Raw genomic sequence first — 115,343 nt, 5'->3', positions numbered from 1 at the left:
GCACGGCATCGCGCGCCTCTCCATCATGCCGTACTGGACCGACGCCGAGGCCGACGCCGTCGAACGCGCCCTCGATCGCGAGCGGTTCACCAACACGCAGCAGGCCGACGGCGCGCACATCGCCACCTTGCGCCTCGCACTGGGCGAGCGCACCGAGGCCGAGATCCTCGCCGGCGGCGACCGCGCCACCCTGCGCCGAAAATTGAAGCAGGCAGAGAAAGCCGGCGCGCGCGCCCGCATGGGCACCGCCGTCGATCTCCCGGCGCTCCGCCGCCTGCATGGCGAGTTGATGTCCGGCCAAGGGATGTCGAAGAAGCCGGACCTCTACTTCGAGCGCCTCGAAGGGCAACTCGCCCCGAGCGGACCGGCGGGGCTCTTCGTGTGCGAGCACGAGGGCGATGTCGTTGCCGCAGCGCTCATGTTGCGTCACGGCAGCGTGGCCACCTTCGTGCTCGGCGCCTCTGATCGCTCCCACCGTTCTTTTTCGAAGATGGTGCTCCCCTTCCTCGCGGCCATCCGGTGGGCACGCGATTTGGGATGCACGAGCTTCGATTTGGGCGGCATCCCCATGGAGGGCGATACGGATGAGAAGCGCCGTAACATCGCGCAATTCAAGTTCGATTTCGACCGTACCCTGGTCCGGCTCGTAAGCGAGCACACGCGCTGGTTCTAGCGTCGTTCTCGGTTACAATACGGACGTGGGGATGATGCCCGCCTCTCCCGCGCTCGTGTTGGCGTGGTCCGCGGTCGAACCGCATCGCGTCGGCGAAGTCGCTTTTCTGCCCGAGGGGGCGAAGGACGTCGTCTTCGGGCGGGGCCGCGACGACCTCATGTTCGTGCGCCAGCGCCCCGGATCAATCGCCCTGCGACCTCCCTTGCAGGGCGACGGCCTGTCGCGCCAACAGCTGCGCGTGCGCGCGTCCCAATCCAGTGGCCACGAGCTCGAACTCGAGCGCATCGGTCGCTGCCCCATGCTGGTCAACGGCGACGCCGTGGACCGCGCCCGTGTCGCGCCGGGCGACGCCGTGCTCTTGCCGAGCAACGTTCTCTTTTACGTGGTGACCCGCCCGCGCGTGCTGGGCAAGCTCGCGTCCTTCTCCTTCGTCGACATGCCGCGCTTCGGCGAGATCGATCGCTTCGGCATCGTCGGCGAGAGCCCCGCGGCGTGGGATCTGCGCGAGGCCGCCGCGCGCGCCGACAAGGACCGCGAATCACGAAGCCGCTGGCCCATCTCCTCGCCGACCCCGAGGGCCAGCACGCCGCCCATCTCGGTCAACCCCGTCATTGCCGACGACTTGCAGGATCGCCGCGAGGACGTCCCGCTGGTCGTGCGCCACGTGCTGCGCGATCTGGCGAAGACGAATCCCAACTTCGTATCCCGCTTTCGAACCGAAGCGGGCGAGGTGCGCATCGATGGCACCTTGGTGGCCAACCTTTTGCGCGACGCCATTGCGCGGACCATTCCCCACGTGGAGCGCCTTCTTTGGGCGGCCATCACCGAGAGTGTCGACGACATCATCGCGCACCACCCCGAATCGCGTGCGATTCCGTCCGGTCCGCGTTCGGAAACGCTGCCCGCCGTCGATCCTTCGTGCGACCGTGTGCGCGAAGCCCTCGAAGCGTCGCATGGCAGCGTGGCAAAGGCCGCCCGCCTGCTCGGTTTGCGCACACGTTACGAGTTGTATCGGCTCTTGAAGAAATACAAATTGGAAGCCATCCCGCGTCACGACGACTAGCGACACGATGAGTGGCACTCATCACTTGAGCAAATCGTGAAATTGCAAATAGCGAGCATCGCTCGACGTTGCGTTTGACTTAACGTCAGCCGTGATGGACAACGGTCTGGCCCACAGACGTTGACTGCGGAAAACCAACCATAGCCGCGTCATCGATTTGGACGTCACCGAGCCAACGCTCGCGTGCGGAGTTGTGTTCGAGAGCCTGCACCTGCGTGTGTGCTGGGCTACGAATCGCCCGCCCGCGTTGGTTCCACGTCCGAATCGCGGCGACGGCCAGTCTAGGAGGCCATCATGCGACGAAGGTACGTTGTTGCGTCATTCGCTGTTCTCTCTGCCGTGATGCTCGGAGCCGCAGGCTGCGCGAGCGACGAGGAGCCGGCGCCGGGCGCCCACGAGCAATCGCTGGACGCACGGGGCACGATTCTCGGCGCCGAAGGTGACATCGTTCCCGAGCGGTACATCGTAACGTTGCGCGACGACATTGGCGGTGCACTGTCGGCGGTGGTGGACGATCTCTTGGTCCAATACGGCGGGCGCATTGGCATTCGCTATACCCACGTGCTCAAGGGATTCTCCATCGAAATGCCGGAAAGCGCGGCGCGTGCGCTCGCCACGAATCCGTTGGTGAAATCCGTCGCGCACGTGCACGTCGGGCACGCGGTCGGAACGCAGCAAAATCCGCCGTGGGGCCTCGATCGCAGCGACCAGAAGGACCTGCCTCTGAGCAATTCGTATACGTACCCGGACAGTGGCGGGCAGGGGGTAACGGCCTATCTGGTCGATACGGGCGTGACGCGGAGCCATCCGGACTTCGAAAATCGGGTCACGTCTGGGTACGACTTCGTCGACAATGACGCCGAGGCCCAAGATGGCCATGGCCACGGAACCCACACGGCCGGTACCGTACTCGGCAAGACGTACGGCGTCGCGAAAAAGGCCAAAGGCGTGGCGCTTCGCGTGCTCGGCAATGACGGCCGGGGCACCACCGAGCAAAGCTTGAATGCCTTCGACTGGGTCATCGAGCATGCGCAAAAGCCCGCAGTGCTCAATTACAGCGTCGGATTCGGCGACGGCGATTCCGCCATCGATGCCGCGGCGCGCAAGGTCTGGCAGGCGGGCATCGTCTTCGTGGCGGCCGCCGGAAACGACAACCAGGACGCGTGCAGCCAGTTTTCGCCGGCCCGCGTGACGGATCTCATCACCGTGGGTGCCACCACCAAGAGCGATAGCCGGGCCCGCCCCCAAGATTGGAACTTCGTGAACGGCAGCAACTTCGGTGCATGCTTGGATATCTTCGCACCGGGCACAGGCACCGTTTCGGCCTCGTCGAATGGCAGTGGGACGGCCACCATGAACGGTACCTCCATGGCCACGCCCCACGTCACCGGCGCCGCCGCGCTCTACCTCGTGGCCAATCCGAATGCCACGCCGCAGCAAGTTCGCGATGCCCTGGTGAGCAATGCGACCGCCAAGGTCACCAACGCTGGCGCGAACACCACGACCAAACTCCTCTACGTGGGATTCATCCCGTAATTGCCAATCGAGCTCCGGCCTTCCCTCGCGGATTTCCCTGCGAGGGGAGGCATGCACGGCGGAGAACGACAGAAATACCTCGATTTTCCTCCTGTCGAGCCTGAACCCCATCCGTACTACCTCCGCATCGAATGGGGGAACAAATGAGCTTACGTAATAGAACGTAAGCCTGACGTGGGGGATTCATCATGATTGAATCGAAACGATTGCTCCCCGGATTCTTGGGAGCGCTTGCCGTAATAGGCTTGGTTGGCTGCGCTTCCGGAGACGATGGTTCCGCGCAACAGGACGGCACTCTCACGGGGGACGGAGTCTCTCCGGCTTGTCCGCACGATCCACCGCCCCCTCCTCCAGGGGGCGGCGGCGCCAAAGGGTACTCCGGACGGGCGTCCGCGCTCAGCGTCTACGTAAGCCTAAACCACCCGTCCACGACCTCCTGGGACGGCGCCTTGGTCATCGGCGATACGAAGGCGATCGGGGCCGGCGGCGGCTCGCTCACCAAGAGCCTTCTCACCGTCGAAGCCGGTCCGCTCTTGCAGGCGGCGGTCTTCAATGGCCTCGTGAAAGCCGGGGGAGGTAAGACGCACTCGGCGGCCTCCACGGCCAACGCCTCGGTGCTGGCGTCGGTCAAGAGCGGTTTGCTCCACGACGTTCTCGGTCAGGACGGGCGCGGTGGCGATATTTCGATCAATCTGCGCGACATACTCGAGAGTCTCGGCATCACCGATGCTGCGCTCGATGGCCTCTTCAACGGCGGCCCGCTCCAAGGCGGTATTCAAGCCGACGTGCTCGAAGAGACGGCCGACGCATGGTGCGCTGGCGGCAAAGCCGTGGGCGCGGCCGATGGGACGATTGCCCGCTTGGTCATTGGCGGCTCGCCCATCAACATCACCTTGGGCGCCAACGTGAAAGTCCTGTCGATTCCAGGACTTGTCGAAGTCACCCTCAACGAGCAAATCGTCACGGGCGGCGGCGGCTCGATCAGCGTCGACGCATCGGCCCTGCACGTGAATCTGCTCGACGGCATCATCGACGTGAAGGTCTCCCGCGCACAAGCCGGTGTCACCTGCGGCGATGGCGGCGGAGGCGGTGGTGGCGGCGGCGGCGGAGGGTGCGGCACCAAGTAACCCAACCGCTCTTTATCTCTTTTATCGAGATGTGACTCGGACTCCCTATCCACTGTGCGCTTGACGAGCGCGCGGACAATACGCGATGGGGAGGCATGAAAAGTTTATTTGCGGTGCACCGCGGAGTGCGCTGCATGGCTGTCTTGCTTCCCCTCGCCTCCTCCCTCTCCCTCTCGTGCGGTGGACGTGACGCGCAGCCCGAGTTGAATGGCGCAAGCCAAACGACCCTTCTGGAGGGTGCGCCACCGCTGAAGAACCGCGTCCTTCTGCCCGACGACGAATTGGCGCCAAAAGCGCTCAAATTGCTCGGCGGTTCGGGCGCGGATCTCAATTGCAATGGTTGCCATTCGATCACTCGCGAATACGTGCGCTATTGGCGCGCGCTGAGCGATACCGCACTTTCCAATTGCCTGACGGATTTGCAAGTGAGCACGCCCGAATCGGCGCGCTCCATGCTGGCCTGCATGCGGCAAGTGCCCACCGATCCCACGTCGGCCTACAAAGCGAAGAACCTCGGTATGTATTCGACCGCGGTCCCGCTTCCGTGGTTCGAATACCTGTTCAAACAGGCTTTCGGCGATACGTGGGAAACGGAGATGAAGAAGTTCCGCGAGCGGGTGAAGATGCCCGTTGGCGAGCCTCCGCAAACGCATGTACCCTACACGCAAGAGGAGTTCGACCTCTTGATGGAGTGGTTCACCCGCGGATTGCCCAAGCTGGAGACGCTCTTGCCGGAGGATCCGGCGCCGAGCACCTGCAACCCGGGCATTTCGGCGGACGTTGCCACGCACGTGAACCAGATGAAGCTCGAAGGCTGGCGCGCGGTGAACGCCGAGCGCGGCCTGCTGATGCACGGCTGCACGGCCGGCTCCGATCCCCGTGATTGTCTGGCGAGCTACCCGCGTGCGGGCGAGCAGCCGTATGGACAAGGCTGGGAGTCGCTCGAGGGCGCGAAGTTGCGCATCCTCCGCGAACAGAGCTACCGCTCTTATTACTGGACGCGTAGTTCGCCCGACGGCCGATTCGTGGGCCACGGCGGCGCGTCGGCGGGCACGGGAAGCACCATCGTGGACCTGCTCCAAAATCGCGGCATTGGTGTGGCCGCCAAATACGATCCGAGCTTCTTCCCGGACAATTCGGGTTTTGCCTTCCAGGGGAGCAAGGCCTTCTTCTGTGAGGAAGGGCTGCTCACCTCGGGCCCGGCGAACATTTCGTTCACCGAGCCGCAGTGCAGCTCGAATGGTCAGGTCCGGCTTTACCAGCACGTGGGCGCGGCGCTCGGTGGCGGTGACTATTGGACCGTCGACAGCGGCTTCGTGAGCGACGACGGCGGCAAGAGCTCCACGCCGGGCAAGGATCCCACGGCGAACTTTGCCTCCACGGCGAAGATCCGCCTCACGCCGATGGTCCACACGGGCAGCACGTTCGAGCCGATGCCCTCCATCGAGAAGAATGCTCCGTTCGAGGGCGATACGGTCATTTCGCCGTCGACGCGCTGGCTGATCAGCCGCCTCGGTGGCAGCCGCGGAAGGCACCTGGGCTACGTTCTGCGCCGCCTCGTGCCGACGCGCACCGAGACGGGCTACACGGTGGAGACGCCCGAGGTGGCGCGCTATTGCCTCAACGGCGGCAAGCCGAACTTCTCGTTCGACGAGCGCTGGATGGTCATGCACCACTACATCGAGAACAACGCGAACGACGCGAAAGATCTCGGCTACACGGGCCTCAGCGATCCGGGCTTCAAGCCGTACGCCGAAAAAGGCGGCGCGAACATTTACCTGGTCGACATGCTCACCGGAAAGCGCACGCGCGTGACGAAGGTGCAGCCTGGGCAATATGCGCTCTTCCCGCATTTCCGCTCCGACGGCTGGCTCTATTTCGCCGTGCGAAATGGCGCGGCCAGCAGCACGGAATACGTGGTGGCCAGCGACGCGGCGTTGGTGCTTCCTTGAGGCGAAGCGCCGCGCTCGCGGTGCTCCTGTTCTTCCTGGGCTGCCAAAGCCGGGACGGCTCCTCGCGTTCGCCCGTAGGTGAGCGCGCGGATGCCGTCCAGGCGGCGGACCGGAAGATCTTGGGCGCCGCCCAGCCCTTCGTGGCCGACGAGACGCTGCGCGCGCGCGAAGAGGCGCTGCGGCAGTCGAAGCGCCTGCGCCGCGAGGCGGCCTGGCGAACGGTGGAGAAGATCCTCGCGCCGGTGGCCTTGGCGGAGCCGCTCCCGCCGCCCACCGCGGGCTCGCGCGTTCCCGCGTGGCAAACGTGGTACGACCGCGAGGACGCGCGGCGCGTCTTTCATCGGCTCTACGACGGCATCGGGTCGCAGCGCCGTCGTGCGCGGGCGTCGTTCACCGGGGCGGAGCTCGATGCGGCCTTCGCGTGGAACACGCGCGCCGTCGAGGAGCTGCCCAATTGGCCCGCGGACCGCTACCAGCAATACCTCGCCTCGCTCGACGAGGCCGCGGAGGTCGCGGGCGTGGGCGGCATTGCGCGCGTGGCCTACAGCCCCGCGACGTTGCAGCATTTGTTCGGGAGCTACAAGGCCATCACCGATTGCCTCGCGCGCGGTACCTCGGATGCGGGCAGCGCGTGGGCGCCTTGTCTTCGCGCGGCCTTTCCGTCGGATGCCGCCGTCATCAAGAGCTCGTGGGTGCGCGCGGATTTCGGCCGCAAGCTGCCCACGTACGACACGTCGGCCGAGGGACTCGCCCAGCGCCTCTCCCCCGACGGCGGCGTCTCCTGGGAAGTCCCCGACGGAGAAGCCAACCCCGGCCCCGAGGCAATTTACACCTTGAAGCTCGCCAATGGAAACACGTACCGCCTGGCGGGTCTTCACATCATCACCAAAGAGTTGGACCACTGGGCGTGGACCAGCTTGTGGTGGTCGGCCTCGCCCGATCTCGACTTCGGCGCCGATCGGCCCGCGTCGATCGAAGGGCCGTGGCGGCATTACAAGATGTGCACGGTGACGTCGTTCGACGAGCGCGATCCGGCGCCCGGCGGCGGCTTCGACGAGCATCCCTCGCTCGCCGGCGCACTGACGGCCGTGCACGGCGAACCCACATGGTGCTCGAACCCGTACATCGAACGCGGCGAGGGCAACGCCAGCACCAACTGCGTCGGTTGCCACCAGCACGCGGGCACCAGCGCGCTCACCTCGGAGATCCTGTCCGACGCGGCCCGCTTTCCCATGCGCGGGCGCACATTGCTTCGAAACGACTTCCCCGTGGACTACGCGTGGACGGTGAATCAAGGCGAACGACTCGGCTACTACTTCGCCGACGAATTGGCCTTTTATGACCAAAGCGATCCGCCATGACCGCAGAGTGACGCACACTTCGGCGGGATCGACATCGGATCATCTGCGGATCGCGCCACGCCCAGAGATCGGGCGCAGCACACGTCGATTTCATCGGCAATGAGCGAGGCATCTCGCGGCATCTCGCGAATGCCTTCGCGACCATGGCCGGGTCGGCTCTGGCACGATCCTCGAAGAGAAGCACGGACATGGAACGACGATTCTTTGCCGACGCTTCGATTCGCCCCCGCTCCTTCTTCACCTCCATCTGCTCGGTGGCATTCCTTGCACTCGTCGTGGGAACTGCCGGTGGCTGCTCTTCGTCCGATGACCGTGCCTCCGCGGAGGAGGGTGAGGTCGAGGCGGCCGAGGACGAGATTCAAATTGGCGATCCCCACGGTGACCACGATGGCGATGGCGCTGCCGAAGAAGGCGACACCGTCACCGAGGAAGCCGCGGACGAAGAAGTCAACGCCGACGAAGACGCCGTCGACATCGCCGCCGTCGCGGCCGCGCGCGTGGCCTCGCCGGTTCCTGGCAAGAAGGTCACCTACGCCTACGGCATCAAGAATCCGCGTTACGCCGCCGGCTACCACACGGGCCAAGATTACGCGGCCGCCACCGGCACCAAGGTCGTCGCCGTGCGCGCCGGCAAGATCCGCTGGTCCAACAGCAAGGGCGGCGCGTACGGCAACTGGATCGGCCTCGACGCCGACAACGGCCGCACCTACGTCTACTGCCATCTCTCGAGCCGCAGCGTTGCCGCGGGCGCCACCATCAAAGCCGGCCAGCAGCTCGGCAAAGTGGGCGCCACGGGCAACGTGACCGGCCCGCACCTGCACTTCGAGGATCACCCGAAGGGTCCCTTCAAGTACGCGCAGGTCCGCAAGCCAGCGTGGTAACGGGCTTACGAGGCTAGGGTTGAACGGCGATTCCGCGCAGGGGGCGGTCGTGGCCGATCGCTCCGATGGCGGTGGCGGTGCCGCTTTGAAGGTCGACACGGTAAAGGTTCGTCGCGGTGCCCACGCGCAGGGCGGCATAGGCTTCGATGGGCAGATTCACCGTGGGGCCTCCGTCGCCGCCGCCTTGCCCGCCGTAGATGTCGAAGCCACCGACGGTGTCCACGTCGACGCCGAGACCGCCCACGGATCGCGCCCGCGCAAAGCCGCCGACGACACCGCCGTCGAGGTTGGCGAAGGCGAGCAGCTGATTGGAGTCCGACTCGATGCCATACAAGGCCGTGGCGGTGGGCTTCGGGTTGACGCTGTTCGTGTACGCCGAGCCCACGATCTTCACCGTTCCGCCGTCCTCGTAGGTGAGGGTCCCGTCGCCGGTGGCATTGACGGCCTGGCCGTTGGCCGGATGAAGCCGTAGGTTCTGTCCGGTGTTGGCGTGGACGCGGATGCGATCCGCGGCTGGGTTGAAGTCGAAGCCGAACGAGGTGGCCGCAGGATCGAGCGTCACCGGAAACGTAGGCGTCCCAGCATCCCCCACCACGGCAGTGGCCACCCCGGTGTTCTTGTCGAGGGTGTAAATCGTTCCGTTGTTGCCGAGCGCGTAAAGGTCGCCGGTTGCCGGACGGAAATCGATCCCGAGCACACCGGGCGCGCCCGAGATCGTGGACTTGCTGACCGAGGCCGGCGCCGTGCTGGTGAATTTCAGCAATTGATTCGCATCGTCCACGGCGTAGACGGTCCGCGGCGCCGGGCCCGCGTCGGCGTCGCTCCCGCCGCCATCCGGCACCGGTGTGGTCGTGTCCACGGCGGCGTCTTTGGGCGCCGGCGTGGACGTGTCATCGGAGGAGCATGCTGCGAATGCAAAAGCACTTACCGTGGATGCAAGCGCGGCAAGCGCAAGAACGCCGTTGCGACTCTGCTTGAAGTTCATGGCCAAACCTCCTCCCGCACTACGAACGGCGGGCGGCGATCGGATCCATTTCTCGCGAGGCTGCCGTCAGTGGATGCCTCCGTCTCCGCTGGACCTGCAGTCGAAGGCCAGGTTGAGGCGCGACTGCGGGTCGTCTTGGAACGTTTTGCACGACGTCGGACAAAGCTCGACCTTCTTGGGATCGCTGCGGTCGTCGTAGTGCCACCCGGTGCCGTTCGCACACGTCTCGTCGTAGGGGAGAGCGGTTTGAACGTTCGATCCGGAGCGGTACGTGACCCTTGCGCTACCATAGTCCCAGCTCGTGCCCGCGGACGGCGCCGGAATCGACAGGGAGCAGCTGGGAACCGGTCGAAACGTCTGCAACTTGGCCAACAGCTCTTTCGAGGCCTTCACGGGATCGGACGGGGACACGACGATGGCACGTTGGGTTCCACCCGCATTCGCCAGTTGGTCGAGACTCGCGACTTCCGGCCCCACGGCGGTGATCAACGTTGGGATGGAAGGCGCGCCTTGGTACGTCGTCGCCGCGAACTGCCGAACATTCTCGTTCGTGCTCTCACACTGGCTCGGCGCGCCATCGGTGGCGACGACGAGGACGACTTTCTCCGACGGGCGCTGGTTCGCAAGGGTCTTGGCGTACGACACGGCGCCTTCCATGGCCGGTCGCATCGGGCTTCCACCATTGGGATTCGCCTCGTCGATCGACGTCCGGAACGACGAATTTGGGAGCGCCGTGAGCGCGACCTTGGGACTGGCATAGGCGTTGGACTGGCAAACCGGCTGCCCGCCGGAGGTGAGAATCGGAAAGTAGTGCAGCGAAGCTTTCATCCCCGCCGCCGCCGGGTCGCTGAAGAACGCCTTCATGGCCTCGGTGAGTGGCACCCAGCGCGTGGACGCGTTGTTCTCGGCGTCCGGACCGCGGACGAGGCTACTCGAGGAATCGAACAACACGACGACGTTGACGAGGCCGTGGCTCGTTTCGAAGCTTGCGCATGCATGGATGACGCCGGAGTCGACCGGCACCGGGGGGCCGCCTTCGAGGACGATGGGGCCATCGCCGCCGGCATCCATGGGCGTCGTTGCATCGACATTCGACTGCGCGTCGACGTTCGACTGCGCATCGTCGATTGGAGATAGCCCGCTCGCGTCGAACCCGTTCTGCGGGCCGGAATCGAGTGCATCCTTCCCCGAGTCGCTCGATTCACTTCCGCACGCGACGCCCAACATGGTGACAACCACACCTGCGAATGCGCCGCAGGCCACTTTTCCAACGCTCATGCTGCAAGTCCTCGAAGTCTAAAAGGTGTAACGCAGCGCCACACCCGCATCCCAAAGAAGCGGAAGATCGCTGCCCAAGGCTTTTTTGAAGTTCGTCGCATCGCGAAGCCCAAAACTAAGGCCGAACGCGAGATGCCGATCGATTTGGTAGTACTCGATGCCCACGCGTCCACCGAAATAGAGACCCAGTTTTTCGGCGTCGCCGAAGCCTAGGATCTTCAGGGCATTGGTCGCGATATCGGCTTTGCTCAAACCTGCACTGCCCTGCAGGTAAAGCCCCACGCGATCCGTCACGTGTGCTGTGAAACGCGGGCCAAGCCCGAAGCCGAAGATAGGAAACGCGCGCGCCTTGGTCTCGTCCTGGTTGCGCGATGTGCTCGTGAAGTAGAGATCCCCCTCGCCGAAGAGCATGAGGGCGCGCGAAAACTCGTAACCCAGTTGCGCATGCAGCCAGAACCCCGGTGGCGCCACGCCTCCGAATTCGCCCGTGAACCCGTGCGCGCCCAGCGACGCATCGAGCACCACGCCCTTGTGATGGGGGAGCGGCGGCGGCGCGGCATCGGGCTCGCGAGGGGCTTCGGCGAACCCCGTCGTTGGCGTCAGAACGAGAGTGATGGCGAGGACGACCCCCAGGAGGCGCACGCGGCGATGCTATCATGAGCCTGCCGCATTGCACGGCGTGCGCCACGCCTCCAAAACGCTGCGAGGCTCCTTCCCTGCGGAAACGAGCCTCGCGCGGGGGGCGTGCCCCGATCCTCATGGGATGCTGCGCGCGATCATCCTGGATCGCGCGTTCGCGTTACTTCAGCAGCCAGCGAAACAACATGTGCTTCGTGGCCTGCCGCGAAACCACCGCGATGGAGTCGACCAGCGGGATCTCCTTCGGGCAAACCTCGACGCAATTTTGCGCCTTGCCGCAACCGGCCACGCCGTCGGGGCCCATGAGGGCCTCGATGCGCTCGGCCGCGTGCATCTTTCCGCTCGGGTGCAGGTTGAACAAGCGCACCTGGTTGATCGCGGCCGGACCGATGAAGTCCGACGAGTCGTTCACCTGCGGGCACGCCTCCAAGCAGCAGCCGCACGTCATGCAGCGCGACAGCGGGTAGGCCTCTTCCTGTGTCTCCTGCGACTGCCGGGGCCCAGGTCCGAGCTCGTGCGTGCCGTCGAGGAGCACCCATGCCTTCACGCGCTTCAAGTCGTTGAACATGCGCGAGCGGTCGACCAAGAGATCGCGCACCAGCGGGAACTTGGTCATCGGCTCCAGGGTGATCGTCTCGCCGGCCTGCAGCAGCGTGTCGATCAATGCCGTGCACGATTGGCGCACGCGCCCGTTGATGATCATGGTGCAGGAGCCGCACACCTCTTCGAGGCACACGGACTCCCAGACCACCGGGGTCGTCTCCTTGCCATCGGTGGTGACGGGGTGTTTCCGGATCTCCATCAGCGCGCTGATGATGTTCATCTGCGGCTTCCAGCTGATCTCGAATTCCTCCCAACGCCGCGTATCCCGGCGCGTGGGGCCGTCTTGTCGCAAAATCCGCAGCTTGAACGTCCTTACCGACTTCTGACTCACTGCGTGGCCTCCTCTGCCTTCTTTTCGGTCTTGGTCGCCGCTTGCGCGGTCGCCGTGGCCGCTGCCGCACCCGCCGTTTCGTACTTGCGCGCGCGCGGCTTCACCAAACTCGTATCCACTTGATTCGTCGCGTGCATCGGCTTGCCGTTGATCGAATAATCGAGCGACGACACGTACTCGATGCCGTGGTTGCCTCCGCCCACGCCGGGCTTGTGCAGCGCCAACGTGGTCTTCAGCCAATCGGCATCGTTGCGGTCGCGGAACTCCGGCTTGAAGTGCGCACCGCGCGACTCGTCGCGCCGGCGCGCGCCCACCGCGATCACACGCGCGATCACGATCATGTTGAACAGGTGCCGGATGAACGGCGCGCCTTGGTTGGCGTGGGGTGCCTTGTCGGTCACGCCGCACTTGCGTGCGCGATCCTCGAGCTCGTCGATTTTCCCGATGACCTTGTCCAAGGTGGCGTTGTGGCGCTCGATGGTCACGTCGCGCAACATCATCTCGCCGAGCTCCTCGTGCAGGCGGTACGGGTTCTCTTTCCCGTCCATCTTGAGGATGCGCTCGTAGTTCTGTTCTTCGCGCTTGCGCGCCTGCTTGAAGATGTTGTCCCCCAAGTCGAAGGAGCTCTTCGCCAGGTTCTTCCGGTACGTCGCGATGGCCGGGCCGGCGACCATGCCGCCGTAGATGCAGCTCAAAAGCGAGTTCGCCCCGAGGCGGTTGGCGCCGTGGTACTGGTAGTCCACCTCGCCGGCGGCGTAGAGGCCCTCGATGTTCGTCGCCTGGTTGCGCGGCGAGCCCAGGACCAACGAGCCGCTGGCCGAGCGCTCGAAGTCGACCCACAGGCCGCCCATCGAATAGTGCACGGCGGGGAAGACGCGCATCGGGTTCGTGTACGGGTCCTCGCCCACGAACTTCTCGTAGATCTCCAGGATGCCCGAGAGCTTCTTCTCCAGGGTCTCGCGCGGGAGGTGCGTCAGGTCGAGGTAGACCTCGTTCTCGTTCTTCTTGCTCCCCTGGTTGAAGATGCCGCGCTTCTCGTGGAAGCACTTCAAAAAGAGCTCGCGGCTGGCGATGTCGCGCGGGACCAGGTTGCCGTAACCGGGGTACTTCTCCTCGAGGAAGTACTCGCGATCTTTCTCCGGCACGTCGCGGCCGCGTCGCGTCTCGTTCGGGTCGCGCGGGACCCAGACGCGTCCGCCCTCACCGCGGGCGCTCTCCGAGATGAGGCGGAGCTTGTCCGCGCCCGGGATGGCCGTGGGGTGCACCTGGATGCACTCGCCGTTCGCGTAGCACGCGCCCTGCTGGTACACCGAGCTCGCCGCCGTGCCGGTGTTGATGACGCTGTTGGTGGAGCGCCCGAACACGATGCCGGGTCCGCCGGTGGCGAGGCACACCGCATCGCCGGGGAAAGCCTCGATTTCCATCGTCTTGACGTCTTGGGCGACGATGCCGCGGGCGATGCCTGCGTCGTCGAGCACCACCGAGAGGAAGTCGTACCACTCGAACTTTCGCACCATCTTCTCGCCGCGCACGACCACGCCGCGTTCGTCCTCGACGTCGATGGTCTCGTAGCGGCGCACTTGCTCGTCGAGTGCGTAGAGCAGCTGCTGGCCGGTGGTGGCGCCGGCGAAGGCGGTGCGGTGAAAGAGCGTCCCGCCGAAGCGGCGGAAGTCGAGCAGGCCTTCGGGGGTGCGGTTGAAGGGCACGCCCATGCGATCGAGCATGAAGACGATGCCGGGGGCCGCTTCCGCCATGCCTTTGACGGGGGGCTGGTTCGCGAGGAAGTCGCCGCCGTAGACCGTCTCCTCGAGGTGCACTTGGGGCGAGTCGCCCTCGCCCTTGGTGTTCACGCTGGCGTTGATGCCGCCTTGCGCGCACACCGAGTGCGATCGTTTGACCGGCACCAGCGAGAACAGATCGACGGGAACGCCCGCTTCGCACAACTTGATGACCGTGGTGAGCCCTGCCAGTCCGCCCCCGACGACGATCACCCGCCGCACCTTGTTCGACTCGCTCTTGAGGATGCTCTTACTTGCCATGTGAAGTGTGCCTTACATAGAGCCAATTTCGAGTAAATGGATAGCAATCGTGGCACCTCGTTCGCGCTTCCGTGCTTTCTCGGTGATCGCCCTCGCGCTCGCTCTGGCCGCGGCATGTGGCGGGGCTGGGAAGCGGCGCCGCCCAGCGGCCACGTTGTCGAGCACTCCGGCGGCGTCAGCCGAAATGGCCGAGATTCGGCGCATGTGGGGCGATCTCGAGGGGCGCGATCGCGACGCGTTGCGCACGCGCATCCGCCAATTTCTGTCGAGGTTTCCGAATGATGGCGCCGCAGCCCTCGCGCGGACCTACCTGACCTTCCTCCTGCTGAGCGACGGCGATCTCACGGAGGCGAAGGCGCAACTCGACTACCTGGAAACGATTCCGCCCGGCGCCACGCGCGATTTCTCCATGGTGGCGCGCGCGCGCCTGCTTCGTCTGACCCAACGGCCCAACGAGGCGCTGGAACTCTTGGCGCCGCTCGCGGGCAAGATGGTCGACCGGCACGCCTTGGAGCTCTTTCAAGAAGAGATCTCGCTGGATGCCGTGGCCGCGCACCACGACTACGAGGCCATCGCGTACATGGACTCGTGGCTTCGCCACGCCGACGACGAGGAGCGCGAGGAAGCGCGCCGCAAGATCCCCGAGGCGCTGGCCAACATGTCGCCGCAGGTCCTCGAAGCGTCGCTGCGCTCGATGCGGGCTTCCGCCCGGGGCGGTGCCCCGCTGGTCACGGGCTACAGCGTCGAAATGCAACGCTTCGTTGCGCTGCAGCTCTCCGCCTATGCCGTGGCCACCGGCGATGCGCGGCTGGCGCAGTGGCTCGTAGACCCTGCTGCGGGTGCCCCCGTGTTGGGAAGCGACGCGGGGCTGCTCGTCAGCGAGCTGGCCACTCGCCACCGCACCACACGGGCCGTGGCGGGGCGAACGATCGGTCTTGTGCTCCCGACCGGTTCGTCCTCGCAGCGCGATGCTGCGGCCGACGCCGCGCGCGGGGCTGCATGGGCGCTCAACTTGCCCCGCGCTGCAAAGGATCCGGGCGACAAGACGCTCCTGGTGACGCGTGACGACGGCGGCCGTGCGGATCGCATCGAGTCGGTGCTCGACGATCTGGCGAGCGACGGTGCAGGCGTCATCCTCGCCGGCTTCGATCCGGAGTCCGCCGACCGTGCGTTGCGGTGGGCGGAGACGAGCGGCGTGGCCGTCGTCGTTCTCGCAGCCCCACGCCATGCGACGCCAATGAAATTCGGCTTCGTGGCGGGCGAACCTTACACGTCGTCGATCGAGGCGCTGACCGAGGCTCTCGTTTCGCGTCGCGAGACCAAGGTGGCCACGGTCGCCGACGCCACGAGCTTGGCGGACGTGGCACGCATCGTCACGGAGCGGCCCAAATTGATGTTCTTCCAGCCGGCGCCGTGCGATCTGGAAGGGCAGGGGACCGGCGAGCATCGGTTCCCGTTGTCGGTCTGGGAAAAGGCCGGCATTCGCAGTTGGCTCGTCTCGGGGCCGGAGCCCTGCGCCCGCGACGTGCTGCGCGAGGTGGGCGAGCTGCGTGGCGGTGGCGGCGTGATGGTGGTGCTCACCCTCGAGACCATCGGAGCGTACGAACGGGCCACCTCGGCCAAGGTGCTCAGCGCCGCGGCGGGATCGTTGCCCGTGCGCCTAACGGGGTTGGATGCCGGTGCGGGTGCCGGCGCCCCCGCCGAGCCGGACATTCAGCGGTTCATGGCGAGCTTCAGCGCGCGTCCGACCTGGTTCACCGCCGTGGCCCGCGACGCCGCCACCCTCGCCCGCCGCGCAATCGTTGCCTTGCCAACGGACACGACGACGAACCCCGACGCGGTGACCGCTCGACGCGAAGACACCCGCCGCTCCCTGGAAAGCGTGAACGCCGCCTTGTGGACGAGCGGTGAGTCGCACGGCTTCTCGCCGGGTGAACATACGGTGAAGCGAACCGTCAAAGTCGTGGAGCTTCGCTAGGAACCCGCCGACCCACCTGCATGTTCAGTCTTGAACTTCACGTTCAGTGCACCACTTTCTAAGTCAGCACATGTCCGGCCTCCGTCACACGCAAGAACAGAAGAAGCTCGTAAGCCATGTCATTTTGACCCGTCGGAGCGTTTCCGCGCTCACGGAGCCAGGCCCAACGCCTGACGAGCTCACGACCTTGCTGCGGGCGGCGGTGAGCGTGCCGGACCATGGCCAGCTTCGGCCGTACCGCTTCGTGGTGGTGCGCGGCAACGGGCGTGAGCGCTTCGGCGATGCGCTGGCCGCGGCCGCCGCCGAGAGCCGCCCCGACCTCGCGCCGGGCGTGCTGGCCAAGGTGAAGAACAAGGCCTTCGTGGCGCCCGCGCTCATCGCGTTGATCGCGTCGCCGCGCCCGGGGGCGAACATCCCCGAGTGGGAGCAGGTCGCCGCCGCATCGTGCACCGGCTACGCGATTCTTCTCACCGCCCACACGCTGGGCCTCGGGGCCATCTGGAAGACGTCGCCGTACCACGACGGGGCCGACCTTCGCTCCCTCCTGGCGTTGGGGCCGAACGAACGGCTCCTCGGTTGGGTCAACCTCGGCCAGCCCGTGCGTCCGCTCGACAACGAAGAGCGCCCGGACATCGACCTGAAGGCCGTGGCGGCTGTTCTTGAAGAGTCAGCCATCTTGCCATTTGAGGTGTAAACGTACGACTATGGGGGATCCATGCGTAACCCCCTTCTCGTTTGGACCCTCGCCGTATCCCTTATAGCACTCCCGGGACTGACCGGTTGCAGGCGCATCGTGAGGGCCCTCGGCAAGGCGGCCGCGAAGTCCGCCCAAAAGGACGCGGCCGCCGAAGATGACGACTCGGTCAACGCGGCGACGGCTTCGGCCGCCAACGGTGCGGACGAGGCCCAGGACGAAGACGAAGCGGTCGGCGACAAGCTGAACGCGTACATCGACTGCATCAACAGCCTCTCGGACCGCTTCCACGATTCGGAGCGCCGCTACTTCGACTGGGCCAACGAGAAAACGGGGCCCACCGGCAAAGAGCGCAACGTCTACGGCCTCTACTCGATCAGCGATCCGGCGAAGTGTGCCGCGGGCGTGCAGAAGGCTAACGGCATGAAGCCGTCGCTGCCCGAGTTGGAGCAAGCCGGAAGCGCCTACGCGCAAGCCGTCACCGCCGCATTCCCGGTGATCAAAGAAGCGAGCGATTACTACGATCAGAAGAATTACAAAGACGACAAGATGGCCAAAGGCAAAGAGCTTCACCCGAAGCTCGTGGCCTCGTTCGAGGCGTTCGACCAAGCCGACAAGTCGATGCGCACGCAGGTCGACACGCTGAATCGGCAGGTGAAAGAGCGCACCCTCGCCAAGATCGAAAAGAGCGAAGGAAAGAAGCTCGCCTACTGGCGCGCGACGACCATGCTGGTCGCCGAGGACCTCGTCAAACTGGGCGACTCGCACAAACTCGACGCCATCGATCTGCCCAAGCTCACCACCAAGATCGACGAGTACGAGAAGGCCGTGAACGAGTTCTCCGGCTATGTCGCCGCGCACAAAGACGAGGCGTCGAAGTTCATCATGATCGACTCGCTGGTGGGCGAGGCCAAAGACTTCCTCATCGCCGCCAAGGAATTGATGCGCCGCGTCCGAGACAAGACGCCCTACTCGACGGGCGAGCGGATGCGCCTCGGCGGCTCCTCCGAATGGACCGTCGAAGGCTCACCCGGCAAATTGGTGAAATCCTACAACGAGCTCGTCAACCGCTCGAACAGCGTCCGCCGCTTCGGAAAATAGAGAGAATTTCACAGGAAGACGGGAAGACGGGAAGACCAGAAGAATAGTGGGGTGAGCAAAGCTGGCCCCAGGTCTTCCGCGAGCCCGCCGGAACACATTTCCCCAAAAAACCTCCGGTCTTCCCGTCTTCCCGTCTTCCTGTTCAATCTCTGATCCGCCGACCGGGAATGAAGCTGGCTCTGGCTGGTTTTACGCGGCGCACGCCATGTGGGCAGCGCTTCCGATGACAGGATGCCGAGCAGTTGACAGGTCGTCCCTGGTCAGTAGGATGCGCCGCGCGGGGGCGCCATATGGGTTTTTCTCGTGAAATCGCGACCTTCGCGGGATTTCGAGAGACTCCCATGATCGTCGCCTCCTAGTGACTACGACCGGCCAAAAAGCGAACGAGCGAACAAAGATGGCAACCGATGTGATGATTTACGCGAACGACCTGAGCAAACGCTACGGGGCGTTCCGTGCGGTCGATAAGATCAACTTCGAAGTTCGGAAAGGGGAGGTCGTCGGATTTCTCGGCCCCAACGGCGCCGGCAAGTCCACGACGATGCGCATCCTCACCTGCTTCATCTCGCCCACCGAGGGAAGCGCGAGGATCCGCGGGTTCGACGTCTTCGAGAACCCGCTCGAGGTTCGCCGCAGCCTGGGTTACCTCCCGCAGCGCGCTCCGCTCTACCTCGAGATGAGCGTTCTCGAGTACCTGCACTTCGCCTCCGACCTGCGCCAGCTCGACAAGTCCGGCTTCAAGGACCGCGCGCGCAAGGTCGTCGAGGTGTGCGGCCTCGCAAAGGTGCTCGGCAAAGAGATCCGCTACCTGTCGCACGGCTATCGCCAGCGCGTCGGTCTCGCGCAGGCCCTCATCCACGACCCGCCGATCCTCATCTTGGACGAGCCCACGAGCGATCTCGACCCCAACGAGAAGGCCGAGTTCCTCGATTATTTGAAGCGCATCGGTGAAGAGCGCACTGTTCTTCTCTCGACCCACAACCTGTCCGAGGTCGAGGCGGCGTGTGCCCGCGCCATCATCATCTCGCGTGGTCGCATCGTGGCCGACGGCCCGCTCGACGAGATCCGCGCCAAGAGCGGCAAGGTTCGTTACGTCGTGTCGGTGCAGGAATCGGCCGGCAAAGATCCGTACCGCGGCACCGGCGCCCTGCCCAAGAAGGCCGAGGTCGAGGCCGCGCTCGCGAAGATCCGCGGCGTCGGCGCAGTGACCGAGCTGCCCACCGACGAACGCGCGCACTCGTTCGAGCTGGCGAGCGAGCAAGAGCTCGACCTGCGCCCCGAGTTGTTCCGCCTCATCGTGGACAAGGGCTGGGTCATCCTCGAACTGCACCGCGACACGCAAACCCTGGAAGACGTCTTCCGCAACCTCACGGTGGGCGACGCCCGCCGCAACCGCAACCTCTCCGCCAAAGACGAAGAAGAAGAAGAAGAAGAGGAAGAGGAGTACGAGGAAGAAGAAGAGGACGAAGACGAGGGCGAGGACGAAGAAGAAGAGGCGCCGAAGAAGAAGGCGGGCAAGCGATGAGCACCTTGGAAAACGAGCGAGACGAGCAGGATAAGGACGTGAAGCCCCCCACCACGGCGGATTCCGAAAGCGAGACCAAAGCGGCCAAGCCCGCCGCGGCCGACGAGGACGACGCCCGCGAGGACGACGAGGAGGAAGAAGAGGCACCCAAGGCGAACCATCGCAGCGGGGCCCTTCACACCGACGCGGCGTCTGCGGTCGCGGCCGAAGGCCCCGGCTTGAGCATCGTGCGCAACACGCTCACCATCGCGAAACGCGAAGCGCGTTCGTACTTCGACTCGCTGATCGCCTACGTGGTCATCGGCGGCAGCACCCTGGCGCTGGGCATCTACTTCTTCCTGATCCAGCAAGGCGGCTTCTGGCAGGTCGACCGCGCATCGATGACGCGCATGTTCGAGTTTCTGCCCTGGATGCTCGCGGCGCTGGTCATCCCGCTGGTGACGATGCGCTCCATCGCGGACGAGAAGCGCTCGGGCACCCTCGAGCTGCTCATCACCCTGCCGGTGCGCGACAGCGAGGTCATTCTCGGCAAGTACTTCGCGGCGCTCTTCATGTGCGCCGTGCTGCTCCTCATCACGCTCATCTACCCCATCGCCATGTTCGCCTGGCCGTGGCGCCTGGGCGTGCTCGATTGGGGGCCGGTGTGGACGGGCTACTTCGGCCTCTTGCTCTTCTCGGGCGCGGGCGTTGCCGTGGGCATGCTCTTTTCGAGCCTGACCGAGAGCCAGATCATCGCCTTCTTCCTCTCGGCGTTCACCCTGCTGCTCCTCCTCATCATCGGCATGCTGGTGGAGACGCTTCCCGGCGCCGTGGGCGATGCGATCGCGTTCATCAGCTTCCAGACGCGGTTCACCCCGTTCTCCCGAGGCCTGATCGACACGCGGGCCATCATCTACTTCGTGTCCATTGGGGTCATCTGCCTCTTGGCGGCTTTCCGTTCTCTGGAAAGCCGCAAGTGGTCCTGAGCCGAACGTTCAACCGGATCCAAAAGAAACGATTCTGAATTATGGAACGCAAAGCACGCGCGGCCGCTGAAAGCGGCGTTCTGCTCCTGGTCATCGCGGGCATCCTCGTTGCCCTCAATGCTCTCTCGGCGCTCGGAGTTCACAAGCGCTTCGACACCACCAAATCGGAGCGCTTCAAGCTCTCCAAGGGAAGCGGCACCCTCGTCCACGACATGAAGCAGTCCATGCAGGTGGACGCTTACGTCACCAAGGGCCTGCCCAAGCTCGACGCCTTCGTGCGCGATCTCCGCGATCTCCTCCAGGAGTACAAGGACGCGAGCGGCGGTAAGTTCAACTACAACATCATCGAGGCGAAGGACGAGGAGACGAAGAAGACGGCGAAGGACGCCGGCCTCGTCGAGCAGCCCTTCGGAGAGGCCAGCGCCACGGAGTCCGAGAAGGCCGCGGTCACCATGGGCTTCATGGGCCTCGTGCTGAAGTACGGCTCGGAGAAGGACTCGATCCGTTCGCTCGATCCGGGCAACACCAGCGGTCTCGAGTTCTGGCTGACCAACAAGATCCGCGAGATCCGTGACAAGGCCGACGACGTGAAGCGCAAGATCGGCGTGCTCACCGGCCACGACGAGATGAAGCTCTCCGAGCCGAACCTGGTGCCTGCGCAGCTTGGCAAGGCCACGATGCAGGACATCATCACGAAGAACTTCCCGTTCTACACGTTCCAGGACGTGGACCTGAAAAACGGCGACAGCGCGATCGACGAGGCGCTCGAAGGCCTCATCATCACGCAGCCGGGCAAAGACATCTCCGACAAGGAGCTGCGCCGCATCGACGAGTTCGTGATGAAGGGCAAGTCGCTGGCCATCTTCGCCTCGGCGGTCAACGTCAAGGCGAGCGATGCGGCGATGAACGCGACGCTCAGCGCGCACGGCCTGGAAAAGCTGCTCGGGGGCTATGGCATCGAGTTGAGGAAAGAAGCGGTCCTCGATTTCGGTCGCTCCTTCGGCGTGCAGATGCTCACGCAGGGCGGCATCGCGCGTCCGCGCTTTCCCGCGTTCATCTCGGTGCAGGACGACTCGCGCTTCTCCGGTGAGGAGCAGCTCCTCGACTCGTCGTTCCCGCCGTTCTTCCGCATGAACGACTTGGTCTTCCCGTTCGCCTCGCCGCTGGCTCTCCACACGGACATTCAGCCCGAGGCCACCATGAAGGCCGTTGCGCGCTCCACGCCGAACAGCACGGCGGTGGGTGGCGATACGACGGATCTGAAGCCGTTCCAGAACTGGAGCGCGCTGCGCAAGAAGAGCGCCCCGGCGCAGTTCGTGATTGCGGCCACGGTCGACGGGACGCTGAAGAGCGCGTTCCAAGGCGGCGACAAGCAGGGCATCGAGACGCCGGAGAAGAGCAAGTCGGCGGCCCGCGTGTTCGTGCTCTCCGCGTCGCAGTTCCTCGCGAATCCGTTCGCCCGCGCCGGCAACGCCCCGGACATGGGCCAGATGGGCATGATGATGCCGCAGATGGGCGGCGACGAGCAGCTGCAGCAGCTCGCGCAGCCGTACGCGCAGCAGGCTCTGACGAACACGATCCTCTCGTTCAAGAACACGCTCGACTGGCTCGGTGGCGACAGCGACCTGCTCGCCGTGTCGGCGAAGATCCTGAACGAGGCGCCGCTCGCCTACGGCGAGGTCTCGAAGCCGAACATCGACTTCGAGAACGAGACCGACGAGAGCCTCAAGAAGCGCGAGGACGAGATCAAGGCCTCCCGCAAGTCGACGCAAAACAAGGTGCAGTGGCTCTTGATCCTCGGGATCCCGCTGCTGTTCTCCCTGTACGGCGTCCTTCGGTGGCGGTCGCGCATCGCGTCGCGTGAGAACGTTTCCCTTGCTTGAAGCAAGTTCGATCGACTTCAGGAGTCGTTAGACCATGAGCGGAACGCAGAAGATTGCAATCGGCGGGGCCATTCTCGTCGTGTTGGTTTACGCGGTGTATGCGCAGTCGAAGAAGGACGAGTCGATGGGCGTCGCCTCCAAGGAGACGACCGCCGAGAAAGCCGTCCTCAAGGTGGATCTCAAGGAGGGCGAGGAGCTCGACAAGATTTCCATCACCAACGCCGACAAGGGCGAGGTCGTGCTGGAGAAGAAGGGCGACAAGTGGGAGCTGACCAAGCCCGTGTCGTTCCCGGCGAATCAGTCGAACGTCAAATCGCTCATCGACAACTTGAAGGAGTTGAAGACGGGCGATCTGATCGAGCCCAAGCCGTCCGACGACATCAAGAAGTCGTACCAGCTCGACACCGAGCACGCGGTGCACGTCGTCGCGTACAAAGGTGGCGAGAAGAAGGCGGACGACTTCTTCGGCAAGTCGGGCGGCCGCGGCCAGATGGCCATGGCCAATGGCAACCCGGGCATCTACGCGGTGAACGGCTACTCCGGCTACCTGTACGGCCGCGAGGTCAAGGCCTGGCGCGACACCGAGATCCTCAAGTTCGACGACGCGATGGTGACGTCGCTGGTCATCGAGAAGTCGAACGAGATCGCGGCCGCGGCACCGGCGGGTGATGCCGGCGCGCCGAAGAAGACGGGCGGCACGTTCTCCTTCACCAAGGGCGACAAGTGGGCGGGCACGTGGAACGGCCAGGCCATCGCGAAGCTCGACGAAGAGAAGGTGAAGGACGCGCTGCGCATCTTCAAAGCGCTCAACGCCGACGACTTCGGCGATGGCAAGGGCGTGGATGTGACGGGTCTCGACAAGCCGCAGGCCACGGTCACCATCGGGCTCAAGGACAACGCCGGCAAGTTCGTGCTCAAGGTCGGCAAGACCTCGTCGGGCAGCGAGCGCTATGCAACGAAGGACAGCAGCGCGACGGTTTACATCCTTCCCAGCGCGGTGTCGGACTGGGTCACCGCGGACGTAGCGAAGTTCCAGCAAGCCGCCGATGCCGGCGCGCCGAAGGCACCCCCCTCCATGCCGCCCGGGATGATGCCGCCCGGAATGCCGCACGGCGGGATGCCGCACGGCGGAATGCAGTAACCCGAGTCCGAGAGCCTAGCGCGGCGTCGGACGGCGGAGCTTGGCGAGCCTCTCTCGAAGGGAGGCGAGTCGATCCGCCACCACGTCGCGCTCTTTGCCGCGGAGCTCGAGAAAGTCGAGCGCGCGGGTGAGCTCCGTGGGGCCGTAGGTCGCGTGGCGTTGGTGGAACCAGCCAACGGCGGTGGAGACGCCTTCCGGTTGTCCCGGCGGGCAGAGAACCGCCGTCGGAACGGAGCGACGGAAGTACTCCTTGGCGACTTCCAGGAAGCGCGCGCGCTGGCGCGGGTTGGGGCCGCTGCCTTCCTTGAAGACGAGCACCTTCGTCATGGTGCCGGCGGCGGCGTGCTTGCCGAAGACGCCGAGGAACACCTCCCACTCGTCGTCACTCGGCGTCGGCTCGCCATGGACGATGACGCACGTCGTTCCGGCGAGCTCGTAGAGAAAGGTTACGGCGGCGGGTGCTGCTGGCACGTGTACTACCTAAATATGCGCCATTTCGCGGCGCACTTGTAGCGGTTGTGCCTATTTGTGTTTCGCGTTGGAAGATTCCGTTTCCGTCCAAAGGCCGGCCCCTTCGACGATATCGAATGGCGCGTCGCCGAAGGACAGCCAGCGTCGCGCGCGGTTCGTCGCCGCGTCGGCATCCGGTCCGGGCTCGGTGAGAAGTACCGCAGCCCACCCCACGGCCAGCGCCGCCACCGGCCGCACGGCGGCCACGCGCAGCAGGCGCACCTCGCGCTCGGGCGGGATGGGCATGAGCGGTCGCAGCTTGTTCGCGGCGCGGTACGGGGCGTCCTGCCCGAAGTGAATCGGCGACGTCCACAACGCGACCACCAGCTCCGTGTGCAGCGCCATGAGCGCCGCCGTGCGCGCGTGCGGCGACGTGGCATCGGCCATGCGGCGAAGCGAACCGCACACGTACGCACGCTCCGGCGGCGGCGTGCGCGAGCGAAGGCGCGACCCATTGCCGTGGCAACGGTCTTCCACGAGCACCCGTGCGAGCGCATCGGATTCGATGGTGCGCATCTCCGCCTCCGAGCGCCCGGCGTTGCTCGCCGAAATCGCTTTGCGCAGCTCCTTCTCCGCGCGCTCCATGCGCGCGAACATGGCCGCGTCGGTGGCGAGCCCCAAATGCGTCCGCACCCCGCGCCGCACCGATTCGCCGTCGTGCGTGGGGTCGCTTGCCGGCTTCACCTGGTCGAGCGCCACGCGGAGCCGAGCCATGGCCACCGAGCTCTCCCCGTACCCCGCGGTGAGCCGCTCCAGCGCGTCCAGCGAGTCGTCGAGCTCGTTCGCCTCGAACTTGGTCAGCGCGCCATCTCGCAGGCTCGCCAGCACGTCGGTCAGCCGCCGCGCGAGCCATTTGTCGCGTTCCTTGCCGGCCTCTTGGCTCGAGGGCGGGACCCAGCACGCCACCACCCCGCGAACGAGCTCGCTCGCCGAGCGCGGGAGCGCCTTTTCCTCGGCCACGCGCGCCTTTTCCTCATCGATGAGGCGCACCAAGAGACGCCGTTCCAGCTCGACATCCTTGGCCAGCGGGTACGTCCAGCCGCGCGCCCGCTGGGAGGCGGCCTCCAGGCCACGCGCCCGCGCTTCGAAGGAAAAAAGGTCCAGCGCGCCTTCGTCGCCCACCTCGAGCGTAGAATCCTCGGCCAGGATGGCGCCCATCACGTTCTTCCGGACGTCCGACTCCTTGGCGACCACCCCGGTGCGCCGAGCCAGCCGTGCATCCACGGCCGCGAGATCGCCGAGCAGCGCGTCTTCGTCCCGCGCAAACCGGGCCGCATTCTCCGTGCCCGCCTCGGTCGGGCTGCGGGGTGGGGCGGCCTTGGATGCGCACCCTGCCGCCCATGCGGCCGTGAGAAGAAGCGCCGCCTGCCGCGAAAGCCTCAAAAGCCCAGCACCTTCACGATGACCCGCTTGTCCCGCTGGCCGTCGAACTCCGCGTAGAAGACCTCCTGCCATGGCCCCAGATCCAGCTTGCCCTTGGTGATGGGCACCGTCACCTCGTGGTGGATGAGGAGCGACTTCAGGTGCGCATCGCCATTGTCCTCGCCCGTGCGATGGTGCTCGTAATCCGGGCCGGCGGGGGCGAGATCTTGCAGCCATTTCCAGATATCCCGGTGCAAACCGGGCTCGTTGTCGTTCACGAACACACCCGCCGTGATGTGCATGGCGCTGACGAGCATGAACCCCTCGGTGATGTCGGACCGCTCGAGGATCGTCTTCAACGTAGGCGTTAGATGCACGAGCTCACGCCGGTTGCGTGTGTGCATCGTCATGTACTCGGTGAACGACTTCATCGTGATCTCCCCGCTTTACGAAAGGTGTACTACCCTCACACCCCATCGGCATGAAATACGCACGGTCGTTTTCGGTCCACCTTCCCCTTTGGGGGAGGATCAGGAGGGCGAGCGCCAACGTCGGGATCGCGACGGAACCCATGATTCGTGTCGCCGAGAGCGGTCTCTCGCGCGCCGCGCGTTCGGCCTGGCCCTTGGTGCAGAAGCTCAATCGTGCGATCGAGCGCCCGGGCAAGCACCCCAAGTGGGCCCCCGCCCCGCTGCTCAAGCGGCGTGAGCGTACGTTTCCCCAGCTCGGTTTCCCGCGCGAGACCGACTCGCTCTGCCCGAAGTGCGTCAAGGCCGTGCGCACCGAGATCCTCTCCGGCCAGCGCGATCTGCGGACCCTCATCGATGGCAAGCCGGGGGAGATCAAGGCGCAAATCATCGAGCGCGATGGCCAGGTCCTCATGGTCAAAGAGTGCCCCGAGCACGGCCGCTTCGAGGACGTCATGGCGGTCGACTCCGCGTTCCTCCGGCGCATCGAGAAGCTCTATCCCGGTCGCGACTACCTCGCCCCGCTGAGCAAGCTGCGGGAGCATGGCAGCTCCAGCGTCAAGTACGGCCGCGGCTCCGTCCTCACAGTGGACCTGACGAACCGCTGCAACATGATGTGCGACCCGTGCTTCATGGATGCGAACCAAGTCGGCTACGTGCACGAGCTGTCCTGGGAGGAGACGAAGAAGATCCTCGACGACTCGCTGACCATCCAGCCGCGCCGCCAGATGAGCGTGCAATTCTCCGGCGGCGAGCCCACCTTGAGCCCGCATTTTCTCCAGGCCATTCGCTATGCGCGCGACGTCGGCTACTTCTGCGTGCAGGCGGCCACCAACGGCGTCAAGTTCGCGCAAGATCCGGAGTTCGCGCGGCAGGCCAAGGAAGCAGGGCTGCGCATCGCGTACCTGCAGTTCGACGGCGTCACCAACGAGGCGAACTCGCACCGCAAGGTCGGCAACTTGTTCGACGTGAAGCTGCGGGCTATCGAGAACCTGCATGCGGCGGGGATCGACGTCGTGCTCGTCGTCACCGTGGTGAACGGCGTGAACAACGACCAAGTGGGCCCCATCGTCGATTTTGCCATCGCCAACGCCGACAAGGTCACGGTCATCAGCTTCCAGCCCGTGAGCTTCACCGGCCGCGACGAAGACGTCACCGACGAAGTGCGCATCGCGCAGCGCTACACCTTGAGCCACCTCGCGCGGGACGTGAAGGCGCAGACCGGTGCGACGGAGCCTCTGCGCGACTGGTTCCCCCTCTCGGCCTTGGGCCCGTTCAGCGATCTGACGGATCTTCTTCTGGGCGAGGGGGCCGAGTTCGGCTCGATGAAGTGCGGCTGCCACCCGAACTGCGGCATCGGCACCATCTTGTTCGTGCACAAGAAGACGAAGCAGATGGTCCCGCTCACGCAGTTCTTGGACCTCGAGGGCTTGCTCTCGGACATCCAGGACGTGACCGACGCCGCCCAGGGCCGCACGCTCACCTTGGCCGAACTGGGGATGGCGCTGTTCAAGAACTTCCACCCGGAAAAGGCGCCCAAAGGCTTTACCTTTTTCCATTTGCTCAAACAATTCATGAGCCAAACCGGCAACCGCGGAAAGAGCGTGGGCGAATTCGAAAGCGATGCGCACGAATTCGAATGGCGCGCCCTCTTCGTCGCCGGCATGTGGTTCCAAGATTTGTTCAACTACGACTTCCGCCGCACCGAGATGTGCATCATCCCGTACGGCACCCAAATGGGTGAAATCAGCTTTTGCGCCTACAACACCGGCGTAGGCTGGCGAAACATCATCGAAAAGATGAAGGCCAACGCCACCGTCGCCGAGTGGTACCGCGAAAAGGGCCGCCACCCGATTTACGCGAAGAACCAGGACCTGCCGCTGCCCGAGTCGTTGGGCACCGTGGTGCTGCCCGAGTCGGCACTGCGCATGGAGGAAGAGTCCCAATCGCGCAAGCGCGTGCGGCTACCGCTGGTTACCAGCTGACGGGCATATCGAGCAGCCGGGCGATGGCTTCGAGCTTCGCCCGACTGCGGGAGGTGGCGTAGATGCTGGCCACCGTGGCGACGCTCGTAGTGTCCTGCTGGCGCGCGAAGAGCTCCAATTCGTCGTATTTCGTTGCCATTCTGCCCGCGAACGACCTTCGTCCTCGAAGAACGTGCTTTCGAGCGGGCCATCGTTTGCGGCCGAGGCACGACAGGTGCACGAGCTCGTCGCCCACGCGCGAGGTCACGCGGAACTGCACGATCGTGGCAAACAGGAAAACGAGATCCGTCACCACGAACGCAACGTGTTTGACCGTCAACGGGAACAGATGAACGGTCGCTGCCATGGCCGCGGCGAACAACACCGCGGAGCCCACGGGCAGATCGTAAACGGTACGCGTGTGTTCTCGGAGAAGGAGCACGACTCACCATTGCGCCTGGAACGGCATCCGCGCCAGCTCCTGGGGCAGGTAGGGCCGCAGCGCGCGTGCGAAGCCGGCCCAGACGACCGTGACCTTCCAACGATCCGGCTCGACCACGACGGTGTGAAGACGTGGCTTGAGTGGGGTGAGGCCACCCTTTCGATCGTCCACGGCGAGGTAGGGGCGCTCGGCGGGGAGCTGCAGCGTCCAATTGGGTAAGCTTGGATGCAGGTTCACGAGCGTGAGTCCCTCACCGCCTTGTAGCGGCCCTACGCGCATTCCCAGTGAAGCTCCTTGAAAGGCAAGCCGATCGAAGCGCTTCGTAAAGTCCTCATCGCTCAGATCGAAAATATTCGTGGTGGCATGCCCCAGCCGAAACTCGGGAAAGTAGGCGCTCAGGTGTCCGATGTCTTGCGGATCCCAATCCGGCGTGTGCCCAAACCACCCGATGCGCGGAAACATGCCAGGCCCCAAGAAGTCGAGCGAAGCCGGCAAAGGCTGAAGCGGCCAATGCCAAGGGTCATGCACGACGAGGCGTTCGGGCGTGAGCAGATCGGCGGGATCCTCGAGTTGCGGAAGGGCCAGCGTTTCGAGCGATTCCGGGGTCGCGTCGATGACGAACCCGCGGCCCGCGTGGTTGCGCGCGTAGCGGTATGGGCTGGCGGCTACCGTAGCCGCGGTCCGCTGATCCTCGGGCAGGAGCTCGATGAGCGGCTGCTCGGGAAAGCCGACGCGCTCCTCGGCTGCGAGATCTTCCCCACCGTACGCGAACGCGTAACTGAGTTTCACACGCTCGACGAGGCTCGGTGGCGTAAAGGCAAGTTGGCCAACGGCATTGACGAAGCAGCGACGCTCGCCCGAAACCATCACGCGCTTCATCAACTGCCGATTGAGGTAAACGTCGGCGAAAAAGCTGGGCGTCCGCGGATGATTCCAGGCGTGCCCGCGCACGACGACGTCGGTCAACAGCTTGTCCGGCCACAGATCGGTGTCTTCTTCGATGAGATCGGGATGATCCGGATCATCGACGGGGGCGAAGTTGAGAAACGGCTGTTCGGAGGCCAGGGTGCATTGCCCGGACGAGGTCACGCCATAACTGCGTTTGGCGATTACGCCGAGTGCGTGCGTACCGTTGCGATCCGGCGCGGATATGGGGTACGCCGAGACCTTCGGAGTCGGGTCGGAATTCATCATGATTTACGGGCCGCCGATGTGTTCGACCGAGGGATCGGTTAAATAGTTGTTCACGGCACCCTGGGGGCCCGTCGTTGGTGTCGGGGTAGGCGCGGGGCCCGGCGACGCGGGGGTGGTCGTCGCCGGCGGCGGTGATGCGGGCGGCGGTGCCGGGGCCGTCGGCGGAGCGGTCATTTTGTCGTAGACGCCTTGATCCGAGATGCCCAAGGCGCCCAAGCCTTTTTGCGCCAAGCCGAATGGCGTCGTTCCGCCGATGCCGGGCGCACCGAAGTCCGTACCGAGCGGTGAACCAATGAAAAAGCCCGCGATGTTGCTCCCGATGTTTTCGAAGCGCAGGAGGAAGCGCGAGAGCCGGTCCTTTGCGTTCTTCATCGCCGCGTCGGCGAAGGGCTTCAGCGGCCCCTGCTTTCCGGCAGCCTTCCACGCTTCCCGTCCAGCGGCGCGTGCTGCCGCGCGATTCAAAAGCTTGATTCCAAGGCGCGGCGCGACCTTCTTTCCGAGCCAGTCGAATGCCTTTCCCACGGGCAGCTTACCCATCAGCCACTGGAGAACGAAGTCCATGGCCATGCTGAAAAGGCCCGTCAGAATATCGGCCAAACTGAGCTCGCACTGGGTCGTGTTGAATGCGATGACGAAGCCCAAGGGCGTTGGGATGGGCGTGCCACAATTCAAATTGGGATTGACGACGCATAGCAAGGCCGAGGCGAGGCACTGATCGCCGCCATGTTGATCGGTGCATTGGACCGACATTGGGCCAAAGTGCGATTTGGACGCCGAAAGAAATAGCTCGATCGGCAAAAGGACGCTCGGCGGCCCGATGTGGGGCGTCAACATGCCGATGTCGGTCGTTCGGCACATGTTGTTCTGCAGCGTGTCCGCCTCCACCGTCTTCGCGTAGAGTACGGTGAATTCGATGTGCAAGACGTTGGTCATGATGTTGACCACGAAGTACGGCATCCTGCCAACGGGAGTGGCCGCGGGGGGCGGATAGGCAATATGCCAATCGCACCCGATCATGAAATGCCATCGGCGCAAGACGTTGCTCTTCAAGACGCACCCCTTGCCCAGCGCAGCACGCAAGTGCGGCGCTGCATCCGAGTGACGGTGTAGCGAAATGGATAACGGTACGTGATGAACACGCGCCCCAATTCCGGCTCGATGCCAATTTGATCGACGGCCAACGGCCGCTCGACGCGGGTCGGGCCAATTTGGATATCCGTCACGAGCGGGCACGAAGGAAGATGGAATTGAATCGCCCCTTGCGGATGAACCCCGGTCACACCGCACACCATCCCTTCGGAGGCGCCCAACGGTGCGATCAACTCGGGAAATGCCTGGTTGAAGAACGTGCCGTGAAGCTTCTGCAGCATCCCGTGTGCATCGAGCTCCACGGCACGTCGAAGGGTCGGTCCGAATCCCATGGGAGCGAAACCTACCCCCACCGGATCCGGCTGATCTTCGAAACGCCGAATCAGCTGGCGCGGATTCTCGATGTTCGGCAAAGGTTGATGTAGCGCATTTCGTTCGTCGAAATACCAGCCCTTGCCGTCGGGGTTCATGGGGAATCCCATCTCCAATTGGTCCCAGACCTGCTTGCCGCCGTACGCCCCTCCGATGGTAAGCGGCATTTGAACGAAAGGTACCGGGTTGGTTGGAACCAAGCCCCCGCCGAGGCTCTTCACCCACGCGCGCTCGCCGAAGACGTCGACCCCGCCGACGAAGTCACCCAGCCACGCGCGCACTTCCACCTTTTGTGCCGGCTGATCGTACTGCGCGCGCGCAGAGCCCAGGACCAGAAGGTCGATTCCCCCGCGGCGAAAGCAGTCGTCCGGAGGCAGCGTCATCCCGGCGGGGCTTTCCCAAGGACCTCCCTGTGCGATGATCCACGGTTGTTCGTGGTCCATCACCAAACGGCCCTCGACGATGCGGTACGTGATGCGCGCGACCACGGCGGCGGCCATGTCGTCTTCGCCGAAGGCGGTTCGCCAAAGCATGGCGGATACAGGCGTCTGATTCTCGAGTTGCATCGCTTAGCAGTTCAACTTGATGCGTTCACCCAACAACCGAACATCGTCGTTGGCCTCCACGCGCACTTCGCCCAGACGCGCGTGGATCCGTTGCTCCCGCGCGTCCGTCACGAGATCGCCTTCGCACCGAATCGTCGCATCGCCGCCCGTGCTGATCGCGACACCATCCTTTGCGTGCATGGCAATGCGATTTGCCGCGAACGAGAGATCCCCCGCGACGGCAATCGACAACCCGCTACCCAGAAAAAGCACCGGCCCATCGGGCCCGAGGGCGATGCGCAGCGGCTCGCGTCCGGTGGCGTCGCTCAGGCGGATGATCGAACCTTCCTCCTTGCGTTCGATGGTCAGCGAGAAGTCGTCGACCGATATCCGTTCCGTTGACTCGCGTCCCTCGCTCACCGGGTTGCCGCCTTTCTGAAATGATTCACCCTCGACGTTGCCATGCGCCATGCACGACGACAAGAGCACGCGCGTGGCGCGATTGATCCAACGGGGTCACTTGCACGCGAGTGCGCGGCGGCGTTTTTCCGCTTCGATGGCGGTGACCGAGCGTGGCGTGGCCTTGCCCCATCGATCGAGCACCCCGCGGTAAGCACTGCACGCGCCGGCGGTGTCGCCGCGCTTCTCTCTGGCCATGCCCAACCAGAGATGAACGCGCACCTCGAAGAATGGATACCTCATGCCGTGACAGCCGCGAGCGGCTCTCTCCAAGAGGGGCATCGCACGCGCCACGTCGTTGGCCTCCATCGTGATTCGGCCCGCGTAGCCATCGACGATGCCTTCGCGCCACGTCAAACGGAAATCTCGCATGACGTCTCCGGGGCGCTCGGTGGGGGCGGCGGCCATGGCCTCGGCCGCGTCGAGCGATGGCCCCACCGCAGCACCCCACGTGAACGCCCAGCGATCGAAGGGACTGAGCACCTCTTCGTTCGCGCGATCCCACGCCTTCGTGGCGTCGCGCCACTCGGACCGGGAGAGTTTTCCTCCGCGAAGCGCGGCGGCCAGCAACCAGGGCTCCGCCGATGCCATCTTGAGACCGCGCAGCGGGTTTGGGCCCCAGGCGTCCTTGCGCCGAAGCACCGCCACGGCTTCCCTCGTGGCGCGTGCCACGTCGCCGGTTTCGAGAAGCGCTTCGACCCTCAGCAATGCGTCGGCCCAATGCTTCTCTGGGTCGGTGCTGTTGGCGAGATAGGGCGCGACTTTCTCGGCCGTGCGAAGCGCCACGTCGAAGTGCCCATTCCACGCCTCCAAGTGGGCAGTCTCGAGGAGGCGCGTCTCTTCGCGCGACGATGGTGGCAGTCGGTTCCAACGAAGGACCAGCACTTCCTCGATGGCTTCCCTCGCCGCATGGGCCCCTGCGAGCGTATCGGCCAAAAGAGCGTAAGGGCTCGATTCGGCCGGCTCCCACGACGTCTTCTGGCGCGCTTGCTCGACCGCGCCCTCGCACTTTCCTCGTCGCTGGAGCGCCTCGATGCGCAGGGCCATGCAGTCGACCGACGCGGGCGACACCCGGAGGCACTGGGCGAACGCCTCATCGCTCTCGTCCTCGCGCCCAAGCTGCGCGAGGGCTTCGCCCATCATCTGCCACGCGTCGGAATACTTTGGGTCGATTTTGGCGGCGTTCCGGAAGCCTTCCACCGCGGCCTCGAGGTCCTCCGGGCCGCGGGCCACCTCCAGTTTTCCGTGGGTGGCCCCGAGCATTAGAACTTCGGTGTCGTTGGGATACTGGCGGACGAGCTCGTCCAGAAGGTGCGTGACGCTGTCATCGGAGCGCCCTTGGGTGACGGACTTGCCCAGGGCATCCAGGACGAGGCGATCGCGCGCGCTCAAGGCGTCACGGAAGCGCATGGCGTCGTGCAGACGCTCGCGCTGGACGTGCAGCGGCATCACGTTATACACCGCGAGAAAGCGTCGAAGCGCGACTTGAGGGCACGCGTTGTCGGCCTCCCAAGCTTGGTCGAGTAGTCGCCCGGACTCGTCCCAGCGCCCTTCGTGCATCGAGCGTAGGGCGCTCGCGTACGCCTCGGCTGCCGGTGGCGAGCACGATGGAGACGTCGCATGGTCCGTGAGGAGCGTTGGCACCGGCGGCGCGACCGGCTGCGGAGCCGGCGGCAGTCGCCAGGCACGCAGTCCGAGCGCGACGCCCAGGATCCCCACGGCCACCGCAATGGCCGCGAGCCAGAGCGGGCGCCGCCCCTTGGTCGACGGCGCCGCAGCGATCCGCGAGCCCTGCGTCTCCCCGAGCTGTGCCGCATCGATGCGCGCCAGCGCCCGTTTCACCTCCGCCGCACTGGCCGGCCGGCGTTCGCGCTCTTTGGCGAGCAGCCGCGCGACGAGCAGGTCGAGCTCGTGCGGGACGTCGGGGCGAAGCTCGCTCACGCTCGGCGGCTTGTGCATCAGCAGCCGCGAAATGACGGCCACCGGATCCGGCCCGGCGAAGGCATCGCGGTTCGTGAGGCAACGAAAGAGCACGCACCCGAGCGAGAACAGATCGGCGCGTCCGTCGAGGTTCTCGTCGCCGCGCGCCTGCTCCGGGGCCATGAAGCCCACGGTGCCGAGCACCGTGCCCGTGGTCGTCGCATGCTCGGCCGACCCCGTACGCACGATGCCGAAGTCGACGAGCTTCGGCTGGCGCAGACTCCCGCCCGCGAGCAAAATATTGCTGGGCTTCACGTCGCGGTGAACGATGCCCACCGCGTGCGCCGCTTCGAGCGCGCCCGCGAGGCGTTGTCCGAGCTCCAGCACGTCGGCGATGGGCAGGCGCTCGCCGGCTTCCACGGCGCGCACGAGGTGCGCCTGCAAGCTTTCACCGTCGATCCACTCGAGGGCCAGGTACGGCTCACCGTCCTCGCCTTCACCGTGCGCGATGCAGCGCACGATGTCCGGGTGCTGCAGCTTGCCCAGGACCTCGGCCTCCCGCGCGAAGCGGCGCAGGGCCGCCGCGTCGGCCTTGCGCAGCACCTTGAGCGCCACGGCACATCCCGTCGTGCGATCGAGGGCGCGATGAACGATGCCCATCCCGCCGCGTCCGGCTTCTGCTTCCAGGACGAAGCGACCCGCGATCAGCATCGTGCGCGGAGTTGACCTCGGCGTGGGCCGAACACGAGAACGCAGCTGCGCAGGGCAGGGAAGCCCAGAACGCCGTCCGTCTTGCAGTCCGCGGGCGGCCCGCCCGAAAAGACTTCGACGTCGGTCTTCACTTGGAAGTCGCCCGCTTCGATCTGCGCGCCGTGGTACGTGCGCGACTGCAGTTTGCCCGACGGCGTTTCGCTCTGCAGATTGCTCTTCGTCGTGCGCGGGCCGAGGAGCCTGCCGGCCTCCGTCGTCTCGTAAATCGTGGAGCGTGTCGCCCCCGTGTCGATCAGCAGATCCGCCGTTTGCCCTTCGACGCGCGCCTGGGCCACGAAGACGCCGCTGCATACGCGCACACCGCGCAGCAGTGGATCGCGCGCGCGGGTTGCCAAGGTGCGCATCACCTCGAGCTCGTCGGCGGCCGTGCGCAGCTCCGCGATGCGCAGATCCAGAACGACGATGCGCCCTTCTTCGAGGCGCTGCGGCGAGAGGAACACGCCCACGTTGGCCTTGCTGGCGAGGCTCGCCTCGTTCTGCTCGATGACCAGGAGCTGGCCTTGCGGCAGCTTGCCCCAGCCCTCGAGCGACACCTGGGCCGCTTCCGCGCGGGTCGAGGCCAACGTTGCGCTGGAGTGGTCCTCGATGTTGTCGCCGCCGGCGACCGTCTTGACCCCACCGCGCCGTGTGACCGCCGCCGTGGCCACGTGCGTCGAGGCACCCGTGTCGAGCAGCATCCACGTGGTCTCGCGCCCCACCGCGCCGCGCACGAACGGCAGCGGCGCGAGCCCTGCCACGTCGTAGCGAACGACGGCCTTGCGCTGCAGCACGGGTGCAGCCGAGACCCCCGTGGTCACGAGGACCACGGCCAACGCCGCGAAGCGCACCTTCATGGCAAGCAGCGACCCAGCACGGTGCTGCGGTCGAAAATCACGATGCACGATTTCAAGATATCCATGGCAAGGACCCCGTCGCGCGGACAGCTCGGATCGGACTCGCCGGGAATGATGTCCACGTCCGTCACCGAGGTGTGCGCGCCAACGTGCACTTTGGCCCCGCGAACGGTGCGCGTCGAGAGCTTGCCGCTGGCGGCGTACACTTGTTCCCGATTTGGAATGCTGCGCGGCATGAGCCGTCGTGCGGCCGGCGTGCCCGCGAGAAGGTCCGAACGGTGCGCGCCCGTATCGAGCAACAGCGAAACGTCCGCCCCTTCGATCTTCGCGGGCACCACGAAGGCCAGCCCGCGGATGGGACTCGCCCGATCCTCGCAAATGCGCGCGGCGACCGTGAACGGATCGGCGCCCTTTCCTTCCAGCTCTGCTGGGGCCTGCGCGGAATCCGTCGCGTACATCTCGCCGCGGGCCAGGTCGAGCACCAGAGCCGTTCCACGGCCCGAGGTGGCCAGCTGCTGCGGCGACAGAAATGCGCCGATGCCAATGCGTGCGACGGCCTCGGGGATCTCCGTCACCAACGTGGGCGCATCCGGGAGCGCTCCCCAACCGTCGACGGTGATCTGCGATCGATCCACGCGCGACGTCACGATGGCGTGGCCCGCATGGTCCGTTCCCTGGTCGCCGAAATTCTTCGTGTCGAGCTTCGCCTTGCGCGCCAGCCAGCCCGCGATCACGTGGCTGTTGGCCCCCGTGTCGACGAGCATCCACGTCGGCTCGCCGCCGATGGCCCCGCGCACGAGCGGCAGCGGGAAAGCTCGTCCCCCAATCTCATAACGAATCTTGATCCGTGGACGAGGATACGACTGCGCGGGGTCTCGCTTGCCGTTCTCGTCGCCCGCAACGCCAGCATGACCGGTGTTGCGCGCTTCGTGCGAGACCGGCGCATTCGCCACCGGCTCACTCGCCGGAGCGGCGGGTGCCGAAGCACCGCCGCATCCCACGAGAGCGACAAGGAGACCCCCGAGATACCTCACGCGTTCTTGAAGATCGCGATCACGTCGGAGAGGAGCTTGAGCGCCTCCGGGCGCGGACGCTGGAAGGCGTTGCGGCCCATGATGGAGCCGAAGCCGCCGCCCGCCGCGATCTCCTTCACCTCGGCGAGCACGTCTTCCGTGCCCTTGGCTTCGCCGCCCGAGAAGATGATGATGCGCTTGCCGTTGAATGCACTCTGCACGCAATGACGAACGCGATCGGCCAGCGTCTTGGTCGGGATGTTGTACTTCTCGAAGACCTTCTTCGCCTCGGGCTGCTCGATGAAGTCCTTCGGCGGCTTGATCTTGATGATGTGCGCGCCGAGCTGCGCGCTGATCTGCGCCGCGTACGCGCCCACGTCGGCCGCGAGCTCGCCTTCCTTCGAGAGGCCGGCGCCGCGGGGGTAAGCCCAAAGCACCGTCGGGAGGCCGTACGACTTGGCCTCGGCGATCAGATCGCGCAGGTCTTGGTACATCGTGTTGCGCTGACCCGAGCCGGGGTAAATCGTGTAGCCGATGGCCACGCAGCCGAGACGCACGGCGTCCTTCACCGAGCCGGTGAGGGCGCTGCAAGGCTGATCGACCTTGGCCAGCGTGTCGGAGTTATTCAGCTTCAGGATGAGCGGGATCTGCCCTGCGAACTTGTCCGCTCCGGCTTCGAGGAAGCCGAGAGGCGCCGCGTACGCATTGCAGCCCGAATCGATCGCGAGCTGGAAGTGGTAGTCGGGATCATAGCCTTCCGGGTTCGGCGCGAACGAACGTGCAGGCCCGTGCTCGAATCCCTGATCAACCGGCAGAATAACGAACTTTCCCGTACCGGCGAGGGCGCCGGTATTCATGAGACGAACGAGATTCGTTTTGACGCCGGGGCTCTCCGAGCCGTACCACGAGAGAATCTGTTTGACGCGATCGGTAAGTGCCATCGCACTGCTCCTTGGTATGATCCGTGTGAGGGTCTTATTTTTCGCGGTGGAGGGTATCCGACCCCGCCGGCGAAGGCGAGACCTGCACTCGGCCTAACGCAGAAGAGTCCGCATGCCCGACCCTACCAACACAGACCGCTCCTCCTTTGCCAGCGAAGCCCCTGGTCCGACCAGTCTGCCGATTCGTGCATCCTCCGTCGTCGGTACGACATTGAGGGAGCACGTCCTGGCCGGCATGCACGCCGCGCCGGGCGCGACGGGGCAGTTCACCTCGCTGCTGAATCATATTTCGCTGGGGATACGCATCATCACCACCCGCGTGCGCGCGGCCGGGCTCGCTGGCCTCCTGGGCTACACCGGGGACACGAACGTGCAGGGCGAGCAGGTGCAAAAGCTCGATGCGTTCGCCAACGACGTCTTGGTCAACGTGCTGGAACGCAGCGGCCACTGCGGTCTGCTGGCGAGCGAGGAACTCGACGAGGCGCGGTTCGCGACCAACTCGGGCAAGTACGTCGTGCTGTTCGACCCATTGGATGGGTCGACCAACATCGACACGAACGTCTCCATCGGGACCATCTTCGCGATCTTGCGCCGGCGCCACGGCGAGATCGTTCCCGCGGTCGAGGACGCGCTCCAACCGGGACGCCGCATCGTCGCCGCCGGCTATGCGCTCTACGGCCCGTCGACCATCTTCGTTCTGAGCACCGGCCACGGTGTGGACGCGTTCACGCTCGATCCGAACGTGGGTGAGTTTTTCCTCTCGCACCCGAACATCCGCTGCCCCGAGCGTGGCAACTGTTTCTCCACCAACGACGGCAACTACGCCCGCTGGGCGAAGGGCGTGCGCCGCTGGCACGACTGGATCCGCGAGGAAAACAAAGAAGACGCTCGCCCCTACGGCCACCGCTACGTGGGCTCTTTGGTGGCCGACGCGCACCGCACCTTGTTGAAGGGCGGCATCTTCGCCTACCCCGCCGACACCAAGAGCACCAAGGGCAAGCTGCGCCTCTTGTACGAGGCCAACCCCATCTCGTTCTTGTTCGAGCAAGCCGGCGGCGCCGCCACCAACGGCGAGAAGCCCATCTTGGACATCCACCCCCACGAGCTCCACGAGCGCACCCCGCTCATCATCGGCTCCAAAGCCGACGTCTTCGACTACGAAACCTTCGCCTCCGAGCGCCGCACCTAGTGCTCACAGGAGAGGAGGAGAGAATTCACAGGAAGACGGGAAGTCGGGAAGGTTTTGAGGTTTTTCCAATCGGCCCAGTAGGCCAACTGAAACCCCAAAAAAGCGCTCCGCGCCCTCTGTGCCGTAAGTCCTTCCCGTCTTCCCGTCTTCCTGTGAATCTCTCTTCTTCGCCCTCGCGCGCTCACACGCCTTGGGTTTCGGGGGCCCAGATGTACTTGTGCATCTGCAATTGCACGCGCACGCGGAGCGCGTCTTCGAGGACCCAGGCTACGAGCTCCTTTGGGCTCAATTTGCCGAAGACGGTGCTCGCGAGGAGGTTCGGGGTGCGCGCGGTGAGATCGCGGGAGCGCACGGTGTCGCGCATCCACTCGTAGTCGGTGCGGCTCGCGAGGACGAACTTGATCTCGTCGCGCGCGGTGATGAAATCCAGGTTGGACCAGCGGTTGCGGTGCGATTCGCCCGAGCCAGGGGCTTTCAGATCCATGATCTTGTGCACCCGCGGATCGACGCCGGTGACGTCGGCCTCGCCGCTCGTCTCCACGAGCACGGTGCGGCCTTGGTCGCAGAGCTCGCGCATCAGCGGGAAGACGCCGGGCTGCAACAGAGGCTCGCCGCCGGTGAGCTCGACCAGCTCGGTGCCGGTGGCGAGGGCACGGGCGAGCACGTCGGCGCGGGCCATGCGGGTGCCGCCATAGAAGGCCTGCGTGGTGTCGCACCAGGTGCAGCGCAGGTTGCAGCCCGTGGTGCGCACGAAGGTGCAGGGCAGCCCGGCGAATGTGCTCTCGCCCTGGATGCTCGCGTAAATCTCGTGAATGACTAGCGTATCTTCCTTCATGGACGGCTACTTCTGCGGCTCTTCATAGGGGATGAGCTCCGGGGCGGGGATCTCCCCGCCATCGGATGGGTCCGCTTGCGCCGGTGCCGGTGCCGGTACGACCATGGGCGGACGCGGGTGGGTGTAATACCTCACCAACGCGTAGCCGGAGCCCAGCACCGCCACGACGGAGAGCAGAAAGACACGAATGAGAGCGAACGGAACCGCGCGCCGGACCACGTTCCCATCATAGCCCGCATGGGGACCGGGTATGTGCTAACGCTGCTGGATTCACCGCATGAAGGCCGTAGCCCCGCTCGATCATCCGTATGCCTCCTTCGTTCATGGCGTCGAAAAGCCGGCGCGTTACCTGGGAGGCGAATTCGGCGCTGCCAAGAAGGACTGGAACGCCGTCCGCGCGCGCGTCTGCCTCGCGTTTCCGGATTTGTACGACATCGGGATGAGCCATCTGGGGTTCAAGATCCTCTACAAAATCCTGAACGACGACCCGCGCACCCTGGCCGAGCGCTGCTACACGCCCTGGATCGACATGCAGAAGGAGCTGCGCGATCGCGCGCTGCCGCTGGTGTCGCTGGAGAGCGCGCATGCCCTGTGTGACTTCGACGTGGTCGGCTTCTCGCTGCAGTTCGAGCTGACGTACACCAACGTGCTCACGATGCTCGATCTGGGGCGGATTCCCCTTCGATCGAGCGATCGCAGCGAAAGCGATCCCCTCATTTTGGCGGGTGGCCCCACGGCCACGCACCCCGAGCCCATGGCCCCGTTCCTCGACGCCGTCGTCATCGGCGATGGCGAAGAGCGCATGACCGACGTGGCCCTCGCATGGGTCACGCTGCGCGAGCAGGGCGTGCCGCGCAAGGAGCGGCTGCGCGCGCTGGCGAAGCTCGAAGGCGTGTACGTGCCCAGCCTCTACGAGACCGTCGTGGATCCCGACGGCGGGTTCGACGTGGTGGTGGCGCCGAAGGATCCCGAGGTGCCGTTTCCCGTGCGTCGGTCCTTGGTCGACGACTTGAACCGATTTCCCTTTCCGGACGACGGGCCCATCGGCGGGCCGGAAGCGATCTTCGACCGCATGTCGATCGAGATCGCCCGCGGCTGCACGGAAGGGTGCCGCTTTTGCCAGGCCGGGATGATCTACCGCCCCGTGCGCGAGCGCGATCCCGAGCAGATCGTGGCCACCGCCCTCGCGGCCGTGAAAAAGTCCGGTTACGACGAGGTGAGCCTCACGTCGCTGTCGACCGCGGATTACTCGTGCATTGCGCCGCTGATCAAAAAGGTCACCGACAAGCTGGTGCCCGAGCGGGTGAGCCTCGGTGTCTCGTCCCTACGCGCGTACGGTCTCGAGGAGACGGTGCTCGACGACATCCAGCGCGTGCGCGCGACCGGCGTCACCTTTGCGCCGGAGGCGGGCAGCCAACGCATGCGCGACGTGGTGAACAAGAACGTCACCGAAGAGCAGCTGATGACCACCGCGGAGCGCATTTTCTCGCGGGGTTGGACCAGCATGAAGCTTTACTTCATGATCGGGCTGCCCACCGAAGAAGAGAGCGACGTGCGCGAGATCCCGCGCGTCGGTGGGCGGGCGCGCGAGGTGGGGCGGCGCATCAAGAAGGAGAAGAACGCCGGGGCGCCGTCGGTGACGGTGAGCGTGTCCACGCACGTGCCGAAGCCGCACACGCCGTTTCAATGGTGCGCCATCGATGCGCCGGACAGCGTGAAGCAGAAACAGCGCTGGCTCGCGGAGGAGGCCAAGCGGGCCAAGGTGGAGCTCAAGGTGCACGGCTCCGACGGCTCCTGGGTCGAAGCGATTTTCGCGCGCGGCGATCGCAAGCTCGCCGCGGTGCTCGAGCGCGCCTACCGCGCCGGTGCGCGCTTCGACTCGTGGGACGATCAGCTGGACATCGACGCGTGGCGCGATGCCCTCGCCGCCGAGGGCATCGACCCGGCGCAGTACCTGGGCACCATCCCGGTCACGGCGCGCCTGCCGTGGGACCACATCGACGTTGGCCTCGAGGAGGGCTTCCTCGCGCGCGAGTACCGCAAGGCGCTGAAAAGCCGCCTTTCCCTGCCGTGCGGCAAGGCCGCGGGCATGTTCGTGCACCACACGAACCTCGGGGACGCGAATCAGGATCACCGCCGCCTCGTCTGTTACGACTGCGGTGTCGCCTGCGATCTCGAGGCCATGCGCGATCAGCGCATCGACTACCTGACGAAGCTGGGTGCCAAGGAAAAGCGGGTGCTGCCGGTCCTCGTCGCGCCGCCTCCGCCGCCGTCACCGGCAGAGCCGGTCGGCGCCGCCGAGCCGAAGAAGCCCGTGAAAGGCAAAGGCCCGCCGCCGCGTATCGTGCAGGGTGATGCGCGCCGCTACCGGTTTGCGTACACGAAGATCGGCCGGAGCAGCTTCCTCTCGCACCTCGACTTGATCCGCGCCTTGCCGCGCGCATTCCGCCGCTGCGATCTCTCGCTGTTTTACTCCTCCGGGTACCATCCCAAGCCGGACATGATGTTCGCCCCCGCGCTTTCGCTCGGTGTTTCGAGCCTCGCGGAGATCGTCGACATCAAGCTCACGTGCGACGTCGATCCGCGCGAGCACCTTGCAGCGCTCACGGCCGGCTCGCCCGAGGGCGTTCGCTTCTTCGCGGGCGCGCGCCTCGGTCCCAAGGACGTCCCCGTCTCGCGCACCATCGAGGCTGCGCGTTACGCCGTGTGCATCCCGCGCGCGGTTCTCGCGTCGCGTGGCGGTGAAGCGTGGCTCCACGAGCGCGCCGCCGCACTTCTTGCCTCCACGGAGTGTCGCGTTCTTCGCCGCATCGAAAAAATCGGCAAGTGGGTCGACGTCCGCTCTTTCCTCCGCACCCTGTCCGTCGGCGACCCCATCGCGGCCCGCGCCGCCGTCGATGCCGGCTTCGTGGGCGAGCTCGTTCCCGTCCTCGTCGATTTGGACATTCTGCCCAATGGCACGGCCAAAATCGCCGAAGTGGTCCAGGCCCTCTCGCCGGACGACCCGCTCGATTACGTGGCCGTGCGCGCAGGCCTCGGCATCTTCCGCGACGGCGTGCTCGTTTCGCCAGTCGATGCCGTTGCATTCGCGCCAAAGTCGGCTGATTGTGGCGGACTCGCGAGTCGTTTTCAGGCGAGCAGCGGCAGCGAGACAATCCCGGCGAGGCCGGCGCCTTAGTCCGTCTCCAGAGAAAGCATCGCCAAAGAGGTATGGCGATCCTTCCTTCCGGACCACGCATCGCTCTGGTCCCGCCGGTTTCGTTCCGCTGCCGCGGTTCCGGCATCAAGTCATTTGAAACCAGACACCCTCAATCGACCGTTACCTTAGTTGGCAGCGGCTTCGATGCGCTCGACGTGGATGTGCGTCGTGCCGATGCGGATCTCGTCGCCCACGCGTAAGCGGCAGCGATTCACGCGGGCCCCGTTCACCCACGTACCGCTGTTGGTCCCGAGGTCGATCAACGTGGGCCCGTCCTCTCGCACCTCCACGACGGCGTGCGTGCGTGACGCCGTGGTGTCGTCGATGCTCAGCTGGCTGCGGGGATCGGTGCCAATGCGTAAGACCGGGTCGCGAAGCGTCACGGTTTTGACCAGCCGCTCACGCCGGTAGACGCTGAGCGTGACCGCGACGTGCGTAGAGGAAGACGCCGTCATGTAGAAGATTCCATTTTAGTCCAGCTCACTTTCCGATGCGGCCCTATGAATCAGCTCGACCGAAACTTCCTCTTCCATAGCCCAAAGTTACGGTGGGAATGAAAACTCCTTCCCTGGCTTCGGTTCCTGCGACCATCGATGTCCGTTCTCCCAAGTTTCGCCTCGCCTGAAGCGAGCATCGTTTTTCTCGTTCTCGCGGCCTTTTTCGCCGGGGTCGTCGACTCCATCGCGGGCGGGGGCGGGCTCATCACCCTGCCGGCCCTGCTAGCCACCGGGCTGCCACCGCATCTGGCGCTGGCCACGAACAAGGGTCAGTCGTCGTTTGGCGTGGTGGCGTCGTTCGTCTCCTTCTGGCGGCGCGACGGCATCGAGCGCGATCGCGTGCCGGTCGCGTTTCTCGGTTCGATGCTCGGCGCGATCGCGGGCGCGCTGTTGGTGCTTGCCGTGCGGCCCGAGCCTCTGCGGCCGGTGGTCATGGCGCTCCTGGTGGTGGCGGCGGTGATCGTGGCCATGCCGCGGCGCATGCGCCCGCAGGTGCGCGCGTGGAAGAACCCCAAGGCGGTGCTTGCGGGCTTCGCCCTGGCCATCGGCCTTTACGACGGATTTTTCGGCCCGGGCGCCGGCTCGCTGCTCATCGTGGGCTTCACGATGCTCTTCGGCGACACGCTCACGCGCGCCTCGGGCAATGCCAAGACGATCAACCTGGCGTCGAATCTGACGGCCCTCTCGATCTTCGCCCTGCGCGGCAACGTCATCTGGCACATCGCCCTTCCCATGGCGGCGGCCAGCGCCACGGGGGCCTTCGTCGGCTCACGCCTCGCGATGCGGCGCGGCGATCGCTTCGTCGGCGCCGTCGTGTTCTGCGTGGTCATCGCGATCGTCGTGAAGCTCGGCGCGGACTTCGTCCGGCACTAGCGCGCCGCAGGCTTCGACGCGGCGGAGATGCGCGATGTGCCCCCGCCGAGGACATGCAGGGCGCGGCAGACGTCGGGATCCTTGCACGGGCCCACGTGGCCGCCGTGGGAGGGCCACGTCATGAGCTTTGCGGCCTCGAAGCCGGCCACCATCTGGCGGTTGCGCACGTCGGGGCCGCGCCATGTGGGCGGCGAGCCTGGGAGCTTCGCCTCGCTCTCGCCCGAAGGATCCTCGTCGGGCAGAAGCGCGAAGGGAAAGCGCAACGTCGGCGTCAGCCCGACGCGCTGCACCGCCGAGCCATCGGGCAGGGCATAGAGCAACGTCGTCAGACGAAGCACGCCCGCGCGCGCATCGTCGTCCGAGTATTCCTGCGCGCAGCCCTTGCCGTACGTCAGGCGCCCCACGCTCGGGCCGCGCCGGTAGGCGGTCAGCGCCCCCGCGATCATCTCGGCCGCGCTGGCCGTGTTCCCATCGACGAAGGTGGCCACCGGCCCCTCGAAACGCTCCGACGGCGGGGGCTCGGGCGCGCGCTCCATTTCGAGGCTGCCGTCCTGGCGCTTCATGGGAAAGAGCGGCGCATTCGGCAAAAATGCGCTCAGCGCGTGGATGGCCCCATCGGTGGAGCCTCCGCCGTTGCCGCGCAAATCGAGCACGAAGCCGATGGGGGCGCTCGTTTGCGCGCGCTCGCGCATCATCGTGTGCGCGAGCTGCTCGCCCAGGTCGTCGCGCACCTCGCGGATGGTCACCACCACGATGGCCCCATCGCCGTACGGGATGCGCTCCGCCGCCAGGCCGTCGTGCGTCTCCTCGCCGCCGGTCTCCGTGCTGGCTTCCGGATCGAGCTTCAACGACCGGGGTGCGGCATCGCCCTGCCGCAGCACGATGGCCTCCGTCGGGCGGTGCGACGCCGCGACCACGATGGCCAATTGTTGCAATTGCTCCATCGCGAGCCCCGCCGTGCGCACCCCGCCCAGCGAAAGCACGGCATCGCCATCGCGCATCGGCGGGAGCGCTCCCGACTCGATGCGCGCACCCAAAGCCGTGCGCCCGATCTTGTCCCACAATGAAGCCCGCGGGTGCGAATCCAGGTCGAACTCGTAGATGCTCGCCTCTTCCTCCAGGGGAGCCCATCCACCGTGCGGGTCGACCAGCGGCACGTATGCGCGCACCCCGGCCGCGAGCAGCACCCGCGACCAACCTTCGGCGTTCAGGTCCGGAAAAAAATGCTCTTGGGCGGCCCGCGCAAATGTGGCGCCGGTGGTGCCGAGCAAACGCTCACCCGCTCCAACCCGCTCCCCCAGCAGCCGCGCGAAGGTCGACGCTTTGGGCGACGGGCTCGCCCCATCGGCAATGGGCTCGAAGACGGCCGTGTCGATCGACATTTCCGAGCCGGTCATCGCCCGGCGCTTCTCCTCGAACCCGCGCTGCAGATCATGAACCCAGCGCTCCAGCCCGCGCCCGACCTCCCGTGCGGCCGCGCAGTCGCCATGTTCATGCTCGAGCTCGCGCAAAAGTTCCCGGCCATGCCGTTCGATCGCCGTCGCCACCGGGCTATCGGGCGCGGCACTCCACAGGCCATGTGGATCGAGCCAGTCGATCACGGCATCGGCGAAGGCCGCCGCGCGGATAGGACCCGGACGGTACGCGAGCATTTCGCGAACCTGCGAAACGACACTTCGTGCTTCCTCGCACGAAAGCTCCGAGGGTGCGCCCGACGGAACGCGAAAGGATGTCGCTTGCCCCTCGTCCTGCTCGAACAGGCCGCCCGGGGCATGCACACCTGCGCCTGCATCGGTGTCCGCAATTTCTACCGGGTCGAACGTGGTCTTCGCCACGTTCACCGGAGCCGGATGCCGTGCCCCCAGCCAGATGGCACCGGCGGCCAAGGCCAAAAACAGTCCCACCCCAATTCGGCGCCGCGATCCTCCGAGCATGAAAAAGCTGCTGCGAAGCCTAGCAGGCTGCCTTTCTACCTTCCAGAAACAGGCCCGCCCCCACCCCTAACCTCCTCTTTCCTGCTCTTTGTCCCGTCGTGGGAGGGAGCTGACGCCTCAGAAATGAGTTCCGTCAGCACCCTCCCACGCCGAGCCAAATGAAATCGGGAGGGCAGGGGTGGGGGAGTGCCACCGACTACATCGCTTGCGCGTGCTCGCGCATGTTCGCGAGGCGATCGCGAAGCTTGCCGCGTGCGCGTTCTTCCAGCTGACGAACGCGCTCTTTGCTCACGCCGAGCATCTCGCCCAGGCGCTGCAAGGTGACGGGATCGTCGTTCATCAGCCGCTCCTTCACGATGAGCAGCTCTCGCTCGTTCAGATGGCGAAGCGCATCGCGCACCGCGCCCGCGGCGCGATCGCGAACCTCTTGCGCGCCCGCAGCTTCTTCGGGATCCGGTCCCTTGGCGGCCATGCGCTCCACGACCGGGGTCGTGTCGGCGCCCGAGGCGTCCAGACTCATTTCACGCCCCGCGAGGAGCGGCATGAGCATTTCGACCCGTTCCGGCGACAGTCCCGACAAGCGCGCAAGCTCTTCGGGGTCGCGCTCCTGCGTGCGGTACGCACGAAGTGCACGGCGCTCGGCCTTCGTCGTTCCAAGACGAACGACGCGGTAGGCGCGCACGACGTATTCGCGAATCTCGGCGCGGATCCAGTAGGCCGCGTAGGTGGCGAGGCGCACGTCGCGCTCGGGGTCGAATTTCTTCGCGGCCCGCAAAAGGCCGAGATTTCCCTGTTGAACGATGTCCTCGAGCGGGATTCCCCACCGTCGGTATTCCAGGGCAATGGCAATCACGAAGGGTAGGCAAGCCTCGACGATCTTTTCCCCCGCACGCTTGTCGCCAAGAACCCAGCGACGCGCAAGATCCCGCTCCGTCTCACGATCGAGCGGGGACACCGAGGCAAGACTCTCCCTGTAAGCGCGCAACGACGCGCCATCGAACACGGAGCTCATAGACTCCTCCACTTTCGCGGTCCGGGGCGATCTCCCGAGGAGCCGGACCTGCGTGACCCTTTTGCACGGGCGATGCCATCGCAAATGACGCGGGTTTCAAGTGATCGGTCCAAGGCCCTGCGAAGTGTTCGCGCAACGCGCGACGACGTTCACGAAACTGGACGCAAACGTTGCGCGGTCCATGTCGATGGACCCTTCACGCCAGGAGAGACGGCCCTATAGGGCCGCGGTTTCGCGCCTTTCACGGCGTTAAGATCGAGCGCGGCCTTACGGTTCGATGGCGAGGCCTTCGTAGGCCGCGACCGTATTGGCGAACCATTCGCGGCATCGGCGCTCTTTATCGCGCACGGCCGCATCGTTCTGACCGGGATCGTGATGGAAGAGCACCAGCTTTTTGGCGTTGGCTGCCTTCGCCAGCTTGGCTGCCTCATCTATCGTGCTGTGACCCCACCCCACCTTGGGCCCGCCCGCGCCGGCCGTTCCAGCGTACTCTTCCGGGGTGTACATCGCGTCGTAGATGAGGACGTCGACGTCCTTCGCCAGCTTGCAGAGCTTGGGATCCACCACCGAATAATGTTCGGTGTCGGTGGCGTACACGGCCGAGCGGCCCTTGTGCTCGAAACGGTAGGCCCAGACCCCGTTGGGGTGGTTGCCCCGGCAGGTCGTGATGCGAAACGCGTGGCCGTCGCCGGAGTCAATCTCCAGGGTCTGCCCCTCGTAAAGGTCGGCGAAGGTCATCTTCGCGCCCATCTCCGACAGGTGGACGGGGAAGCTCGGGTAGTCCATCTGGCCGGCGAGCGTCTCTTCGAGGGTGCGCGAGACGTTGTTTCCGCCGTAGAGGTGAATGTGATTGCCTGGTACGAACGCCGGCGCGAAGAACGGAAAGCCCTGAATGTGGTCCCAGTGCACGTGGCTGAAAAAGATGTGGGCGGTGATCGGCATCTCCTTGAGCAGCTTCTGCCCAAGGAGCCGAAGCCCCGTGCCGCCGTCGAAGATGATGATGGCCTTCCCCGCGCGGACCTCGAGGCAGCTCGTATTGCCCCCGATTTCAACGGTGTCGGGACCGGGCGTCGGGATGCTCCCGCGGACTCCCCAGAACGTGATCCGCATGCAATCTAAGGAGATAAGCCCCTTACGCGCAGCTCGTCAATCGCTACATGGACGCTGGGCGTCGTGACGGCGCCCGCGATGGTCGTCCTTGGTTGCAAGCTCGTTTTCGATGCGGGCGGCCGGCTTACGGGCGCAGCCGGACGGCGGGCCGAAGCCGCAGCGCAGGCGTGGAAAGCGCCTGCGGTCATTGTCGTGAGCGGCGGGCGGATGTGGAATGGGGTGGTGGAGGCGGATGCGCTGGCAACGGCGCTGGCTGAACGTGGTGTGCCAAAGGAGTACATCGTGCGGGAACGCTGCTCGTTTCATACGGTCGACAATGCGCGTTTCTCCGCCGTGCTCTTGGAGCGGCGGGGGATTCGTGAGGTCTCGCTGGTGACGTGCGACTGGCATCTGCCCCGCGCGCGCCGGATTTTTCAGCGCCAGGGGCTCTCCGTGCACGAGGTGCCGGCGAAATCGCCGCCGCCCGGCGTGCGCCGTCGCGTGTGGCGTTGGGGGCGCGAGCGCGTGGCCGAGTGGCTGGCGTTGTGGACGAGCCTCGCGCTCGCGATGATGCTGGGGGCCTGCAAAAAGAGCGAGCCGCCGGCGCAGGTGGATGCTTCGGTGCAGGCCGGGGTCGAGACGCCACCGGAGTTCGCCGTGATCGATCGCGCCGCGGATCGGCGGCGCGCGTCCGAGGTGCCGGCGGTGGCCCTGGGCCATGCCGACGTGCGGGTGCGGCGGCGTGCGGCGCGGGCGTTCGCGCGCATTGCCGACGAGGCTAGCCTCCCGGGGTTGCTGCGCGCGGTGGCGGATCAAGACGAAGACGTGGTGGCGTGGGCGTCGTACGGCCTGGGCTTCGCGTGCAAAGGGCACGAGGAGGCGCACGTGAATGCGCTGCTGACGCGCGCGGGCGCGTTCCCGGATGGCGGCACGCGCGCCACCGTGGGACCCGAGGAGGCCGACGTGCGGATCGCGCTGCCGCGGGCCCTGGGTAAGTGCGGCGGGGCGGCGGCGGAATCGCAGCTCGTGGCGTGGGTGAAGGCGCGCGGGCCTTGGGCCGAGGGTGCGGCCTACGGGCTGGGCGATGTGGCGAGTCGCGCGGGATCGCTTCCGGGGGGCGCGGTGTCGCCGGCGTCGTCGTTGAACGACGAGGCGATCGGCGCGTTGCTCGACGCCGCGTCCTCGGTGCCCTCGGCGCTGTTCGGGTTGGGGCGCATCAAGCGGCTGCCCGATCCGCTCGTGCCGCGCCTGCTCGACGTCGCGCGTGCGTCGTTGCCCAATGCCACACCGGAGCGGATCTTCACGGTGCGCGCGCTCGCGCACGCGGGGCCTGCCGCCGCGGGCGAGCTCGCGAAGATCGTTCGCGAGCGCAGCTTTTCGGCCGCCGAGCGCGCCGAGGCCGCACGCGGTCTGGGCCTGATGGACGCATCTGGGCGTACGGCGGGCGAGGCCATCGCGGAGCTCGCGAAGCCGCTGACCGACCCGATGGCGTTGATGGCCCTCGCGGGCGACGAGTTCGGCGTGCTCATGACCTTGCTCGACGCGCTGCACGGCGAGGTGCCCAAGGCCGCGGAGCCCGCGCTGAAGGCGCTCGCCGCGCTGACCGGGCCGGGCGAAGTGCCCAAGGTTCTCGGGCGCAGGTTGGCCGCGCTTCGGTGCGCCGCCGCCGGAGCGCTGGCCAAGGACGCGTACGACAACGAGCTTCTCGCGCGGTGCGATGCGAAGGGAACGCCGGTGTACGAGCAGGCGCGGCTCGCGTCGTTGCTGCGCAAGCCGCTGGCCGGCGAGCGCAAGAACGCGTGGCTGGCGCTCACCAAGAGCGAAAATCTTCGCGTGCGCGAGCTGGCGCTGGAGGCCCTCGAAGGGCACCCCGAGCTGGGCGACGCGGCCCGCGCTGCGGTGACCGCGGCGCTTCGCTCCGGCAAGGCGGGGCTCGTGGGGACGGCGGCCGATGCGATCGTGGCGCACCCGGAGCGCATGGCCGGCCTCGGGCCGGCGCTGTCGGAGGCGCTCGACGTGCGCTGGGGCGAGGATCTCTTGGAGACGCGCGCGGGGTTGATCGATGCTGCCGTCGCGCTTCGTGTGGAGCGGGCGCGTGCCGTCGCGGAGGCGGCCTGCAAGGATCCCAATGCGATGCTTCGGCAGCGGGCGGCGAAGGCGCTGGGCAAGCTGGATGCTCCCCCACCCCGACCCTCCCCCGGGGGGGGAGGGAGCCCTGGATGTCCCGCGCCGGCTGTGGAGCCTTCGCTCGCGTCGGAGCTCGATCGTCCGCTGGCGGAGCCGGCGAAGGTCGTCTTCGAGACGGATGCTGGGAGGCTCGCCATCGTGTTCGACCCAACCTTGGCCCCAGTGACCGCGACGCGCTTGGTGGCGTTGGCGCAGAACGGATTTTTCAAGGAGATGCTCGTGCACCGCGTGGTGCCGGGCTTCGTCGCGCAGTTCGGCGATCCCGGTGGCGACGGGTACGGCGGCTCGGGGCAGACCCTTCGCTGCGAAACGTCGCCTGTGCCGTTCGAGCCGCTCTCCGTGGGAATGGCCCTTTCCGGGCGTGATACCGGCTCGAGCCAGATTTTCGTGACGTTGTCGCGCACACCCCACCTCGATGGCCAGTACACGCGGGTCGGTCGTGCCGAGGGGGACTGGGCGGCCGTGGCCCAAGGTGATGTTATCCACGACGCGCGCGTGGAGCGTTAGGAAGGACTTGCACATGCTTCTGACCATCGACGTGGGGAACACCAACATCGTCTACGGTCTGTTCGAGGACAAAACGCTGGTGCACCAGTTCCGGGTCGAATCGGACCGCGGGCGCACCGCCGATGAATACACCGTCGTGTTGCGGCAGCTGCTCGCGATGCACGACATTGCGCCGGGCGACATCGACGCGGCCATCATCGCCAGCGTCGTGCCGGCCCTCACCGAGCCGATGGCCCGGCTGGTGAAGCGCGCCTTCGGCTCCGAGCCCCTGGTGGTCGGCCCGGGCATCAAGACCGGGATGCCCATCCTCTACGAGAACCCGCGCGAGGTCGGCGCCGATCGCATCGTGAACGCCGTTGCCGCGTACGAGCGCTTCAAGGGCGCGGTCATCGCGGTGGACTTCGGCACCGCGACCACCTTCGACATCGTCACCCCCAAGGGCGAGTACCTGGGCGGCGTCATCGCCACGGGCATCCAGTTGAGCGCCGAGGCGCTGTTTGCGCGCGCCGCACGCCTCCCGCGCGTCGAAATCGTCGCGCCCCCCCGCGTCGTGGGTCGCAACACCGTGCACTCGATGCAATCGGGCATCGTCTTCGGCTATGTGTGCATGGTCGACGGCTTGGTCGACCGCATCCGCGACGAGGTGGGCTACCCGGCCGACGTCATCGCCACCGGAGGACTTGGCTCGCTCATCGCGCCCCTGTCGCGGACCATCGGGCACTACGACGCCGACCTGACCATGGTGGGTCTCCGGCTCTTGCACGAGAGGAACAGTGGGCCTTAAGGCCCTCGCCACGGGACTTGCGCTGCTGGTTCTCGCGGTGATGTTGGCCATCACCTTCGGGGCCGAGCCCATTTCGCTCGCGCGTGCGGCCTTCGAGCCCGAATCGCTGGATCGCACCATCGTGATCTCGGCGCGGCTTCCGCGCGTGCTTCTCGGCGTCGTCTCGGGGGCGGGGCTCGCAGCCGTGGGGGTCGCCTTTCAGACCTTGCTGCGCAATCCGCTGGCCGAGCCCTTCGTCCTGGGCGTCTCCGGCGGGGCCGCGCTCGGTGCGACGGTGGCCATCTTGTCCGGCGTCGCGGCCATCACCTTCGTGGGCGCCTCGCTCGTGCCGCTGGCGGCCTTGGGTGGAGGCCTTGCGGCGACGGCCATCGTCTATGGTGTGGCGCGTATGAGCCCCGGCGCCCATGCGACGAGCATTCTGCTCGCGGGCGTCGTGGTGAATGCCATCGCGGCCTCGGCGATCACCTTCTTGAAGACGCTCATCAGCGCCGCCAAAGCGCAGGAGCTCCTCTTTTGGCTCATGGGCTTTCTCGACGTGCCCTCGCCCGGCGCGCTTGCCTCGGTGGCCGGCTACGTGGCCCTGGGCAGCGCGATCCTCTTGATCGACGCGGGCCGGCTCAACCTGCTCGCACTGGGGGACGAACCGGCGCTGCACCTCGGCGTCGACGTGCGCGCACTCGAACGGCGCACCTTCTTCGCGTGCTCGCTGGTCGTGGGCGGCATCGTCAGTGTCACGGGACTCATCGGCTTCATCGGCCTCATCGTCCCGCACGCGCTGCGCCGCCTCTTCGGCCCCGACGTGCGCGTCATCCTCCCCGCCTCGCTGCTCGCGGGCGGGGGAATGCTCGTCCTCTGCGATCTTCTGAGCCGTGTGCTCTTTCGCTTCTTGCACACCGAGCCGCCCGTCGGCGCCGTAACGTCGCTTCTGGGCGGCCCGCTCTTCCTCTTGCTGCTGGGAAAACGCGTCCGAGTCTAGGCTTACTGCCCGCCGCCGGCCTGCGACAGGGCTTGCTGCTGCTGCGCGAGCATCTGCTGCAGGGCGCGCGAGCGCTGGATGGCGAAGTCTTTGACCTCGCGGTTCGGCGACGTCGCGAGCTTGTTGAGAAGCGCGGTGATCTTCGGCATGTCGCGCATTTGCACGAGGGCCTCGAAGTAGTTGTGCGCGAGGCGCACGTCGCGCTGCATCTTGGCCTCGTGCGGGGCGAGCACCTTGATGACCTCGGCGAGGTTGCCCGCCTGCCCGTAGAGGGCCGACAGACAGAGGAGCGCGAGCACGTCGTCGGGCGAGCGGGTGACCGCCTTCTTCGCGAAGTCGATGGCCTTGTCGCGCGTCTTCTCGTCGCTGGCGTAGAAGCCCTGCAGCGCCACGTACGGGGCGGCGGTGCGGCTGTTGACCGGGGCGTTCGCCAGCTCTTCGACCTGGGCGATGGCCTTCTCCTCGCCTTCCGCATCGCGCAGGAAGTTCGTCAGGTAGGCCCACGCATCGACCGAGTTCACGTCGATCTGGATGGCGCGCTCCACGGCCTCACGCTCCGCCTTCGCGTCCTTCTTCTCGTGCGCGAGCTTGGCGAGGTGCAACGACGGGAAGGGGCTGTCCTTCAGCAGGTTCTGCGCGCCGCGCAGGGTGGCCTCGGCCTTGTCGTACTTCTCCTGCTGCATCTGCGAAACGCCGAGGGCGAGCCAGTCCTCGCCTTCGCCGCCGAGGGCGACGATCTTCGCGAGCACGGTCTCGGCCTTCGCGTGGCGGCCGTACTCCATGAGCTTTTGCGCGTAGATGCGGCCCGGGGACGGATCGTCCTGATTCGGGTTCTCGCGCCAGTGCTTCTCGAGACCGCTGAGCAGATCTTCCACGCCGATGACGATGGGGCGACCCTGATCGTCTTGAACTTGGACCGGCGGTCCATTCAACCCGAGCAGCTTCCACACCTCGTCTTGGGTGAGGGCGACGGGACCGTCCACGATCTTCTTTTCCACAGGCGCGCCGTTGGGGCCGAGCGGAATGAGAACGAGGGCGTTGCTGGGGATGCCATTCGGAAACGCGGTGACGGGGGCCAGGATGGCGGCGCCGCCTTTGAGCGCGATACCCGCCGTCTGTTCCGCTTCGTTGCTGCTCTGGGTCATGGTCTCGGCCTTTCTGGAATGGGGCGGCAAGCTACCACAAGGCATAAACTTTGGTTACCGATCCCAGCCCTGTCTTGATGGGCCGCCCCGGGCCGGGGTTTCGCCTGGAGGAATTTTTCTTCCGGCGAGGCGAAAACGGGTCGACCATGCTCCGGCTTGCTGTGGCCCGGCCGCAGAGCATATTTCTTGAAAAGCTTATCTCATGGCGAAGGCCCCCTTCGACGTCGCTGCAGAGCTGCGGCTCGTTCCCGGTCTGGCGGAAGTTGGCGCCGATACCCTCGAGGAGCTGGCTGCGAACGCGAGCCATCGCGTGGCGCACGCCAACGTGACCCTGCTCGCGCAAGGTGCACCGTCGCCCCACGTGATCTTTCTGCTACGGGGCGCCGTGAAAATGGTGCGTCAGCCCGATCGCGACGAGGCCGACCCCATCGTGCTCAGTGTCCTTCGGGCACCCTGCCGCATTCCCGATTCCTCGCCGGTGGGGGAGGAGCCCGCCGTGGCCAGCGTGGTCACCCTGCGCTCGTCGCAGTTCGTGACCATTGGCAATGCGGCATTGCTCGAAACCCTGGGGCGCTCGCCGGCCCTCGTGCGCTATTGGCTGGCCCGCGCCGCCGACGATGCGCGTACGTACGTACAGCGCATTGACGAATTGGTGTCGGGGACGGCTGACGAGCGCATCATTCGCGTGCTCGACGGCCTGGCCCGCACACACGGTACGCCTCTTGGGCAAGGGCGCTTTATCGCCATTCCCCTGCGCCGACGTGATATCGCACACATGGTCAACGCAACGACGGAGACGGTCAGCCGCCTGCTTGCGCGGCTCGAACGTGATGGCCGAGCACGTAGCACCCGTGACGGTATTTGGTGGCTTCCTGTTCCGCGTGCGTCGATCGGAACCCCCCCTGACGATCTGAAAGGGAGTCAATGAGGATGCCCAAGCTCCGCACCATCGGAAGTGTGTCAGCAGCTGCCCTACTCGCCGTCTTCGGCGCCGGTGAGTCCTCCGCCATGGCGGACGACACCATCAAGCATCCGGGCGATCACCCGGACTACAAAGTCGAGATCGAGCCCCACGGCACGCTTGCCTTCGCGAGTCTTTACGGCAACGGCTACGACGGCGGCAGCACCGGTTTCGGCGCCGGCGGGCGCTTTACGATCCCCATCGTGCAGAACGGCTTCATCCCGAACATCAACAACAACGTCGGCATCACGTTCGGCCTCGACTTCGTGCACTACAGTTGCGACTACCGCATCGCGGGGTTCAAGTACGACTGCAGTGCGAACTTCCTGTTCCTCCCCGTCGCCATGCAGTGGAACTTTTTCGTCGCCGAGCGCTGGAGTGTTGCGGCCGAGCCCGGATTGTTCATTTACCACGGCTTCTACGACGACTACTGCAATGGCATTGCCGGGTGCGACGGGCCCACGAAAACCAGCGTTCAACCGGCGTTTTATGCGGTGGGCCGATACCACTTCAACGAGAAGACGTCGCTGACGATGCGCATTGGCTACCCGACGTTTTCGGTCGGCGTGTCGTTTTTCCTGTAGTTGTTAATAAGGGCGGAGCTGCCAACGGCTCGGATGGCGTGAACGACCGGCACGTTTTAGACTGACGGCCATGCCTGTTGCCTTCTACGTCATTGCTGCGCTTGGCCTTGCCGTCCTCATGGTGGTTCACGAGGGCGGTCACTACCTGGCCGCGCGGCGATACGGGATGCGCGTCATCCGATTCTCCATCGGCTTCGGGCCGACGATTTGGAAGCACCGCCCCAAGGGAAGTCCCACCGTCTTTCAGATCGCGATCATTCCGTTCCTCGCGTACGTGCAAATCGCGGGGATGAACCCGTACGAGGACAACGATCCGAAGGATCCGGGTAGTTACGCCAATGCGTCGCTCTGGGGGCGCATCGTGACCATCGCCGGCGGGCCGCTCGCGAACTACCTGTTTGCTTCGGTGCTCATGTTCATGGGCTTCCTCATCGGCGGCCGCACGGACATCGACGAAGTGAGCATGAAGGTGACGGTGATGCCGGAGAGCCCCGCCGCCGTCTCGGGCATGCACGATGGCGACAAGGTGCTCGCCGTGAACGGCGAAGCCATCCACAACTGGGACGAGCTGCGCGTGGCCGTGGGCAAGCACGCGGGTGAGGCCATCGACGTGCTCATCGAGCGCGACGGGCAGCAGGAAACCAAGCGCCCCGTGGTCACGCCCAAAGGGGAGAAGCTCGAGGGCAAGATCCAGATCGGCACGCCGCTGCGCACGACGAAGCTCACCGTCGCCCAAGCCGCCGTGCTCAGCGTGACGGAGCCGCCCAAGGTCGTTTACGACTTGGTGAAAGGCCTGGCGCTCTGGATCAGCGGCAAGATCAAGCCCGAGCTGAGCGGACCCGTGGGCATCGTGAAGCAGGTCAGTGGCGCCGCGAAGAACGGCGCGGGCGACTATTTCAAATTGCTGGGCGCGTTGAGCGCATACCTGGGCGGTTTCAACCTACTGCCCATCCCCGCGCTCGACGGCGGGAGGCTGCTCTTTTTGCTCTTCGAAGCCGCCTCCCGCCGCAAGCCGGACGCCAAGGTGGAAGCGCGCATTCACGCCGTGGGATTGCTCATGATGCTCACCTTGATCGCGGTGGTGACCTACACCGAGATCATGCCGAAGCACTGAGAGAGAGGGTTTAGGGTTTAGGGTTTAGGGTTTAGGGGGAGAGAGAAGCGGTTCTCGCTCCCGCTCCCCTCAGATTTTCCTCTCTTCCCCAACCCCTAAGACTCGCGCTTGCGCAGATCGACGGCGATGTACACGGATTGCTCCGGTGCAATGAACCGCCGGAAGACGCCGCGCGTGCCGTCGTCGCTGACCTCGACGAGCTCACCCGGCTCGGGATCGACGTAAACGAGTTTCGGCTTGTCGCGGCCGGAGAGCGATTGCGCGAAGACCTTGGTCGAGGCTTCGCCCTGCGTGCGTGCGGAGTAAATCGCCAGATCCGGTTGCTTGCGCGGCAAGATCGGCACGTCGCGATCGAGTGTCTCGTCGGGGGTCAACTCGACGCGCTGGTGCGTGCCGACGTCGTAGCGGTAGAGGGAATAGTTGCCCTCGCGTGGTGTGCGCGTCGCATCCGAGACGAAGAGAACGTGCTTGCCGTCGGCGGTCACCGTGAAGCCGGTGATGTGTTCGTTCGGCTCCGAGATGGGCTGCGGCGTGCAGGTGGCGCAGCTCACATCGTGAAGGTGGAGTCGTGTGGTGTTCTCCCCGGGAAGCATCTCGATGCGCGCCACGGGCGAGAGTTGCGCAGCGGGTCGTGCGTCTTCGACGTTCCGCATCTGCGCCTCGTTCTTGTCCTTGCGAAGGAACGCACCGAGGCCAGCCAAAGCGACCATGGGCAGTACAACGGTGGGGAGCAAGCGCTGCATGGTGAGGCTCATCTGACAAATCCTTTCGATGCCGGGACCGAAGCGCCAAAACGGCCGCGCTCCATCCGGCGTGCTTTCACTGCGTTCGCGCGAGCCTTCGGATTAATTTCGCGCGCGTTCTCATTCACGCTGCAGCGCAGGAACGCTGCGCCGCCAATATCGAGTCCCCATGTCGGCGACGCGCAACGTTATTGTGTCAATTGCGAGCAACTTTATGCGGGATACGGCAGCCGTTGATGTCGCTTCCGGCGCGCATCCCAAACGAAGTACGCCACCACGGCGGCGGTTCCAAATGTCGAAAGGAGCAATCCCGCGGTCAAACCGATGGGCCAATAGCGAAGGTGCACGTGATGGCGACCTTCGGGAAGCTCCAGCACGAGTTGCCTGTTCACCTCGACGAGCGTACCCACGTCGGTGCGCCAGGCGCGATCGTACGAAGAGTTGACCAGCACACGACCGGGGCGTGTCAGCACCGCATCGATGCTGAACGTGTTTTGCGTGCGGTTGCCCACCTCGACGACGACGTCCTTGGTGGCCCCCCGCGCCTGCGGGACATCGCCTTCCCAAAGCGGGGCACCAGAATAAAACGAACCCCACTCACCCCAGCAATCGAGCCGCCCGCGATTTTGCTGCGGCTGATCGATGAACGGCGCGAGGCCTGGTCCGCCGTAGTAGAGCCTCGTCGACGGCATCGGGTGGGACTCGGGCGCTTGCGGCCAACGGGTCTCGATCCAAATGAGGCTCGTGCTCAGCAGGTCGCCGACACCCACGAATCCCAGCGCGACGATGAAGGCGCCGATGGTCGTTGCGTGGGACGGCACTTTTCTCTGCGCGAGCTGGCGGAGTCGATCGATGGCGATGCCGCAGAAGGCCGCGAGGAAGAGGCTGACCTCGCAGCGGAATCGCGCGGGTACCCGCATCTCTTTGAAAGGGAAGATATGCCCCTTCAAGATGGACCAGGGCGCCCAAGGGGCAAAGTGGCCGCACATCAGCACGAAGGCGAGAACGAGCAGTGCGACGAGCCACGCGTATTCGATGCCCGCGAGTGCGATTCCGACCAACCCGAGGACAACGACGATCGGGCCCAAATACGCCCAATACTCGGGCCAGACGTACGTCTGTCCGGCGGCGCCCCAGCCATGCTGGCGCACGAGGAACATGTCGCGCAACGTTTGCCACGTGAGGTGATCCGTCTCCGGTTCGAGCGCGCGCGTGTGCGCGCCGAGCTGCGCGACCAGTGGGAACAACCGCGCAGCGCCCACGATGACGGTGACCGCGACGACCACGGCGGCGGCCCGGCCAATGGGGACGAAGCGCTTGGCCGGCCATGCGCGGGTCAGCGTTTCGGCGGCGAGAAAGAGCGCGAGGTGCGGGACCGAATACGTGCCCGCCTCGTAGAGCATCCACGCGACGAGTGCGCCCAGCCCGGCGGCGGCGCGGAGATCCGTTTCGGCGCGGCGCCACAAGAGGATCGCCAGGGGGAAGTATTCGAACGAGGCGAACGAAAGATGGCCCGTGGAGGCATGCTGCTGATGAAAGCCGCAGAAGGCCCAAATCGATGCCGCGAGGAAGGTGGCCACCCGCGTGAGTCGAAGCTCGTGCCGGCCGAAGAGCCACATGGCCAGAAAGCCGAGCGCGCCGTGGATGATGCACCAAAAATAGACTTCGACCGTGGTCCCCAGGAAGAGCACGGGCCAGAGAAGCGGCGCCGCGGCCATCTGCTCGGGGTTGTCCCACAGCGGATTGCCACCGCACTCGTAGGGGTTCCAAAGCGGCAATTCGTGGTAGCGAACCACGCTCACCCGCGCGGCCTCGATGCCCTTGTGAAACATCTGGCCATCGCCGAACTGGGTGCGCGGGTAGTTGCCCAGCATCGTGTACCAGGCGAAGACGCCCATCCCGACGGACAGCAGGCCGAGAAGCAGGATGCGCCAACGAAGCGATGGGATGGGCGGTTCCGGATCCATGAGGCGTCTATCGGCAGTTGGAGCGCGGTTCGGTGGCGCGTTTCTCATCGTGGGCCGCCTCGCGGTCCCAGCGCACGATCCGTTCGAGATCGGCCAACTGGTACCACAGACAGGGGCCGCGAGGCCCGACGCGGTCGGCCTCCTCCCTTGCCTGGGCGATGCGGTCGTTTCCCTTCGGCTCCCAAGCTTGCGACATGTTGCGCGTGTCGTGGGCGCCGTCGCCACCCTCGTCCGAGGACGGTGCGCTCAAGGCACCCTGGATCCCGATGAGGGTGACCGCCACCGTGACGCCCATTCGCACGACGTACGCCCGGAGGGTGTCGCTCGCCTTCCAGAGCAGGATCACGAGCAATGGGCCGGCGAACCCCATGCCGAGCACCACGAAGAACACGTTCGGCCCTTCGACGCCCAGGAGGTGGCCCACGTGGTACGGGACGAAGCCTGCGCGCAGGAACGGGAGGGCAATCTGCACGAGGGGCCGCGTGACCGACTCGGGCAGCGTGTTGTAGACCAGCGCCACCAGGCCAATGGTGATGGCACTCGCGAGGGCAAGGCCAACGGCCACGCCGCGGGCCACGGTGCGCCGCCATCCGTGCGGCGCGATGGCCTCGAGTGCCGTGACCGCCCCGTACGCGAAGAACGCGGGCGCCGCACCGAGAAGCCGCGGGCCAATCGTCCAACCCCCGCGCCACACGGCCGCGGCGCTCGCCGTCAGAAAGAAGACGAGCATGGTGAACGTCCACACCAACGTCGATAGCCGGCGCTGCCGCCGGAAATGCTTCGTCCCGCGGACGATGAACAACCCGAAAGGGATCGCGAGCAGGCCAAGCCACATGAACGGGCTGGTGCCAAAGAAGCCGAACGCGTGGCTCAGGGAAAGGTCGTGAAAGGCATCCCAATCGGGTGCGGCGATGCCGTACAAACCGTGATGGTGCTTCTGGGCGAGGCTCGGATCGTCCACCATGCGGTGGCCCGGGGTGAAGGGGCTGCCGAACGCGCGCCATTGGAAAAACATCAAGAGCGCGACATCGATGGAGCCACCCCCGATCAGGGCCAAGAGTCGCTTGGGTCGCCAGAAGGCGCTCAGCGCGTACAGGCCGAGGAGGCACGAAACGGGGAACGCGTGGTACTCGAACAGGGTCGTGAGCCCTGCGAAATATCCCGCCAAGAAGGCCCGGGACGTACGCCGCTCGCGGGAGTCGGACGTCCGCGCCCGCTCCATCTCCGTGATGGCAAACGAGGTGAACGCGGCGGCGCCGCAGAGCGCGTGGCTCACGTACATCAACGAGTACGCGAGGTAGTTGCTCCCGAGGCCCACCGCGGCGACGGCTGCGAGGCGATAGATGGGATCTTGCGTAATGTTCCGCAGGTACCGTTCGAAGAAGACGAGAAAGAGGAACGCGGGAATCTGAACGACGAAAAGCCGCAAGGCGAAGGTGGACGCTCGCAGCCAAAACGCGCGCTCCTCGGCGGGCGAGGCCAGCGTCGGCACCGGATGCCCGAAGAGTGGCGCGATCTTGGTGAACGCCCAATAGACGGGAATGCCCGCGTAGCTGATGGCCGGCGCCTTCACCGAATAGTGGTGGGCAGGCTCCCTGGGCACCCGCGAAGGGACCGTCGCCATGTCGTTCGTCCACCCCTGGCGCTCGACGATTCGGTCGGCCTGGAAGGTGTGATCCTCGACGAGCGCCATGGTCATGTACGTGCGGGCGTTCTCGTTGGGGTTGTTCACCCACGCCATGTACGGGAAAACGCACGTGTAAACGACGGCCAGAAGCACGAAGAACAAGCGGGTGGCTCGTTTCGTACGCGGGCTCGGCATGGGGCTACTTTCTAGCGGCGATCCGGCCCTCGGCGCGAGCCCCATGTGAAACAAGGTGGGATCTTCGCTGCTCTTGCTTCGCCTTCGGCCTTGGCGTACGTCAGCGGCACCTCGATGAAGCTTGGATATGGTCGTCGGTTCGTGGCTCTCGGTGCGGTGATGTCGATGGCAGCGGTCGGTATCGACCTGGGGTGTTCGGACGACGACCCTGCCGCGGTGCACGACGCAGGTCTGACGGATAGGATCTTGCAGCCTCCGCCGGAAGTCGATGCGGGCGATGCGGCGGTCGTATCCGAGCTCCCATGCGATCCGAGCAAGCCGTTCGGGGAGCTTCAATACGTCTACGGGCGGCCCGGATCCGATGTCTTCGGCGGGCGACTCACGGCCGACGAGAAGACCGTTTACGTGGCGACGTCGCCCGTGGCGACTCCGTACGATCTGGCTTATGTGACGCGCGCCGACCGGAACGTACCGTTTTCCGGAGAACCTACGTACCTCACCGAGCTCAATACGGTTTACAACGAGCAGTGGCCGTGGGTGAACGCCAAGGGGACGACCCTTTATTACACGGCCAATCGAGATGGTGGGCCCCTCGACAACTGGGGATTGTTTCGCGCGCATCGCATCGATGGTGGGGCATTCGGCGATCTCGAGAGGATGAGTGACGCGTTCAAGATCCCGGGCAATTGCGGCGGTCCCTTCATCTTGGGAGGCTCCGAGTTGTGGTTCCCTGTCGACGGAGAGATCTACCGAAATCTCCTCGAAGACGGATACGTTGCGGCGAAGGTGAAGGGCATCAACGATCCCACGTCGGTCGACGACGACCCCCTTCCGAGCGCGGACGGGAAACTCGTATTCTTTGCCTCCAATCGCCCGACGAACGGCGCACGTGGGGAGGTCGATGTTTGGGTCGCAAGGCGGAATGCCGAGGGCGATGGCGTCGAGACGCCGACGAACGTTCGTGAGCTCAATAGTGAGCACAGCGACTGGCCGACATGGCTCTCGGAGGACGGCTGCCGCATCTACGTGACGTCTGACCGAACCGGAGAGCGCGTACTCTACATGGCCGCGCGACCCTAACGCAAAAGTCGATTGATGGTGGCGGACTCGCGAGTCGTTTGCAGGCGAGCAGCGGCAGCGGGACAATCCCGGCGAGGCCGGCGCCTTAGCCCGTCCCCAACGGCAGGGTCGCCAGAGATATGGCGATCCTCACGTTCTGGACCACACATCGCTCCGGTCCCGCCGGTTTCGTCCCGCTGCCGCGGTTCCCGCACCAGGCCATTCAAAACCTGACACGTTCCAATTGACCGTTGCCTTAGTAGGCGCGCCCAAATCGGCTCTTACCAGCGGGTGCGGCGGAAGAAAGCGCCCCAGTGTTCGACGTTGGTCGCGCCGACCTCGGTCCAACCCGAGTCTTTCGCGTGAAGGGTCGGGTAGATCGAATCCGCATAGGCGCAGAACAGCCAGGTGGCGCCGGTGGCTTCGACGCGGGCGAGGAAGTCCGGCCCGCTGGGAACGTAGACGACCTTGTTGGAGTAATCATTGTTCCAAAAGAGGCCGACGATGGCGCCATCGTTGTCGCCCGTGGCAAGCACCGCACCCGGGCCGAGTCGTTCGCGGGCGAGGCCCGTCTCCAGGGGGATCCCCGAGCCCGACGTGAGATGCAACCTCGATGAAATCGCCGCGGCCGGGGTGAATTCGCGTGCGGGGTACGGAGTGCGGGCGAGCGTGAGAAGCTCGGACGGCCCGTACCACCACCGCGGCGTCGTCCAGAAGAAGGCGATGATCATCCCCACGGTGACCGTGGCGACGATGCCCTCGTGCAGTCGCTCGAAGCCGCGCCGCCCGCAGGCCCATCCCACCAGCGCGGTCGCCATGGCCGTGTGCGCGGTGTAGTAGCGCGCGCTCCAGAACGGTGCCGGGTCGATGTAGAGGCTCCCGAGGAGCACGATCGCCACGTAGACGACGGCCACGGTGTTCGTGCTCATGCGCCAGCGCCGAACGCCCCAGATGCGCCCGAGGGGCGCACGAACGACGAGGAAGACGAGGGGCACGAGGCAGGCGGCGGCGAGCGGGAAGAAGAACCAACCCGACATGAAGCCGTACTCGTTGAGCTGTGTGGCGTGCCCGAGAGGGTGCGAGTAGGGGATATTCGTGAGGTTCTCGAGCAACGTCCCCACAGGCTGCCCATCTTCGACGCCGTCCGCGTGCCCCGTCCAATGGATGCCGAAACGGGGATTGTCGTAAACGAGGTCCGGCCAAAACGGGTTGTGGAAGTTCCTCCAATTGCGAAGGTACGTCCACGCGGTGGGGATGGCCATCATGACCATGCCCGCCAGCAGGGTCCCCAACGTTTGCCGCGGGCGGCTTCGTAGGTGATTCCAGAACATGCGGGCGAGCACGATGAGGCTGATGACGCCCACCGGCGCGAGGGCGAGGACCTTGGCGCCGATGGCCATGGCGAGGCACATCGCGGTGAGCAGCACGTCGCGCAGCCGCAGGGGCATGCGCGTGCCGAAATACACGGCGCCCAACACGAGGAGAGCCGTGTGGATGTCCACGTAGACGCTGGCCAGGAGGATCGAGGTCCCCGGCATGATCAGCATGGCCGCCGCCCAGCCCGTGGCGGCCACGCGGTCGCTCCCGTGCCGCTTGGCCAACAGGTACACCAGGAGCATGAACAGCGGTGCGAGGACGCTGTTCGCCATTTCGATGAGGCGTCGATCGGTGAAGATGACGAACCACAGTTGCGTCATCTCGCATAGGGCCGGATAGCCGTTCACCTTTTGCACGCCCGACGCCGGGGGCAGCGAGATTCCATCGAAGAGGAACCCGTGATTCTGCAGGGTGAAGCCGATGAGGGGCTCGTGGTACCAGAGCGCATCCCACTGTCGCCACGACGGCGCGTAGTACGCGGTGATAGCCGTCCACCCGATCAGCCCCACGCTGAAGAGCAGCCCGACAAGCACCAAGCTTCGGGCGCGCCACGCCTCGCGCAGCGCCACGACGACCATGAGCGCTTCCTGGCCGATCTCGCGAAAGACGTGCCGGGCGAAGGGCCCGAGCGGGCGCCCATACGCCGCGGCCGCGAAGACGGCCACCGAAAAGACGCCCGACGTGATGGTCAGCGCGCGCGCGGTGAGGAGTCGCGTGCACGCGAGTGCGTAAATGGGAAAGACGATGATCGCGTTGCAGAGCAGCCCCGTGGCGGCCGCTCGCTCGGAGTGCCGATCGTAGCGCATGCGCGAGCCCACCGCGGCTGCGGCAACCAATGCGAGAAGGCTCAGGAAAACGAGAAGGGTGATCCGCAGGCCGAACATGGACGACGCGCGGTCAATACCAGCCGTGCGTCATTTCCGCATCTTCTCCGTCATCTGCTGCCCGAGTTCGGCCGCGCGCCGGCTCGCGCTCTCCACCGCGTCGATCAGCGTCTTGCGCAGAGCGCCCGATTCCAAGGTGTGCAGGCCCGCGATGGCGGTGCCACCCGGGCTGGTGACCATGTCCTTCAAGCGGCCCGGGTGCTCGCCCGTATCGAGAAGAAGCTTCGCCGAGCCGTACACCGTCTGCGCCGCCAAGAGCAGTGAGGTGTCGCGATGCAGCCCCATTTTGACGCCGCCGTCGGCGAGGGCTTCGATGATGAGCATGATGTACGCGGGCCCGCTGCCCGAGAGGCCCGTGACGGCGTCGAGGAGCGGCTCGTCCAAGGTTACGACGCGGCCGACGGCTTCGAAGAGGGAGCGCGCGATCTCCAGATCGGCCTCGGTGGCATGCGAGCCCGCGGAGATGGCCGTCGCACCCGCCAGCGAGGTGGCCGGTGTGTTCGGCATGGAGCGGACGACGCGCGCGTTCGCCGGCAGCCGGCCCTCGAGGGCCTCGAGCGGCACGCCGGCGGCGACGGAAATGACCAAGGTGTCGCGCCGGAGATCGCCCGCGATGGCGTCGAGGACGCGGTCGAGCACCTGCGGCTTCACCGCGAGGACGAGCACGTCGACGGTGCGGGCGAGCTCGTGGTTGTCGCTCGTGACGCGGATGCCGTGCGTGGTCTGAATGTGCTTCAGGCGATCGGCCTTGGCATCGCTCGCGTAGATCTCGGACGGCAGAAACACGCCGGCGTGGAGCAGACCTTTGATGAGCGCCGCGGCCATGTTGCCGGCGCCGAGAAATCCTACCGTTCTTCGCTCTTTGGACATGATCGTTCCGCTCTTTCCACTACCGCATGGCACTGGCCAAGGTTGCCAGCGCTTCGTCGATGGGCCCTTCCACCGAGGCTCGGATGCGCCCGCCCTCGTCGCCTAGCTCCGCGGCGATGCGATCGAACCGCGCACGCAGCGCCGAGCGGCGCGAAAGGGCAGGGTCCTCGTGCAACGCCGCACCCCACGCCGCCGCGAGCACCGCGCCTCGATCGGCCGCGTTCAAGCCGGCGTAGCGCTTCTTGATCTCGCCTTGCCCCGGTTGGTGCGCGAGCACTTCCTCGTGGTAGCGCGGCGGCGCAGCCAGCCTTCCGAGGGGGGCGACCAGGTCGGTGCCCGAACCCGCCGCGCGATCGGCCAGCAAGGTGCGCAGCACCTCCACGAGGGCGAGCCCGACCAGCCGCCCCGTTTCCGCGCGCGTGTTGGCCGCGCTTCGTGCGTCTTCCACTTCTTCCGGTGTGCGGTGAAGCTTCACCGCGAGGGCGCGGATCACCTGCTCCTCGCGCGGGTCGAGGCCGTCGGCCGCGGCGGCGTACCAGGCGCCGCTCAGGACGGCGCGCGCGACGTCGACCTCGAGATCGCCGTAAATGTCGAGGCGTTCCACGCTGATCGGATCTTCGTCCAGAAGCGACTGCGCGTCGTCCTCCGGCAGACCGAGCGCGCCGATGATCGCGGCGATGTTGCGCCGCTCCACCTTGTCGAACAGCCCATCGGCCGAGAGCACCGCACGCAGCGACCGCACCGCGAGTGCGCCGAGGCGCTTTACGCGCTGCACTTCCTTGTCGCTCGGCTTCGACGAGAAGAACGAGCGCAGGCCGCGCGCACCGACCTCCAGGGTCACCTTTTGCTTGAGCACGTCGGCCATGGGCAACCACACCGGCGGCGCGAGGGGCGCGATGGCCCGGGTGAGCGTGACAACCCATGCATCTTCCGACTCGAGCATGCGCGGCGACGTCGTGCCTTGCGCGAGTGCCACGTGCGCCTCGTGGCGACGCTTGAGGATGCCTTCCACGGCATCGCGTGTCATTCCCGGCGCGGAGATGGCGGCGAACATCGCCTCCTCGGCCAGCACGGGAACCAGTTGCGTGAGGGCGAATGTCGCCGGATCGGTCATGGGAGCCGTACGGTACACCCCGGGCCGCGTGGAATACAGAGGGCCTCTCGAACGTCGGAATCCACGCACATGGATCTCTTTCGACAAGACCGGCTTGCTGGCACCTTGCTCGGTGTGGCGGCCAACGACGCCCTCGATGGAAACGGTGTTGCCACGGTCCAATCGGGCATCGCCGCCGCAGCCCTGGCGACCGCCTCTGCCTCCCCGGAGCAGACGGCCACGGCCTTCCGCGGTGCCCTGGTCGGCTGGTCATTGCGGCATCCTTGGACCGCCGACGCCGACACGCTTCACGCGGCCGGCTGCATTGCCCTGGGCCTTCGCCGCTCGGGCACGCTGTCACCCACCAGCGGTGCCGCGGCCCGTGCGGCCATCGTCGGCGCATCCATGCCGTACGACGTCGACGAACGCCTCGCCGTCGGACGCGCCCTCGCGGAGGTCACCCACGCGGATCCGCGCTCCGTCGATGCCGCTTTGTTCGTGGCCGAGGTAGCCGCCGCCTGCGTGGTCGCGCCGGCCAATGGCGACCGTTCCAGCTTCGTCGAACGCGCCCGCTGGGTCGTGCGATCCCCCGAGCTGGTGGTGGCCCTGCACTTCGCGCTCGAGCTGGTCGAGAAAAAGGTCACCATGGACCTCGCCGTGCGCGAGCTCGGCATCGGCAACGACGCCACCGAAGCCGTGCCGCTCGCCGCCTTCGCCTTCATGCGCTTCGGCGATTCGCTCGACGTCGCCATGGAGCAGTTCGCACCCGCGGCTGGTTCGCAAGGCCGAGCGGCCCGGGCCCTCCTCGGCGCATGGATCGGCACCCTGTCCGGCGCCGCATGCCTCCCGTGGGGTCGCGTGGGGCGCCTGCGCGAAGGCCCCTTTGGACCCACGCGCCTTCGCGAACTCGCCGCAATGCTCGCCACACGCGCCGACGATCCGGAGCCCGCGCACGAGCCACGTGCCGCCGGACCGTCCATCTGCAGCGTCCTCCCGATGGAACCTAGAGGTAGCCGTCGATTTGGCGTATCAGGCTTGGTTTATCCTGCTGCTGGAACCGCGGCAGCGAGAACGAGCCGGCGGGACCGGGGCGATGTTCGCTACAGAAAGTGAGGATCGCCATAGCCTATGGCGATCCTGGTGGTCGAGACGGACCTAGGCGCCGGCCTCGCCGGGGTTGTCTCGCTGCCGCCGTTCGGCCACACCGGACTTGCGAGCCTGCCGCGCTCCGTTTCTCTTACACAATGGCTGCGCGCGCGTTCTTCGTCTGCTCGTCGCGTTCTTTGAGCGACTCCAGAATGATGACCGCCGTCTCCTCGATGGCGCGTCCCGTCACGTCGATCACCGGCCAGCCAGGGTGGGCGCGGAAGATCTTCGCGGCGTATTCGAGCTCCTCTTTCACCTGCTCGCGCAGGCCGTAGCTCGCGTCGACGGGCATGCCCAGCTGCTTCAAGCGCGCCTTGCGGATTTCCACCAGCTGATCGAGCCCGATGGTGAGGCCGACCACGCGATCTTGCGGGGCCTCTTCCAGCTCCGGCGGCACCTCGAAGTTGAGCACGATGGGCAGGTTGGCCACCCGAAGGCCGCGCTGCGCGAGCAAGGTCGACAGCGGCGTCTTCGACGTGCGGCTCACGCCCACGAGCACGATGTCCGCCTTCTTGAAGTTGCGCGGCTCCTTGCCGTCGTCGCTCTTCACGGTGAACTCGACCGCCTCGATGCGCCGGAAGTACTCGTCCGAGAGCGGCAGCATCGCGCTGGGCGTGTTGATGGGCTGTCGATCCAAATAGGTGCCCAGCTTGCCGATGAGCGAGCCAATGAGATCGAGCGCCTCCACCCGCAGCTCGTAGCTCGACGCGTGGATGTACTCGCGAAGCTCCGGGCTGACGACCGTGAAGACGACGAGGGCCCCCTCCTGGGCCGCGCGCTCGAGCACGGGACGAGCCGATTCCCTCGTTCGCACGCGCGTATGCAGGCGGATCTGGACACCCGAATGGGGGAACTGCAAAAGCGCGGCGCGCACGACTTTTTCGGCCGTTTCGCCGGTGGAATCACTGAGTACGTCGATGGTGCGAATGTCGCTCAACCGAGCCTCCGATTGCGTTGCAGGGGCAGTACGGCAAGTACGTTTATCAACCTCCGTGGCGTTCCGCTAACGCCAATCGCGGGGCCGCGGCACTTGTTTCGCCCAGCGCAGCGAGGTCAAGCCTGGCTCCGCCGCTGGGTCCATCAGACCCCACCCGCTTCGAATTTTGTCCTGGGTGGACGGTTCGGGCGGGGTGAAACGTCCGATGTTCATTTGCCAACGAATTCGCACCTTTTCGAGCGAAAACGTAGCGAGCTGGACATGTATCCTACATGGGTATACTTCATGCTGGGCCGCGGTGTGAAGACGGAGGCGTCACCGCAGCTCATGAATCCCTTCGACCCCCGCGAATCCCGTGAAAGGAAGACCGATCCTTCCATCCACCGCACACAGCTTCCCTCGGTGCGCCGCACGCAGCGAAGCGAGCTCGCCATGGCGGTTGCCCGGGATCGGCACCAGCCTGTATCGTCGGCGAGGAGTGGTGGCATGTCGGAATCGCGTGAGTATGCCCAACGCACGCACGAGAAGAGCGAGTCGCTGAACGGAGCGCGCGTTCGCTTTCTTCTGCTGGGCCTCATCATTGGCGCTTCTGCCATCGTGGCGTTCACCAACGACGACCCATCGTTCGGTACAGCCCACGTGGTTCAGCAAGCGATGCCGTCGGCATCGACCCTCCCGGGCGCCATCGCCTCCGCCATTCTTCCGCGTCTGCCCGAGTCGGCGCGCATCCCCGAAGTCGACGTGAACACGCTGCCCAAGGCGGCGCCCGAACCCTCGGCGGCCGCAGGAAAGCGTGCCGCGGGTGCGAAGGGGAAAAAGAAGGGCGAGGCCGAGGACGGGAAAAAGGCTGCGACCGCTCCGACCGCGGGTGGCGAAGGCGACATGGCCCTGCCCCCCGGCTTCCAGCAGGTGCTCGAGGGTATGCAGGGCTTCGGCGGCGCGTTCAAGAGCGAAGACTGAGAGAAGTCTTCGTCTTTTTGTTACGCGTTGGTTGCTTGACAGGTGTGCATAACGGACGCATAAACATGCGCCTCCTATGCATACTGCGCCCATTGCCGTTCTCGGAGGCTCCGGCTACGCCGGCATCGAGCTGACCTATTTGCTCGCGCACCACCCGCGCGCTCGCCTGGAGGTCGTGTCGAGCGATCGCTGGGTGGGCGACTCCGTGGCCCAGCACCTCGCCATCTCGGGAAGGGCGGGCGAGCGCGTCTACGCGTCCTTCGACGAAGCCTCGGAGCGCGCGAAGGAATGCGCCGTCGTCCTACTCGCCACGCCCGCCGAAGTATCGGCCAAGGTCGCCCCCGGGCTGCTCGCGGCGGGGTGCAAAGTCATCGATCTCTCGGGTGCCTTTCGCCTCACCGACGCTGGCGTCGCGCGCGCCCATTACGGCAAGGACGTGGAGAGCTCCAAGGTCGACGTGGCCGTGGGCGCCTACGGTCTGCCCGAGTTTTTCCGGGACGAAGTGGTGGACGCGAAGCTCGTCGCCAACCCCGGTTGCTACGCCACGTGCGCCGCATTGGCCTTGGCGCCGCTGCTCGAGCAAGGACTCATCGCACGCACCGATCTGGTGGTGAGCGCCGTTTCGGGCGTCACCGGCGCGGGGCGTAAGAGCACCGAAGAATACGGCTTCGTGGCCATCGACCAAGACGTGCGCGCCTACCGCGTGCTGGCGCATCAGCACACGCCGGAGATGGCGCAGACGCTGCAGCGGCGGGTGGATGCCGCGGGCGGGCCCATCGATCTGACGTTCACGCCGCACCTCGTACCGCTTTCGCGCGGCATCTTGAGCACGGCGTATGCGCGTCTGGCGGTGCAGGCCTCGTCGGCCGATTTGACCGCGGCGCTGAGCAAGGCGTACGCGAACGAACCTTTCGTCACGGTGGTGCGCTCGCCGAACGACGTGTCGCTGAAGCAAGTCGTGGGAACGAACCGATGCGTCATCGGCGTCGCGTGCGAAGCGAAGACGCTGGGCCGCGTGGTCGTCGTTTCCGCGATCGACAACCTGCTGAAGGGGGCGGCCGGGCAAGCCGTCCAGAATCTCAACCTCGTACTGGGTTGCGATGAGGACGCCGGCCTCACGCAGCTCCGGAGATTTCACACGTGAAAAGCCCCATCGGGTTCAAGTTCTCGGGCCTCGGCTCGGGCATCAAGCCGAAGAAGAAGGACCTCGCGCTGGTGTTCAGCACGGTGCCGGCGCAAGCCGCGGCGGTCTTCACGCAAAACGCCGCCAAGGCGGCCCCGGTGGTGGATGCCGAAGCGCGCCTGCCCGCGTCCGCGGTGCAGGCCGTGGTGATCAACAGCGGCAATGCCAACGCGCTCACCGGCCCGGCCGGTCTCGAAGCCGTGCAAAAGGTGAACGAGACCATCGGCGCGGCGTTGGGCATTCCCGCATCGGCGGTGCTCTCGGCGTCGACGGGCGTCATCGGCGTGCGCCTTCCGGTGGACAAGATCGTGGCCGCCGCGCCGCGCTTGGTCGAGACCCTGGGTGACGAGCCCGAGGCCGCCGCCGAGGCGATCCTCACCACCGACACGCGCATGAAGATGGCCAGCCGCACCTTGGACTTCGATGGCACCGAGGTCACCATCTCGGCCATCTGCAAGGGCTCGGGGATGATCGCCCCCGCGCTGGCGACCATGATCGGGGTCATCGTCACCGACTGCGCCATCCAGGCGAAGCTCCTGCAGATGGCGTTGCGCCGCGCGTCGGTCACCTCGTTCAACCAGCTCACCGTCGACTGCGACATGAGCACCAACGACGTCGTGTTTTTCCTCGCCAACGGTGCTGCGAAAAACCGCCCCATCGAGGAGCCCGGAGCCGACTACGAGCGCTTCGCCGTCGCGGTGGAGAGCATCTGCCAAGAGCTCGCGCGCGAGATCGCCGCCGACGGCGAGGGGGCGACGAAGCGCATCGAGGTGCGCATCCACGAGTCACCCACCGTGGAGCTGGCGCGCGACATCGCCAAGAAGATCGCGGGCTCGCCGCTGGTGAAGTCGGCCATCTTCGGCGCCGATCCCAACTGGGGCCGCGTGCTCGCCACCGTCGGAGCCCACACCGGCACGCTCGGCATCACCGACGTGCGGCCGGATCTCGCGACGGTGCGCATCCAGGGCGTGACCGTGTACCGCGCGGGCGACGTCTTCGAGCACCGTGAGCTGCTCAAGGCGAAGATGCGCGAGCCCGAGGTGCTCATCGAGGTCGACCTCGCGGCGGGCAAGGAAAGCGGCGTCGCCTGGGGCTGCGATCTCTCGTACGACTACGTGAAGATCAACGCGGACTACACCTCGCTCATCATCGAGACGCCCTCGGGCGGGGTGGCCAAGGACGATCGCTTCTCGAACTACAGCCCGGCCTTCAAGGTCTCGCTGTTGGTCGAGGCGCTCGGCTACATCGAGCGCTTCAAAGGCCAGCGCTGCGTCGTGAAATACGGCGGCGCCGCGATGACCAAGGAGTCGCTGAAGCACTCGTTCTGCCAGGACATTCTGCTCCTGCGCGCCGTCGGCCTGCGCCCCATCGTGGTGCATGGCGGCGGGCCGGACATCACGCGCGCCCTCGAGCGCCACGGGTCGGGCACGCCCGAGTTCATCGATGGGATGCGCGTCACCTCGGCGGCGGATCTGAAGGTCGTCGAGATGGTCCTCACCGGATCCATCAACACCGAGCTCGTGACCTTGCTCAATCGCACCGGCGGGAGCGCGGTCGGCTTGTCGGGCAAGGACGGCGCGCTGCTCAAGGCGAAGAAGCTCGTCAAACCGAACGGGCCCGATCTGGGCCACGTGGGCGAGCTCGTGGAGGTCAACGCCAGCCTGCTCAATTTGATGCTCGATCAGGGCTACATCCCGGTCATCTCGCCGGTGGGCCTGGGGCAGGATGGCCACAGCTACAACCTGAACGCCGACATCGTGGCGGCAGGTGTGGCGGTCGCCGTCAAAGCCGAGAAGCTCATTTACCTGTCCGACGTGGCAGGCATCCTCGAGAACGGCGAGCTGCTGAGCGAACTGTCCGCGTCCGAGCTTCGGGCCAAGATGAAGAGCGGCACGGTCAAGGGCGGCATGGCCGTCAAATCCGAGTCGATTTTGCAGGTGCTCCAATCGGGGGCCACCAAGAACGTGCACGTGATCGACGGGCGCACCCCGCACTCGATCATCGCGGAGCTCTTCACCGAGAAGGGCGTCGGAACCATTTTGCACGTGGACGAAGTGGGAGAGAGCCATGGGGCCAGTGCGTCCAAATGAATCGCTCTCCCGGCGCGAAGCGATCCGGCATTTGATCCGGACGGAGCAAATCGGCACGCAAGAAGAGCTTCGCGAGCGGGTCGCGAAGCTCGGGTTCGACGTCACGCAGGCGACCCTCTCGCGCGATCTCGCGCGGCTGCGGGCCCGCCGCGTGACCTTGGCCGAAGGCGGCATGGTGTACGAGATCGAGGGGTTTCCCATGGCCGCCCCGCGCGGCGGAGACCTCGAGCGGGTGCGCGACATGGTCACCCACATCGCCGCGGGTGATGGGCTCGTGGTGGTGCACACGCTCCCCGGCGCCGCCTCCGCGGTGGCGCGCGCGCTGGACGCCGCCAAGCTGAGCGAGCTGCTCGGCACCATCGCCGGGGATGACACGATATTTCTCGCGCCCGCACGGGGCGTGGCCCCGGCCAAGTTGGTCAAGGGGTTGATTTCGGTCTGGAAGAAAGGAATGCAGTAGCGATGATTGCCAAAACGGCTGCCGCCGGCGGGCCCACGCTCTTGCCGGAAGTCCTCGCGTTCACGAGTTCACTCTCGCTCGATCGCGCCTTGATCCGGGAAGATCTCCTGGGAAGCCTCGCGCACCTCACCATGCTCTCGCGCCGTGGCATCGTGCCGCAGGATCAGGCGCGGGCCATCCGCGAGGGGCTCGTGAGTATCTGGGACGCCGTGCAGGCGGGCACCTTGCAGCTTCCCGACGAGGAAGACGTGCACATGGCCGTCGAGTCGCTGCTCACCAGCAAGCTCGGTCCCACCGCCGGTGCACTGCACGCGGCGCGCTCGCGCAACGACCAGGTCGCGCTGGATCTGCACCTCTACGTGCGCGAGCAGTGCGCGGAGATCTTCACGTCGCTCACCAAGCTTTTGAGCGCCATCTTGGAGCGCGCCGAGGTCGAGTCGTCCACGATTCTACCGTCGTACACGCACCGGCAGCGCGCGATGCCCATCACGCTGTCGTATTTGTTCGCGGCCTACGGCGCCATGCTGGCCCGCGACATCGACGCCTTCTCCTTCGTGCTGCAGCAGACCGACGCCTCGCCGCTGGGCGTGGGCGCCATCGCGGGCACGTCGCTTCCCATCGACCGGGTGCTGGTGCGGGATCTGCTCGCGTTCGAGCGCATCACCACGAACGGGCTCGACACCGTCGGCGACCGCGATTTCGCGCTCGACTATGCCTACGCCGCCTCGCGCCTGCTCGTGCACACGAGCCGCATCGCCACCGACTTCGTCGACTTCGCCTCGCCCGAATTCGGCTTCGTTCGCCTCGATGGCGCCATCGCCTGCGGGTCGAGCATGATGCCGCAAAAGCGCAACCCGGATCTGTTCGAACTGGTGCGCGCCAAGAGCGGTGCCGGCATCGGCAACCTGGTCACCTTGCTCGTCGACATGAAGGGGCTGCCCAGCGGCTACAACCGCGACCTGCAAGAGGACCGCGGGCCGATCCTCGCCACCGGGCCGCTCGTTCGCAGCGTGCTGGACATCCTCGAGCTCGGCCTCTCGCGCGTCACCTTCGACAAGATGCGATGCCTGCAGGCCGTGGAGCAAGACGCCACCCAGGCGACCGACATCGCCGAAGCGCTCGTGCAGAAGGGCCTTCCGTTCCGCACCGCCTACCAGCTCGCCGGCACCTTGGTGCGGGCGTGCCAGGATGCGCGCGTGCCGCTCGCCCACGTCACCACCGAGATGGCCCAGGCCATCGACGCGCGTCTCGATGATGAGGTGCTCTTGGCCGCGCGCATCCGCGGCGCCGTCGCGCGCAAGACGAGCCCCGGCGGAACGGGGCCCGATTCGGTGCGCGAGCAGCTCGAGTCTTTGCGTGCGGTCGTCACGCGAACGAAAGCACGCGTGGAGGCGATCCCGCGTGTTGCGACCCTATTTGCCCAATTGCGAGAGGCTCCCCTATGACGACGAAGCGTGATTTCCTCCAGCTTGGCGATCTGACCCGCCAGGAGCTCGATCAGCTCTTCGCGCGCGCCGCGGTGCTCAAGGCCGATCGACGTGCGCGCAAGACGCACCAGACCTTGGCCGGGCGGACCTTGGCCGTTCTGCTCGAGAAGAACTCCACGCGCACGCGCCTCTCGTTCGAGGCCGCGATCCACCAGCTCGGCGGGCACGCGATCACCTTGACGCCGGGCGAGAGCCAAATCGTCCGCGGCGAGCCGATCGACGATACGTCGCGCGTCATTGCGCGCTACGCCGACGCCATCGTGTTCCGCACCTCCGGCGACGACCGCCTTCGCACCTTGGCGCGCGCCTCGAGCGTGCCGGTGATCAATGGCCTCTCCGAGGGCGGCCACCCCGTGCAGCTTCTGGCCGACCTGTTCACGGTGATCGAGCGCCATGGCTCGCTCGAAGGCCGCAAGGTGGCGTGGGTCGGCGACGGCGCGTCGAACATGGCGCTCTCGTGGATCGAGGCTGCGCGCATTTTCGGCTTCGAGCTGCGCATCGGTGCACCCAAGGAGTACGCCCCGCCGGCGTCGTTCCTCACGACGGTGGGCGCGGGCGCACGCGTTCACGTGCTGACCGATCCGCGCGAAGCGGCGCAGGGCGCCGACGTGGTGTCGACCGACGTGTGGACGAGCATGGGCCAAGAGGCGGAGAGCGCGATTCGGCTTCGTGTGCTCGGCAGCTACCAATTGGACTCGGCGCTGCTCGGCAAAGCGGCTCCGTCCGCCATCGTGCTCCATTGTTTGCCCGCACACCGCGGCGAGGAGATCACGGGCGAGGTCATCGAGAGCCCGCAGTCGGCCATCTTCGACGAGGCGGAGAATCGCCTGCACACGTCGAAGGCGCTGCTCGAGCTTCTGCTCGCTTGAAAATGAATTTTTAAGGCTTCCGGTTGGGGTCCCCCGGAGCCAGGTTGCAATGGATGACTCCACCGGGGCCCCGGCAGCTCCCGTTTCCTTACGGAGACGGGCGGGGAGAGGGCAGGCTTCTTCAGCACGTCAAAGGCGAAATCGTCGACGAGTGGAAACGACGCGTTCGCACCGCTGCCCACGAGCTCGGTTTCATCCGCACCGAGCCTGCGCTCGCGCGCTTCGTTCCGAACCTCATCGATCGCATCATCTTCGCGGGGGAGGAAGTCTCGGGCGAGGTGCTCATTCCCAGCGCCCGGTTCATCGAAGGGTGCACCCTCGCCGAAGCCGTCCGCGAGCTCTCGCTTCTCCGCAGCACGATGCTGCGGGTGGTCGCGCGCGCGGGGATCAAGTTGTCGTCGCACACGATCGAATTCGTTCACCACGAGATCGATCAGGCCGTTGCCGAGATCACGACGGAGATCCACCGCGTCGCGAGCATGCAGCGGGCGCTTCGGGATGAAGACGAAGATCGCATGCGGCTCGCGCTGGAGGCCGCGCAAGTCGGCACGTGGGAGTTCCGTCCGCAAACGGGCGAGCTTACCTGGGACGCGCGCTGCAAAGAGCTTTGGGGGCTGCCGCGCCACCGCGAGGCCTCCTACGAGGCCTTCGTCAACGGCATCCACCCCGAGGATCGCACGCGGGTCGACGCCATCGTCCAGCACACGATGGATCCACGCAGCGGTGGCACGTACCACATCGAGTACCGCGCCATCGGTTTGAACGGCGGCGAAGAAAAGTGGGTCTCCTGCCAGGGCAAGGTGTTCTTCGACGAGCACGGTCGCGCGGAGCGATTCATCGGCACGGTGCTCGACATCACCGAGCGGCGTCGCGAAGCCGACTTCCGCGAGCGGTTCGTGGGGATGCTGGGCCACGATCTGCGCCAGCCGCTGTCCGTCGTCAGCTTCGCGTCCGAGACGCTCTCGAAGCAGGGGTTGCAGCGCGACACGGGCGAGTTGGTGCGCCGCATCGCGCGCTCGTCCGATCGCATGGACCGCATGATCCGCGATCTGCTCGACTTCGCCCGCGGGCGACAGGGCGGCGGTATCCCCATTGCGCGCAAGCCGCTCGATTTGCACGAGTTGATGCGGCACCTCGTCGACGAGATCGCAACGGTCAACCCGAGGCGGAAGATCCAGCTGGCCGTCGATGGCGAGGGTCGCGGCCATTGGGATCCCGATCGGATCACACAAGTGTTTCAAAATTTGCTCGGAAACGCCGTCACGTACGGCAAGAGTGACGAGCCCATTTTCGTGGTCATGGTCGAAGAGGGCGCGCACGTCGAAGTGGCCATCACCAACTACGGGCCGCCGATTCCGGAGAGCGACCGCGGCATGATCTTCAGCCCATACCGACGTGGCGGTCGGGCGCGTGCGGCGGAGCGAGCGCCGCGGGGGCTCGGTCTTGGGCTCTACATTGCGCAGGAAATCGTGCGCGCCCACGGCGGCTCCATCGAGGTTACCAGCGATCGCGACACGGGAACCACGTTTACCGTGTTGCTCCCGCGGTATTAGGCGCCTCGTTGATGGATCGCCGCAGACACGCAAGTGCCTTGCAGTTAAACCGCGGCAGCGAGACAACCCCGGCGAGGCCGGCGCCATGAGCCTGTTTCATGCCCGGGATCGCCAAACCGATGGCGATCCGGATTTTCTGGACCACACATCGCGCCGGGCTCGCCGGTTTCACGAAGGCCGGGGGCCTTCGTAGGCCTCATCTGCCATCGATTCCTCAGTCTGCGACCGGTTCGTCTCGCTGCCGCGGTTCCAGCATCACGTCGGGTCAAAACTTGAGACCTCCAATCGACTGTTGCTCCTAGGCTGGCTAGCCTGGCCCTCGCGCATGTGGGTCGAACGCAAGAGCTCCTGGGTCGGTACCGTTCTTTTCGGTGGATTCGCACTGCCTCGCATTTGGCGGCGCGTTCTCGCGGTGGCGCTGATCAGCGTGGTGGTGACGATTCTGCACCGCGAGGTCGACGTCCTGCATTATCCGATCACGCCCGTCCCGTTCACGCTGATCGGGTTGGCGCTCAGCATCTTCCTCGGGTTTCGCAACAGTGCGGCGTACGACCGCTTCTGGGAAGGCCGTAAGCTCTGGGGCGCGTTGGTGAACACGTCGCGCAGCTTCACGCGGCAGGCGCTCACCTTGCTCGAGCCGCAGGAGCCGGGGGATGCAGAGGAGATCGACGCGTTCGTGCGCCGCTTGGTGCACATGCTCATCGGGTACGTGCACGCGCTCCGGCATCATCTGCGCGACTCCGATCCGGGGGAAATGCTGCAAGAGACCCTCCCGCCAGGCGAGTACGAGCGCGTGTCCGACGAGGACAACGTGCCGCTCGCGATCTTGCAGCGCATGGGCGAAATGATGGCCCTTGCCCGCCGTCGAAACTGGGTGCACCCGTACCACGTGACCATCTTCGAGCAGTCGCTGGTCTCGCTCACGGACATCCAGGGCGCGTGCGAGCGCATCAAGTCGACGCCCATCCCGTACTCGTACACGGTGCTCATGCACCGCATCGTCGCGGGCTACTGCACCTTGCTGCCCTTCGGTCTCGACGAGACCATCGGGTGGGCCACGCCCGTGGTGGTGCTGGGCATCTCGTACGCGTTCTTCGGGCTCGATGCCATCGGCCAAGAGATCGAGCAACCCTTCGGGCTCGACATCAACGATCTGTCGCTGCACGCCATCTCGACGAACATCGAGCGCAATTTGCGCCGCCTGATTGGCGAGGAACAGCCCCCGCCGGTGGCGGCACAAAAAGGGATTCTGACCTGATCGGCTGACGGATCCGTCGAGCCTCTCCCAATACTCTTCTGGAGGTGAAGGGATGAAGCTTCAGATCGTCTGCTTGCTGGGATTTCACGCGCTCGTGGGGTGTTCGGCCGATGGTGGCGCACCAACGCAGAACACGACACCGCTGGACGAATCGCGCGGTTCGGTCGAACACGCAACGACGGCAGCGGCGACGAAGTTCTCGAATTTGCCGGCGGACATCTGCAGCACACCGGGCACGAAGGATTTCAACGTGGCCGCGGGCACGTCGGCCATGCTTGGCGACGAGGTGCCGTGCGACGCCATCGTGTCGCAGGGGGACGGGCTGCACGATATTTGCGTGTACAAATTTTCGAAGGTGACGGTGGCCGGCTTCCTGGCTCTGCAAGGGGCTTCCCGGCCAGATCCCTTCAGTTCACCGCCGCCTTCGACGCGGGCGGTGGCCATCGTCGCGACGACTTCGTTCACCGTGGAGGGCGCGGGCGCGATCCATGCGCAAGGCGATGGAGAGCGCAACGGAGCGGGTGCGCCCGATGGGAGTGGTGGCGGCGGATACTTGACGGGGTCCGGAGCAGGGCACGTCACCGAGGGCGCGCCCGGCGGCCGCGGTGGTGCGCCCGGAGCTGCCTATGGTCCGACGAGCGGTGCACAGCTCGTGGGTGGATCGGGTGGAGGGGAGGGGCACGATGGGTTCGACCGCGGCGGCGAAGGAGGCCGGGGCGGGGGCGCCGTGCAGATCGCGTCGTGCGGCACCTTGCACCTGGCAGGTAGCATCGCCGCGAGCGGTGGGGACGGCTGGTCCGGCGGGAGTAAGAGCGGTGCTGGGGCGTCGGGCGGTGGTGGCGGCGGCAGTGGGGGCACCGTCGTCGTCGAAGCCGCCGAGGTGACTGGCAGCGGCCGGCTCTCCGCCATCGGTGGCAACGGCGGTCTCGGCGGTTGCGTCGTCGGCCCGGGCGGCACCTTCGATGGTTGCGGACCGGCCGGCGCAGGCGGGACCGGCGCGCGCGCGCCGCAAGCGGGTGGTCCCGGTACCGTGACGGGGAGTGGATACGCCGGGGGCGACGGCGGTGGTGGCGGCTCCATTGGGCGCGTCGTCATCAACGTGGCCGCGTCATGCGGCGGCACGCCGGCGATCACGTCGGATCCGCCGGCGACGATTGGGACGTTGCCGAATTAGGCGGGGAAATCGGTGCGCGTGAAGATGCTGCGCACCGAGAGGCCGGCGCCTTCGATGGCCTCCCGGCCGCCCTCGAGGCGGTCGACGAGGACGATGACGCCGGCCACTGCGTAGCCGGCGTCGGTGAGCTTGGCCACGGCTTTCAACGTGGAGCCACCCGTGGTGATCACGTCTTCCAGAAGGGCGATGCGCGCGCCTTTGGCAAGGCGAACGTCGCCCTCCAAGGTGCGGCGGCTGCCGTGGTCCTTCACTTCTTTGCGCACGTAGATGGCGTCGAGCGGGGCGCCGCGCTGGAAGCTCGTGAGCGCGACGGCGCTGGCGAGCGGGCAGCCCCCGAGTTCGACCCCGGCGACGGCATCGGCCCCGCCGGGCATGCCGCGCACGGCTTCGAAGAGCAGCTCGCCCGTGAGCGTGTGCCCTTCGGCGCTGAGCACCGTCTGCTTGCAGTCGATGAAGAAGTCGCTCTCCTTGCCGGAAGCCAGCACGACGCGCTGCTTGCGGTAGGAGTGCTGCTTCAGCAGCTCGAGGAGGCGCTGCCAGGGCGACATCACGCGCGCTTCTTCTGCAAGGTGCCCCGCGCGCCCTTCTTCAGCACGGGAACGGTGGGAGCCGGCGGCGCCTTGGGCGTGTGGTTGCGCTGCGCTCCAGGGCCAGCTTGCTGCGGCGCCGTTCTCGGAGCCGGCGTGTGGTTCGCCGGTGCGCGTGCAGGCGCCGGGGCGGCGCGCCCATCCGTCGCGCGGACCGGGGCAGGCGTGGGCGTTGCGGCGCGTGCCGGCGTTGCGGCTTGCGCACGCGGCGCCGCTTGCGTGCGGGGCGCGGTGGCGGCCTGCGGGGCCGGCGTGGCCTGGGCGCGGACGTGGTTCGTCGCGCGGGGCGCGGGCGTTGCGGCTGCTGCGGGCTGCGTCCGCGTGGACGCGGAAGCCGCGGCGGTTCCCGACGTTTGCACGTAGCCGCGGAGCAGAGCTCCCTGCGCGATGGCGATGCGCGGTGCGCGCACGTCACCGACGACGCGGGCGCCGTCTTCCAGCACGATGGCTTCCGTCGCCGTGAGATCGCCTTTGACGGCGCCGCGGACGACGATGCGCGTTGCGCTCACCTCGGCGGCCACGCGGCCCTCGGCCACGATGACCAGCTCGCCCGACACCTCGATGGTGCCCTCGACGTGACCCGCAATTTCCAGATCCGCGGCGCCGGTGATGCGCCCCCGGATGTAGGAGCTTCGTCCAATTACGGTGGTTTCAGCCATTCTATCCTCACACGTCCATGTCGACGTTGCCCTTGAACTGGGCGCCGTCGGCGATGGTGATGCGGGTGGCCTTCACGTTGCCGACGACCCGTGCACCCGGTTGCAGATCGACCCGATCGCTCGACTGGATGTTCCCCGTGATGGAGCCGGCCACCGCCAGCGGACCACCCGAGATGTCGGCCTCGACCACCGCGCCCGATTCGACGGTGACGGAGTCCTTCGCCGTGAGCTTGCCGCGAACGGTGCCCTGCACGACGACGTCGTCGTCCGTGGTGATCTCTCCCTCGATCGTGATCCCTGCGCCGATGATCGTGCTCGCCATGTCGTCCTCGTCCTTCACCAAAACGTCTTTGCCTTAGCGGCGGCCGCCCCGGGCCGCTGGCGCTGATTCGAGCTCCGCGGGAAGTTCGAACTCGATGTCGACCCTCCCCGCGAACTCGGCCCCTTCTTCCAACGCGAGGCTGCCGCCCGTCACGTTGCCGCGCACGCGCGAGCCCGCGAGTGCCCGCACGGGCCCGCGGACGCGAAGCTCGCCCTCGAGAACGCCGGAGACCGTGACCTCGTCCGCCTCCACCGTTTCGGCGGAGACCGTCCCGCCTTCTGCGATGGTCAGTTGCCCGCGCAGGACGATGTCGCCTTCGACACGTCCTTCGACGGTGAGATCTCCCTCGCCCGCGATGCGGCCATGCACCTTCGCGCTGCTGCCGATGCGTGCCTCGCCTTGATCCGAGAGAGACGAGCTATTGCGTGTCGTGGATCGAGCCATACGTGGTGACGCTTCCTAATACAGCTTGCCCGTCTTGTCATCGGACCATCGCGAGATCCGTGGCTTGGGGGAGCTCGAACCAAAAGACGGAGCCCTGCCCTTTGGGGTTGGGCAAAACGCCCACCTGGCCGCCGTGCGCGCGCACCACGCGATCGACGGTGGCAAGGCCGAGGCCAAGCCCGTTGGCGCGCCGATCGAGGCGCACGTGGGGAAGGAAAATCGCCCGTTGCATGGCTGGCGGGATGCCCGGGCCGTTGTCGACCACCTCGCAGCGGACGATGTCGCCCTGCATGATGACCTGGACGAGGACTTCCGCCGGGCCGAGATTCCCTTCTTTTCCGTCGCCGATGTACTTGATGGCGTTGCGCACCAGGTTCGAAAGCACACTGGCGAGCAGGCCTGGCGCGCAGCGCACGGCGACATCCGGCACCGGCTCCGCGCGCAGATCCACCTTGCGCGCGGCTGCGTACGCCTGGCACTCGCTGATGACCTCCTCCACGGCGCCGCGGAAATCCGCGTAGGCGCCGGCTTCCGGCTGCGCACCCGCGCGCGCGAAGGCGAGCAGCCCGTCGACGATGCTCTCCACGAGCCGCACGCTGCGTACGCCGCGATCGAGCACCGGCGCCAGCTCGTGCTCGTCGGTCAGCTTTTTGCGCGCGATTTCCAGCGCGCCCAACGCCGGCGTAAGCGGCCCGCGTACATCGTGGGCGACGCGGTTGGCGAAGCTTTCCAATTCTTCGGCGCGCCGCTCGACCAGCCCGGTATATTTCTTCACCGCCCGCGCCGCGAGCACCGCCAGCGCAATCGAGACCACCAGGCTGACCCCATCCAGGGTGAATCCCACGAGACGAATGCGCCGCCGTTCGTCGTCGAGCTGCGAGGTGACCATGCTTCCCTGCACCGCATTGAACTCGACGAGTTGGCGCAGCGCTGCATCGACGCGGCCGACCTCCTCACGCAGATCCGAACGCGCGGTTCGCAGAAACGACGTGTCGGCCTCGCCCGTGTGGAGCTTGGCGGCGAGGGCCTCGGCGTGCTTCTCGATCGCCTCAAGCCCCACCCGAATGGGTTGCCACATGAGCCGCTCGCCTTTGTACGAGGGAATGGCCTCGTAGAGCGTGCGCGATTTGCGGAGCGACGCCAGGGTGCGTTCGATGGGCACCGAGCCGCGGTGCGGCGGCGAAAGGGCATCTTCCGTCACTTCATCGAGGTCGTGGAGCGTGGTGCGGATCTCGGCCAAGTGCACGACGCTCGGCAGTGAATTGTGCGAGAGATCCTCGGACTGCACGGCTACGTTTTGCAGCCGCAGATCCGAATACAAGGTCGAGGCGCCGAAACAGGCCACCACGATGGCAAACGACGCGAGGACCAACACGCTGTAACGCGAGGTCCAACCGAGAGCTCCGCGATCCCCCACCCGTTGCACCGGCCCCATGGCACGTCCCTCGCCCCACCCACGCTTATCTACCCGCGCGAGCCATTGCATCCAGAGTTAAACCACGACCCCCGCGCGATTGTGCCTGGACTTGTTGTAAGAGAGCGGCATGCGCGCCGAATTCGATGTGGTCATCGTGGGGGGTGGGCCCGCCGGCACCACCACGGCGATCGCCCTCGCCAAGGCGGATCCCACCCGTTCGATCGCGCTGCTGGAAAAGGCTTCTTACCCGCGTGAAAAATACTGTGCCGGGGCGTTGGGCGGCCGTGGGGAAAAGATCCTTGGCGAACTCGACGCCATGCCGGATGTCCCATCGGTACCCCTCGAGGGCATCTCTTTTGCCGGTATCGGCGGCGGACGAAAAGAATGCGTCGGCCCCATTGGTCGGGTGGTCCGTCGCGTGGAATTCGACCACGCCCTCGCCAACATCGCGGCACAACGCGGGGTGACCATCGTCGAGAATGCGCGGGTCGATGCGATCCACGCCGCGGAAACGCGTGCGACGCGCGGCGTTCGCGTGGCGACCTCCCGTGGCGAATACGGTGCGCGCGTGGTCGTCGGCGCCGACGGCGTCGGAAGCACGGTGCGCAAGGCCATGGGGCACGGGGCGGGGCGCTACCGCGCGCAAGTTCTCGAAATCGATACGGAGTCCGTCGCGAGCGATCTCGAGCGCTCGGTGATTCACTTCGACCTCACCGATCATTCGTTCACCGGCTACTACTGGGACTTTCCCACGGTGGTCGACGGCCAGCCGCTCCAGTGCCGCGGCATCTACCGCATTTTGCTCGACGAGCGGCCCGTGGATCTCGCGGCCCGATTCGGTGCGCGCTTGGCCGGCATGGGCCTCGACTTGTCACGCTACCGTCAAAAGCGCTTCGCCGAGCGTGGCTACGAGCCGGACCTTCCGCTCGCCACGCGCCAGATGATGCTCGTGGGCGAGGCGGCGGGCATCGACCCCGTCACGGGCGAGGGCATCGCCCAAGCCATCGAGTACGGCGCCTTGGCCGGCCCCTTCATCGCCGACGTTCTCGCCGGGCGCACGCTCCTCACCCATTGGACCGACGCCGTGCGCCGCTCGCGCCTCGGTTGGGATCTGCGCAAACGCACGCGCATGCTCCCCTTGTTCTTCGGCGATCTCCGCGCCCCCGCCGAGCGCTTCATCGTCGGCAGCCACGGCTCCCCCTTGCGCACCGGCATTCGCCACTTCGCCGCCCACCGCCACACGGCGCGCGACATGGCCCTGTCCTTCGTCGGCGCCAGCGCCCACTGGCTCGGCCACCACCTAACGTAACCGGTCAGCGATCCCGCTCCCACACCATCCACCGGTCGCCGCGCCATTTGACGTGGAAGGTGCCCTGTGGAGGATGGAAGCCTTGGCCGCGGGTGAGGACGTAATCGTAATACGGATAGAGCTCGCCGCGTACGGGCACCTGCTCGGGCGTCCATTCCCAGCGTTCGCGGGCTGGGCCGCCTGGCGGCGGGTAATGGCCCGGTTGGAAGTCGAATGGCCAATGGTAATAGCCCGCGTACGTGAATTGGACGACGCCGCCTTTTTCGACTTGGTAATACGAGCCGAAATGTAGAAAAGGCACCCAATTGGTCACTTGCGAGCCTTTGTCGTAAATCAAGGCTGCGACGCGCTTTTTCGGCTCCATGGCTGCGAGGGCCTGGTCGATGTCGCCGACTTCCTCGAGCTGAAATTTGACGAAGTGTTTGCACGTGTTGATCGTCGCAGCCAATGCCAGACTCGCCGCTACGGAGGTTCCCACCCAGCCGCGCGTGCCTTGCGGCATGCGCAAAAGGGGAATGGCCGCGAAAAGGCACAAGATGGGAAAGCGCTGCGAAATGAGCCAGATGTAGCCGTGCTTTTCGCCCAATGTGAAATAGAAGAAAATGCACAAGATGGGCAAAAGCGTATAGGCGCGCGCTACCGGTTTGGAGCGATCGCGATCGCCCTGGGCGAGGCCGGTGACCAAGATGGCGGCGCATACCACTAAGACGAGGATCAATTCGTCGCTGGTGTCGTGCCATACGTCGGTGAGCCATTGGTAGGCGCCGGGAATGGCCGAGTTGAGCGGCGCCACGCGATCGGCCTCCGTGGGGTGGAGGACGCCCGTGGTCAGCTTTCCCGCATCGGTGAACAAGGTCCAGCGGGCCACCATGAGGAGCGCCGGCACCGTGGGCGCGCCCGCGATGAGCCAGCGTTTCGGCTGCTGCCATGGGAACATCAGCGCGAACCCCAGGCCGAACAGCGCGAAGGGAAAGAAGTGGGAATAGAAGAGCGCCAGCACCAAAAGCGCCAGGCCCGCGCCCCGAGCCGGGGTGGGGTGCTCGAAATAGCGGACCGCCAACGCGAGACCGAAAAAGAGCAGCGGAATGCCGAGCAAGAACGGCAGGAGCCCGAACATGAACATCACGTTCGCGAGCAGCGGCACGGCGAAGAGCGCGAGCCGTTCGTCCTTGCCCAAGGCCTTGAGCAGTGCGCGGATGGCCAGCGGCGTGCCCCCGAGGTAAACGCACATCAACGCGATGTTGGCCTTCACCACGCCGAGCACGTAGGCGAGCAAGCTCGCCAGCAAGTAATAGAAGACGTACTGCGTGCGCCCCAGCGTCAGGACGAAGTCCTGGTCGAAGCCGTAGCGCGCGTCGTGGAAGTCGTGGATGACGCGAATCGCCGCGAGGTGGAACGGCAAATCTTGTATCGGCGGGTACCGCACGATCCACGCCGGTGCGCTGGCGATGACGGCGACGGCGAGCCAAAGCCACGTGTTGGGCGATCGCGGGAGGCGGACGAAGGAGAGAAGGGAAGGGAAACGCCGCATGTCGGCGCGCCCACGTTACACGAGGACCCGCGCACGGTGTAAGCTCCCGGCCCATCTTGGCCGTGGACATTCGCGCTCAGTTGAAGACGTGGGGTTTCGTGCTGGTGCCCGCGATTGCGATTTTCGAGCTCGTGGCCCACGTGGTGCAGGTGCGCAGCGTCATTGGCGAGGACAGTTGGGCGCGCGCCCGCGAAGAGACCCGCGCGCTGGCCAAGCCGGACGACCTCGTCCTTTTCGCGCCCCGCTGGGTGGATCCCGTCGGGCGCAAAGTTTTCGGCGACGACCTGGCCACCGTGGAGCGCGAAGCCTGGGCGGACGTGGAGAGGTTCCCGCGCGCCATCGAGGTTTCCATCCGCGGCGAACACGCGCCCGAGCTCACCGAGTGGAAGCGCGTTGCCACGAAGAAGGTCGACGGCATCACGCTCACGACCCTGGAAAATCCCTCGTACCGGCCGACCATCACCGACTTGTTGAAGCTCGTCCATCCGCCCGAGGCGGAGGTGTCGCTCCGCCAGCTGCAAGACCAGGCGGCCACCGCGATGCGGCCTTGCGCGTGGGGCAGGGGGTCGGCGCAATCGGGCAACCTGGGGTTCGGCCCGGCCATCCCGGCGGAGAAGTTCACCTGCCCGGGCACCTTCGCGGGCATCAGCGTGGTGTCCGATTTGGACTACGCCCCGCACAAATGCATCTTTGCGCCCCCACCCGGAAATGGCCAGGCGCTGCGCATCGTCTTCCACGGCGTCACGTTCGGGGAAATGCTGCACGGCCACCATGGCCTCTACGTCGAGGCCGAGCGCGAGCGACTTCGCGCGCCCGTGCATCTCGGCTTCTGGGTGGGCGAAAGCCACATCGCAAAGGTGACCCACTCCGACGGTGACGGGTGGAAGAGCTTCGACCTTCCCACGGCCGACTTTGCCGGGAAGACCGCGGATCTCATCGTGGAAATCACCAGCGCCAACGCCGACCGCCGCACCTACTGCTTCGAGGCGATCACCCGATGACACCGAGTCCCCGAGGTCCGCTAAGGCCGCAGGCCGCAGCGAACGAGCCGAAACGCCTTTCCTGGGCGCGCTTTCCCGAGGCAATCGGCTGGCGCGACCACGCCGTGGGGGCGGTGCTCTTTCTCGCGTACGTGATCTGGCTGGTCATCACCGCGCGCTCCCTGGGCTTTCCGCGCGACGAGAGCTTCTACTTCCACGCGGGCCAGAGCTATGCGCGCTGGTTCGAGCTTCTGGTCTCGCAGCCCAAGGCGGCGATGGAGCGCGGCGCGATCGACGGCGCGTGGGGCTACAACCACGAGCACCCGTCGTTGATGAAGAGCCTCTTCGGCATTTCATGGCTCGTGCTCCACCAAAAGTGGAAGATCATCGCCGACGCGAGCACGGCCTTTCGGTTACCCGGAATGGCCATGGGCGGGCTTTCGCTCTGGGTGACGTACCTCTTCGGCGCGCGCGTGTATTCGCGGCGTGCGGGGCTGATGGCGGCGGTGCTTCTGGCGCTCATGCCGCATATCTTCTTTCACGCGCACCTGGCCTGCTTCGATATGCCCATCGCGGCCATGTGGCTTCTCTCGGTGTACGTGTATTACCGCTCCGTCGAGGAAAAGACGCTGGGCTGGGCGCTCGCCGCGGGCATCGTCTACGGATTGACCCTGGAGACGAAGCACAATGCCTGGATTCTGCCGGCCGTGTTCGTGCCGTACACCCTCGTGGTGTACGGGCGCGCGTTCTTCGCGGAAAAAGGGGAAAAACGCGAAAAGCTGCAGCTCCCGATGGAGCTCATTTCGATGGCCGTCGTGGGGCCGTTCGTCTTTTACGCGCTATGGCCGTGGATGTGGAGCGATACGGCCGATCGCCTTCGCGAATACGTCAATTTTCACGTTCACCACGAATATTACAATATCGAATACCTCGGTAAAAACTACTTCGGACCGCCGTCGCCGCCGAGTTATGCGCCGGTGATGATCCTGGCCACGGTGCCGAGCATCACGTTGCTGCTCTTTGCGCTCGGCGCGGGCGAGCGGGTGGTGGCGCTTTGGAAGCGGCTTCGCGCGAAGCTGCTCGGCACGTCGGGCGAGGCCGACCTGCTCCTCCTGCTCGCGTTCGCGGCGCCGCTGGCTGTGTTCTTCCTGCCGAAGACGCCCATCTTCGGCGGCACGAAGCATTGGATGCCCGCGTATCCGTTCTTGGCGATCTTCGCCGGGCGAGGATTCGACGTGGTGGCCGATGCGCTGGGGCGCGCGGTCGCGGCGTTGCCGGGCGCCCTCGCGAAACGGCAGCGCGAGCTCACGTGGGCCCTCGCCGCGGCGTGCATCGCGGCGCCGCTGGCCATCACGGTGCACTCGCATCCGTTCGGTCTCTCGGCGTACGTGCCCCTGGTCGGTGGCACCGCCGGCGGCGCGGATTTGGGCCTCAATCGGCAATTTTGGGGCTTCACCACCCAGAGCGTGGCGCCGTACCTGCAGGCCAATGCGCCGCGCGGCGCGAGCGTCTTCATCCACGACACGACGGGCGATGCCTGGGCGCGCATGCTCGACGAGGGCCGCATGCGCCGCGATCTGCGGGCCTCGTGGAGCCCCGGCGATTCCATGTTTTCCCTGGTGCAGCACGAGTTGCACATGAACGAGGTCGATCACCAGATCTGGGTCGTCTACGGCGGCACGGCCCCGGCCTACGTTCTCACCCACGACGGCGTCCCCATCGTGAGCGTCTATCGACGCAAGTGATCTCCGTGCCTATCCTGGACTAAGCTGCACCCGTGTCCTCCGATGTCGAACTCAACACGCCGCAGGCCGAGGCCGTTGCCCATGTGAACGGGCCGCTCCTCGTGTTTGCAGGCGCGGGAAGCGGAAAAACCAGGGTCATCACCTACCGCGTGGCGAACCTCATCGCCCGCGAAGGGATCGCGCCCTACCGCATCCTCGCGGTCACCTTCACCAACAAGGCCGCCGGCGAGATGAAGCACCGCCTCGAAGGCCTGGCCGGTGCCGACGTCGTGCGCGACCTCTGGGTCGGCACCTTCCACGCGACGTGCGCGCGCCTCCTGCGGCGCCATGGCGAGGCCATCGGGCTCGCGCGGAATTTTCTCATCTACGACACGCAGGACCAAAAGGCCGTCGTCACGCGCGCCCTGCGCGAACTGGATCTCGACGAGCGCCGCTACCCGCCGCGCAGCGTCCTCTACCAGATCCTCAAGGAAAAGCAGGAAGGCCGAGGCCCCGACGAGATGACCGCCGAGTCGTACGTCGACGACGCCGTCATCAAGGCCTTTCGCCGCTACGAAGCGCAGATGCGCGAGGCGAACGCCGTCGACTTCGAGGATCTCATCGGCCACATGGTCCGCCTGCTCGAGCGCGAAACCGAGGGCGATGCCATCCGCCGCCGCTTCACGCACGTGTTGGTGGACGAGTTCCAAGACACCAACGCCATGCAGTACCGCCTGGTGCGCGCCCTCGTGCGCGACCACCAGAACGTGTGCGTCGTCGGCGACGACGACCAGTCGATTTACCGCTGGCGCGGCGCAGACGTGCGCAACATCCGCTACTTCCGGCGCGATTTCCCCGGCGCCACCGTGGTCAAACTCGAGCAGAACTACCGCTCCACGGGCCACATCGTGCGCGGTGCGCTCGGCGTCATCGCCCCGTCGCCCAACCGCGAGCCGAAGGAGCTGTGGACCGAGAACGAAGACGGCCCGCCCATCGAGGTGCTCGCCTGCGCCGACGAGCGCGATGAGGCCGCCTTCGTCACCCGCCGCATCCTCGATGCGCGGGAAGCGGGGTCGAACCTTGGCGAGGTGGCCGTCTTCTACCGCGTGCACGCCCAGTCGCGCGTCTTGGAAGAGTCGCTTCGCGCGGCGAACCTCGCGTACCAAATCGTGGGCGGCACCAAGTTCTACGAGCGCGCGGAGGTCAAAGATGCGCTCGCGTACCTGCGCCTCTTGATGAACCCGCGCAGCGACGTCGACATGCTGCGCATCATCAACACGCCGGCGCGCGGCATCGGCACCACGACCATCGATCGCCTGGTGGCCTTCGCGGGCTCGCGCTCCGAATCGCTGAACGATGCCCTCGAGTCGATCGACGAGGCGCGGGACATCGCCGCGGCCGCGCAAAAGCGCCTGGGAGGCTTGCGCAACCTGCTCGGCGATTTGCGCGCGCGGATGGAGACGGATTCACCGAGCGACGTGCTCCTCGAGACCCTCGAGCGCACCGGCTACCGCGAGGCCCTGCGCGCCGACAACACGGCGGAGGCCGATGCGCGCCTGGAGAACCTCGCAGAGCTCGTGGGCACCATCCGCGACTACGAAACGGAGGCGATCGCCGCCGGCGAAAAGCCCAGCCTCGAAGGCTTCCTCGAGCGCGTGTCGCTGCAGGCGGACGTCGACTCCATGCGCGACGAGCCGCGGGTCACGTTGATGACCGTGCACGGTGCGAAGGGCCTGGAGTTCCAGCACGTCTTTCTCACGGGCATGGAAGAGGACATGTTCCCGTACAAGAGCATGGAAGACCGCGGCGAAGAGGACATGGAGGAAGAGCGCCGCCTCGCCTACGTCGCCATCACGCGCGCGCGCCGCCACCTGCTCATCACGCACACCTCCGCGCGGCAGATCTTCGGCAAGACGCGCTGGGGCACACCGAGCCGCTTCATCGGCAATTTGCCCCGTGAAGGCGTGGTTCACAAGCAGACGCGCGGGGTGAAGAACACCCCGCAGCGCTTCATCGATCGGCCGGATCGGGACCTTCAGCCCATGCCGTGGTCACGCCGCACCAGCGGCCTCGCGCCCTCTGCGCCCAGCATGCCCGCACGCCCCGCCCCGAGTGCGCCGCCGGGACAGCGCTACGTCGACCGCGAGTTCTTTCAAGACGACCACGGCGGCGGCGAGGGGGCCTCGGGACCCATTCGACGCGGGTCGCGCGTGCACCATCAACGCTTCGGCGAGGGCGAAGTGCGCAGTGTCGTCAACGCGGGCGAGCCCGCGGTCATCGCATTCTTCCCGGGTTGGGGCGAGAAAAAGGTCCTCGCGCGCTTCCTGCGTCCTGCTTAAGGCAACATTCGATTGAATGTGTCAGGTTCGAAACTGCCTGGTGCTGGAACCGCGGCAGCGAGAAGAAACCGGCGGGACCGGCGCGACGTGTCGGGTCGGAACGCCAGGATCGCCACTCCGCCTGGCGATCCTCTTCTTGGATAGGGACTAGGGCGCCGGCCCCGCCGGGCTTGTCCCGCTGCCGCTGGTCGACTGCAAGGCATTCGTCGATCTGCCCCGTTCAATCGGCTTTTACGTTAGAAGCGGAACCCGTAGCCGATGTACGCGCCCTGGGAATCGCCCCAGGCGCGTACCTTGAGGAGCTCCTGCCCCGCGCGCCACGTCTTCGGCGAAATGGCCGTCCAATACGGCAACAGCGCGCCCGCGAAGCCGGTCACCCCGGAGAGCACCACGCGCAGGACGCGCTCGCTGGTTCGCCAATCGTCGTCGAGCGGCCCCGTTTCGACGCCCACCAAAATGGGCGCCGTGACCCCGGCGAGGATGGCCATCGAGAGCGCGTAGGGCACCGACGAACGAATGTCGCCTTCGGGCGGTGCGTAGCGGACCCAGTTGGGATCGCATTTGGGCAGCGCCGGATAAATCGCCCCCAAGGTGGCGCCCCACGACAGGCCCACCAGCATCGGCCCGATGGTGCGGACGCCGGGTTGATGCTTCTCTTTGAAGAACTGCCCGTCGAGGTACACCGTCCCCACGTCCGCCAGGACCAGGGCGGAGAGGTAGAGCCAATCCACCGTGCTCGCACGCTTGCAGAGCTTCTCTTCGCGTTCGGTGAGCGGGTGAATGTCACCGGCCGCGTACACGTACGCGGGCGGATCTCGAGGCGGGGGCGGCGGAGCGTCCATCGACGGGCGGCGACCATAGTACTGTCTGGCCCAAGTTCCTATCGCTTCGCGCCCGGGCGAGGCCTGGCGTATAAGGACGGACCATGAGTTTCGCTTCCCTGCGCCACATTTTTCGCGAGTACGACATCCGGGGGGTTGCCGATCGGGATTTGACCGACGCCCTAGCCACTGCCCTCGGCCGCGGTATCGGGACGATGTTGGCCAAGGCCAACGCGAAGGGCGGGCGCACGCGATTGGCCGTCGGCCGCGACTGTCGACTGTCGAGCCCGCGGCTGCACGCGGCGCTCATCGGCGGGCTCACGCAGGTGGGAATCGACGTCGTCGACATCGGCGTCGTCCCCACGCCGCTCCTCTACTTCGCCGTGCACCATCTGGGGACCGACGGCGGCATCCAGATCACGGGAAGCCACAACCCGGGCGAGGACAACGGCTTCAAGATCATGAAGGGCAAGGGCAGCTTCTTCGGCCCGGACATCGTGGACCTCTTCCACCTCATCGAAGAGAAACGCTTTGCCCCGGACGCCGAGGGCTCGCACCAGGTCGTGGACGTGCTCCCCGCGTACATCGAGGCCGTGAAGGAGCGCATCAAGCTTCCGCCGGGCCCGCTGCCCTTCGTCGTCGATGCCGGAAATGGCGCCGGTGGCCCCACCGCGCTCGCGGTCATGAAGGCGCTCGGCCTCACGCCGGACGCGCTCTACTGCGAAATGGACGGGAACTTCCCCAACCACCACCCCGATCCCACGGTGCTGGAGAACGTCGCCGAGCTCATCGATCGCGTGAAGAAGAACCGCGCGCGGGTGGGCATCGCCTACGACGGCGACGCGGACCGACTCGGCGCCATCGACGCCAACGGTGACGTGATCTGGGGCGACAAGCTGATGATCCTCTTCTCGCGCGCCCTGCTGAAGGAGCATCCCGGGGCGGCGATTTTGGGCGAGGTGAAGTGCTCGCAAACGCTGTACGACGACATCGCGAAGCATGGCGGGAAGCCCATCTTGTGGAAGACGGGGCACTCGCTCATCAAGACGAAGATGAAGGAGACGGGCGCGCTCCTGGCCGGGGAAATGAGCGGGCACCTCTTCTTCGCCGATCGCTATTTCGGCTTCGACGATGCCATCTACGCGTCGTTGCGTCTCTTGGAGATCGTCGCGAACGACGGGCGATCCATCGGCGAGATGCTCGCCGACGTGCCCACCACGTTCTCGACGCCGGAGCTGCGGGTCGATTGCCCCGACGCCATCAAGTTCGACGTGGTGCGGGCGGTGACGGAGCACTACAAGAAGAGCGGGCGCGAGGTCATCGACATCGACGGAGCGCGCATTCAATTCGGTGAGCCGGGCAAGCCCGCCTGGGGGCTCGTGCGCGCGTCCAATACGGGGCCGGTGCTGGTGATGCGCTTCGAGGCGACCACCGCCGAAGAGCGCGATCGCATCCGCGCAGAAGTCGAAGCTGCCGTGATCGAGGCGCGCCGCACGACGGCCCCGTGAAGGAAACCTGGACCATCGAAGCCGTCGTCCGCTGGGCGACCGACGATTTTCGCGCGCGCGGCATCGAATCGCCGCGTCTCGACGCGGAAGTGTTGCTCGCCTTCGCGCTCGACACGGACCGCGTGCGCCTCATCGTCGACGCACGCCGCCCGCTCGAGGCGGACGAGCTCGCGCGCTTTCGCGAGCTGGTGAAGCGGCGGCGAAAGCACGAGCCGGTCGCCTTCTTGCGCGGCGAGCGCGAATTCTTCGGGCGACCCTTTCGGGTCGACGCGCGCGTTCTCATCCCGCGCCCCGACACGGAGGTGCTCGTCCAGGTCGCGCTCGAGCGCACGCGCCACGTTTCCCTGAGCATGCGCGCGCTCGACTTGTGCACGGGCAGTGGCTGCGTGGCCATCTCGCTGGGGCGCGAGCGTCCCACGGCCCAGGTCCTCGCGAGCGACATCAGCGAGGGCGCGTTGGCGGTGGCGCGCGACAATGCGCACCGCCTCGGCGCGTTCAACGTCGGCTGGGCCTCGGGCGATCTGTTCGGCGCCTTGGCGTCACGCGCGGGGTTGCGCTTCGATGTGGTCACCGCGAACCCCCCGTACATCCCCAGCGAAGAGATCGCGACCCTGGCGGAGGACATCCGCAGCTTCGAGCCGATCCTGGCGCTCGATGGCGGGCAGGACGGCCTGGATCTGCTCCGCCGCATCGTGCAGGACGCGCCCGCTTTCCTCGTGGACGGCGGCGTGTTGGCCGTCGAGGTGGGCGCGGGCGAGGCACCCGACGTGGGGCAGCTCTTCGAACAGCGCGGCTTCGAGGATGTGAGAATAGCTCGCGATTACGGGGGCATCGAGCGCGTCGTGTCCGGTGCATGGCCGGCCGGAATGCGCGTGCTACCGTAGCCGTTCGATCCTCCGAGCATGGTCCGCACGTTCGTATTTTCGGGGTTCCTGTTGACGATCAGCGCGTGCGTCCACTCGCTGCTCGCCATCTGGGCCATGCGCGTTTCCCCGTGGCTCGGCGCACGCCGGCGCACGGTCTGGGCCATCGTCGCGTGCCTCGTGGTCATCACGCCGGCCGCGCGGATGATGCAGTCGGCATGGCACGGCAGCAAGAGCCAGCAGCTGTTCGCCGCCGGCATGATCGAGGCGTCGGTCGTCGCCATCAGCATGATCCCGCTGTTCCTGATCCACATCGGGCTGGATCTGGGCGTCGGCCTTCGCAAGCGGTGGGGCAAGAAGGCGGAGGCTCCTGACCTCCCCCACCCCAGCCCTCCCGCGGATCTCGCCCCACCCAACCCGGGGGCCCTGGAGTTCACGCGGCGGCAGATGATCGAAGGGGTGGGCGGGGCCACCGTGTTGGCCGGAACGGGATCGGCGCTGGGCTGGGGCATCGTGCGGGGGCGTCATGCCTTCGAAATCGAGGAAGTGCCCGTGCGCATCGTGGGGCTTCCCCGCGCGCTCGATGGCTACACCATCGCGCAGGTCTCCGACATTCATGTGGGGCTCTTCGTCGGCGACCGCGAGCTGCGCGAGGGCTTCGAGCGCGTGCTCCAGACGAAGCCCGATCTCATCGTGGCCACGGGCGATCTGGTCGACCACGACGAGCACTACATTGCGCAGATGGCGCGGGCGCTGGGATCCCTCGGCGGCCACCCGCGCGACGGCGTGACCGCCATCCTGGGCAACCACGATTACTATACGGGCGCGCAGGATGTCCTCGCGGGGTTGCGCGCCGCCGGCGTCCGCACCTTGGTGAACGAGGGCCTGGTTCTGCGCGGGCGCGATCAGGGCGGCTTCTCCCTGCTCGGCGTGGCCGACATGTTCGCCATCGGGTCGCGCGAGGAGCCTCCGTCGCTCGAGCGCGCCCTCGCGATGGTTCCACCGGATCGGCCGCGCATCCTGCTCGCGCACCAGCCGCAATATTTCCCGGTCGCCCGCGGTCGCGTTGCGCTTCAGCTATCGGGCCACACGCACGGCGGACAGATCAACCCGGGCTTCCGGCCCGCCTCGCTCTTCATGCGCTACCTCGCCGGTCGCTACGAGGAACAGGGCTCCACCCTCTGGGTCAATCGCGGATTCGGCGTGGCCGGCCCGCCCTCGCGTGTGGGTGCTGCCCCCGAGGTCACGAAGATCATTCTCGTCTCCGCCTAAGTCATAAACGTGATTTCCGCGCGCCGCTCGTCTACCAAAGGTAGACCGCGATGCAGGCTCTCGCGTTGGCGCTCCTCGTGTTTGCGCAGATCCCCAGTGGAGAGGGAATCGTGCGCGCGCGTGGTTTGGACCAGCAAGGGGTGCGCGCGTTTCGTGAAGGGCGCTTTCGCGATGCGATTCGCTTTTTCACGGCGGCGCGTCGGTTGGGCGGCCCCTCGAGCGAGATTTGGAACATCGCGCGATGCCATCAGCGGCTCGACGAGCCCGAGGATGCCGCGCGCGCCCTCGAGGGCTACCTCGAGCAGACCGATCTCATGCCTTCCGAGCGCGCGGAAGCGACCCGCGAGCTCAATGAGCTGCGACGCCGTCCCTCGCAGATGGCCATCGACTCGGATCCCGCCGGCGCCAGCGTGACCGTCGATGGAAAGCCCGCGGGCTCGCCCACGCCCGTCGGGTTGGACGTCGCGCCGGGCCCGCACCGCGTGCGCGTCGAGCACCCGGGACACCGCGTGTACGAGGCCGACGTGGAGGCGCGCTACGGTCGGGCCATCCTCGTTTCGGCGAAGCTCGTATCGGCCACGAGCCCGGCGGCCTCCGAGGATGCGCCGCCGGCGGACGTGCCGTCCACCATGGCCACGCACGGCCTCGCGCGACGGTTTCTCTTCTCCGTGGAGGTCGGCGCGTTCCTTCCGCGCCTCGGGGACTTGGACGGTCACGTGCGCCCCGGCGGTGCCCTCGAAGCGCGCTACGTGTTCAACCCCGCCTCGCGCGTCCTCGTCACCGGCGGCCTGCGCTTCGTGGCGCTGACCTACGGCGGATCCAAGCCGTCCGCGCTTTGCCAGCAGGCCGACGACGCATCCTCCGTGGAACTGGGCGGCCTCGCCACGGGGGCCTTCGCGGTGCGGGCGCTTCCGCGGCTGCGTGTGGGCGCAGGCGTCGGCCTCGGCGTGGCCGGCCTCGTCGCGGACGCATCGGGCCCCGATGCATCCAAGGCTTCGTGCGCGGGCTCGTATGGGTTGACCGTCCTCGGTCGCGCCGCGATCGAAGGCTCGCTTTCGCTCACGCCGGGTTGGCGGCTTCTCGTCTCGCCGCTGGTCTTCGAAGCGCACCCGGCCTGGAAGGGGGCCCGCGAAAACCCACCGTCCACGGTCGACGCGGGCGGGCTATGGTGGCGGCTCGGCGCCACCCTCGGCTTCGCCTTCGATGCAAAGTGATCTCATCCATGTTTCCTAGCGTCCGGTGGCCCCTTCTCGCGGCCGCCCTGGTTGCCATCTCGGGAAGTGGGGCAGCCTCGGGGGCGGTTCCCGGAAGCGACAAGCCTCTCCCCTCGGCCCAAGGCTGGCACGACGCCGGCTGGCGCGGAGCCCGCGGCATCACCATCGGCCCCATCGAGAACGGCTATCACCCGGGCAAGGGCTACGGCTCCGAGCCGTACGAGCGCACCCTCGCCGAATGCCAGCGCGCCGGTGCCGAGTGGATCGCCATCACACCCTTTGGCCGCACCGCCGATCTTTCGGGCCGCGGCATCGACCCCACCTTCGAGATGCCCTTCGAGGAAAACCGCGCCGCCGTTCGCCGCGGCATCGAGATGGCCCACGAGCGCGGCCTCAAGGTGATGCTCGTTCCGCACATTTGGGTCGAATCCGGCGGATGGCGCGCCGAAATCGATCCCAAGACGGACGCTGGCTGGGACGCGTGGGCGAAAAGCTACGGCGACTTCGTGCGCACCTGGGCCAAGCTCGCCGAGGAAACGGGCGTCGAAATGCTCTCCGCCGGCGTCGAGCTGCGCTCGTGGGTCACCACCGCACGCGCCCCGAGCTTCGGCGCCATCGTGCGCGATCTCCGCCGCATCTACCACGGCACGCTGACGTACTCCGCCAACTGGGACGACGTCGATCGCACCGTCATTTTGGGCGATCTCGACGTCATCGGCATCAACGCCTTCTACCCCCTCGCCCAGCGCGACGGCGACGGGTACGCCGCCCAACTCGAGGGCGCGCGCAAGGTTCGCGACAAGGTGCATGCGCTCGCCGAGACGTGGCACAAGCCGGTGCTCTTCACCGAGATCGGCTACACCACCCGGCCCGATCCCGCCGTCCGTCCATGGGAATGGCCCGACACGATGGCCCACGTGAAGGTCGACGAGGACGCGCAAGCTCTCGCGTACCACGCCCTCCTGGCGCCGCTCCTCGACGAGCCCGATTTTGCGGGGTTCTTCGTCTGGCGCTACTACGCCGATCCCGAGGACGTCTCGCAGGAGGCCGAGTGGGGCTTCTCCCCGCGCGGCAAGGTCGCCGAGCTGGTCATGCGCGATGCCTTCGCCGCGCCCTGGGCTGCCGATCCGGTTCGAGCCGAGCCGTTTGGAACGCGCCACGCCCGCACGCCAGGCGTGTGGGATAAGTAGGTTTTTGTCGGTCTAGAACTTGGCCGGATAGCGATGCGCTACCTAGGATCGACTCGTGACGAGCTTCCGAGGATGGATCCCGCTGCTTGCCCTGGCCGCCGGGACATGGATGGGTCTGGGCCGCCCCGACCTCCCCCGGGTGCGTCGGTATCTTGATGAAAATTCAGATAAAATTGAGCAATTCGAGACCACCGCACGGTCCGCGGCACGCGATGCGACCAAGGTAGCCCGCGAGGCCATCGACCGCGCGGGTCAGCCGCAGCAGCGCCGCGCCTCCGGGCCTGCGCCCTCGCTGCCGCCGGAACCTCCACTGCAGCCGCTGTCGCCGCTCTTCAGCGCCTTGCCCGATCTGCTTCCCTGGCCGAGGCTCAACCCCGACGCGGGACTCAACCGGGCGTGGCTCTTGGCCGAGGGGCCCGATCCGGATCCCCAGGTCGGTGAGCGCCTCGTCACGTTCACCTTCGACGACGGTCCGTCGCCCGCGACCACGCCCGCGATCCTGCGCGTGCTCGAGAAGTACGGCGTCCGCGCGACCTTCTTCTTGATCGGGCGCTACCTCGACGGCGACGACGCGCATGCCGAGGCCGCGCGCGAAGTCGTTCGCCAGATCGTGCGCGCGGGGCACACGGTGGGCAACCACACGCACGACCACGAGCAGCTCACCGCGGTCGCGCATACGCGGGCGCTCGCCCAGATGGACCAAGGCGCCGCGTCGATCGAACGCGTCACCGGACGCCGGCCCGTGTTCTTCCGCCCGCCGTACGGCAGCCTGGATCCGTTCACGCAGCAGGCGATCGCGGAGCGCGCCTGGGAGCTCGTTCTCTGGAGCGTCGAGTCGCAGGACATGCTCGCCAACGATCCCATTCAGCTGGCGGGGAGCCTCGAGGGGCAGCTCGAATACAACGGCGGCGGCATCATCCTGCTGCACGATGTGAAGCCCTCGACGTTGGCCGCACTCCCACGCCTTCTCGCGTGGCTCGATGAGCGCAAGTACGATCCCGCGCACCCCGAGACGCCGGGCTACCGCATCGTGGATCTCGCGGAGTACCTGCGCGCCACGGCCCAGCGCCCGCAGCCCTTTCCCAACCGCGCCGCGCTCGAGGAAGCGCGCAAGGTCGAGTACGTGCGCATGCGCACGGAGGCGAAGCGCCGCGGGGTGCCGATGCGCCCCCTCGTGCAGCGCACGCGCAGCCACTCGGAGTGAGCGGCGACGTCAGTCCGTGTACTTCGTCGGTGCGGCGCTCGGCGTGCGGGCGCGCACGGCGCTCGTCCGAGCCGGCTGCGGCGGGTGGGGACCTGTCGCGTCGGGATCGTTGTCGGCGGTCGTGGCGTCTGCACGGCCGCGTCGGTACACGCTGTAGCCGACCCCGAGGCCCAGCGCCGCGATCACGATGGCGAGCCAGCGCGCCATCTTCTTCATGCTGAAGTCTTCCAAGTCGGCGTTGGACGCCTCTTGGATCTTCTCGTTGACCTTCGCCTTCACGTCCGTGGCCAGGGCCCGAGCCCGGGTGACGGCTCCGTTCTCGAGCGAGGCCTTGGACGCGATGCTGCTCTTCCCAGCGCTCGGTAGGCCGCCGTTCTCCGGCGCGTTAGGCTCTGCCGTCTCACTGTGGAACGTGGTGTTCGACTCGTGTGCCGCTTGATGGCCGACCTTCTTGCCCAACAGCTTGTACGCCACCCCAACGGCGCACAGCACCGCCGCCAAAATCAGCACATACTCCGTAAGAGATGCGCCGCGTTGATCCATGAGCCCGCGGTGCCGCTTCATCCTGACATCATAGCGCGGCATGCCTGAGATTGCTTCCGCGTCTTGCCTTTTCCGAAAAGAGCATGGAAAACATGCACATGCCCGCCGAACCGACCCGCATTTCCCCACAGGAAGCCGCCGAGTATGTCACGCGCGGCTACATCTATCTGGACGTCCGCACCGAGGAGGAATTCGCAGAGGGGCGCCCGGCGCACTCGGTGAACATCCCCTTTGCGGTCTTGAGTGGCGGCAGCATGGCGCCGAACCCCGACTTCGTGGCCGACGTGAGCGCGCGCTACCCCAAGGATGCGAAGCTCGTCGTGGGGTGCAAGTCCGGCGGCCGCTCGCTCCGCGCGGCCCGTGCGCTGCTCGACGCGGGCTTCACCGACGTGGTGGACCAACGCGCCGGCTGGGACGGCGCCCGCGATCCCTTCGGCCAACTGACCGAGCCAGGCTGGTCCCGCACCGGCCTCCCCACGGAACCCTGAGCATTCTCGGCGCTGTAAACGCTGAAGATTTTACAGGAAGACGGGAAGACGGGAAGACGGGAAGACGGGAAGGACTTACGGCACAGAAGGCGCGGAGCGCTTTTTTTGGGGTTCAATGATCTCCCTTAGGCTCACTGAACCTCTAAAAAACCTTCCCGTCTTCCCGTCTTCCTGTGAATCCCCATTCTTCTAGCTTCTAGTGGCGGCGGGCTTCGCCGGCGTCGCCGGCGCGGCCGTAGTCGTCGGCGGCGGAGGTGACCACGGCGAGGTCGCGCGAGGCGCGTTCGCTTTCGGCGATGAGCTCCGGGGTGAAGATGGTGAGGCCCCAGATGCCGTTGTCGCGACGGTGGAAGGGGTAGCGTGTGCCGCGCGCGGTGACGACGCTCGCGCGGTCGCCGTCGATTTCGGTGCGGACCACGCCCGAGAGGTCTTTGCGCAGGCGGGCAATCCAGCCGCGCTGGCGCGCGAGCAAGGCGAAGACGTCGGCCCCGTCGGGCACGTTGGCCTGGGGCTCGTAGGCGGCGAGCATGCGACTGCGCTCGGGCTCGGGGTAGCTGCCGCGGATGCGCGTGCAGGCCTTCGCGCGCATGTCGCGGATGGTGTAGCTCGCCCACTGCGCGTCGGTCTCGAGGTACGGGAACATGTCGGTCAGCCGGTCCTCGGTGACGGCGCGCGCGACGCGCATGTACGCGCCCTCCGGTGTGCGGTCCGAGGGAAACGGACGGTACAAGACCGTGAAGGCGAGAACGCCCACCACCAGCAAAGCCACTCCGAGCGCGACTCGTTTGCGCACGTCCGGGGTGATACTACACGCGACCCATGTTCGCCGATGCCCACGTTGTCGTTGTGGTTCCCGCTTTCGAGGAAGAGGCACGGATCGCGCGTGTCTTGCACACGCTTCCCGGTTGGGTCGACCACGTCGTCGTGGTGGACGACAACAGCCGCGACCGAACCGCCGAGGCCGCAGAGAACGTGGGCGATCCGCGCGTGGTGGTGCTTCGCCATCCCGAGAACCGCGGCGTGGGGGCGGCTATCGTGAGCGGTTACCGGCACGCCCTGACCCAAACCGAGGGCGAGCGCGACGTCCTGGTCGTGATGGCCGGAGACGGCCAAATGGATCCTGCGGATCTGCCCGCCGTGGTGGCCCCCATCGCGCGCGGCGAGGCGGGGTACGTCAAAGGCGAGCGCTTCTCCGCGCCGGACGTGGGCGCGGTGATGCCCAAGGCACGCCGTCTGGGCGGCGCCGTGTTCTCGCGCCTCACCTCGTGGGCCATCGGTTTGCCGATCCACGACAGCCAGTGCGGCTACACCGCGCTTTCGCGCGCCGCCTGCCAGCGGCTCGCGCGGGATGGAGCGCTCGATGCGCTCTGGCCGCGTTACGGCTACCCGAACGATCTGCTCGCGCAACTCGCCGCACGCCGCATCTCCATCGCGGAGGTCCCCGTGCGTCCGATTTATGCCGACGAGGAGAGCAAGCTGCGTTTGTGGCACCTGCCGCGTATCGCCCGCATCATCGCCAAGAGCGCGTGGACGGTGCGCATCGCGCGGTCCTGAGCGCAATTCGGTCCAGTGAAGAATTCGACCGTCAAAGGTCGTTTTCGAATACGTGAATTAAATTTGGGCAGCGAACGCAACTTGGAACTTCGCCGCGCATCCTCTCGCTGGAGGTTACTTCATGCGATTGGCAACGAGAGGGGTTCTTTGCGTACTTGGCCTGGGAATGACGACGCTGTTCGCGGCATCGCCGGCGAAGGCGGACCATGCGCAGGTGGTCGCCGAGCGTCGTGCGCTCAAGCCTGGCGCCGGCTTGCTCGTGGTGGATACCACGATCAACGTGCAGGTTGGCACCGGCTGGGTGCCCGATCCCAAAGGCGGTACGAAAAGGGGCGGATGGCAGCCAACGCGCCTGAAGTTCGAGCTCTGGGGCAAGGCCGACGATGCGGCGGCCATCGTGGTCACGTGGAAGGATGGCGCGAAGACCGTGGGCACCACCCAATGCGCCGTTCCCGAGATCTCCGAAGCGAAACCCGATGGCGCCACCTTCCCGAATTGGCAAGACCAGGGCGAGGTCCTTTGCGACATCAAGGACGGCGCCATCAATTATCCCAAAATCGGAACCTACGATGCCGAAATTGCTTATCGCGCCGCAGGCAAGCCGGATCAATTGCTGCGAAAGATTAATTTTACCGTACGCAATTATGGGTCGAACAATTCGGAATACGCCAACGTCGATTATTACGTCGATCACGATTACAAGTTGATCGAAAATGTCGCCTATTGGGATTGGGACGGTGGTTCACTCCACGTTCGGGCCATCACCAAGCAAGAAGGCGGCGAGTTCAACGATCCCGGCAAACTCCGTTGCACGATGAACGGGCAGCCTTTCGAGAAGGACGGGGACGTGAACTTCGGACAGGATTCGTTTTCGTACAGCGACGGGGCGCGCAACAAGAAGGTGCAGTGGACGCAGCTCGATGGCGGCATTTACGTGGCGCGCGACAGCGGCAAGTGGAAGCCGGGGCGCTATGAATGCCAAATGATCTTCAAGGCCAAGGTGCTGCGCACGTTGCGCTTTCAGCTCGATCCGAAGCTCGCCATCGTGGCCGGGCCCGAGCAAACGCCGCCCCGCCCGGGTGCTTTCACGTCGCGGACGACGTTTCTGACCGACGTGGACATCCCGGCCGGCGTCGATGCGCCGTTCAACCGCGCCGCCATCGAGCGGCAGGCGTTCCTCGGCCGTCCCTGGCTCACGCCGCCGAAGCTCGCCGCGGGTGTCGGCGGTGCCTACACCGAGCCGGTCCCCTTCACGCCGCCCGCACCGTCCGGGGGCGGTGGCAAGGCGGTCGCCAAAAAAGGGAAGAGGAAGTAGCGCGCTCGCTCAGCGAAGCACGAACGGGGGGGTGGCCGCGGCCAGGGCGGTGGGCCAGGTTTGGCAGGCGAACGGGTTTTCGGCGGCGTCGAAATCGCGGCACACGGAGGCCCACGCGTGCTCGATTTTTTCCTGGGTCACGCCCCAAAGACGCGCACAAACGAGCGAGTCGGCGAACGCGTCGTGTTCGGTCGCCCCCGTCGTATCGTCCAAGGTGATGGCCACGTCCTTCGGCGGGGAGGGGCAGCGGCTGCGGGTGTAGGCGACGGATGCGGCGTCCCCGAGCTCGAATGCGCCATTCGCGAGCGCGTGGTACGCGAACATCGCCGAGCCGAGTGGGCGCTCGTTGCCGAGAGCGTCGGTCACCGCCACGCCGGCGTAGGGGCCGCGCGAGAGCAGGTCGGGGCGACCATCGCCGTCGACGTCGCGTTGTGCCTCGATCTTCTTCAACGCGGCGGCCGGCGGATACGGCTTTGCGTCGCCGTCCTTGAAGGTCAGAACGGTGACGGTGTGCTCGGGCGCGCCTTCCTGGACGAAGGCATCGTGAACGCGCAGGATCTCGACCTCGCCATCGCCGTCGTAGTCCGCCAAGGCTTCCAGCGAGAGCTCGTTTTGCTTGGTGGACCCGTCGTAGGACAGCGTCTCCTTCCCGCCCGCGAGGACCTTGGTTCCCGCCGCGTCGCGGCGCACGAGTTCGACGTCGTGTTCCGTGGCGCATTCTTGGATTTCCTGCACGTCGTTGCCCTCGGCGGGCTTGGTGCGGGTGCGCGCGATGCGATAGCCCCACATGACGCCCGTGCGGGTCGTCACGCACCCGAGATCGGGCCGCACGATGTGGCAATCCTTCTTCGCCTGCTGAAGCTTCTCGAGCATGGCCTCATTGGCGTCGCGCAAGGCGGTGCACGCGTCGGCGCCAGCGTCGGTTTCGGCGACGGCGGCACGGGCAGGCGGCGCGGGCGGGCTGCCGATCTTCCAGAAGAAGAAGGTCAGCCCGCCGAGGGCGGCGAGTCCGCCCACGGCGAGGACCCAGGTGCGCGTCATCGCGCGAAGGCGCGTTCGAGAATGGCCGGCACGTGGGCCAGCGCATGCTCCAGATCGAAGCACTCGGTGAGCTTGCCCGCCGGCAGGCGCGCGGTGATATCGGCGTCGGCGGCGAGGTTGTCGTAGAATTTGCCCTCGCCCGACCACGCGCGCATCGCGTTGCGCTGCACGAGCACGTAGGCCTCCTGCCGCGCCATGCCCGAATCGACCAGCGCCAGGAGCACGGCCTCCGAGAAGTAGAGCGAGCCTGCGCGATCCAAATTGCGCTGCAGGTTCTCCGGATACACCACGAGGCCTTCGACCAGGGCCGCGCAGCGGTCCAGCATGTACCCGAGCGTCGCCGTCGCGTCGGGCGCGATCATGCGCTCCACCGAGGAGTGCGAAATGTCGCGCTCGTGCCAGAGGGCGACGTTCTCCAAGGCGGGCGTCACCGCGGCGCGGACGATGCGGGCCAGTCCGCACAGGTTCTCACTCACCACCGGGTTGCGCTTGTGCGGCATCGCGCTCGAGCCTTTCTGGCCCACGGTGAAGGGCTCCTCGGCCTCGCCGACGTCGGAGCGCTGCCAGCTTCGCACGTTGGTGGCGAAGCGCTCGATGCCCGCCGCGAGCAGGGCCAGCGCCGAGAAGAACGCCGCATGGCGATCGCGCGCGACGATCTGCGTGGCCACGGTCTCGGGCTCCAGGCCGAGCGCCCCGAGCGCCTTCTTCTCGATTTCGGGCGAGAGATGCGCGTAGGTGCCGACCGCGCCGGCGATTTTTCCGACCGCGATCTCCTTCTGCGCGGCCCGCAGCCGGCCTACACCTCGTGCAATTTCCGCATAATGTCCGGCGAGCGCCAGGCCAAAGGTGGTGGGCTCGGCAAAAATACCGTGGCTCCGTCCAATCAATGGCGTCTTGGCAAACTCGCGCGCGCGCGTTTCCAATGCGCGCAGAAGGCGTTCGGCGCGCGTGAGCAGGAGTCCCGCCGCATCGCGCAATAGAATGGCGAACGACGAATCGAGCACATCGCTCGACGTCATCCCGCGGTGAAGCCAGCGCGCCTCGATGCCGGCCTTCTCTTCGGCGTGCGTCAGAAACGCGATGACGTCGTGCTTCGTGACCTTTTCAATGGCATCGACGCGCGCGGCATCGAGCACAATTCCTTTGGCGCGCAGGTTGGCCGCCGTGCCGGCCGGCACCGATCCGGCTTCTTCCATGGCGGCGCAGGCGGCCAATTCGACCTCGAGCCAGGTGGAAAGTTTGCGTTCGGGCGACCAGAGCTCCTGGAAATCGGCAGGCGTATAGCGCGGAATCATGTGGGCTCTTATAGTCATTTCCCCGGCCGGGGGGTTCGCAATCGCGCGACGCTTGCAAAGCGCACTGAGCCCCGTACGCTCCTAATTGGGAGTGAGGAGCATGGGGACCAAGGTCTACGTGGGAAACCTTCCTTACACGTGCGACGAGACGCAGCTTCGCGACCTCTTCGCGGGCGACGGCCGCAACGTGGCCGACGTCGCCATCATTCACGATCGCATGACCGGCCAGCCACGGGGCTTCGCCTTCGTCCAAATGGCCTCCGACGACGACGCCAAACGGGCCATCGACGCCCTGCACGGCTTCGTCTTCGGCGGCCGCACCTTGACCGTGAACGAAGCTCGGCCGCGCGACGGCGGCCCAGGCGGCGGCGGAGGCGGCGGAGGACGCGACCGCCGAACGTCGCGGCCGCCTAGAGGAAAGGGGTAGGAGAAGGGGGTTAGGGTTTAGGAAAGAGAAAACCCCCTTCCATAAAGGGGAACGGGCTAGGGCGTAGGGAAGAGAGAAAGGTCTCTTCTCCCCTAAACCCTAACCCCTAAACCCTAAACCCTCAGTAGAAGCGCGCGCCCTTTTTGGCCATCTCGACCAAGAGCGGGGCGGGCTCCCAGCGCTTGCCGAATCGGTCGTAGTAGCCCTGCGTGCGCCGCAGGATCTCCGCCGCACCGATGGTGTCGACGTAGCGGAACGGACCACCGCGGAAGGGCGGGAAGCCCAACCCGAAGATGGCGCCGATGTCGCCGTCGCGGGGCGTGCGCAAGATGCCCTCGCCGTAGCAGCGCAGGGCCTCGTTCACGAATTGGAGCGAGCAGCGCATTTGCAGCTCTTCGGCCAAGACGGGGGCGCCCGTTTTCGGCTCGATGCCCAGCGTGGTGTACACCGAAGGATCGACGGCCTTCTTCTTCCCTTTGGCGTTTTTGCCATAGAGGTAGAAGCCGCGCTCGTTCTTGCGGCCCTTGCGGTCGTCGGCGACGAGCTTCGACATGGTGTCGGGCGGCGTAAAGCGCTCGCCGAAGGCATCCAGCATGATGGGGCCGACGTGCGCGGCCACGTCGATGCCCACTTCGTCGAGCAAGGTGACCGGGCCGACGGGCCATCCCCAATCGACGAGTGCGCGATCCAGCGTCTCGATGGGCACGCCCTCGGAGAGCAAGTACGCCGCCTCGTTCATGTACGGCGCGAGGATTCGGCTCGTGTAGAAGCCCACGCCATCGTTCACCACGATGACGGTCTTGCCCTGCTTTTTCCCGAGCGCCACGGCGCTGGCCACCACCTGGGGTGACGTGGCCTTGGTGCGGATCACCTCGAGCAGCGGCATCTTGTGCACGGGGCTGAAGTAGTGCATCCCCACCACGGTGTGCGGCCGCTTGGAGGCTTCCGCGATTTTGCCGATGGGGATGGACGAGGTGTTCGATGCGAAGATCGTGTCCTCTTTGGTCACCGCCTCGACCTCGCGCAGGATGCGGTGCTTGAGCGCCAGGTCCTCGAAGACGGCCTCGATGACGATGCCGGCATCGCGCAAGCCGCTGTAGTCGGTGGTGGCCGTGAGGCGCGCGAAGAGCTGGTCGCGCTCCTCGCGCGAGAGCTGACGCTTTTTCACGCGCTCATCGAGGATGCCGCGTACATATTGCAGTCCGCGCCCGATGCCCTCGTCGTCCTTGTCCTTGAGGCGAACGTGCACGCCGGCGTTGAGGGACACGTAGGCGATGCCGCCGCCCATGAGGCCACCGCCCAGCATGCCGATTTTGCTCGGGACTTGGCCTTTGACCTGCGGATCGTCGACGCCGCTGTCCTTCTTCAGCGCCGTGGTGGCGAAGAAGATGTCCTCCAGGCGGTGCGCCGTCTCGCTCACCACGAGCTCGCCGAAGACGCGCGCCTCGAGCTCCGCGGCGGCGTCGAAGCCTTTGTCGCCGTAGCGCTCGAGCACGTCGAGGATGCGCTCCGTGGCGGGGTAGTGGCCGCGCGTCTTCTTGCGCGTGGCCTCGCGCGCCTTGCGGAACAGCAGCGCGCGCCCGGCGGGGTTCTTCTCCAGCGCGAGCTGCGTGAGGTGCGGGCCGTCGAATTTGAAGCCCGGGCGTGCGCGCGGTTTTCCCTCGGCGAGCTCTTTCGCCACCTTCACGGCGACCTCGAGGAGGATGGACGCCGGGGCCACCTCGTCGACGAGGCCGAGCTTCTTCGCCTTGGCGGCGCGCGTATTTTTCCCGGTGAGGCCCAGGTCGAGTGCCACTTGGAGGCCCGCGCGCTCGGCGACGCGCATGAGGCCATTGGCTCCGGGCAGAAGGCCGAGCTGCACCTCCGGAAGGCCGAACAGCGTCTTCTTGTCGTCGCTGGCCACGATGGCGTGGCATGCCAGTGCGAGCTCGAAACCGCCGCCCAGCGCCTGCCCGTGCACGGCGGCGACGAATGGCTTCTTCGAGGCCTTGATGGCGCGGAACGACAGCGCCCCCTCGCGCGAAAGGCGCTCGGCGTCGGCCGCCAAGGTGATCGACTTGAGCATGTCGATGTTCGCGCCGACCACGAAGTCCTTCTTGCCGCTGGTGAGGACCGCGGCGGTGACGTTCGCGTCTTGCGTGACGAGATCGAACGCCGCCTTCAGCTCCGTGCCGAAGCGCTCGGTGAGCGTGTTCACCGACTCGCCCGGCGCATCGAGCGTGATCACCGCGATGCCGTCCGGCCGCACCTCGATGCCCACGATGGACGCCGAGCTATCCTGCGGCGTTTGCGTCGCTGCCAACGTTTGCGTGCTCATTCGCCCACCTCCAACACGACCGCGGCGCCGAGCCCACCGGCGGCGCATGCCGTCGCGAGACCGAATTGTTTGCCGCGCCGTTTCAGTTCGTGGAGCACCGTCGTGACCATGCGCGCCCCGGTGGCCGCAAACGGGTGGCCGATGGAAATCGACCCGCCGTGCACGTTGAACTTCGCGTCGTCGATTTCGCCGATGGCCTCGTTCCGTCCGAGTTTCTCCTCGGCGAACTTCTTCGAGGCGAAGGCCTGGGTGTTGCACAGGATCTGCGCGGCGAAGGCCTCGTGCATGTCCACGAGGTCCATGTCCGCGAGCGTGAGCCCCGCGCGGTCGAGCGCAAGGGGCGTCGCATAGCTCGGGCCCATGAGCATCCAATCGCCGGGATCGAGCGCGGCGTAGGCCCAAGAGCGCAGGTAACCCAGCGGGCGGTAGCCGAGGGCCTTGGCCTTTTGCTCGGTCATGACCAGAAGCGCGCTGGCCCCATCAGTGAGCGGCGAGGAATTGCCCGCGGTGATGCTCCCGAATTTGCGATCGAAGGCCGGCTTCAATTTGCCGTAGCCCTCGAGGCTCGACTCCTCGCGCACCGTGTTGTCGCGTGCGATGGGCTTGTCGTAGCGCGGCCCCGGAACGACGTGCATCACCTCTTGGTCGAAGAGCCCATCGCTCCACGCCTTGGCGGCGCGCGAGTGGCTGCGGTGCGCGAATTCGTCCTGCGCCTCGCGCGAGATGTGCGCCTCCTTGGCCATTTTTTCCGCGCTCTCGCCCATGGTGAGGCCCGTGGTCGGCTCCTTCAGCGAGGGCGGCACGGGGAGGAAGTCGCGCGCGGAGAGCTTGCGGAAGGCGCTCAGCTTTTCGCCGAACGACTTCGCCTTGTTGGCGTTCATGAGCGCCTCGGCGAGCTTCTTGGAGACGGTGATGGGCACGTCGCTCGCGCTGTCGGCGCCGCCGGTGATGGCCACGTCGTGCTGGCCGGCGAGCATCGATTCGGCGGCGCTGGTGAGCGATTGGAACGACGTCGCACACGCGCGGCTGACCGAGAAGGCCTGGATGTCTTTGGGCATGGCCGTGCCCAGCACGATTTCGCGCGCGATGTTGGGCGCGGCGATGGACGGCAGCACCTGGCCGTAGACGCAGAGGCCCACTTCCTTGGGGGACAGCTCAGAGCGTGCGAGCAGCTCCGCCACGACGATTTTTCCGAGGTCGAGTGCGCTCAGATCGCGGTAGGCGGTCTGCGATTTTGCGAACGGGGTTCGCAGCCCTGCGACGATGGCGATGCGCTCGCTACGGGCCTTGCCATTTCCGTTTCCGTTGCCGGTGGCCATGACGTCTCCTTAGTGAATGACGATTCAGTCACCAAGGTGGACCACCACTAACGCGACGAGTCAAGCACAGCCTTGCAGGCGCATGCACATGCCGACAAGGTGTGCTATCGCCGAACCATCCTTCTTACGACCTATCAGACCACGAAAGGTGGAAGTCCCGATGCCGAAGCTCCCTGAAGTACTCACCAGCGAAGCGAAAAAGACCGCCGTCGTCGACGATTGCCTCGCGCTCATCGACGCCGAAGTGGCGGACAAGTCCGGCATCTCGGGGCTCGCCATCAAGGCGGGTTATGCGGCGGTCAAAGGGGTCAAGCCGGGGTTCATCAAGCAAGTCGTAGGCGATCTTCTGCCCGAGTTCGCCGACGCGCTCGACCCGCTGTACCAACAGGCTCAGACCGAGAACAAGCCGGTCGCGGCCTTCTTCGATGCCAACACGAGCAAGGTGGCCGACGCCCTTCTCGCCATCACCGATGCGAAGGCGCAGAAGTCGAAGAGCGGCGTGGTGAAGGGCACGTACGACAAGCTTCGCGGTACCGCAAAGAAGAACGTCGAAGCCGCCGTCCCGCGCCTCGGCAAAATGATCGAGAAGCACTCGAACTAGGCTCGCTCGGCAGAAACTGGCACCACCGCTCTCTGGCGTGACCCTGAATGTTGAACAGGGAGATCGGGAGGTCGGGAGCAGTGAATTTTGTACTGAACCGAGCGGTGCGCGTCGAGCCAACCCAAAGATCTCTGGATCTCTCGATCTCCCGATCTCCCTGTTCAAATTCAATCGACGATCTTGCCGATAGGCCGATCGGCCATAGCTAGCGGCTGCGGGCCATGGTCTCGCGGGCGGTGTCGATGAAGGCGCGAAAGGCTGGCGAGACCTGCGTGCGGCTCGGAAAATAGAGGAAAAAACCAGGAACGGAGGCCGCGTAGTCCTCGAGGACGATCTGCAGGCTTCCGTTTTTGAGCTGTGCGGTCATATCCGGCTCGAAGATGTAGCCGAGCCCGATCCCTGCCTCGGTCAGTGAGAGAACGACGCGCTCGTCGTTGGTGATGTACGTACCGCGCACGGGCACGCGCCACGTGCGCTTGCCGCGCTCGAGGTCCCAGGGCCAGATCCGCCCCGTGTTCGGCGAGCGGTAGCAGATGCAGTTGTGTGCGGCGAGATCGCGCGGTGTCTGGGGGGCGCCGCGCTTCTTCACGTAGCGCGGTGAGGCGCCGACGACGAAGCGTGCCGCGCCGGTGAGGCGCACGTGCACCATGTCGCGGGCCACGAATTCCTCCAGCGTGATGCCGCCGTCGAAGCCCTCGGCCACGATGTTCGCGCGGCGGTTCTCGACCTGCACCTCCACCTCGATGGCCGGAAAGCGCGCCGCGAAGCGCGGAAGAATCGGCGCGATGACCCGGTCCCACGCCAGGGGAAGCACGGTGAGCCGCACCCGGCCGGTGACCTCGCCGGGCCGCGCGGACGAGCCCTTCAACGCGTCCATCGCCTGCTGGATCCCCGGCCCTGCTTGCTCGAGCAGGCGGCGCCCCGCATCGGTGAGTGATACGCTTCGTGTGGTCCGGGAGAGCAAGGTCACCCCCAGCCGCGTTTCGAGCTGGCGCACCGACTGACTCAGCGACGAAGGCGACACACCAAGCTCCGATGCGGCGGCAGCAAAGCTTTGCCGGCGCGCAACCGCCAGGAACGAGTTCAGGGCATTCAGTGGCGTAAAAGCCATTCGTAAGATTTTCTACATAGCACGTCCGCTCGGTGCGCCTTTTCCACATCGGCCTTCGGGGCCATGCTCCCGCCTCGATAAAGGAGTTCATCACATGTTGAAAACACCGGCATACGCAGCGGCAACGGCGGGGGCAAAACTGGCACCAACGATCATCGAGCGGCGCGATCCCGGTCCGAAGGACGTCCTTCTGGAAATCCTGTATTCGGGCATCTGCCATAGCGACCTTCACCAGGCGCGCGACGAGTGGGGCGGGGCTATTTTTCCGATGGTTCCCGGCCACGAGATCGTCGGCCGCGTGACCCGGGTGGGCAAGGACGTGACGAAGTTCAAGGTCGGCGACATCGGTGCCGTCGGCTGCTTCGTGGACTCGTGCGGGAAGTGCGGCGCGTGCCACGACGACTTGGAGAACTTCTGCGACGAGGGACCGGCGTACACGTACAACAGCACGGAGATGGACCGGAAGACGCCGACCTTCGGCGGCTACTCGTCCCAGATCGTGGTGCGCGACCACTACGTGCTCAAGGTTCCCGCGGGTCTCGATCTGGCGGCGACCGCGCCGCTGCTTTGCGCGGGCATCACCACGTACTCGCCGTTGCGGCAGTTCAATTGCAAAAAGGGCGATCGCGTGGCCGTGGTGGGCCTGGGCGGCTTGGGGCACATGGCGGTGAAGTTCGCCGTGTCGATGGGCGCCGAGGTCACGGTGCTGAGCACCTCGCGCTCGAAGGAGGCCGATGCTCGGAGGCTCGGCGCCCACGCGTTCGAGGTGACGAGTGAGAAGGGCGTCTTCAAGAAGCTGGCCAACCGGTTCAACCTGATCGTCGACACGGTGTCGGCGCCGCACAACTTGAACCAGTATTTTGAAACGTTGCACCACCACGGCACCCTGGCGCTCGTGGGCCTGCCGCCCGAGGCCCTCCCTGTCGAGCCTTTCTCGTTGGTGAGCGGCAACCGCCGCTTCGCCGGCTCGAACATCGGTGGCATCAAGGAGACGCAGGAGATGCTCGACTACTGCGCGTCGCACGGCATCGTCTCCGACATCGAGACCATCCAGGTCCAGCAAGTCAACGAAGCCTACGAACGCCTCGTGAAGAACGACGTGCGTTACCGCTTCGTCATCGACGCCGCCTCGCTCCGCGCGTGACCGACGGCCTGGGGGGGACGTCGGTCGGGGAGGGGAACATCGGGTGGGCTATGATGGACTCGAACCATCAGCCAACGGATTAAGAGTCCGCTGCTCTACCAATTGAGCTAATAGCCCGCTCTCAGAGAAGACGCTGTCTATCCGGTGCGAGCATTCGAGTCAAGCGGTTGTTGCAGCGAGATCGTCGAAGGCTCTGTTTGCAGGCTTTCGCCGCGGAAGAAGATGCTCCCGCCCGCCTAGTGCGGGCGGGCCGAGACCCAGATGTGAGGCGTGTTCGCCCCCGCGTCGCTCGTTCCCTCGGGGCGATCGGAGGTGAGGTAGAGGCGGCAGCTGTCCGAGGAGATCCAGGTGGGCGAGTCGCTGTAGGCCGTGCTGAGGGATGGCACGCGCGTGGGCTTAGAAAAAGTACCCGTCGCGCTCGCGCGCGTGGCCGTCCAGATGTCGTAATCCACGCTCGTTGGCCTCTTGGACGCGAAAAATATCGTGAGCCCGTCCGAGCTGATGACCGGTGAGCCATCGGAGCTCGATCCTTCGCGGAGCTCGCTTTGCGCGGCGGCGGGTTCGAACCCGCCGTCCGAGGCGATGGCGCTGCGGGCGATGCGAGCGTCGGTGCCGCTCCGGAGGCCGAACCACAGCTCGACGTTCTCGCGGACGTACGGTTCCGTGACCCCGTTGACGAACGGCCTCACGGGCTCTTCTTTGGCCGGGCCGAAGGCGCCTCCCGTATCGGAGCGCTCGGCCCGAAACAGCGTTCCGGCGCCGTCGGTGCGACCGCTCACGAAGAAAACCGTTCGGCCGTCCGCACTCACCCAGGGCGTATAGTCACCCTTGCCGCTGTTGACCGCGTCGAACCATGCTTTCGTGGTGAACGGGCTCGAACGATCGGGCCGCGTCGCCGCGACGAGCCCTTTGCCGTCGTCGTAGTAAATCGCCAGCTCGTCGGGCGAGAGCCGGCCTCCGCTCCCTTTGGCCGCGCCCGTCGGTAGACCGGGAACCGTCGTGGGCGCTCCGAAGTCCTTCGAGAGATCGCACGGAGCGGGCGGAACGAGGAGGGTATCGGAACTCGCGTCGGCGGTGCGGAGCGGCTCGTCGTTGTCGCTCGAGGAGCATGCGATGGGGCTCAGGGAGACGCACGTCGCTGCGAAGGCCGTGAGGCCCACAACCCACACGCCGCGGCCCATTCGAAGGCTTTCTCTCGTCATGCATGGACCATCGTCCCTGCGCCGTGGCGCGTTGCGCGACTTCGTGCGGCGAGGCCCCGGTAACCTCCTTGCCTTCCAAGCGGTGCGCGGCTAACTCACTAGCGGTGCGTCTAAGCAACCTGCCCATTTTCCGCTGGCACACCGCCCAGATTCACGTACCGCGCGTGGAGCGCCTCTCGCGCGCCATCACCGAGCTTTCCCCCCGCGGTGCGCGTGCGATGCTCGATGTGGGATGCGGCGACGGCACGCTGGCGCGCGATGTGGCGCAGCGCCTTGGCGTCGAGGAGCTCGTGGGGGTCGACGTGAAGGTCCGCGACGAAGTCGCCATCGACGTCAAGCCTTACGACGGCCGTGTGCTCCCGTTCGACGATGCGTCGTTCGACCTGGTGACCATCGCCGACGTGCTCCACCACGCCGAGTCGCCCGAGGCCGTCGTGGGCGAGGCCATGCGCGTTCTCCGTCCGGGGGGCGCGTTGATCATCAAGGACCACTTTCGCTTCGGCCCGGTGAGCAACGCCACCTTGCTGGCGATGGACATCGTGGGCAACTACGCCGCGGGGGTGCTCGTGCGCGGCAAATACCTGTCCCCGACGGAGTGGGTCACGCTCATCGCCAAAGCGCAGGGGCGCATCGACGACCTGGTGTGGCCGTTCGAGGTGCACTCGCTGCCGTGGCGCATCGTCACGCGCAGCGAGTACCAGTTCCTGATGCGGGTGCGCCCCGCCACGTGAGGGCTTTTCAGCCCGCGACGTGGCGGTAGCGGCGTCCGCTCTGCACGCGCTCGCCCTTGCCCACGGCGGTGGCGATGCGGATGAAGGTCCACGCCGTGCCGCGAAGCTTGGCCAGCTTGGAGACGCCCACGCGCTCGTTGTAGTCGATGGGCACTTCGACGATGTTGTAGTTCGATTTGGCCGGCAGAATGAGCGTGTCCAGCGGGAGGGCATCGCCCGAGCCGTCGAAATCGAACGCGCGGATCACCGACGAGCGATAGCCGCGCATGCCGCTGTGCACGTCCGTCGTGGGGACGCCGTGGACCGCGTACGCCGTGGCGGCGAAGAAGCGGTTTGCGAGGAAGTTCGGCACCGGCATCGCCTTGGGGTAGTGGTACGTGCGGCTCGCATTCACCACGTCCGCGCCCTGCTCGAGCAGGCCGCGAATGCGCGGGATCATCTGCGTGGGGTAGGTGAAGTCGCAGTCGAGGTAGATGAGCGCGTCGCTCTGCTTCGCCGCCTCGTACATCAGCAGCTCCATGGCGGGGCCATGGCCCCGCGGTGGAAGCTGCCGGATGACGCGTGCGCCCTTGGCCGCGGCCAGCTCGGGCGTGCGGTCGCTCGAACCGTCCACGAGCAAGATCTCCGCGTCGGGGGCCACGTCGCGGATCTCGTCGATCATCTTCTCGACGCTCTCCTCTTCGTTGAGCGTGAGCATGCCGACGGTGAGCGAGAGCTTCTTCGTGCGCGGTGGCTTGCGTGCCACGATGACACACTGGAAGGCGAGAAGGCCCGGCGCGCTCTTGGCGACCAGCCCTTCGACCGGACGCACGAACTGCATGTACGCCTGGTAAAGGGACGACTTGCTCAGCGCGAGCGGGTCGACCTCGCCGTTGGATTGCTTCTCGAGCAGCTGCTTGCGAATGAGCGGCTTGGCCGCGCGCACGAGCATCGGGTTGAGATCCACCCGCATGATCTCGAGGCCGGATTCTTCGACGAGGCGCATGGCCGTTTCGCGCGTGAAGAAGCGCAGATGGCTGTCGTCGAGGATGCCGCTCGGCTCGTAGGTGAAGTTGCCCGCGAGCAAACCGAGGCGCACTGTCCACGCGGCCACGTTGGGAAGCGACACGATGACGTGCCCGCCGTCCTCGAGCAGGTTGGACAGGCGCGCCAGCACGGCGAGCGGATTCACGGTGTGCTCGAGCACGTCCGCGAAGAGAATCAAATCGAACTTGCGGCCCTTCAGCGCGTCGAGCACCTCGTCGGTCTCGATGTTGACCGAATAGACCTCGTCGAGCACTTCCCGCGCGCGGGCGGCCGACTCGGGCACGATCTCGATGCCCACGACGTGGGCCCCATGATCGCGTGCGACCTTGCCGTTGGTGCCAATGCCGCACCCCACGTCGAGCACCGTCCGCGGGCGGCCGATGGCGTCCG

99 protein-coding genes, 1 tRNA gene and 1 pseudogene (2 of these 101 only partly in view) are annotated in these 115,343 nt (G+C 66.2%); 52 read left to right on the top strand and 49 right to left on the bottom strand.

Annotated elements, in window-relative coordinates; all coding sequences use genetic code 11:
• The 7 genes from LVJ94_46245 to LVJ94_46215 form a co-directional block, all read left to right on the top strand.
• Positions 1-673: the 3' portion of a GNAT family N-acetyltransferase gene (locus LVJ94_46245; GenBank protein ID WXB04292.1), read on the top strand. The gene continues 314 nt to the left of window position 1, outside the view; the window shows 673 of its 987 coding nt (coding positions 315-987); its start codon lies off the left edge, out of view; its stop codon occupies positions 671-673.
• Positions 674-704: 31 nt separating this feature from the next.
• Positions 705-1,736: a hypothetical protein gene (locus tag LVJ94_46240; protein ID WXB04291.1), complete on the top strand. Its 1,032-nt coding sequence runs from the start codon at positions 705-707 to the stop codon at positions 1,734-1,736.
• A 342-nt stretch (positions 1,737-2,078) separates the two neighbouring features.
• On the top strand, positions 2,079-3,272 hold the full coding sequence (locus LVJ94_46235; GenBank protein WXB10810.1) for a S8 family peptidase: 1,194 nt from the start codon (positions 2,079-2,081) through the stop codon (positions 3,270-3,272).
• A 188-nt stretch (positions 3,273-3,460) separates the two neighbouring features.
• Positions 3,461-4,399: a hypothetical protein gene (locus tag LVJ94_46230; GenBank protein WXB04290.1), complete on the top strand. Its 939-nt coding sequence runs from the start codon at positions 3,461-3,463 to the stop codon at positions 4,397-4,399.
• 134 nt (positions 4,400-4,533) lie between these two features.
• Entirely contained in the window at positions 4,534-6,351 is a 1,818-nt protein-coding gene (locus tag LVJ94_46225) for a hypothetical protein (protein WXB04289.1), read from the top strand.
• The gene (locus LVJ94_46220) at positions 6,348-7,712 is read left to right on the top strand and encodes a hypothetical protein (GenBank protein ID WXB04288.1); all 1,365 of its coding nucleotides are present in this window, start codon (positions 6,348-6,350) and stop codon (positions 7,710-7,712) included. The genes LVJ94_46225 and LVJ94_46220 overlap by 4 nt, the downstream gene beginning before the upstream one ends.
• 188 nt (positions 7,713-7,900) lie before the next feature.
• A complete protein-coding gene (locus LVJ94_46215; protein ID WXB04287.1) occupies positions 7,901-8,593 on the top strand; it encodes a M23 family metallopeptidase in 693 nt (230 codons plus the stop codon).
• A gap of 13 nt (positions 8,594-8,606) precedes the next feature.
• On the opposite strand, the gene LVJ94_46210 is transcribed toward LVJ94_46215, so the two are convergent.
• The 5 genes from LVJ94_46210 to sdhA all read right to left on the bottom strand — a co-directional run bounded on the left by LVJ94_46210 (position 8,607) and on the right by sdhA (position 14,468).
• Positions 8,607-9,578 (bottom strand): DUF4394 domain-containing protein, encoded by a 972-nt coding sequence (locus LVJ94_46210; GenBank protein ID WXB04286.1) that lies wholly within the window; start codon positions 9,576-9,578, stop codon positions 8,607-8,609.
• 66 nt (positions 9,579-9,644) lie between these two features.
• Positions 9,645-10,856, bottom strand: coding sequence for a hypothetical protein (locus LVJ94_46205; GenBank protein WXB04285.1), 1,212 nt, complete (start codon positions 10,854-10,856; stop codon positions 9,645-9,647).
• 18 nt (positions 10,857-10,874) lie between these two features.
• A complete protein-coding gene (locus LVJ94_46200) occupies positions 10,875-11,498 on the bottom strand; it encodes a hypothetical protein (protein ID WXB04284.1) in 624 nt (207 codons plus the stop codon).
• Between the two features lie 157 nt (positions 11,499-11,655).
• Complete coding sequence (sdhB, locus tag LVJ94_46195; GenBank protein ID WXB10809.1) at positions 11,656-12,399, bottom strand: succinate dehydrogenase iron-sulfur subunit; 744 nt, start codon at positions 12,397-12,399, stop codon at positions 11,656-11,658.
• 26 nt (positions 12,400-12,425) lie between these two features.
• Entirely contained in the window at positions 12,426-14,468 is a 2,043-nt protein-coding gene (gene sdhA / locus LVJ94_46190) for a succinate dehydrogenase flavoprotein subunit (GenBank protein WXB04283.1), read from the bottom strand.
• Positions 14,469-14,517: 49 nt separating this feature from the next.
• Between sdhA and LVJ94_46185 the strand changes: the two genes are divergently transcribed.
• The 7 genes from LVJ94_46185 to LVJ94_46155 all read left to right on the top strand — a co-directional run bounded on the left by LVJ94_46185 (position 14,518) and on the right by LVJ94_46155 (position 23,755).
• A complete protein-coding gene (locus tag LVJ94_46185; protein WXB04282.1) occupies positions 14,518-16,446 on the top strand; it encodes a hypothetical protein in 1,929 nt (642 codons plus the stop codon).
• Between the two features lie 70 nt (positions 16,447-16,516).
• On the top strand, positions 16,517-17,140 hold the full coding sequence (locus LVJ94_46180; GenBank protein ID WXB04281.1) for a nitroreductase: 624 nt from the start codon (positions 16,517-16,519) through the stop codon (positions 17,138-17,140).
• 21 nt (positions 17,141-17,161) lie between these two features.
• On the top strand, positions 17,162-18,241 hold the full coding sequence (locus LVJ94_46175; GenBank protein ID WXB04280.1) for a YiiG family protein: 1,080 nt from the start codon (positions 17,162-17,164) through the stop codon (positions 18,239-18,241).
• A gap of 397 nt (positions 18,242-18,638) precedes the next feature.
• Complete coding sequence (locus LVJ94_46170) at positions 18,639-19,766, top strand: ATP-binding cassette domain-containing protein (protein ID WXB04279.1); 1,128 nt, start codon at positions 18,639-18,641, stop codon at positions 19,764-19,766.
• A complete protein-coding gene (locus LVJ94_46165) occupies positions 19,763-20,731 on the top strand; it encodes an ABC transporter permease subunit (GenBank protein WXB04278.1) in 969 nt (322 codons plus the stop codon). Before LVJ94_46170 ends, LVJ94_46165 begins: the two co-directional genes overlap by 4 nt.
• A 41-nt stretch (positions 20,732-20,772) precedes the next feature.
• On the top strand, positions 20,773-22,614 hold the full coding sequence (locus tag LVJ94_46160; GenBank protein ID WXB04277.1) for a GldG family protein: 1,842 nt from the start codon (positions 20,773-20,775) through the stop codon (positions 22,612-22,614).
• A 34-nt stretch (positions 22,615-22,648) separates the two neighbouring features.
• A complete protein-coding gene (locus LVJ94_46155; protein ID WXB04276.1) occupies positions 22,649-23,755 on the top strand; it encodes a DUF4340 domain-containing protein in 1,107 nt (368 codons plus the stop codon).
• Positions 23,756-23,770: 15 nt separating this feature from the next.
• On the opposite strand, the gene LVJ94_46150 is transcribed toward LVJ94_46155, so the two are convergent.
• Genes LVJ94_46150 through LVJ94_46140 form a run of 3 tightly spaced genes read right to left on the bottom strand, consistent with a single transcriptional unit; the run spans position 23,771 to position 26,058 of the window.
• Positions 23,771-24,226 (bottom strand): hypothetical protein, encoded by a 456-nt coding sequence (locus tag LVJ94_46150; protein WXB04275.1) that lies wholly within the window; start codon positions 24,224-24,226, stop codon positions 23,771-23,773.
• A 51-nt stretch (positions 24,227-24,277) separates the two neighbouring features.
• The gene (locus LVJ94_46145; GenBank protein ID WXB04274.1) at positions 24,278-25,648 is read right to left on the bottom strand and encodes a hypothetical protein; all 1,371 of its coding nucleotides are present in this window, start codon (positions 25,646-25,648) and stop codon (positions 24,278-24,280) included.
• Positions 25,645-26,058: a secondary thiamine-phosphate synthase enzyme YjbQ gene (locus LVJ94_46140; GenBank protein WXB04273.1), complete on the bottom strand. Its 414-nt coding sequence runs from the start codon at positions 26,056-26,058 to the stop codon at positions 25,645-25,647. The genes LVJ94_46145 and LVJ94_46140 overlap by 4 nt, the downstream gene beginning before the upstream one ends.
• 140 nt (positions 26,059-26,198) lie before the next feature.
• On the opposite strand from LVJ94_46140, the gene LVJ94_46135 reads away from it, so the two are divergent.
• Entirely contained in the window at positions 26,199-28,079 is a 1,881-nt protein-coding gene (locus tag LVJ94_46135) for a radical SAM protein (GenBank protein ID WXB04272.1), read from the top strand.
• On the opposite strand, the gene LVJ94_46130 is transcribed toward LVJ94_46135, so the two are convergent.
• The 9 genes from LVJ94_46130 to LVJ94_46090 all read right to left on the bottom strand — a co-directional run bounded on the left by LVJ94_46130 (position 28,069) and on the right by LVJ94_46090 (position 37,637).
• Positions 28,069-28,500: a hypothetical protein gene (locus LVJ94_46130; GenBank protein WXB04271.1), complete on the bottom strand. Its 432-nt coding sequence runs from the start codon at positions 28,498-28,500 to the stop codon at positions 28,069-28,071. The genes LVJ94_46135 and LVJ94_46130 overlap by 11 nt on opposite strands.
• 3 nt (positions 28,501-28,503) lie before the next feature.
• Positions 28,504-29,694, bottom strand: coding sequence for a DUF2169 domain-containing protein (locus tag LVJ94_46125; GenBank protein WXB04270.1), 1,191 nt, complete (start codon positions 29,692-29,694; stop codon positions 28,504-28,506).
• A 3-nt stretch (positions 29,695-29,697) separates the two neighbouring features.
• On the bottom strand, positions 29,698-30,744 hold the full coding sequence (locus tag LVJ94_46120; protein ID WXB04269.1) for a hypothetical protein: 1,047 nt from the start codon (positions 30,742-30,744) through the stop codon (positions 29,698-29,700).
• Entirely contained in the window at positions 30,741-31,688 is a 948-nt protein-coding gene (locus LVJ94_46115) for a DUF2169 domain-containing protein (protein WXB04268.1), read from the bottom strand. Before LVJ94_46115 ends, LVJ94_46120 begins: the two co-directional genes overlap by 4 nt.
• 36 nt (positions 31,689-31,724) lie before the next feature.
• On the bottom strand, positions 31,725-32,189 hold the full coding sequence (locus LVJ94_46110) for a hypothetical protein (protein WXB04267.1): 465 nt from the start codon (positions 32,187-32,189) through the stop codon (positions 31,725-31,727).
• A 27-nt stretch (positions 32,190-32,216) separates the two neighbouring features.
• Positions 32,217-34,790, bottom strand: a complete 2,574-nt coding sequence (locus LVJ94_46105; GenBank protein ID WXB04266.1) for a protein kinase — start codon at positions 34,788-34,790, stop codon at positions 32,217-32,219.
• A complete protein-coding gene (locus tag LVJ94_46100) occupies positions 34,784-35,683 on the bottom strand; it encodes a retroviral-like aspartic protease family protein (GenBank protein WXB04265.1) in 900 nt (299 codons plus the stop codon). Before LVJ94_46100 ends, LVJ94_46105 begins: the two co-directional genes overlap by 7 nt.
• Positions 35,680-36,636 (bottom strand): aspartyl protease family protein, encoded by a 957-nt coding sequence (locus LVJ94_46095; protein ID WXB04264.1) that lies wholly within the window; start codon positions 36,634-36,636, stop codon positions 35,680-35,682. The genes LVJ94_46100 and LVJ94_46095 overlap by 4 nt, the downstream gene beginning before the upstream one ends.
• A 77-nt stretch (positions 36,637-36,713) precedes the next feature.
• Positions 36,714-37,637 (bottom strand): class I fructose-bisphosphate aldolase, encoded by a 924-nt coding sequence (locus tag LVJ94_46090; GenBank protein WXB04263.1) that lies wholly within the window; start codon positions 37,635-37,637, stop codon positions 36,714-36,716.
• Between the two features lie 112 nt (positions 37,638-37,749).
• On the opposite strand from LVJ94_46090, the gene fbp reads away from it, so the two are divergent.
• Positions 37,750-38,826: a class 1 fructose-bisphosphatase gene (gene fbp / locus LVJ94_46085; GenBank protein ID WXB04262.1), complete on the top strand. Its 1,077-nt coding sequence runs from the start codon at positions 37,750-37,752 to the stop codon at positions 38,824-38,826.
• A gap of 181 nt (positions 38,827-39,007) precedes the next feature.
• Here fbp and LVJ94_46080 read toward each other — a convergent pair whose 3' ends face one another.
• Together LVJ94_46080 and LVJ94_46075 are read right to left on the bottom strand one after the other, a co-directional pair.
• Complete coding sequence (locus LVJ94_46080; GenBank protein ID WXB04261.1) at positions 39,008-39,661, bottom strand: radical SAM protein; 654 nt, start codon at positions 39,659-39,661, stop codon at positions 39,008-39,010.
• 6 nt (positions 39,662-39,667) lie between these two features.
• Positions 39,668-39,880 (bottom strand): hypothetical protein, encoded by a 213-nt coding sequence (locus tag LVJ94_46075; protein ID WXB04260.1) that lies wholly within the window; start codon positions 39,878-39,880, stop codon positions 39,668-39,670.
• A 58-nt stretch (positions 39,881-39,938) separates the two neighbouring features.
• Here LVJ94_46075 and LVJ94_46070 point away from each other — a divergent pair, with 58 nt between their 5' ends.
• Positions 39,939-42,839, top strand: a complete 2,901-nt coding sequence (locus LVJ94_46070) for a TIGR03960 family B12-binding radical SAM protein (protein ID WXB04259.1) — start codon at positions 39,939-39,941, stop codon at positions 42,837-42,839.
• Between the two features lie 146 nt (positions 42,840-42,985).
• Here LVJ94_46070 and LVJ94_46065 read toward each other — a convergent pair whose 3' ends face one another.
• Positions 42,986-43,315 carry an FHA domain-containing protein gene (locus tag LVJ94_46065; GenBank protein ID WXB04258.1) on the bottom strand — a complete coding sequence of 110 codons (330 nt, stop codon included), beginning with the start codon at positions 43,313-43,315 and terminating at the stop codon, positions 42,986-42,988.
• A 138-nt stretch (positions 43,316-43,453) separates the two neighbouring features.
• Here LVJ94_46065 and LVJ94_46060 point away from each other — a divergent pair, with 138 nt between their 5' ends.
• Positions 43,454-44,230: a TSUP family transporter gene (locus tag LVJ94_46060; protein ID WXB04257.1), complete on the top strand. Its 777-nt coding sequence runs from the start codon at positions 43,454-43,456 to the stop codon at positions 44,228-44,230.
• On the opposite strand, the gene LVJ94_46055 is transcribed toward LVJ94_46060, so the two are convergent.
• The 3 genes from LVJ94_46055 to LVJ94_46045 form a co-directional block, all read right to left on the bottom strand.
• Positions 44,227-46,134: a S41 family peptidase gene (locus LVJ94_46055; GenBank protein ID WXB04256.1), complete on the bottom strand. Its 1,908-nt coding sequence runs from the start codon at positions 46,132-46,134 to the stop codon at positions 44,227-44,229. The two genes, LVJ94_46060 and LVJ94_46055, sit on opposite strands and share 4 nt — an antisense overlap.
• Positions 46,135-46,360: 226 nt before the next feature.
• Complete coding sequence (locus tag LVJ94_46050) at positions 46,361-47,176, bottom strand: sigma-70 family RNA polymerase sigma factor (GenBank protein ID WXB04255.1); 816 nt, start codon at positions 47,174-47,176, stop codon at positions 46,361-46,363.
• Positions 47,177-47,443: 267 nt separating this feature from the next.
• Positions 47,444-48,286, bottom strand: a complete 843-nt coding sequence (locus LVJ94_46045; protein WXB04254.1) for an MBL fold metallo-hydrolase — start codon at positions 48,284-48,286, stop codon at positions 47,444-47,446.
• Between the two features lie 63 nt (positions 48,287-48,349).
• Between LVJ94_46045 and LVJ94_46040 the strand changes: the two genes are divergently transcribed.
• Genes LVJ94_46040 through LVJ94_46030 form a run of 3 tightly spaced genes read left to right on the top strand, consistent with a single transcriptional unit; the run spans position 48,350 to position 52,719 of the window.
• Entirely contained in the window at positions 48,350-50,959 is a 2,610-nt protein-coding gene (locus LVJ94_46040; GenBank protein WXB04253.1) for a YdcF family protein, read from the top strand.
• Between the two features lie 13 nt (positions 50,960-50,972).
• The gene (locus tag LVJ94_46035) at positions 50,973-51,743 is read left to right on the top strand and encodes a type III pantothenate kinase (GenBank protein ID WXB04252.1); all 771 of its coding nucleotides are present in this window, start codon (positions 50,973-50,975) and stop codon (positions 51,741-51,743) included.
• On the top strand, positions 51,733-52,719 hold the full coding sequence (locus LVJ94_46030; GenBank protein ID WXB04251.1) for an iron ABC transporter permease: 987 nt from the start codon (positions 51,733-51,735) through the stop codon (positions 52,717-52,719). The genes LVJ94_46035 and LVJ94_46030 overlap by 11 nt, the downstream gene beginning before the upstream one ends.
• A 2-nt stretch (positions 52,720-52,721) precedes the next feature.
• Here LVJ94_46030 and LVJ94_46025 read toward each other — a convergent pair whose 3' ends face one another.
• A complete protein-coding gene (locus tag LVJ94_46025; GenBank protein ID WXB04250.1) occupies positions 52,722-53,864 on the bottom strand; it encodes a hypothetical protein in 1,143 nt (380 codons plus the stop codon).
• 202 nt (positions 53,865-54,066) lie between these two features.
• Here LVJ94_46025 and LVJ94_46020 point away from each other — a divergent pair, with 202 nt between their 5' ends.
• The 3 genes from LVJ94_46020 (at position 54,067) to LVJ94_46010 (ending at position 56,523) form a co-directional block, all read left to right on the top strand.
• Positions 54,067-54,792 carry a Crp/Fnr family transcriptional regulator gene (locus LVJ94_46020; protein WXB04249.1) on the top strand — a complete coding sequence of 242 codons (726 nt, stop codon included), beginning with the start codon at positions 54,067-54,069 and terminating at the stop codon, positions 54,790-54,792.
• 2 nt (positions 54,793-54,794) lie between these two features.
• Positions 54,795-55,409 carry a hypothetical protein gene (locus LVJ94_46015; GenBank protein ID WXB04248.1) on the top strand — a complete coding sequence of 205 codons (615 nt, stop codon included), beginning with the start codon at positions 54,795-54,797 and terminating at the stop codon, positions 55,407-55,409.
• Between the two features lie 70 nt (positions 55,410-55,479).
• On the top strand, positions 55,480-56,523 hold the full coding sequence (locus LVJ94_46010) for a M50 family metallopeptidase (protein ID WXB04247.1): 1,044 nt from the start codon (positions 55,480-55,482) through the stop codon (positions 56,521-56,523).
• 95 nt (positions 56,524-56,618) lie between these two features.
• Here LVJ94_46010 and LVJ94_46005 read toward each other — a convergent pair whose 3' ends face one another.
• The 3 genes from LVJ94_46005 to LVJ94_45995 all read right to left on the bottom strand — a co-directional run bounded on the left by LVJ94_46005 (position 56,619) and on the right by LVJ94_45995 (position 61,055).
• On the bottom strand, positions 56,619-57,278 hold the full coding sequence (locus tag LVJ94_46005; GenBank protein ID WXB04246.1) for a hypothetical protein: 660 nt from the start codon (positions 57,276-57,278) through the stop codon (positions 56,619-56,621).
• Positions 57,279-57,478: 200 nt separating this feature from the next.
• Complete coding sequence (locus tag LVJ94_46000; protein WXB04245.1) at positions 57,479-59,233, bottom strand: hypothetical protein; 1,755 nt, start codon at positions 59,231-59,233, stop codon at positions 57,479-57,481.
• A 7-nt stretch (positions 59,234-59,240) separates the two neighbouring features.
• Positions 59,241-61,055 (bottom strand): hypothetical protein, encoded by a 1,815-nt coding sequence (locus LVJ94_45995; protein ID WXB04244.1) that lies wholly within the window; start codon positions 61,053-61,055, stop codon positions 59,241-59,243.
• A gap of 165 nt (positions 61,056-61,220) precedes the next feature.
• On the opposite strand from LVJ94_45995, the gene LVJ94_45990 reads away from it, so the two are divergent.
• The gene (locus LVJ94_45990) at positions 61,221-62,135 is read left to right on the top strand and encodes a hypothetical protein (protein ID WXB04243.1); all 915 of its coding nucleotides are present in this window, start codon (positions 61,221-61,223) and stop codon (positions 62,133-62,135) included.
• Between the two features lie 260 nt (positions 62,136-62,395).
• Here the strand turns inward: LVJ94_45990 and LVJ94_45985 are convergent, their stop codons facing one another.
• The 3 genes from LVJ94_45985 to LVJ94_45975 are packed head-to-tail and all read right to left on the bottom strand — an operon-like array spanning position 62,396 to position 66,359.
• Positions 62,396-64,375 (bottom strand): hypothetical protein, encoded by a 1,980-nt coding sequence (locus tag LVJ94_45985; GenBank protein ID WXB04242.1) that lies wholly within the window; start codon positions 64,373-64,375, stop codon positions 62,396-62,398.
• Positions 64,376-64,405: 30 nt separating this feature from the next.
• A complete protein-coding gene (gene proC, locus LVJ94_45980) occupies positions 64,406-65,245 on the bottom strand; it encodes a pyrroline-5-carboxylate reductase (protein WXB04241.1) in 840 nt (279 codons plus the stop codon).
• A 19-nt stretch (positions 65,246-65,264) separates the two neighbouring features.
• Positions 65,265-66,359, bottom strand: coding sequence for a TerB family tellurite resistance protein (locus LVJ94_45975; GenBank protein ID WXB04240.1), 1,095 nt, complete (start codon positions 66,357-66,359; stop codon positions 65,265-65,267).
• Positions 66,360-66,428: 69 nt separating this feature from the next.
• Between LVJ94_45975 and LVJ94_45970 the strand changes: the two genes are divergently transcribed.
• Entirely contained in the window at positions 66,429-67,451 is a 1,023-nt protein-coding gene (locus LVJ94_45970; GenBank protein WXB04239.1) for an ADP-ribosylglycohydrolase family protein, read from the top strand.
• Between the two features lie 124 nt (positions 67,452-67,575).
• Here LVJ94_45970 and LVJ94_45965 read toward each other — a convergent pair whose 3' ends face one another.
• A complete protein-coding gene (locus LVJ94_45965) occupies positions 67,576-68,421 on the bottom strand; it encodes a kinase/pyrophosphorylase (protein WXB04238.1) in 846 nt (281 codons plus the stop codon).
• A gap of 486 nt (positions 68,422-68,907) precedes the next feature.
• On the opposite strand from LVJ94_45965, the gene LVJ94_45960 reads away from it, so the two are divergent.
• From LVJ94_45960 to LVJ94_45925, 8 genes are all read left to right on the top strand, one after another.
• Positions 68,908-69,381 carry a hypothetical protein gene (locus LVJ94_45960; protein WXB04237.1) on the top strand — a complete coding sequence of 158 codons (474 nt, stop codon included), beginning with the start codon at positions 68,908-68,910 and terminating at the stop codon, positions 69,379-69,381.
• Between the two features lie 76 nt (positions 69,382-69,457).
• Entirely contained in the window at positions 69,458-70,525 is a 1,068-nt protein-coding gene (argC, locus tag LVJ94_45955; protein WXB04236.1) for an N-acetyl-gamma-glutamyl-phosphate reductase, read from the top strand.
• Positions 70,522-72,654, top strand: coding sequence for a bifunctional glutamate N-acetyltransferase/amino-acid acetyltransferase ArgJ (gene argJ, locus LVJ94_45950; GenBank protein ID WXB04235.1), 2,133 nt, complete (start codon positions 70,522-70,524; stop codon positions 72,652-72,654). The genes argC and argJ overlap by 4 nt, the downstream gene beginning before the upstream one ends.
• On the top strand, positions 72,632-73,114 hold the full coding sequence (locus tag LVJ94_45945; protein ID WXB04234.1) for an arginine repressor: 483 nt from the start codon (positions 72,632-72,634) through the stop codon (positions 73,112-73,114). The genes argJ and LVJ94_45945 overlap by 23 nt, the downstream gene beginning before the upstream one ends.
• Positions 73,115-73,116: 2 nt before the next feature.
• The gene (argH, locus tag LVJ94_45940) at positions 73,117-74,559 is read left to right on the top strand and encodes an argininosuccinate lyase (protein WXB04233.1); all 1,443 of its coding nucleotides are present in this window, start codon (positions 73,117-73,119) and stop codon (positions 74,557-74,559) included.
• Positions 74,556-75,470, top strand: coding sequence for an ornithine carbamoyltransferase (gene argF, locus LVJ94_45935; GenBank protein ID WXB04232.1), 915 nt, complete (start codon positions 74,556-74,558; stop codon positions 75,468-75,470). Before argH ends, argF begins: the two co-directional genes overlap by 4 nt.
• 53 nt (positions 75,471-75,523) lie before the next feature.
• A complete protein-coding gene (locus LVJ94_45930) occupies positions 75,524-77,023 on the top strand; it encodes an ATP-binding protein (GenBank protein ID WXB04231.1) in 1,500 nt (499 codons plus the stop codon).
• 325 nt (positions 77,024-77,348) lie between these two features.
• A complete protein-coding gene (locus LVJ94_45925; protein ID WXB04230.1) occupies positions 77,349-78,281 on the top strand; it encodes a bestrophin in 933 nt (310 codons plus the stop codon).
• Positions 78,282-78,809: 528 nt separating this feature from the next.
• On the opposite strand, the pseudogene LVJ94_45920 reads toward LVJ94_45925, so the two are convergent.
• Positions 78,810-79,004 (bottom strand): annotated as a pseudogene (locus LVJ94_45920) (FHA domain-containing protein).
• A gap of 4 nt (positions 79,005-79,008) precedes the next feature.
• Between LVJ94_45920 and LVJ94_45915 the strand changes: the two are divergent.
• Positions 79,009-79,455, top strand: coding sequence for a hypothetical protein (locus tag LVJ94_45915; protein WXB04229.1), 447 nt, complete (start codon positions 79,009-79,011; stop codon positions 79,453-79,455).
• Here the strand turns inward: LVJ94_45915 and pyrE are convergent.
• The 5 genes from pyrE to LVJ94_45890 are packed head-to-tail and all read right to left on the bottom strand — an operon-like array spanning position 79,452 to position 82,902.
• The gene (gene pyrE / locus LVJ94_45910) at positions 79,452-80,003 is read right to left on the bottom strand and encodes an orotate phosphoribosyltransferase (GenBank protein WXB10808.1); all 552 of its coding nucleotides are present in this window, start codon (positions 80,001-80,003) and stop codon (positions 79,452-79,454) included. The genes LVJ94_45915 and pyrE overlap by 4 nt on opposite strands.
• Entirely contained in the window at positions 80,003-80,701 is a 699-nt protein-coding gene (locus LVJ94_45905) for a polymer-forming cytoskeletal protein (GenBank protein ID WXB04228.1), read from the bottom strand. The genes pyrE and LVJ94_45905 overlap by 1 nt, the downstream gene beginning before the upstream one ends.
• Positions 80,702-80,708: 7 nt before the next feature.
• Complete coding sequence (locus LVJ94_45900) at positions 80,709-81,023, bottom strand: polymer-forming cytoskeletal protein (protein WXB04227.1); 315 nt, start codon at positions 81,021-81,023, stop codon at positions 80,709-80,711.
• Between the two features lie 33 nt (positions 81,024-81,056).
• Positions 81,057-81,467 carry a polymer-forming cytoskeletal protein gene (locus LVJ94_45895; protein WXB04226.1) on the bottom strand — a complete coding sequence of 137 codons (411 nt, stop codon included), beginning with the start codon at positions 81,465-81,467 and terminating at the stop codon, positions 81,057-81,059.
• A 37-nt stretch (positions 81,468-81,504) separates the two neighbouring features.
• Entirely contained in the window at positions 81,505-82,902 is a 1,398-nt protein-coding gene (locus LVJ94_45890) for a HAMP domain-containing histidine kinase (protein ID WXB04225.1), read from the bottom strand.
• Positions 82,903-83,011: 109 nt separating this feature from the next.
• On the opposite strand from LVJ94_45890, the gene LVJ94_45885 reads away from it, so the two are divergent.
• On the top strand, positions 83,012-84,193 hold the full coding sequence (locus tag LVJ94_45885; protein WXB04224.1) for an NAD(P)/FAD-dependent oxidoreductase: 1,182 nt from the start codon (positions 83,012-83,014) through the stop codon (positions 84,191-84,193).
• 4 nt (positions 84,194-84,197) lie between these two features.
• Here the strand turns inward: LVJ94_45885 and LVJ94_45880 are convergent, their stop codons facing one another.
• Complete coding sequence (locus LVJ94_45880; protein WXB04223.1) at positions 84,198-85,724, bottom strand: hypothetical protein; 1,527 nt, start codon at positions 85,722-85,724, stop codon at positions 84,198-84,200.
• Positions 85,725-85,786: 62 nt separating this feature from the next.
• Here LVJ94_45880 and LVJ94_45875 point away from each other — a divergent pair, with 62 nt between their 5' ends.
• The 3 genes from LVJ94_45875 to LVJ94_45865 are packed head-to-tail and all read left to right on the top strand — an operon-like array spanning position 85,787 to position 90,767.
• Positions 85,787-86,725, top strand: coding sequence for a hypothetical protein (locus LVJ94_45875; protein WXB04222.1), 939 nt, complete (start codon positions 85,787-85,789; stop codon positions 86,723-86,725).
• Positions 86,722-88,449 carry a glycosyltransferase family 39 protein gene (locus LVJ94_45870; protein ID WXB04221.1) on the top strand — a complete coding sequence of 576 codons (1,728 nt, stop codon included), beginning with the start codon at positions 86,722-86,724 and terminating at the stop codon, positions 88,447-88,449. The genes LVJ94_45875 and LVJ94_45870 overlap by 4 nt, the downstream gene beginning before the upstream one ends.
• A 32-nt stretch (positions 88,450-88,481) precedes the next feature.
• Positions 88,482-90,767 (top strand): DUF2067 family protein, encoded by a 2,286-nt coding sequence (locus LVJ94_45865; protein WXB04220.1) that lies wholly within the window; start codon positions 88,482-88,484, stop codon positions 90,765-90,767.
• Positions 90,768-91,003: 236 nt separating this feature from the next.
• Here LVJ94_45865 and LVJ94_45860 read toward each other — a convergent pair whose 3' ends face one another.
• On the bottom strand, positions 91,004-91,609 hold the full coding sequence (locus LVJ94_45860; protein WXB04219.1) for a hypothetical protein: 606 nt from the start codon (positions 91,607-91,609) through the stop codon (positions 91,004-91,006).
• Positions 91,610-91,692: 83 nt separating this feature from the next.
• Here LVJ94_45860 and LVJ94_45855 point away from each other — a divergent pair, with 83 nt between their 5' ends.
• The 6 genes from LVJ94_45855 to LVJ94_45830 are packed head-to-tail and all read left to right on the top strand — an operon-like array spanning position 91,693 to position 98,839.
• Positions 91,693-93,096 (top strand): phosphomannomutase/phosphoglucomutase, encoded by a 1,404-nt coding sequence (locus LVJ94_45855; GenBank protein ID WXB04218.1) that lies wholly within the window; start codon positions 91,693-91,695, stop codon positions 93,094-93,096.
• Positions 93,093-93,980: a peptide chain release factor N(5)-glutamine methyltransferase gene (gene prmC / locus LVJ94_45850; GenBank protein ID WXB04217.1), complete on the top strand. Its 888-nt coding sequence runs from the start codon at positions 93,093-93,095 to the stop codon at positions 93,978-93,980. The genes LVJ94_45855 and prmC overlap by 4 nt, the downstream gene beginning before the upstream one ends.
• 18 nt (positions 93,981-93,998) lie before the next feature.
• On the top strand, positions 93,999-95,231 hold the full coding sequence (locus tag LVJ94_45845) for a metallophosphoesterase (protein WXB04216.1): 1,233 nt from the start codon (positions 93,999-94,001) through the stop codon (positions 95,229-95,231).
• Between the two features lie 50 nt (positions 95,232-95,281).
• Positions 95,282-96,445 (top strand): PEGA domain-containing protein, encoded by a 1,164-nt coding sequence (locus tag LVJ94_45840; protein ID WXB04215.1) that lies wholly within the window; start codon positions 95,282-95,284, stop codon positions 96,443-96,445.
• Between the two features lie 8 nt (positions 96,446-96,453).
• Complete coding sequence (locus LVJ94_45835) at positions 96,454-97,635, top strand: hypothetical protein (protein ID WXB04214.1); 1,182 nt, start codon at positions 96,454-96,456, stop codon at positions 97,633-97,635.
• A 55-nt stretch (positions 97,636-97,690) separates the two neighbouring features.
• The gene (locus LVJ94_45830; GenBank protein WXB04213.1) at positions 97,691-98,839 is read left to right on the top strand and encodes a polysaccharide deacetylase family protein; all 1,149 of its coding nucleotides are present in this window, start codon (positions 97,691-97,693) and stop codon (positions 98,837-98,839) included.
• Positions 98,840-98,848: 9 nt separating this feature from the next.
• Here the strand turns inward: LVJ94_45830 and LVJ94_45825 are convergent, their stop codons facing one another.
• A complete protein-coding gene (locus LVJ94_45825; GenBank protein ID WXB04212.1) occupies positions 98,849-99,403 on the bottom strand; it encodes a hypothetical protein in 555 nt (184 codons plus the stop codon).
• 77 nt (positions 99,404-99,480) lie between these two features.
• Between LVJ94_45825 and LVJ94_45820 the strand changes: the two genes are divergently transcribed.
• The gene (locus LVJ94_45820) at positions 99,481-99,870 is read left to right on the top strand and encodes a rhodanese-like domain-containing protein (protein ID WXB04211.1); all 390 of its coding nucleotides are present in this window, start codon (positions 99,481-99,483) and stop codon (positions 99,868-99,870) included.
• Positions 99,871-100,066: 196 nt separating this feature from the next.
• Here the strand turns inward: LVJ94_45820 and LVJ94_45815 are convergent, their stop codons facing one another.
• Positions 100,067-100,663: a hypothetical protein gene (locus tag LVJ94_45815; protein WXB04210.1), complete on the bottom strand. Its 597-nt coding sequence runs from the start codon at positions 100,661-100,663 to the stop codon at positions 100,067-100,069.
• A gap of 26 nt (positions 100,664-100,689) precedes the next feature.
• Between LVJ94_45815 and LVJ94_45810 the strand changes: the two genes are divergently transcribed.
• Both LVJ94_45810 and LVJ94_45805 read left to right on the top strand, forming a co-directional pair.
• Positions 100,690-101,424: a glycosyltransferase family 2 protein gene (locus tag LVJ94_45810; protein WXB04209.1), complete on the top strand. Its 735-nt coding sequence runs from the start codon at positions 100,690-100,692 to the stop codon at positions 101,422-101,424.
• A 166-nt stretch (positions 101,425-101,590) separates the two neighbouring features.
• Positions 101,591-102,739 carry a hypothetical protein gene (locus LVJ94_45805; protein ID WXB04208.1) on the top strand — a complete coding sequence of 383 codons (1,149 nt, stop codon included), beginning with the start codon at positions 101,591-101,593 and terminating at the stop codon, positions 102,737-102,739.
• A 9-nt stretch (positions 102,740-102,748) separates the two neighbouring features.
• Here LVJ94_45805 and LVJ94_45800 read toward each other — a convergent pair whose 3' ends face one another.
• Entirely contained in the window at positions 102,749-103,780 is a 1,032-nt protein-coding gene (locus LVJ94_45800; GenBank protein ID WXB04207.1) for a hypothetical protein, read from the bottom strand.
• A complete protein-coding gene (purB, locus tag LVJ94_45795) occupies positions 103,777-105,075 on the bottom strand; it encodes an adenylosuccinate lyase (GenBank protein ID WXB04206.1) in 1,299 nt (432 codons plus the stop codon). Before purB ends, LVJ94_45800 begins: the two co-directional genes overlap by 4 nt.
• Positions 105,076-105,175: 100 nt before the next feature.
• Here purB and LVJ94_45790 point away from each other — a divergent pair, with 100 nt between their 5' ends.
• On the top strand, positions 105,176-105,502 hold the full coding sequence (locus LVJ94_45790) for an RNA-binding protein (GenBank protein WXB04205.1): 327 nt from the start codon (positions 105,176-105,178) through the stop codon (positions 105,500-105,502).
• A 121-nt stretch (positions 105,503-105,623) separates the two neighbouring features.
• Here the strand turns inward: LVJ94_45790 and fadJ are convergent, their stop codons facing one another.
• Together fadJ and fadI are read right to left on the bottom strand one after the other, a co-directional pair.
• Positions 105,624-107,819, bottom strand: coding sequence for a fatty acid oxidation complex subunit alpha FadJ (fadJ, locus tag LVJ94_45785; protein WXB04204.1), 2,196 nt, complete (start codon positions 107,817-107,819; stop codon positions 105,624-105,626).
• Positions 107,816-109,138, bottom strand: a complete 1,323-nt coding sequence (fadI, locus tag LVJ94_45780) for an acetyl-CoA C-acyltransferase FadI (protein ID WXB04203.1) — start codon at positions 109,136-109,138, stop codon at positions 107,816-107,818. Before fadI ends, fadJ begins: the two co-directional genes overlap by 4 nt.
• A 160-nt stretch (positions 109,139-109,298) precedes the next feature.
• Here fadI and LVJ94_45775 point away from each other — a divergent pair, with 160 nt between their 5' ends.
• The gene (locus LVJ94_45775) at positions 109,299-109,739 is read left to right on the top strand and encodes a hypothetical protein (protein WXB04202.1); all 441 of its coding nucleotides are present in this window, start codon (positions 109,299-109,301) and stop codon (positions 109,737-109,739) included.
• Between the two features lie 205 nt (positions 109,740-109,944).
• Here LVJ94_45775 and LVJ94_45770 read toward each other — a convergent pair whose 3' ends face one another.
• On the bottom strand, positions 109,945-110,850 hold the full coding sequence (locus LVJ94_45770; protein ID WXB04201.1) for a LysR family transcriptional regulator: 906 nt from the start codon (positions 110,848-110,850) through the stop codon (positions 109,945-109,947).
• Between the two features lie 94 nt (positions 110,851-110,944).
• Here LVJ94_45770 and LVJ94_45765 point away from each other — a divergent pair, with 94 nt between their 5' ends.
• Positions 110,945-111,994, top strand: coding sequence for an NAD(P)-dependent alcohol dehydrogenase (locus tag LVJ94_45765; GenBank protein ID WXB04200.1), 1,050 nt, complete (start codon positions 110,945-110,947; stop codon positions 111,992-111,994).
• A 44-nt stretch (positions 111,995-112,038) separates the two neighbouring features.
• Here the strand turns inward: LVJ94_45765 and LVJ94_45760 are convergent.
• Positions 112,039-112,111, bottom strand: a tRNA-Lys gene (locus LVJ94_45760).
• A gap of 119 nt (positions 112,112-112,230) precedes the next feature.
• A complete protein-coding gene (locus LVJ94_45755; protein ID WXB04199.1) occupies positions 112,231-113,196 on the bottom strand; it encodes a hypothetical protein in 966 nt (321 codons plus the stop codon).
• 104 nt (positions 113,197-113,300) lie between these two features.
• Between LVJ94_45755 and LVJ94_45750 the strand changes: the two genes are divergently transcribed.
• Positions 113,301-113,927 carry a methyltransferase domain-containing protein gene (locus LVJ94_45750; protein ID WXB04198.1) on the top strand — a complete coding sequence of 209 codons (627 nt, stop codon included), beginning with the start codon at positions 113,301-113,303 and terminating at the stop codon, positions 113,925-113,927.
• Between the two features lie 7 nt (positions 113,928-113,934).
• On the opposite strand, the gene LVJ94_45745 is transcribed toward LVJ94_45750, so the two are convergent.
• Positions 113,935-115,343, bottom strand: partial view of a methyltransferase domain-containing protein gene (locus tag LVJ94_45745; GenBank protein ID WXB04197.1) — the 3' portion only. It continues 58 nt past the right edge of the window; 1,409 of the gene's 1,467 nt are visible here — the last part of the coding sequence; its start codon lies beyond the right edge, outside the window; it ends in the stop codon at positions 113,935-113,937.

This window comes from Sorangiineae bacterium MSr11367, assembly GCA_037157805.1.
Taxonomy (GTDB): Bacteria; Myxococcota_A; Polyangia; order Polyangiales; family Polyangiaceae; genus Pendulispora; species Pendulispora rubella.
This window is presented reverse-complemented; position numbering and strand designations above follow the sequence as displayed.

Bases quoted from the DNA above. Each gene is read 5' to 3' on its own strand.
- LVJ94_46240 (WXB04291.1), top strand. From the start codon at position 705: ATGATGCCCGCCTCTCCCGCGCTCGTGTTGGCGTGGTCCGCGGTCGAA.
- LVJ94_46235 (WXB10810.1), top strand. From the start codon at position 2,079: ATGCTCGGAGCCGCAGGCTGCGCGAGCGACGAGGAGCCGGCGCCGGGC.
- LVJ94_46230 (WXB04290.1), top strand. From the start codon at position 3,461: ATGATTGAATCGAAACGATTGCTCCCCGGATTCTTGGGAGCGCTTGCC.
- LVJ94_46225 (WXB04289.1), top strand. From the start codon at position 4,534: ATGGCTGTCTTGCTTCCCCTCGCCTCCTCCCTCTCCCTCTCGTGCGGT.
- LVJ94_46215 (WXB04287.1), top strand. From the start codon at position 7,901: ATGGAACGACGATTCTTTGCCGACGCTTCGATTCGCCCCCGCTCCTTC.
- LVJ94_46210 (WXB04286.1), bottom strand. From the start codon at position 9,578: ATGAACTTCAAGCAGAGTCGCAACGGCGTTCTTGCGCTTGCCGCGCTT.
- LVJ94_46205 (WXB04285.1), bottom strand. From the start codon at position 10,856: ATGAGCGTTGGAAAAGTGGCCTGCGGCGCATTCGCAGGTGTGGTTGTC.
- sdhA (WXB04283.1), bottom strand. From the start codon at position 14,468: ATGGCAAGTAAGAGCATCCTCAAGAGCGAGTCGAACAAGGTGCGGCGG.
- LVJ94_46180 (WXB04281.1), top strand. From the start codon at position 16,517: ATGTCCGGCCTCCGTCACACGCAAGAACAGAAGAAGCTCGTAAGCCAT.
- LVJ94_46175 (WXB04280.1), top strand. From the start codon at position 17,162: ATGCGTAACCCCCTTCTCGTTTGGACCCTCGCCGTATCCCTTATAGCA.
- LVJ94_46170 (WXB04279.1), top strand. From the start codon at position 18,639: ATGGCAACCGATGTGATGATTTACGCGAACGACCTGAGCAAACGCTAC.
- LVJ94_46165 (WXB04278.1), top strand. From the start codon at position 19,763: ATGAGCACCTTGGAAAACGAGCGAGACGAGCAGGATAAGGACGTGAAG.
- LVJ94_46160 (WXB04277.1), top strand. From the start codon at position 20,773: ATGGAACGCAAAGCACGCGCGGCCGCTGAAAGCGGCGTTCTGCTCCTG.
- LVJ94_46155 (WXB04276.1), top strand. From the start codon at position 22,649: ATGAGCGGAACGCAGAAGATTGCAATCGGCGGGGCCATTCTCGTCGTG.
- LVJ94_46140 (WXB04273.1), bottom strand. From the start codon at position 26,058: ATGAAGTCGTTCACCGAGTACATGACGATGCACACACGCAACCGGCGT.
- LVJ94_46135 (WXB04272.1), top strand. From the start codon at position 26,199: ATGATTCGTGTCGCCGAGAGCGGTCTCTCGCGCGCCGCGCGTTCGGCC.
- LVJ94_46125 (WXB04270.1), bottom strand. From the start codon at position 29,694: ATGATGAATTCCGACCCGACTCCGAAGGTCTCGGCGTACCCCATATCC.
- LVJ94_46115 (WXB04268.1), bottom strand. From the start codon at position 31,688: ATGCTTTGGCGAACCGCCTTCGGCGAAGACGACATGGCCGCCGCCGTG.
- LVJ94_46105 (WXB04266.1), bottom strand. From the start codon at position 34,790: ATGCTGATCGCGGGTCGCTTCGTCCTGGAAGCAGAAGCCGGACGCGGC.
- LVJ94_46100 (WXB04265.1), bottom strand. From the start codon at position 35,683: ATGAAGGTGCGCTTCGCGGCGTTGGCCGTGGTCCTCGTGACCACGGGG.
- LVJ94_46090 (WXB04263.1), bottom strand. From the start codon at position 37,637: ATGGCACTTACCGATCGCGTCAAACAGATTCTCTCGTGGTACGGCTCG.
- fbp (WXB04262.1), top strand. From the start codon at position 37,750: ATGCCCGACCCTACCAACACAGACCGCTCCTCCTTTGCCAGCGAAGCC.
- LVJ94_46080 (WXB04261.1), bottom strand. From the start codon at position 39,661: ATGAAGGAAGATACGCTAGTCATTCACGAGATTTACGCGAGCATCCAG.
- LVJ94_46070 (WXB04259.1), top strand. From the start codon at position 39,939: ATGAAGGCCGTAGCCCCGCTCGATCATCCGTATGCCTCCTTCGTTCAT.
- LVJ94_46065 (WXB04258.1), bottom strand. From the start codon at position 43,315: ATGACGGCGTCTTCCTCTACGCACGTCGCGGTCACGCTCAGCGTCTAC.
- LVJ94_46060 (WXB04257.1), top strand. From the start codon at position 43,454: ATGTCCGTTCTCCCAAGTTTCGCCTCGCCTGAAGCGAGCATCGTTTTT.
- LVJ94_46050 (WXB04255.1), bottom strand. From the start codon at position 47,176: ATGAGCTCCGTGTTCGATGGCGCGTCGTTGCGCGCTTACAGGGAGAGT.
- LVJ94_46045 (WXB04254.1), bottom strand. From the start codon at position 48,286: ATGCGGATCACGTTCTGGGGAGTCCGCGGGAGCATCCCGACGCCCGGT.
- LVJ94_46035 (WXB04252.1), top strand. From the start codon at position 50,973: ATGCTTCTGACCATCGACGTGGGGAACACCAACATCGTCTACGGTCTG.
- LVJ94_46025 (WXB04250.1), bottom strand. From the start codon at position 53,864: ATGACCCAGAGCAGCAACGAAGCGGAACAGACGGCGGGTATCGCGCTC.
- LVJ94_46020 (WXB04249.1), top strand. From the start codon at position 54,067: ATGGCGAAGGCCCCCTTCGACGTCGCTGCAGAGCTGCGGCTCGTTCCC.
- LVJ94_46015 (WXB04248.1), top strand. From the start codon at position 54,795: ATGCCCAAGCTCCGCACCATCGGAAGTGTGTCAGCAGCTGCCCTACTC.
- LVJ94_46010 (WXB04247.1), top strand. From the start codon at position 55,480: ATGCCTGTTGCCTTCTACGTCATTGCTGCGCTTGGCCTTGCCGTCCTC.
- LVJ94_46005 (WXB04246.1), bottom strand. From the start codon at position 57,278: ATGAGCCTCACCATGCAGCGCTTGCTCCCCACCGTTGTACTGCCCATG.
- LVJ94_46000 (WXB04245.1), bottom strand. From the start codon at position 59,233: ATGGATCCGGAACCGCCCATCCCATCGCTTCGTTGGCGCATCCTGCTT.
- LVJ94_45995 (WXB04244.1), bottom strand. From the start codon at position 61,055: ATGCCGAGCCCGCGTACGAAACGAGCCACCCGCTTGTTCTTCGTGCTT.
- LVJ94_45990 (WXB04243.1), top strand. From the start codon at position 61,221: ATGGCAGCGGTCGGTATCGACCTGGGGTGTTCGGACGACGACCCTGCC.
- LVJ94_45985 (WXB04242.1), bottom strand. From the start codon at position 64,375: ATGTTCGGCCTGCGGATCACCCTTCTCGTTTTCCTGAGCCTTCTCGCA.
- proC (WXB04241.1), bottom strand. From the start codon at position 65,245: ATGTCCAAAGAGCGAAGAACGGTAGGATTTCTCGGCGCCGGCAACATG.
- LVJ94_45975 (WXB04240.1), bottom strand. From the start codon at position 66,359: ATGACCGATCCGGCGACATTCGCCCTCACGCAACTGGTTCCCGTGCTG.
- LVJ94_45970 (WXB04239.1), top strand. From the start codon at position 66,429: ATGGATCTCTTTCGACAAGACCGGCTTGCTGGCACCTTGCTCGGTGTG.
- LVJ94_45960 (WXB04237.1), top strand. From the start codon at position 68,908: ATGTCGGAATCGCGTGAGTATGCCCAACGCACGCACGAGAAGAGCGAG.
- argC (WXB04236.1), top strand. From the start codon at position 69,458: ATGCATACTGCGCCCATTGCCGTTCTCGGAGGCTCCGGCTACGCCGGC.
- LVJ94_45945 (WXB04234.1), top strand. From the start codon at position 72,632: ATGGGGCCAGTGCGTCCAAATGAATCGCTCTCCCGGCGCGAAGCGATC.
- argH (WXB04233.1), top strand. From the start codon at position 73,117: ATGATTGCCAAAACGGCTGCCGCCGGCGGGCCCACGCTCTTGCCGGAA.
- argF (WXB04232.1), top strand. From the start codon at position 74,556: ATGACGACGAAGCGTGATTTCCTCCAGCTTGGCGATCTGACCCGCCAG.
- LVJ94_45930 (WXB04231.1), top strand. From the start codon at position 75,524: ATGACTCCACCGGGGCCCCGGCAGCTCCCGTTTCCTTACGGAGACGGG.
- LVJ94_45925 (WXB04230.1), top strand. From the start codon at position 77,349: ATGTGGGTCGAACGCAAGAGCTCCTGGGTCGGTACCGTTCTTTTCGGT.
- pyrE (WXB10808.1), bottom strand. From the start codon at position 80,003: ATGTCGCCCTGGCAGCGCCTCCTCGAGCTGCTGAAGCAGCACTCCTAC.
- LVJ94_45905 (WXB04228.1), bottom strand. From the start codon at position 80,701: ATGGCTGAAACCACCGTAATTGGACGAAGCTCCTACATCCGGGGGCGC.
- LVJ94_45900 (WXB04227.1), bottom strand. From the start codon at position 81,023: ATGGCGAGCACGATCATCGGCGCAGGGATCACGATCGAGGGAGAGATC.
- LVJ94_45895 (WXB04226.1), bottom strand. From the start codon at position 81,467: ATGGCTCGATCCACGACACGCAATAGCTCGTCTCTCTCGGATCAAGGC.
- LVJ94_45890 (WXB04225.1), bottom strand. From the start codon at position 82,902: ATGGGGCCGGTGCAACGGGTGGGGGATCGCGGAGCTCTCGGTTGGACC.
- LVJ94_45885 (WXB04224.1), top strand. From the start codon at position 83,012: ATGCGCGCCGAATTCGATGTGGTCATCGTGGGGGGTGGGCCCGCCGGC.
- LVJ94_45880 (WXB04223.1), bottom strand. From the start codon at position 85,724: ATGCGGCGTTTCCCTTCCCTTCTCTCCTTCGTCCGCCTCCCGCGATCG.
- LVJ94_45870 (WXB04221.1), top strand. From the start codon at position 86,722: ATGACACCGAGTCCCCGAGGTCCGCTAAGGCCGCAGGCCGCAGCGAAC.
- LVJ94_45860 (WXB04219.1), bottom strand. From the start codon at position 91,609: ATGGACGCTCCGCCGCCCCCGCCTCGAGATCCGCCCGCGTACGTGTAC.
- LVJ94_45855 (WXB04218.1), top strand. From the start codon at position 91,693: ATGAGTTTCGCTTCCCTGCGCCACATTTTTCGCGAGTACGACATCCGG.
- LVJ94_45845 (WXB04216.1), top strand. From the start codon at position 93,999: ATGGTCCGCACGTTCGTATTTTCGGGGTTCCTGTTGACGATCAGCGCG.
- LVJ94_45840 (WXB04215.1), top strand. From the start codon at position 95,282: ATGCAGGCTCTCGCGTTGGCGCTCCTCGTGTTTGCGCAGATCCCCAGT.
- LVJ94_45835 (WXB04214.1), top strand. From the start codon at position 96,454: ATGTTTCCTAGCGTCCGGTGGCCCCTTCTCGCGGCCGCCCTGGTTGCC.
- LVJ94_45825 (WXB04212.1), bottom strand. From the start codon at position 99,403: ATGAAGCGGCACCGCGGGCTCATGGATCAACGCGGCGCATCTCTTACG.
- LVJ94_45820 (WXB04211.1), top strand. From the start codon at position 99,481: ATGCCCGCCGAACCGACCCGCATTTCCCCACAGGAAGCCGCCGAGTAT.
- LVJ94_45810 (WXB04209.1), top strand. From the start codon at position 100,690: ATGTTCGCCGATGCCCACGTTGTCGTTGTGGTTCCCGCTTTCGAGGAA.
- LVJ94_45805 (WXB04208.1), top strand. From the start codon at position 101,591: ATGACGACGCTGTTCGCGGCATCGCCGGCGAAGGCGGACCATGCGCAG.
- LVJ94_45800 (WXB04207.1), bottom strand. From the start codon at position 103,780: ATGACGCGCACCTGGGTCCTCGCCGTGGGCGGACTCGCCGCCCTCGGC.
- purB (WXB04206.1), bottom strand. From the start codon at position 105,075: ATGATTCCGCGCTATACGCCTGCCGATTTCCAGGAGCTCTGGTCGCCC.
- LVJ94_45790 (WXB04205.1), top strand. From the start codon at position 105,176: ATGGGGACCAAGGTCTACGTGGGAAACCTTCCTTACACGTGCGACGAG.
- fadJ (WXB04204.1), bottom strand. From the start codon at position 107,819: ATGAGCACGCAAACGTTGGCAGCGACGCAAACGCCGCAGGATAGCTCG.
- fadI (WXB04203.1), bottom strand. From the start codon at position 109,138: ATGGCCACCGGCAACGGAAACGGAAATGGCAAGGCCCGTAGCGAGCGC.
- LVJ94_45775 (WXB04202.1), top strand. From the start codon at position 109,299: ATGCCGAAGCTCCCTGAAGTACTCACCAGCGAAGCGAAAAAGACCGCC.
- LVJ94_45770 (WXB04201.1), bottom strand. From the start codon at position 110,850: ATGGCTTTTACGCCACTGAATGCCCTGAACTCGTTCCTGGCGGTTGCG.
- LVJ94_45765 (WXB04200.1), top strand. From the start codon at position 110,945: ATGTTGAAAACACCGGCATACGCAGCGGCAACGGCGGGGGCAAAACTG.
- LVJ94_45755 (WXB04199.1), bottom strand. From the start codon at position 113,196: ATGACGAGAGAAAGCCTTCGAATGGGCCGCGGCGTGTGGGTTGTGGGC.